General features: G+C 67.4%; 93 protein-coding genes and 4 pseudogenes. 43 read left to right on the top strand and 54 right to left on the bottom strand.

All coding sequences use genetic code 11. The annotated features are described in order from the left end of the window. The first annotated feature begins 223 nt into the window (after nucleotides 1–223). Nucleotides 224–565, top strand: a complete 342-nt coding sequence (locus AB0M45_RS24585; RefSeq protein WP_364333555.1) for a hypothetical protein — start codon at nucleotides 224–226, stop codon at nucleotides 563–565. 22 nt (nucleotides 566–587) lie between these two features. On the opposite strand, the gene AB0M45_RS24580 is transcribed toward AB0M45_RS24585, so the two are convergent. After that, nucleotides 588–785, bottom strand: a complete 198-nt coding sequence (locus tag AB0M45_RS24580) for a hypothetical protein (RefSeq protein WP_364333552.1) — start codon at nucleotides 783–785, stop codon at nucleotides 588–590. Nucleotides 786–955: 170 nt separating this feature from the next. Here AB0M45_RS24580 and AB0M45_RS24575 point away from each other — a divergent pair, with 170 nt between their 5' ends. Next, nucleotides 956–2,023: an NAD-dependent epimerase/dehydratase family protein gene (locus AB0M45_RS24575; protein WP_364333549.1), complete on the top strand. Its 1,068-nt coding sequence runs from the start codon at nucleotides 956–958 to the stop codon at nucleotides 2,021–2,023. Nucleotides 2,024–2,037: 14 nt separating this feature from the next. On the opposite strand, the gene AB0M45_RS24570 is transcribed toward AB0M45_RS24575, so the two are convergent. The 3 genes and pseudogenes from AB0M45_RS24570 to AB0M45_RS24560 form a co-directional block, all read right to left on the bottom strand. Next, complete coding sequence (locus AB0M45_RS24570; protein ID WP_364333546.1) at nucleotides 2,038–2,265, bottom strand: peptidoglycan-binding domain-containing protein; 228 nt, start codon at nucleotides 2,263–2,265, stop codon at nucleotides 2,038–2,040. 54 nt (nucleotides 2,266–2,319) lie between these two features. Further along, nucleotides 2,320–2,895 carry a protein kinase gene (locus tag AB0M45_RS24565; protein ID WP_364333543.1) on the bottom strand — a complete coding sequence of 192 codons (576 nt, stop codon included), beginning with the start codon at nucleotides 2,893–2,895 and terminating at the stop codon, nucleotides 2,320–2,322. A gap of 85 nt (nucleotides 2,896–2,980) precedes the next feature. After that, nucleotides 2,981–3,274, bottom strand: a pseudogene (locus AB0M45_RS24560) (protein kinase); the annotation flags it as partial. Nucleotides 3,275–3,628: 354 nt separating this feature from the next. Between AB0M45_RS24560 and AB0M45_RS24555 the strand changes: the two are divergent. Further along, a complete protein-coding gene (locus AB0M45_RS24555; protein WP_364333540.1) occupies nucleotides 3,629–4,135 on the top strand; it encodes a cysteine dioxygenase family protein in 507 nt (168 codons plus the stop codon). A 67-nt stretch (nucleotides 4,136–4,202) separates the two neighbouring features. Beyond that, nucleotides 4,203–4,616 carry a rhodanese-like domain-containing protein gene (locus tag AB0M45_RS24550; protein WP_364333537.1) on the top strand — a complete coding sequence of 138 codons (414 nt, stop codon included), beginning with the start codon at nucleotides 4,203–4,205 and terminating at the stop codon, nucleotides 4,614–4,616. Nucleotides 4,617–5,906: 1,290 nt separating this feature from the next. Here the strand turns inward: AB0M45_RS24550 and AB0M45_RS24545 are convergent. Further along, entirely contained in the window at nucleotides 5,907–6,101 is a 195-nt protein-coding gene (locus AB0M45_RS24545; protein ID WP_364333575.1) for a hypothetical protein, read from the bottom strand. Between AB0M45_RS24545 and AB0M45_RS24540 the strand changes: the two genes are divergently transcribed. Next, on the top strand, nucleotides 6,037–6,435 hold the full coding sequence (locus AB0M45_RS24540) for a winged helix-turn-helix transcriptional regulator (protein WP_364333534.1): 399 nt from the start codon (nucleotides 6,037–6,039) through the stop codon (nucleotides 6,433–6,435). The two genes, AB0M45_RS24545 and AB0M45_RS24540, sit on opposite strands and share 65 nt — an antisense overlap. Before the next feature lie 3 nt (nucleotides 6,436–6,438). Here AB0M45_RS24540 and AB0M45_RS24535 read toward each other — a convergent pair whose 3' ends face one another. Beyond that, nucleotides 6,439–6,765, bottom strand: coding sequence for a hypothetical protein (locus AB0M45_RS24535; protein ID WP_364333531.1), 327 nt, complete (start codon nucleotides 6,763–6,765; stop codon nucleotides 6,439–6,441). 202 nt (nucleotides 6,766–6,967) lie between these two features. Here AB0M45_RS24535 and AB0M45_RS24530 point away from each other — a divergent pair, with 202 nt between their 5' ends. Next, complete coding sequence (locus AB0M45_RS24530; protein ID WP_364333527.1) at nucleotides 6,968–7,411, top strand: Fur family transcriptional regulator; 444 nt, start codon at nucleotides 6,968–6,970, stop codon at nucleotides 7,409–7,411. 38 nt (nucleotides 7,412–7,449) lie between these two features. Beyond that, nucleotides 7,450–9,681: a catalase/peroxidase HPI gene (gene katG, locus AB0M45_RS24525; protein ID WP_364333524.1), complete on the top strand. Its 2,232-nt coding sequence runs from the start codon at nucleotides 7,450–7,452 to the stop codon at nucleotides 9,679–9,681. A 141-nt stretch (nucleotides 9,682–9,822) separates the two neighbouring features. On the opposite strand, the gene AB0M45_RS24520 is transcribed toward katG, so the two are convergent. Beyond that, nucleotides 9,823–10,344 (bottom strand): hypothetical protein, encoded by a 522-nt coding sequence (locus AB0M45_RS24520; protein WP_364333521.1) that lies wholly within the window; start codon nucleotides 10,342–10,344, stop codon nucleotides 9,823–9,825. 759 nt (nucleotides 10,345–11,103) lie between these two features. Between AB0M45_RS24520 and AB0M45_RS24515 the strand changes: the two genes are divergently transcribed. Next, nucleotides 11,104–11,655, top strand: a complete 552-nt coding sequence (locus AB0M45_RS24515) for a DUF4158 domain-containing protein (RefSeq protein ID WP_364333518.1) — start codon at nucleotides 11,104–11,106, stop codon at nucleotides 11,653–11,655. Between the two features lie 1,495 nt (nucleotides 11,656–13,150). Next, entirely contained in the window at nucleotides 13,151–13,894 is a 744-nt protein-coding gene (locus tag AB0M45_RS24510) for a tyrosine-type recombinase/integrase (protein ID WP_364333569.1), read from the top strand. A 1-nt stretch (nucleotide 13,895) separates the two neighbouring features. Here AB0M45_RS24510 and AB0M45_RS24505 read toward each other — a convergent pair whose 3' ends face one another. Then, complete coding sequence (locus AB0M45_RS24505) at nucleotides 13,896–14,414, bottom strand: hypothetical protein (protein WP_364333515.1); 519 nt, start codon at nucleotides 14,412–14,414, stop codon at nucleotides 13,896–13,898. A gap of 94 nt (nucleotides 14,415–14,508) precedes the next feature. Here AB0M45_RS24505 and AB0M45_RS24500 point away from each other — a divergent pair, with 94 nt between their 5' ends. Further along, a complete protein-coding gene (locus AB0M45_RS24500) occupies nucleotides 14,509–14,883 on the top strand; it encodes a Tn3 family transposase (protein ID WP_364333512.1) in 375 nt (124 codons plus the stop codon). Nucleotides 14,884–14,948: 65 nt separating this feature from the next. Here the strand turns inward: AB0M45_RS24500 and AB0M45_RS24495 are convergent, their stop codons facing one another. The 15 genes from AB0M45_RS24495 to AB0M45_RS24425 form a co-directional block, all read right to left on the bottom strand. Next, on the bottom strand, nucleotides 14,949–16,202 hold the full coding sequence (locus tag AB0M45_RS24495; protein ID WP_364333509.1) for a S1 RNA-binding domain-containing protein: 1,254 nt from the start codon (nucleotides 16,200–16,202) through the stop codon (nucleotides 14,949–14,951). 1 nt (nucleotide 16,203) lies between these two features. Beyond that, complete coding sequence (locus tag AB0M45_RS24490) at nucleotides 16,204–16,809, bottom strand: recombinase family protein (protein ID WP_364333506.1); 606 nt, start codon at nucleotides 16,807–16,809, stop codon at nucleotides 16,204–16,206. 504 nt (nucleotides 16,810–17,313) lie between these two features. Then, on the bottom strand, nucleotides 17,314–18,093 hold the full coding sequence (locus AB0M45_RS24485; protein ID WP_364333503.1) for an SDR family NAD(P)-dependent oxidoreductase: 780 nt from the start codon (nucleotides 18,091–18,093) through the stop codon (nucleotides 17,314–17,316). Beyond that, a complete protein-coding gene (locus tag AB0M45_RS24480) occupies nucleotides 18,090–19,031 on the bottom strand; it encodes a diacylglycerol kinase family protein (RefSeq protein ID WP_364333500.1) in 942 nt (313 codons plus the stop codon). The genes AB0M45_RS24485 and AB0M45_RS24480 overlap by 4 nt, the downstream gene beginning before the upstream one ends. After that, nucleotides 19,016–19,750: an HAD family hydrolase gene (locus AB0M45_RS24475; RefSeq protein ID WP_364333497.1), complete on the bottom strand. Its 735-nt coding sequence runs from the start codon at nucleotides 19,748–19,750 to the stop codon at nucleotides 19,016–19,018. Before AB0M45_RS24475 ends, AB0M45_RS24480 begins: the two co-directional genes overlap by 16 nt. Then, nucleotides 19,747–21,153, bottom strand: coding sequence for a nucleotidyltransferase family protein (locus tag AB0M45_RS24470; protein WP_364333494.1), 1,407 nt, complete (start codon nucleotides 21,151–21,153; stop codon nucleotides 19,747–19,749). The genes AB0M45_RS24475 and AB0M45_RS24470 overlap by 4 nt, the downstream gene beginning before the upstream one ends. Before the next feature lies 1 nt (nucleotide 21,154). Then, nucleotides 21,155–22,447 (bottom strand): pyridoxal phosphate-dependent aminotransferase family protein, encoded by a 1,293-nt coding sequence (locus AB0M45_RS24465; RefSeq protein ID WP_364333491.1) that lies wholly within the window; start codon nucleotides 22,445–22,447, stop codon nucleotides 21,155–21,157. Then, nucleotides 22,444–25,179, bottom strand: a complete 2,736-nt coding sequence (locus AB0M45_RS24460) for a PEP/pyruvate-binding domain-containing protein (protein WP_364333488.1) — start codon at nucleotides 25,177–25,179, stop codon at nucleotides 22,444–22,446. Before AB0M45_RS24460 ends, AB0M45_RS24465 begins: the two co-directional genes overlap by 4 nt. Next, nucleotides 25,176–26,585 (bottom strand): cytochrome P450, encoded by a 1,410-nt coding sequence (locus tag AB0M45_RS24455; RefSeq protein WP_364333485.1) that lies wholly within the window; start codon nucleotides 26,583–26,585, stop codon nucleotides 25,176–25,178. Before AB0M45_RS24455 ends, AB0M45_RS24460 begins: the two co-directional genes overlap by 4 nt. Then, nucleotides 26,582–28,330 carry a fatty acyl-AMP ligase gene (locus tag AB0M45_RS24450; protein WP_364333482.1) on the bottom strand — a complete coding sequence of 583 codons (1,749 nt, stop codon included), beginning with the start codon at nucleotides 28,328–28,330 and terminating at the stop codon, nucleotides 26,582–26,584. The genes AB0M45_RS24455 and AB0M45_RS24450 overlap by 4 nt, the downstream gene beginning before the upstream one ends. After that, nucleotides 28,327–28,581: an acyl carrier protein gene (locus AB0M45_RS24445; protein WP_364333479.1), complete on the bottom strand. Its 255-nt coding sequence runs from the start codon at nucleotides 28,579–28,581 to the stop codon at nucleotides 28,327–28,329. The genes AB0M45_RS24450 and AB0M45_RS24445 overlap by 4 nt, the downstream gene beginning before the upstream one ends. Next, nucleotides 28,578–29,435: a hypothetical protein gene (locus AB0M45_RS24440; protein ID WP_364333475.1), complete on the bottom strand. Its 858-nt coding sequence runs from the start codon at nucleotides 29,433–29,435 to the stop codon at nucleotides 28,578–28,580. Before AB0M45_RS24440 ends, AB0M45_RS24445 begins: the two co-directional genes overlap by 4 nt. After that, complete coding sequence (locus tag AB0M45_RS24435) at nucleotides 29,432–35,305, bottom strand: aminotransferase class III-fold pyridoxal phosphate-dependent enzyme (protein ID WP_364333473.1); 5,874 nt, start codon at nucleotides 35,303–35,305, stop codon at nucleotides 29,432–29,434. The genes AB0M45_RS24440 and AB0M45_RS24435 overlap by 4 nt, the downstream gene beginning before the upstream one ends. Continuing rightward, nucleotides 35,302–35,571 carry an acyl carrier protein gene (locus AB0M45_RS24430; RefSeq protein WP_364333471.1) on the bottom strand — a complete coding sequence of 90 codons (270 nt, stop codon included), beginning with the start codon at nucleotides 35,569–35,571 and terminating at the stop codon, nucleotides 35,302–35,304. The genes AB0M45_RS24435 and AB0M45_RS24430 overlap by 4 nt, the downstream gene beginning before the upstream one ends. Nucleotides 35,572–36,323: 752 nt before the next feature. After that, nucleotides 36,324–36,671 (bottom strand): cupin domain-containing protein, encoded by a 348-nt coding sequence (locus AB0M45_RS24425; protein ID WP_364333469.1) that lies wholly within the window; start codon nucleotides 36,669–36,671, stop codon nucleotides 36,324–36,326. Nucleotides 36,672–36,753: 82 nt separating this feature from the next. On the opposite strand from AB0M45_RS24425, the gene AB0M45_RS24420 reads away from it, so the two are divergent. Further along, a complete protein-coding gene (locus AB0M45_RS24420) occupies nucleotides 36,754–38,157 on the top strand; it encodes a PLP-dependent aminotransferase family protein (RefSeq protein ID WP_364333467.1) in 1,404 nt (467 codons plus the stop codon). Nucleotides 38,158–38,195: 38 nt separating this feature from the next. On the opposite strand, the gene AB0M45_RS24415 is transcribed toward AB0M45_RS24420, so the two are convergent. The 4 genes from AB0M45_RS24415 to AB0M45_RS24400 form a co-directional block, all read right to left on the bottom strand. Further along, complete coding sequence (locus AB0M45_RS24415) at nucleotides 38,196–39,422, bottom strand: NADH:flavin oxidoreductase (protein WP_364333464.1); 1,227 nt, start codon at nucleotides 39,420–39,422, stop codon at nucleotides 38,196–38,198. Beyond that, nucleotides 39,419–40,003, bottom strand: coding sequence for a TetR/AcrR family transcriptional regulator (locus AB0M45_RS24410; RefSeq protein ID WP_364333461.1), 585 nt, complete (start codon nucleotides 40,001–40,003; stop codon nucleotides 39,419–39,421). Before AB0M45_RS24410 ends, AB0M45_RS24415 begins: the two co-directional genes overlap by 4 nt. Before the next feature lie 183 nt (nucleotides 40,004–40,186). Continuing rightward, nucleotides 40,187–40,837 carry a response regulator transcription factor gene (locus AB0M45_RS24405; protein WP_364333458.1) on the bottom strand — a complete coding sequence of 217 codons (651 nt, stop codon included), beginning with the start codon at nucleotides 40,835–40,837 and terminating at the stop codon, nucleotides 40,187–40,189. Beyond that, a complete protein-coding gene (locus tag AB0M45_RS24400) occupies nucleotides 40,834–41,025 on the bottom strand; it encodes a hypothetical protein (RefSeq protein WP_364333572.1) in 192 nt (63 codons plus the stop codon). Before AB0M45_RS24400 ends, AB0M45_RS24405 begins: the two co-directional genes overlap by 4 nt. On the opposite strand from AB0M45_RS24400, the gene AB0M45_RS24395 reads away from it, so the two are divergent. Next, nucleotides 40,945–41,247, top strand: coding sequence for a tyrosine-type recombinase/integrase (locus AB0M45_RS24395; RefSeq protein ID WP_364333455.1), 303 nt, complete (start codon nucleotides 40,945–40,947; stop codon nucleotides 41,245–41,247). The two genes, AB0M45_RS24400 and AB0M45_RS24395, sit on opposite strands and share 81 nt — an antisense overlap. Before the next feature lie 229 nt (nucleotides 41,248–41,476). Here the strand turns inward: AB0M45_RS24395 and AB0M45_RS24390 are convergent, their stop codons facing one another. Together AB0M45_RS24390 and AB0M45_RS24385 are read right to left on the bottom strand one after the other, a co-directional pair. Then, nucleotides 41,477–42,976, bottom strand: a complete 1,500-nt coding sequence (locus AB0M45_RS24390; RefSeq protein WP_364333452.1) for an MFS transporter — start codon at nucleotides 42,974–42,976, stop codon at nucleotides 41,477–41,479. A gap of 133 nt (nucleotides 42,977–43,109) precedes the next feature. Next, on the bottom strand, nucleotides 43,110–44,123 hold the full coding sequence (locus AB0M45_RS24385; RefSeq protein WP_364333449.1) for an NAD(P)/FAD-dependent oxidoreductase: 1,014 nt from the start codon (nucleotides 44,121–44,123) through the stop codon (nucleotides 43,110–43,112). A 320-nt stretch (nucleotides 44,124–44,443) separates the two neighbouring features. Between AB0M45_RS24385 and AB0M45_RS24380 the strand changes: the two genes are divergently transcribed. After that, nucleotides 44,444–46,084, top strand: a complete 1,641-nt coding sequence (locus tag AB0M45_RS24380) for an FAD-dependent oxidoreductase (protein WP_364333446.1) — start codon at nucleotides 44,444–44,446, stop codon at nucleotides 46,082–46,084. A 292-nt stretch (nucleotides 46,085–46,376) separates the two neighbouring features. Here the strand turns inward: AB0M45_RS24380 and AB0M45_RS24375 are convergent, their stop codons facing one another. From AB0M45_RS24375 to AB0M45_RS24365, 3 genes are read right to left on the bottom strand one after another with little or no spacing between them, the layout of a single operon-like run. Beyond that, nucleotides 46,377–46,715, bottom strand: coding sequence for an alpha/beta hydrolase (locus AB0M45_RS24375; protein WP_364333443.1), 339 nt, complete (start codon nucleotides 46,713–46,715; stop codon nucleotides 46,377–46,379). A 56-nt stretch (nucleotides 46,716–46,771) separates the two neighbouring features. Further along, nucleotides 46,772–47,032 carry a hypothetical protein gene (locus AB0M45_RS24370; protein WP_364333440.1) on the bottom strand — a complete coding sequence of 87 codons (261 nt, stop codon included), beginning with the start codon at nucleotides 47,030–47,032 and terminating at the stop codon, nucleotides 46,772–46,774. Between the two features lie 34 nt (nucleotides 47,033–47,066). Further along, nucleotides 47,067–47,882, bottom strand: coding sequence for an oxidoreductase (locus AB0M45_RS24365; protein ID WP_364333437.1), 816 nt, complete (start codon nucleotides 47,880–47,882; stop codon nucleotides 47,067–47,069). Nucleotides 47,883–48,080: 198 nt separating this feature from the next. Between AB0M45_RS24365 and AB0M45_RS24360 the strand changes: the two genes are divergently transcribed. Further along, the gene (locus AB0M45_RS24360) at nucleotides 48,081–48,704 is read left to right on the top strand and encodes a TetR/AcrR family transcriptional regulator (protein WP_364333434.1); all 624 of its coding nucleotides are present in this window, start codon (nucleotides 48,081–48,083) and stop codon (nucleotides 48,702–48,704) included. Nucleotides 48,705–48,903: 199 nt separating this feature from the next. Here the strand turns inward: AB0M45_RS24360 and AB0M45_RS24355 are convergent, their stop codons facing one another. Beyond that, nucleotides 48,904–49,302, bottom strand: a complete 399-nt coding sequence (locus tag AB0M45_RS24355) for a Tn3 family transposase (protein WP_364333430.1) — start codon at nucleotides 49,300–49,302, stop codon at nucleotides 48,904–48,906. On the opposite strand from AB0M45_RS24355, the gene AB0M45_RS24350 reads away from it, so the two are divergent. Beyond that, nucleotides 49,213–49,434: an SDR family oxidoreductase gene (locus AB0M45_RS24350; protein ID WP_364333427.1), complete on the top strand. Its 222-nt coding sequence runs from the start codon at nucleotides 49,213–49,215 to the stop codon at nucleotides 49,432–49,434. The genes AB0M45_RS24355 and AB0M45_RS24350 overlap by 90 nt on opposite strands. Before the next feature lie 236 nt (nucleotides 49,435–49,670). Here the strand turns inward: AB0M45_RS24350 and AB0M45_RS24345 are convergent, their stop codons facing one another. From AB0M45_RS24345 to AB0M45_RS24335, 3 genes and pseudogenes are all read right to left on the bottom strand, one after another. After that, the gene (locus AB0M45_RS24345; protein ID WP_364333424.1) at nucleotides 49,671–50,624 is read right to left on the bottom strand and encodes an NAD(P)H-binding protein; all 954 of its coding nucleotides are present in this window, start codon (nucleotides 50,622–50,624) and stop codon (nucleotides 49,671–49,673) included. Nucleotides 50,625–50,877: 253 nt separating this feature from the next. Beyond that, on the bottom strand, nucleotides 50,878–52,323 hold the full coding sequence (locus AB0M45_RS24340; protein WP_364333421.1) for a lipase maturation factor family protein: 1,446 nt from the start codon (nucleotides 52,321–52,323) through the stop codon (nucleotides 50,878–50,880). Nucleotides 52,324–52,485: 162 nt separating this feature from the next. After that, nucleotides 52,486–52,714, bottom strand: a pseudogene (locus AB0M45_RS24335) (carboxyl transferase domain-containing protein); the annotation flags it as partial. A gap of 45 nt (nucleotides 52,715–52,759) precedes the next feature. On the opposite strand from AB0M45_RS24335, the gene AB0M45_RS24330 reads away from it, so the two are divergent. Continuing rightward, entirely contained in the window at nucleotides 52,760–53,098 is a 339-nt protein-coding gene (locus tag AB0M45_RS24330) for an MmcQ/YjbR family DNA-binding protein (RefSeq protein ID WP_364333418.1), read from the top strand. A gap of 13 nt (nucleotides 53,099–53,111) precedes the next feature. Here AB0M45_RS24330 and AB0M45_RS24325 read toward each other — a convergent pair whose 3' ends face one another. From AB0M45_RS24325 to AB0M45_RS24310, 4 genes are all read right to left on the bottom strand, one after another. After that, a complete protein-coding gene (locus AB0M45_RS24325; protein WP_364333415.1) occupies nucleotides 53,112–54,314 on the bottom strand; it encodes a hypothetical protein in 1,203 nt (400 codons plus the stop codon). 274 nt (nucleotides 54,315–54,588) lie between these two features. Continuing rightward, complete coding sequence (locus AB0M45_RS24320; protein WP_364333412.1) at nucleotides 54,589–55,530, bottom strand: EamA family transporter; 942 nt, start codon at nucleotides 55,528–55,530, stop codon at nucleotides 54,589–54,591. 486 nt (nucleotides 55,531–56,016) lie between these two features. Then, nucleotides 56,017–56,697 (bottom strand): hypothetical protein, encoded by a 681-nt coding sequence (locus AB0M45_RS24315; RefSeq protein ID WP_364333409.1) that lies wholly within the window; start codon nucleotides 56,695–56,697, stop codon nucleotides 56,017–56,019. Between the two features lie 364 nt (nucleotides 56,698–57,061). Next, nucleotides 57,062–57,943: an NAD(P)-binding domain-containing protein gene (locus AB0M45_RS24310; protein ID WP_364333406.1), complete on the bottom strand. Its 882-nt coding sequence runs from the start codon at nucleotides 57,941–57,943 to the stop codon at nucleotides 57,062–57,064. A 49-nt stretch (nucleotides 57,944–57,992) separates the two neighbouring features. On the opposite strand from AB0M45_RS24310, the gene AB0M45_RS24305 reads away from it, so the two are divergent. Beyond that, complete coding sequence (locus AB0M45_RS24305) at nucleotides 57,993–58,400, top strand: MerR family transcriptional regulator (protein ID WP_364333403.1); 408 nt, start codon at nucleotides 57,993–57,995, stop codon at nucleotides 58,398–58,400. A 209-nt stretch (nucleotides 58,401–58,609) separates the two neighbouring features. On the opposite strand, the gene AB0M45_RS24300 is transcribed toward AB0M45_RS24305, so the two are convergent. Next, nucleotides 58,610–58,972 (bottom strand): metalloregulator ArsR/SmtB family transcription factor, encoded by a 363-nt coding sequence (locus AB0M45_RS24300; RefSeq protein WP_364333400.1) that lies wholly within the window; start codon nucleotides 58,970–58,972, stop codon nucleotides 58,610–58,612. A gap of 106 nt (nucleotides 58,973–59,078) precedes the next feature. On the opposite strand from AB0M45_RS24300, the gene AB0M45_RS24295 reads away from it, so the two are divergent. After that, nucleotides 59,079–61,082 (top strand): heavy metal translocating P-type ATPase, encoded by a 2,004-nt coding sequence (locus AB0M45_RS24295; protein ID WP_364333567.1) that lies wholly within the window; start codon nucleotides 59,079–59,081, stop codon nucleotides 61,080–61,082. Between the two features lie 207 nt (nucleotides 61,083–61,289). On the opposite strand, the gene AB0M45_RS24290 is transcribed toward AB0M45_RS24295, so the two are convergent. Both AB0M45_RS24290 and AB0M45_RS24285 read right to left on the bottom strand, forming a co-directional pair. Then, nucleotides 61,290–61,901 carry a class I SAM-dependent methyltransferase gene (locus tag AB0M45_RS24290; RefSeq protein ID WP_364333397.1) on the bottom strand — a complete coding sequence of 204 codons (612 nt, stop codon included), beginning with the start codon at nucleotides 61,899–61,901 and terminating at the stop codon, nucleotides 61,290–61,292. Between the two features lie 56 nt (nucleotides 61,902–61,957). Continuing rightward, entirely contained in the window at nucleotides 61,958–63,211 is a 1,254-nt protein-coding gene (locus AB0M45_RS24285; RefSeq protein WP_364333394.1) for an aldo/keto reductase, read from the bottom strand. 12 nt (nucleotides 63,212–63,223) lie between these two features. Between AB0M45_RS24285 and AB0M45_RS24280 the strand changes: the two genes are divergently transcribed. From AB0M45_RS24280 to AB0M45_RS24230, 11 genes are all read left to right on the top strand, one after another. Then, nucleotides 63,224–67,042 (top strand): amino acid adenylation domain-containing protein, encoded by a 3,819-nt coding sequence (locus tag AB0M45_RS24280; protein ID WP_364333391.1) that lies wholly within the window; start codon nucleotides 63,224–63,226, stop codon nucleotides 67,040–67,042. Continuing rightward, nucleotides 67,029–67,526, top strand: coding sequence for an OsmC family protein (locus tag AB0M45_RS24275; RefSeq protein WP_364333388.1), 498 nt, complete (start codon nucleotides 67,029–67,031; stop codon nucleotides 67,524–67,526). The genes AB0M45_RS24280 and AB0M45_RS24275 overlap by 14 nt, the downstream gene beginning before the upstream one ends. Beyond that, nucleotides 67,523–74,740: a condensation domain-containing protein gene (locus tag AB0M45_RS24270; protein ID WP_364333385.1), complete on the top strand. Its 7,218-nt coding sequence runs from the start codon at nucleotides 67,523–67,525 to the stop codon at nucleotides 74,738–74,740. Before AB0M45_RS24275 ends, AB0M45_RS24270 begins: the two co-directional genes overlap by 4 nt. Further along, nucleotides 74,733–75,488, top strand: coding sequence for a class I SAM-dependent methyltransferase (locus AB0M45_RS24265; protein ID WP_364333382.1), 756 nt, complete (start codon nucleotides 74,733–74,735; stop codon nucleotides 75,486–75,488). The genes AB0M45_RS24270 and AB0M45_RS24265 overlap by 8 nt, the downstream gene beginning before the upstream one ends. Beyond that, a complete protein-coding gene (gene hsaA, locus AB0M45_RS24260) occupies nucleotides 75,485–76,723 on the top strand; it encodes a 3-hydroxy-9,10-secoandrosta-1,3,5(10)-triene-9,17-dione monooxygenase oxygenase subunit (RefSeq protein ID WP_364333379.1) in 1,239 nt (412 codons plus the stop codon). The genes AB0M45_RS24265 and hsaA overlap by 4 nt, the downstream gene beginning before the upstream one ends. Next, on the top strand, nucleotides 76,720–78,063 hold the full coding sequence (locus tag AB0M45_RS24255) for a class I SAM-dependent methyltransferase (protein WP_364333376.1): 1,344 nt from the start codon (nucleotides 76,720–76,722) through the stop codon (nucleotides 78,061–78,063). The genes hsaA and AB0M45_RS24255 overlap by 4 nt, the downstream gene beginning before the upstream one ends. Continuing rightward, a complete protein-coding gene (locus AB0M45_RS24250) occupies nucleotides 78,060–79,463 on the top strand; it encodes an FAD-binding oxidoreductase (protein WP_364333373.1) in 1,404 nt (467 codons plus the stop codon). Before AB0M45_RS24255 ends, AB0M45_RS24250 begins: the two co-directional genes overlap by 4 nt. Next, the gene (locus AB0M45_RS24245; RefSeq protein ID WP_364333370.1) at nucleotides 79,460–80,593 is read left to right on the top strand and encodes a class I SAM-dependent methyltransferase; all 1,134 of its coding nucleotides are present in this window, start codon (nucleotides 79,460–79,462) and stop codon (nucleotides 80,591–80,593) included. The genes AB0M45_RS24250 and AB0M45_RS24245 overlap by 4 nt, the downstream gene beginning before the upstream one ends. Further along, entirely contained in the window at nucleotides 80,590–81,579 is a 990-nt protein-coding gene (locus AB0M45_RS24240; RefSeq protein ID WP_364333367.1) for a fused (3R)-hydroxyacyl-ACP dehydratase subunits HadA/HadB, read from the top strand. Before AB0M45_RS24245 ends, AB0M45_RS24240 begins: the two co-directional genes overlap by 4 nt. Before the next feature lie 128 nt (nucleotides 81,580–81,707). After that, nucleotides 81,708–84,266, top strand: a complete 2,559-nt coding sequence (locus AB0M45_RS24235) for an AAA family ATPase (RefSeq protein ID WP_364333364.1) — start codon at nucleotides 81,708–81,710, stop codon at nucleotides 84,264–84,266. 312 nt (nucleotides 84,267–84,578) lie between these two features. Further along, a complete protein-coding gene (locus AB0M45_RS24230; protein WP_364333361.1) occupies nucleotides 84,579–84,899 on the top strand; it encodes a hypothetical protein in 321 nt (106 codons plus the stop codon). A gap of 96 nt (nucleotides 84,900–84,995) precedes the next feature. Here the strand turns inward: AB0M45_RS24230 and gndA are convergent, their stop codons facing one another. The 3 genes from gndA to AB0M45_RS24215 all read right to left on the bottom strand — a co-directional run bounded on the left by gndA (nucleotide 84,996) and on the right by AB0M45_RS24215 (nucleotide 88,222). After that, nucleotides 84,996–86,441, bottom strand: a complete 1,446-nt coding sequence (gndA, locus tag AB0M45_RS24225) for an NADP-dependent phosphogluconate dehydrogenase (RefSeq protein ID WP_364333358.1) — start codon at nucleotides 86,439–86,441, stop codon at nucleotides 84,996–84,998. Nucleotides 86,442–86,645: 204 nt separating this feature from the next. Beyond that, nucleotides 86,646–87,815, bottom strand: a complete 1,170-nt coding sequence (locus tag AB0M45_RS24220) for a DUF6596 domain-containing protein (protein ID WP_364333564.1) — start codon at nucleotides 87,813–87,815, stop codon at nucleotides 86,646–86,648. Beyond that, nucleotides 87,815–88,222, bottom strand: coding sequence for a YciI family protein (locus tag AB0M45_RS24215; protein ID WP_364333355.1), 408 nt, complete (start codon nucleotides 88,220–88,222; stop codon nucleotides 87,815–87,817). The genes AB0M45_RS24220 and AB0M45_RS24215 overlap by 1 nt, the downstream gene beginning before the upstream one ends. 322 nt (nucleotides 88,223–88,544) lie before the next feature. Here AB0M45_RS24215 and AB0M45_RS24210 point away from each other — a divergent pair, with 322 nt between their 5' ends. Further along, nucleotides 88,545–89,204 (top strand): uridine kinase, encoded by a 660-nt coding sequence (locus AB0M45_RS24210; protein WP_364333352.1) that lies wholly within the window; start codon nucleotides 88,545–88,547, stop codon nucleotides 89,202–89,204. Nucleotides 89,205–89,277: 73 nt separating this feature from the next. Here the strand turns inward: AB0M45_RS24210 and AB0M45_RS24205 are convergent. From AB0M45_RS24205 to AB0M45_RS24195, 3 genes and pseudogenes are all read right to left on the bottom strand, one after another. Further along, a pseudogene (locus AB0M45_RS24205) lies at nucleotides 89,278–89,913 on the bottom strand (IS3 family transposase); the annotation flags it as partial. Continuing rightward, entirely contained in the window at nucleotides 89,871–90,062 is a 192-nt protein-coding gene (locus tag AB0M45_RS24200) for an IS3 family transposase (RefSeq protein WP_364333561.1), read from the bottom strand. The gene AB0M45_RS24200 and the pseudogene AB0M45_RS24205, both read right to left, overlap by 43 nt. A 68-nt stretch (nucleotides 90,063–90,130) precedes the next feature. Further along, nucleotides 90,131–90,406: a transposase gene (locus AB0M45_RS24195; protein ID WP_364333349.1), complete on the bottom strand. Its 276-nt coding sequence runs from the start codon at nucleotides 90,404–90,406 to the stop codon at nucleotides 90,131–90,133. 121 nt (nucleotides 90,407–90,527) lie between these two features. Between AB0M45_RS24195 and AB0M45_RS24190 the strand changes: the two genes are divergently transcribed. From AB0M45_RS24190 to AB0M45_RS24155, 8 genes are all read left to right on the top strand, one after another. After that, a complete protein-coding gene (locus AB0M45_RS24190) occupies nucleotides 90,528–91,904 on the top strand; it encodes a pentapeptide repeat-containing protein (protein WP_364333346.1) in 1,377 nt (458 codons plus the stop codon). A 247-nt stretch (nucleotides 91,905–92,151) separates the two neighbouring features. Further along, a complete protein-coding gene (locus AB0M45_RS24185) occupies nucleotides 92,152–94,182 on the top strand; it encodes a polyprenyl synthetase family protein (RefSeq protein WP_364333343.1) in 2,031 nt (676 codons plus the stop codon). 226 nt (nucleotides 94,183–94,408) lie between these two features. Next, on the top strand, nucleotides 94,409–94,993 hold the full coding sequence (locus AB0M45_RS24180) for a recombinase family protein (RefSeq protein WP_364333340.1): 585 nt from the start codon (nucleotides 94,409–94,411) through the stop codon (nucleotides 94,991–94,993). A gap of 219 nt (nucleotides 94,994–95,212) precedes the next feature. Continuing rightward, nucleotides 95,213–96,415, top strand: a complete 1,203-nt coding sequence (locus tag AB0M45_RS24175; protein WP_364333337.1) for a Mu transposase C-terminal domain-containing protein — start codon at nucleotides 95,213–95,215, stop codon at nucleotides 96,413–96,415. 2 nt (nucleotides 96,416–96,417) lie between these two features. Further along, nucleotides 96,418–97,227: an AAA family ATPase gene (locus AB0M45_RS24170; RefSeq protein ID WP_364333334.1), complete on the top strand. Its 810-nt coding sequence runs from the start codon at nucleotides 96,418–96,420 to the stop codon at nucleotides 97,225–97,227. A 66-nt stretch (nucleotides 97,228–97,293) separates the two neighbouring features. Next, nucleotides 97,294–98,013, top strand: coding sequence for a recombinase family protein (locus AB0M45_RS24165; protein WP_364333331.1), 720 nt, complete (start codon nucleotides 97,294–97,296; stop codon nucleotides 98,011–98,013). Nucleotides 98,014–98,215: 202 nt separating this feature from the next. Then, nucleotides 98,216–99,727, top strand: a complete 1,512-nt coding sequence (locus tag AB0M45_RS24160; RefSeq protein WP_364333328.1) for a hypothetical protein — start codon at nucleotides 98,216–98,218, stop codon at nucleotides 99,725–99,727. 45 nt (nucleotides 99,728–99,772) lie between these two features. After that, nucleotides 99,773–99,952: a Tn3 family transposase gene (locus AB0M45_RS24155; protein ID WP_364333325.1), complete on the top strand. Its 180-nt coding sequence runs from the start codon at nucleotides 99,773–99,775 to the stop codon at nucleotides 99,950–99,952. On the opposite strand, the gene AB0M45_RS24150 is transcribed toward AB0M45_RS24155, so the two are convergent. Beyond that, on the bottom strand, nucleotides 99,885–101,009 hold the full coding sequence (locus AB0M45_RS24150) for an IS30 family transposase (RefSeq protein WP_364333322.1): 1,125 nt from the start codon (nucleotides 101,007–101,009) through the stop codon (nucleotides 99,885–99,887). The two genes, AB0M45_RS24155 and AB0M45_RS24150, sit on opposite strands and share 68 nt — an antisense overlap. Before the next feature lie 112 nt (nucleotides 101,010–101,121). Between AB0M45_RS24150 and AB0M45_RS24145 the strand changes: the two are divergent. Both AB0M45_RS24145 and AB0M45_RS24140 read left to right on the top strand, forming a co-directional pair. Next, nucleotides 101,122–101,742: pseudogene (locus tag AB0M45_RS24145) on the top strand (IS3 family transposase); the annotation flags it as partial. A gap of 23 nt (nucleotides 101,743–101,765) precedes the next feature. Beyond that, a complete protein-coding gene (locus AB0M45_RS24140) occupies nucleotides 101,766–102,077 on the top strand; it encodes an integrase core domain-containing protein (protein WP_364333558.1) in 312 nt (103 codons plus the stop codon). 100 nt (nucleotides 102,078–102,177) lie between these two features. On the opposite strand, the gene AB0M45_RS24135 is transcribed toward AB0M45_RS24140, so the two are convergent. Continuing rightward, nucleotides 102,178–102,567 carry an NUDIX domain-containing protein gene (locus AB0M45_RS24135; RefSeq protein WP_364333319.1) on the bottom strand — a complete coding sequence of 130 codons (390 nt, stop codon included), beginning with the start codon at nucleotides 102,565–102,567 and terminating at the stop codon, nucleotides 102,178–102,180. A gap of 277 nt (nucleotides 102,568–102,844) precedes the next feature. Next, the gene (locus tag AB0M45_RS24130; protein WP_364333316.1) at nucleotides 102,845–103,678 is read right to left on the bottom strand and encodes an alpha/beta hydrolase; all 834 of its coding nucleotides are present in this window, start codon (nucleotides 103,676–103,678) and stop codon (nucleotides 102,845–102,847) included. A gap of 954 nt (nucleotides 103,679–104,632) precedes the next feature. Here AB0M45_RS24130 and AB0M45_RS24125 point away from each other — a divergent pair. Both AB0M45_RS24125 and AB0M45_RS24120 read left to right on the top strand, forming a co-directional pair. Beyond that, nucleotides 104,633–105,859: a helix-turn-helix domain-containing protein gene (locus tag AB0M45_RS24125; protein WP_364333313.1), complete on the top strand. Its 1,227-nt coding sequence runs from the start codon at nucleotides 104,633–104,635 to the stop codon at nucleotides 105,857–105,859. Nucleotides 105,860–106,082: 223 nt separating this feature from the next. Then, nucleotides 106,083–107,918, top strand: coding sequence for an acyl-CoA dehydrogenase (locus tag AB0M45_RS24120; protein WP_364333310.1), 1,836 nt, complete (start codon nucleotides 106,083–106,085; stop codon nucleotides 107,916–107,918). A 174-nt stretch (nucleotides 107,919–108,092) separates the two neighbouring features. Here the strand turns inward: AB0M45_RS24120 and AB0M45_RS24115 are convergent, their stop codons facing one another. Together AB0M45_RS24115 and AB0M45_RS24110 are read right to left on the bottom strand one after the other, a co-directional pair. Then, the gene (locus tag AB0M45_RS24115; protein WP_364333307.1) at nucleotides 108,093–108,692 is read right to left on the bottom strand and encodes a GNAT family N-acetyltransferase; all 600 of its coding nucleotides are present in this window, start codon (nucleotides 108,690–108,692) and stop codon (nucleotides 108,093–108,095) included. Next, nucleotides 108,689–109,843, bottom strand: coding sequence for a helix-turn-helix transcriptional regulator (locus AB0M45_RS24110; RefSeq protein WP_364333304.1), 1,155 nt, complete (start codon nucleotides 109,841–109,843; stop codon nucleotides 108,689–108,691). Before AB0M45_RS24110 ends, AB0M45_RS24115 begins: the two co-directional genes overlap by 4 nt. 194 nt (nucleotides 109,844–110,037) lie before the next feature. On the opposite strand from AB0M45_RS24110, the gene AB0M45_RS24105 reads away from it, so the two are divergent. Continuing rightward, the gene (locus AB0M45_RS24105; RefSeq protein WP_364333301.1) at nucleotides 110,038–110,175 is read left to right on the top strand and encodes a hypothetical protein; all 138 of its coding nucleotides are present in this window, start codon (nucleotides 110,038–110,040) and stop codon (nucleotides 110,173–110,175) included. Nucleotides 110,176–110,255 lie beyond the last annotated feature (80 nt).

Raw genomic sequence — 110,255 nt, 5'->3', positions numbered from 1 at the left:
CGCCGCGATCTGGCACAACCACACCATCGGCGCACCGATCACCCGGTCACTGACCGCCTACGATCACTGACCGAGCTTCGGACTTACTCGTCTAGTGTCGCATCCGCTCGTGGCAGTGGGATCGAAATGTTGCGGTGGGTGTGTAGTTCCGGGCTGGACTATTCATCCACCGCGACGCCCGATACATCCGCATGTGGCGACTCCCCCTGGGTATCGCTGGCGTATGTCTCACTTGCGACGCTGGGGAGCCGTCTACCTGCTGGTGCTGCTCTTCGCGGGTTCATGGTTCGGGCAGTTCGTCAGCCAACTGAATGAATACCACCGTATTCAGCAGGTGCACGAGCAACCGTTCGAGTGGCCGGGATTCTGGGCGAATTTTTTCGCCAGCACGTTCGAGAATTGGCAGAGCGAATGGCTGCAACTCGTCTTCCAAGCGATCCTGCTGCTCGGCGCGAAACATCTTCTCTTCCGGGCGGACGCGGCGGACATCGAACGGATCGAGCGGAAGATCGACCAGTTGTGCGCCGCCGTGCCCGGCTCGGACATCGACTCGGCCGAGGCCTGAGACCCGCTCGATTCCGAGCGGGTCATTCCGGCTCGGTGGCCTCCGGTGGGCGTTCGGTTCGCTGCACTCGTTCGTTGATGAGCGCGTCGTCATCGGCCGGCGGCTCGGGATCGCGCCATTCCTCCGCCCGGCTGGACCGGTTGCCGCGCAAAGTGCCCTCCAACTCATGGGCCAGTTCGTCATCGCGTACCGGACCGTGTTTGCTGCTTCCGCGTTCCATAGCGTCCTCCTGGCTCGGTAACCCACTACTCGGGGCGTACCCCGATTGCCATCGGTGACGCAGCCGCGCCGGTGGCTGACAATGAGCCACCGACCGCATGGCTCGGGTGTCGTTGCCGAGACCGAGGGTAAGTCGCTTACGAATCCCGCCGCCGAGCGAAGGAGCGGACAATGCGAGTCGTTGTTGTCGGTGCCACCGGGAATGTCGGAACAAGCGTGCTGGAGGCGCTATCGGACGAAACGGGGGTCGACTCGATCGTAGGGATCGCGCGGCGAGTGCCGGGGAAGCCTCGCGACGGGGTCGAATGGGCGCGCGCGGATGTGCGAACCGACGACCTGGAAGCCCTCTTCCACGGCGCTGACGTGGTGGTTCACCTGGCATGGCTGTTCCAGCCCACGCATCAGCCTTTGGTCACGTGGCGTGCGAACGTCGGCGGCACGGAACGCGTGCTGCGCGCGGTAGCGGCGGCGCAGGTACCCGCCTTGGTCTACGCCTCGTCGGTCGGTGCCTACTCTCCGTGTCGCGACGACGAGCCGGTGCCGGAGAGCTGGCCAACCGACGGTTGGCCTCCTGCGGCGTATACGCGCGAGAAGGCCTATGTCGAGCGGCTATTGGATCGATTCGAGGCCGAGGGCCCGGATCGCAGGGTAGTTCGGATGCGACCGGCGTTCATCTTCCGACGGGGTACCGCCAGCGAGCAGCGCCGACTGTTTGCCGGTCCGTTGCTGCCGAATCCCCTGGTCCGGCCGGAGCTCACACCGATCTTGCCGATTCCGCGCGGCCTGAGGTTCCAGGCGGTGCACAGCCACGATATCGGCCGGGCCTATGCGCGCGCAGTCACGACCGACGCCCATGGGCCGTTCAACCTGGCCGCGGAACCGGTGCTCGACCGATCTCGTTTGGCCGAGCTGTTCGACGCTCGTGTGGTGCCGGTGCCGCCCGCGCTGGTGCGCGGAATGCTCGCTGTGGCATGGCACGCACGGTTGCTGCCCGCGGCACCCGAGTTGTTCGACGCGGTAATGCGTCTTCCGATTCTGGACACCGGACGGGCCCGTGCCGAGCTCGGGTGGACGTCGCGCTACACCGCGGTCGAAGCTCTGCAAGAGTTGCTGGCCGGTGTGCGCGCAGGAGCAGGGGACGACACCCCACCGCTGGCCGCCGATGCGGGCGGACCATGGCGATGGCGCGAGTTCGCTTCCGGCGTCGGTGGCCGAGACCCGGTCGACCAGCTCCATTGAGAATGATGTGGCCGCTACGGCGGGTCGATCCCGACGCAGGCGGAGAATTCGCCGTCGCTGTCGCGGAATTGCGGCCACCGCATGACACCGGAGGTCTGCGGACCGAAGACGCCGTCCTGATCAATTCGGTGCAGATCCTGGACGTAGAGGACGGCCAGGCCGGTCGCGGAGGTGTAAATACCATCTACCGAGGGCAGTTCGCGATGGTAGCAGCGACGCAATGCGTTCTGCAGCGCACGCACCCCTTCGATGGGCGCCGCGGTCCTTTCCCCCCGGATGGGAGTCGGCGAAGGACACTAGACACCGCCGCCCTCCATCCGCGGTGCTCGGCACCAGGGCGTGGTAGGCGTCGCCGGTCGGCACCGCGGTGGTGAAGTGACAGCGCTGGGCAAAGCAGCCGCGCTCGGCTGTGCCGACGTATCGGATGATGCGCGCGAATCGGACGGCGACCGAACCGCCCACAGCAGGGCGCCGAACGCCAGCCCGGCCGCCACCGTGCCCGCGATGGCGACCCGCGCGGGCGTCACCAGCCGGAGTGTGGAGCGGCCACCCAGTGCCGCGGCCACGGCTTGCGCGAACGCGCCGCAACTCGGGTTGCGGTCCTCGGGCTCGCCCGCGGTCGCCTTCGCCAGAACGGGACGCAGGGCGGAAGGTATCCGGTCGCGGACCCGCCCGACCACCACGGTGGGCAGATGACCGGTGAGCAACTCGTAGCAGGTGACTCCGGGCGCGTACACGTCGGCGCGGCGGTCGACGCGGCGATCCGCACGCTGCTCCGGGGGTGCGTACGCATCGGTGCGGCTGGCCGTGCCCGTGTAGGTCGCGACGGTGGCATCCACGTCCCGCGCGATGCCGAAGTCTCCGACCAGCACACGGTCGACGCCATCGTCGCCCCGGGGCGAGAAAGATATTGGCGGGCTTGACATCTCGGTGCACGACACTGCGCGCATGGGCGAAGTCGAGTGCCTTCGCGACCTCGGTGAGGATGTACAGCGCCCGGTCGGGGGCGATCCCCCTGCGATGCTCATCCACCAGCTCGGCGAGATCGCCGCCGGATACATCCTGCATCGACATCCAGAGTGTGCCGTCAACCTCCCTGTAGTCCTTGATGTCCACGATGTTCGGATGTTCGAGCTGCGCGGCCATCCGTGCCTCATTGATGAATCCCGCGGAATCGTGTGACTCGGCGAGTACCTTGAGGGCGACCTGTTTGGGCAGGTTCGGATGCGTCGCGAGATAGACCGTGCCCATGCCGCCCGACCCGAGCTTCTGCTCGAGCACGTATCCCGCGAGCTCGGTACCGGGCGTCAGCTCCGCAGTGGACACTCCCATATCCTCCGCAGCGACTCCCCCGGCGAGAATTACGCCGAGAATGGGGCCGTGAACGCGATCAGCGAATACGGTTCTTGCGCGACTGTCCTGGGTCGACGCCGTACCGGTTCTCGGAAGGCAGGCGGTCGAATTTTGTTCGCGCTGATTCTGTTTGGTGGCATGCGCGCATCGACGGCGGATAATCCAAGCGGCGCGACCGCATCACGACGCTGTAGGTGCCGCCGGGTTGTCCGTACGACCACGTCAGGAGCACATATCACCAGTTCCCTCGCGGTGAATCTCGAGCACGCCCGGGATATTCATCCCGATATCGACGTGCCGCTGGTTCAGGAGGCGATCCACCCGGAGCGGCCACTGTGGACACCCAGGCAACTACACCGGCTGACCAGCGAGGTGGCCGCCGAACTGGCGACGCCGTTACTGGATATGGTCCGGTTCACCGCCGAGCAACGCTGGTGGACTCGGCTCGCGCTGACCATGGGCGTCGAGGTGTGGCTCCTGTCGTGGGCTCCGGGACAAGGCACCGAACCGCATGATCACGGCGGCGCGGCAGGCGCTTTCACCGTCTCGATCGGCCAGCTCAGCGAGGAGTATCTGCACGTGGGCGGCCCTGTCCGAACCACGGAAGGGCAGGTGGGTGACACGGTCGCGTTCGGACCCGATCGAGCGCACCAGCTCAGTAACCGCAGTGCCCGCCCCGCCGCCTCGGCGCATGCGTACTCGCCGCCTCTGCGGCCGGTGCGTGAGTACCGCACTCTGACGGATTTCGCGGGCGTATGAGCGAGCGAACCATCGACACAGCCGAGCACTCGTGCGTGCCAGAGCCGAGCGTCATCGAGGCGCAGGCATGAGTGAGCGAACAGCAAGCATCGGCGCGGAGGAGATGGTCGAGCGGGCCCGTGTGCGGCTGGATCGGGTCACCCCGGAACAGGCGGCGGTGTTGCAGACCGACGGAGCGCTGATGGTGGACATCCGGCCGTATGCCAACCGCCTTGCCGAGGGAGAGATCGCGGGCGCGGTGGTGGTCGAGCGAATAGTGCTGGAGTGGCGCCTCGATCCGGCCGGGGAACACCGGCTACCGGGCATCGACGCGGATACCCCGGTGGTGATCATGTGCAACGAAGGCTACGCGTCCAGTCTCGCCGCGGCCGATGTCCGCCGCCTCGGGTTGCGTCACGCCACCGACCTCATCGGCGGCTTCCGAGCGTGGAAGGCAGCCGGGCTGCCAGTGGTACCGGGCGGAACACCGGCAGTGCCGTAACCACCAGGTCCGCGGTTGATGACCGCTCGGTCGTGCGTCGTCGCCGCAAAATGCGACACGTAGTGAAATAGCACTCCGTACCGTGGATAAATGTAGTGCTCGGAACTGCCCGACTTCCCTGCGCCGCGATACTCGGTTGATCGGAAGTCGGTACGAACATTCGATCCGCAGCCCGTCGACCTTCGACCCTTCTTGTTCACATCACGTTCATGAAAAGGACAATCGCGGCGTACAGACTCCTGGCTTTCCAGTTTCCGAACAAGATGGAGTAGTTGTGGAAATCCTCACCGTTCTCGCCGACCTCTTGACGGCCGTTCTCCAAGCCGGAAGCGGCAGCGCAAGCTGACCCTGTGGGGGCCGCGGTCCGATTCGTTCGCCCCCATATTCAGCTTCCTCCATACCCGAACCAGCGGATCGCGTAGTTGCCAGGTCGAATAGCCGATGGCCGAAGTCGCCTGCGTATGCACAAGCGACGCGAAACCGGTATCGATAAAGCAACTTCCGGCCGAACGCGATGGAATCGATGCAGATCGCCGATCTGGTGCATGCACCTCGCGGTCGAGTCGTCGCACGTAGAGTTTTGGTCGGCCCGCGCGGCAATGTGGTTGCCGACCGGCGGTTTCGTCCTGCTGACCGCCATGGCTCCGCGCAGATCAACCGGCGCAGGCGATCGTCGCTGCCTTCGGCAATCGCATTGAAGTGCATGTCCCGCAGTATCTTTCCGTTGGACGTCCGTTCAGATCCGGAAATGATTGCGAGTCGATGCTCGCCGGGTTCGCGTGGCTTCCCCTACATGGCTGCGCCATTGCGTACTATGGCCGTGGCCGGTGGACGTGGCGGCGTTCGCCCGGCAACGGGGAAGTGGCCCGCCCAGTGCTGCTGCGGCATTGGGCGGGCCACAATTTCTCTGAAATGGCGTTCCGTGACGATGTGCTGGTGTTCCTGAGCGGCTTCCCGTTAAGGATGGAGAGCAGATCTCGGGGCATAGGCGGGCCAGTTCTGGCGTGCCGCCCAGTCGCGCAGGCTGGTGGCGCCGGTCGTTACCACCGACGGATCGGGTTGCGTAGGCGGTGGCGTGCCCGGGGGCGGTGGCGTGTATGCCGCGGCGACCCCCTTCGGCGGCCTCGGCTCCCAAGTGCGGGGCCAGCATCTCCTGATAGGCGGCGGGAGTTATGGCGTTCCACCGCACGGGGTGTCCCAGGGCCGCGGTGAGTTCGGCGGCGACCTGGTCTCCGGTCAGGGCCTGCGGACCGGCCACGATCTGGAATGGCGGCGGAGTGGTCGCAGTGATCAGGGCGGCGACGGCCCGAGGTCGTCGAGCGCGACGCACGGGACGGGCAGGTCGCCCGGAAGCGGGTAGGCGACTTGCCTGGCACGTACCAGTGGCGCGGACCAGGGCGCGGCGAGGTTCTCCATGTAGGTGCGGGCGGGACCGTCCACCGTGGCGGCCTCGACGCTGCGGGGCAGTTCGGCCGAAACCAGCACGCGCGCGATCGTCCGGGAGCTGCTCTCCGGTCCGAAACGCTTCGGGGATCTGCGTGCCGCCCTGGGCTGCCCCAGCGCCAAGACCCTCACCGACCGCCTCCGCGCCCTGGAACACCCAGCGGATCCTTACGCGCACGCCGAAGTGCCGCCGCGCGTCGTCTACCAGCTCACCGACGAGGGCGAGAGTCTCAGCGACATCCTCTACGCGATGCTCAGGTGGGGGGAGAGCACCCTCTTGTCGACGATTGACACGGCTGTCCGTCAGGCCCTGGGACGGGGAGCCTTGCGGTACGGGAGTTCGAGGTACGACCGCTCGCCGTGCAGCAGGGAGTGAGACCTATGCCCAGAGCCGCGGTAGAACCGTTCGCGAGAAGGTCTCCTGCGGTGTCACGATGATCAGATCGCACACCTCCACCAATTCCTCGGGTACCGCCCCGTCGAAGTGGTGCAGGCCTGGTGAGATGACCGCATCGACCGCGCAGGCTCGGACGACGTCGATCAATCGGGCCACCGGCTCGCCGGTGGCGGCGCCGAAGGTCACGGTTTTGGACAACTCGTAGCCCAGCCGTTTCGCCAAGCTCTGTAGCTGCGCCTCATCCCAGGTCTGGGACACACCTGACACATCCCTGCGGAGATATCCCAGCGCGGGTGGTTTCGCCCTCACCGCTGCTCCCTTGCCACGGTCGTTGCTGAATCGGTCCAAGCGCCTGCATGCCCACAGCTCTCGCGGTGACGTCTGCATCGAGTTGATCAGGCTGCACGAGGTTTTGACATCATATGTTGTCAACAGCAGTTGATGTCAACATTTGCAATATTGCATTGCTCATAGACTTGATTGATTCCAGAAAAAGCGGCACACTACGACTGTGCCCACGAATGCAGACTTCGAGCGCATGCTGCGCGGGGCGGCCCTGCGAGTGACGGCACCACGGTTGGCGGTACTGACCGCGGTGCACGACCATCCCCACTCCGACACGGACTCGATCCTCGCTCGCGTGCGCGAGACTCTCGGTGCCGTGTCCCACCAGGCGGTGTACGACGTGCTGCGAGCGCTGACCGCCGCCGGACTGGTCCGGCGCATCCAGCCGATGGGCTCCGTCGCGCGCTACGAGACGCGGGTCGGGGACAACCACCACCACGTCGTGTGCCGGTCGTGCGGCGTCATCGCCGACGTCGACTGCGCCGTGGGCGATACACCGTGCCTCAACGCGTCGGACCACAACGGTTTCGTCCTCGAAGAGGCCGAAGTCATCTACTGGGGTCTATGCCCCGACTGCTCGACATCGGAGACCTCCCGATCACACCAGTGACCACAGCCCGATTCACCCATCCTCGAAAGGAAATGCCTGTGCCTCAGGAACATCCGCCCATTGCAGAGGCCCAAACGGAATCCGGAGCAACCGGGTGCCCCGTTGCGTCCGCTCGCCTGAAGTACCCGACCGAGGGCGGAGGCAACCGTGACTGGTGGCCGAACCAGCTCAACGTGAAGATCCTGCAGAAGAACCCCGCTGTCGCGAATCCCATGGACGAGGATTTCGACTACGCCGCGGAATTCGAGACCCTCGATCTGGCTGCGGTGAAGCGGGACATCGAGGAGGTGATGACGACCTCGCAGGAGTGGTGGCCCGCCGACTACGGCCACTACGGGCCGTTCTTCATCCGGATGGCCTGGCATGCCGCGGGCACCTACCGCATCAACGACGGCCGCGGTGGTGCCGGAGCCGGTATGCAGCGGTTCGCGCCGCTCAACAGCTGGCCCGACAACGCGAGCCTGGACAAGGCTCGCCGCCTGCTGTGGCCGGTCAAGAAGAAGTACGGCAAGAAGCTCTCGTGGGCCGACCTGATCGTCTACGCCGGCAATGTCGCGCTGGAGTCCATGGGGTTCGAGACCTTCGGCTTCGGCGGCGGTCGCGTCGACCAGTGGGAGCCGGAGGAGGACGTCTACTGGGGTCCGGAGCAGACGTGGCTCGGTGACGGGCGGTACAGCGGCGAGCGGGACCTCGAGAAGCCGCTGGCCGCGGTCCAGATGGGCCTGATCTATGTGAATCCGGAAGGGCCCAAGGGTAATCCGGATCCGCTCGCCGCCGCGGCCGACATCCGGGAAACGTTCCACCGCATGGCCATGAACGACGTCGAGACAGCGGCGCTCATCGTCGGCGGCCACACCTTCGGCAAGACGCACGGCGCCGGACCGGCCGACCACGTCGGTCCCGAGCCCGAGGCGGCCCCGCTGGAGGAGCAGGGGCTCGGCTGGAAGAGTTCTTTCGGCACCGGCGCCGGCAAGGACGCGATCACCAGCGGCCTGGAGGGCGCCTGGACGCCCACCCCGACGAAGTGGGACAACAGCTTCCTCGAGACCCTGTACGGCTACGAGTGGGAGAAGACCAAGAGTCCTGCCGGTGCATGGCAGTGGGTTCCCAAGGACGGCGCCGGGGCGGGTGTGGTGCCCGACGCCCACGACTCGTCGAAGACCCACACCCCGGTGATGCTGACGACGGATCTCTCGCTGCGGGTCGACCCGGTCTATGAGCAGATCACCCGTCGCTGGCTCGACCACCCCAAGGAACTCGCGGACGAGTTCGCCAAGGCGTGGTACAAGCTGACCCACCGCGACATGGGGCCGATCGTGCGTTACCTCGGGCCGCTGGTCCCGGAGGAGACGCTGCTGTGGCAGGACCCGGTGCCTCCGGTGACGCACGACCTCATCGGCTCGGTCGACATCGCCACCCTCAAGGGCCGGATCCTGGGGTCGGGTCTGACCGTGGCACAGCTCGTTTCCACCGCGTGGGCGGCCGCGTCGTCGTTCCGCGACAGCGACAAGCGCGGCGGTGCCAATGGTGGTCGGATTCGCCTCGAGCCGCAGAGCGGCTGGGAGGTCAACAACCCTGACGAGCTGGTCAAGGTGGTGCGCACCCTGGAAGAGATCCAGGAGGCCTTCAACTCCGCCCAGACCGGCACCACGAGGGTGTCGTTCGCCGATCTCGTCGTGCTCGCCGGGTGCGCAGCCGTCGAACAGGCCGCCAAGAACGCCGGATTCGACGTCGAGGTGCCGTTCACGCCGGGACGCACGGACGCCACGCAGGAGCAAACCGATGTGGAGTCCTTCTCCGCGCTCGAGCCGAATGCCGACGGCTTCCGCAACTATCTCGGAAAGGGCAACCGGCTCCCAGCCGAGTACCTGCTGATCGACAAGGCGAATCTCCTGAGCCTGAGCGCTCCCGAGATGACGGTGCTCGTCGGTGGCCTGCGGGTGCTGGGCGCGAACTACAAGCAGTCGCCGCTGGGCGTCTTCACTGCCGCCCCCGAGTCGTTGACCAACGACTTCTTCGTACACCTGCTCGACATGGGCACGAAGTGGGAGCCGTCGCCGGCCGACGACGGGACCTACGTGGGCAAGGATCGCGTCACCGGTGAACCGCGGTGGACCGGCAGCCGCGTGGACTTGGTCTTCGGGTCGAACTCGCAGTTGCGCGCTCTCGCGGAGGTCTACGCGGCCGACGACTCGAAGCAGAAGTTCGTCCAGGACTTCATCGCCGCGTGGGACAAGGTGATGAACCTGAATCGGTTCGAGCTGGCCTGATCACGGTGTGATGTCCGGCTCGTGGGCCGGGCATCCGCACCTGCACCCCGCGAGCTGTGTCGGCTCGCGGGGTGCAGCTGTGCGGGCAGTAGCCCACGAGTATCGACCTGAGCATGTTGCGTCCGAAATCCAGGTGTGTGGTCACGCCGCGGTGTGGGCGGTCAGGTCGTCGAGCAGGATCATGACTTCGCCTTCCCGCTTGACGACCTCGGTGAGCCGGATCTTCAGGGCGATGAGTTCGGCGTCGGCGATGGGGTCGGCCGGTTCGTGTTCGAGGCGCTGCCATTCGCCGCTGGCGGAGATGCTGCCTAGCACCAGTTCTCGTTCGCCCTGTTCGGTGTGGAGGCGCGCCGACACCCGGATCGATGCATGCGGCGAGCGCACCCACAGGCGCACGGCCGCGAACCGCCCGGCGATGGAGGACAACTGCCCCGGCTTCGCCACGAGGTCGACCTCGAGATCGTCGGTCGCCGAGCGGATCAGCAGCACGAGCGCGCGGTAGTCGGCGCCCGCCACGCCGTCTGCGTAGACGCCCGGCGTCTTGCTCGGCGCGCCCTCGGCGAATGTGGTGAGGTGTGTCCGGTTCGCTCCCTCCCCCGCGAGTTCCCATTTGTCCTTGTTCTCGAAGTCGTCCAAGAGCACCTCGACCGATGCGTCCGACATCCCCGCCGTTCCTTTCTCCGCGCAGCCGACCGGCCATCTTCCGGCCCGCCATGAACCCTACAAGTCACCGAATACCCTGCCGCGCTTGCCGGGACGCGCCCGGCCATCGAATCTTCGTGCGGTCGGCTTCCCGAGATCATCGGGTGACCAGCCCGGCCTCCTGCGGTGCGGCCGAAAAAGCTTGCGGCAGGGATATACGACGCCGAAACTGATCGGATTCGATAGTGTCGCTTGTACGGGAGCCGAATATGTTGTCCATCAAAGGTTTGCCGCGATATCACGTTGTTTTCGGTCTGGATCAGTGCTTTTCGCGGCCGTTGTCGCGGCAGGGGCCGTTTCGCTGAGTGCGCAAGGCGCGGCCGTCGCCGCGCCGGGTGATGTCACCACCACGGTGGCGCTGTCCGGTAGAGCGGCGGTGGGGTGTGCGGTGCAAGCGACGGCCACGGTGGCAGGCAGTTCAGCACTCGGACTGGGCAGCAATATTCCGCCGGTGGAGTTGGGGTGCCGTTAAGGATCGTGTCACCTGGTACATGAAGGTTCCGAAACCCAGCTGCTGGGGGTTGGCGCAGTGTAGGTTTCGCGCGTGATGAGGGAGCTCGATCAGGATGAGCTGATCGACCGGTGGACGCTGGTCGGTAAGGAATGGGGGCTGGTTGCAACCAAGCGGGGCGCAGCGAAACTTGGGTTCGCCCTGATGCTGTGGTTCTATACCGAGCGGGCCCGGTTTCCTCGGGGTCGCAGCGAGATCCCTGATGACGCGTGGCCCGCCAGGTCGGAGTCGAGCGGACCGAGATCGCGTTCTACGACTTCACCGGGCGCACGAGCAATGCGCACCGCGCTCGGCTTCGCGGGTCACTGGGCTTTCGCGAGTGCTCGGTGGCCGACGCTGAAGCGATGACGGATTGGCTGGTGAACAACGTCACGCAGGCTCAGCGGGGTGTCGAGGCGGTCCGCGACCACCTGCTGGCGAGGTGCCGGGTAGAGCGGATCGAGCCGCCCACGGCCGGCCGGATCGACCGGATCGTGCGGTCGGCGTTGAGCCGCGGCGAGGAGCTGCTGTGCGCTCGGGTCGCATCCCGGCTGTCGGACGAGGTGGTCGACCGGATGTTCGCGTTGATCGGTGTCGGCGACAACGAGGCCGATGTCGAGGACGGCCCGACGGTGTTCGCCGCGATCCGGTCGGATCCGGGCGCGGGCGGAAGTAGCGACGCGGTGAGCCCGCGTTCCTCAGCGGCCGCCGTCAGGCGGGCCGCTCAGAAACCTGGATATGGCCCGTCGACACGGTCTGCTACGACCGGCATCCGGACCTGAGTCCGGCCGAGCGAGACGCTCTCACCCCAGCTGGGCATGAACGTGCGCCGACGGCGCGGCTACGACCGCGACTTGCGCAGTGGGAGGCCATCGAACGGTTGCTGCGTCCTCTCGATGATGCCCGCGCGGCGATGTGGTGCCCGGATTCGCGGTACTACCAGCGGGCGATCACCGATGCCATCGCGTTGATCCTGATGCGCTGTGCCGAGGACGGTACCGCGTTCTGGGGGTGGTCAGACCAGGATTGGGTGCGTCTGATCGGCACTGGCCAAAAGGAATTCGAGCAGCCTTGGCCCGGGTGGATCGACGGGACCATTCGCCCCTACCTGACTGCCTACGCCTACCTGCTCACCGGATTCACCAACTTCCAGTTGCTCGGTCACGCCGACAAGCAGCGGTTGGCATGGCGGGTTTTCGGCAAGGATGTCGTGGAAAGTGTTGTCGACCAGCTCGCCGGGGTCCTCAATGCCTGGGGATACCGCATCGCCAACCCGAACGACGACCGCTTATCCAGCGTCGTTTGCCTTGTGCTGCTGTTGAATCGGAGCCCACGACTGAGTGACCTCACCACTGCGGCGTTCGACGAGCTTCGGACCAATCCGGCCGTGGCTCACTGCCACGTCGGGACCCTGCACGGTTTCCAGCGGGCGGTGGCTGCGCTCGGGCATTGTGATCCGCCGTCGTTGGCGAAACACGGGTCGAAGCCCGCGATCGAGGGCACACACCAGCAGTGGGTGGACTGGGTCGAACGCTGGTATGCGACATCCACTCTCACCCCGAAGGTTCGCGGCATCTTCCGCGGTGCCATGGCGAAGGCCGGTCGCTGGCTCGTCGCCGAGCATCCCGAGATCACCGAGCCGGGCCAGTGGACCCGGCAGACCTGCGCGGCCTGGGTCGCGGCCGTGGACCGCATGAACGTCGGCGACTACGTCCAACGCACGGTCGGGCTGTCCAAGCGGTCCGGCAAACCGTTGAGCCCGCGCACCAAGGCGGCCTATCTCACCGCGACCAGGATCGTGTTCCGGGACATGCAGGAATGGGAGTGGCTCCCGCGACGGTTCGATCCCACTTCGGCGCTGGGGACTCCACGCAGCGTGTTGTCGCTGATCGGCCCGAATCCGCGCGTGATCGCCGATGACGTGTGGGCGAAACTGCTGTGGGCGGGTCTCAACATCGAGCCGGACGATCTCCCGGCGATCGCTGCGGTCGCCAATCGGCCCTGCTATCCGATCGAGCTCGTTCGCGCGATCACCCTGACCTGGCTGTTCGCTGGCCAGCGCAGCGATGAGATCGCGCGACTGCGGGTCGGCTGCATCCGCTGGCAGCACGACGGGATGCCGATCCCCGGCGACACCGACGAAGTCCTTGCCCGAGATGCCGTGTGCCTGTTGGACATTCCGACCCACAAGACCGGCACGCCTTCACCAAGCCGGTCGATCCGCTGCTCGGACAGGCCATCGAGGCATGGGAAGCGGTCCGGCCGGAACAGCCGAAGATGCTCGACCGCAAGACCGGCGAATACGCGGAGTTCCTGTTCGCCTTCCGCGCTCGCCACGTCGGCAAGTCCTACATCAACACCGCGATCATCCCGGCACTCTGCTGCAAAGCGGGCGTGCCGACCGCCGACGTTCGAGGCAACATCACCAGCCACCGAGCCCGGTCCACCATCGCAAGCCAGCTCTACAACGCCAAGGAACCCATGACCTTGTTCGAGCTGCAAGCCTGGCTCGGGCACCGCAGCCCGGCCTCGACCCAGCACTACGCCAAGATCACCCCGAACACCCTGGCCAGGGCCTACGACGACGCCGGCTACTTCGCCCGCAACGTCCGCACCATCGAGATCCTCGTCGACCGCGACGCCGTCACCTCCGGCCAAGCCGCCGTCGGCGAGCCGTGGCAGTACTACGACCTCGGCCACGGCTACTGCACTTACAGCTTCTTCGAACAGTGCCCCCACCGAATGGCCTGCGCCCGTTGCGCTTTCTACACGCCAAAGGAATCCAGCAAGGGCCAACTCCTGGAGGCGAAGGAGAATCTGCAACGGATGCTGGCCAGTGTTCCGCTCACCGACGACGAACGCGCCGCGGTCGACGAAGGACAGAGCGCTCTCGACCAGCTCCTTGAACGGCTTGTCGACGTTCGGACACCGGCCGGACCGACTCCCCGACAGATTGGCATCCCAGCTCAGACCACCCTCCTGCCTGTCATACAGATCAACCGGAGACCAGCAGAGCAGTAGCTCAACGGCCCAGTCGGTGCCGAATGTAATCCGGCTGGGCCATGCCAACCTCGATGCGGTTCTCGTCGAGTCCGTTGGCGATCCGCAGACTGCCCCCAGCGAAAGCGAACTCCACCGCTACCGTTCCAGCTGCCAGGTCACGGTCTGCCGGCTGCCATTCGAGGAGCGCGACCTCGCACAGTTCCTGGCCGACGAACGGTTCGAGGCGTTCATCGTTATAAGACCACTGGGGCGTCAACTCGAACCACTCCCACCCGGTGACGGTCGCCGCAGTGTCGATCGTGTCCCAGCTGATCGAAAGCTCATCGAGCTTCCAGTGGCAAACCTCCACGCGAGTGCCGTTGAAGTCCAGCACCACCGGGCAGTCGGCGAACCAATCTCCGTTCTCTGCGAAACGCACCAGGGCGAACCCCGTCAGCCGCCTACCAGCGAGCATCGCCAGGCGGGATCCGTGCTCCTGCCGAACCGCTTCGATCCCCACCAGGAAGAACGGCTCGAAACCAGAGATCCCCATGTCCACAGCATCTAAGTCTCCCTGCCTTCAGCCCGACCGGCCACCACATAATCGAAACAGCAGAATCCTCGGCACCCCTTGATAGGTTGGATTCCACAGAATGTGCCGCTACCTGCGCAGGCGCGAGTTGAAGCGCGAGATCGAGGAAGGCCTCAACGTCATCGAGTCCTGGAACCGGGCCAACAGCGTGATCTACTACAGCAAGACCGGGGAGATGGTCTCCAACCGCGCCGACGAGCAGGAGCTGAGTGTGCAGTGCCTGCGGATGGTGCAAGCCTCCCTGGTCTACGTCAATACCCTCATGATCCAAGACCTGCTCGACGACCCGGACACCGGCGAGATCCTGGTCACCCCGGCCGACAAACGCGGGGTGACGCCGCTGTTCTGGGAACACATCTTGCCCTACGGCGAGGTCAAGCTGAACATGACCAGTCGCCTCATGCTCAGTGGGCGAGGAGGCCAGCCAGGTCGGTGACGAGTGTGCGGATTTCGTCGCAGATCGGTCGCACCGCCTCGATACCTTTACCTTTGCTGGCAGTGTTATCGAGCACCGACCCGACCTGGCGGATCCTCTTGCAGCGCCTTGAGTGACAGAGTCACACATTCGCGCACCATGTCGACGTCGAGGATCTGTGCGGTGATCTTCTGGCCGACGGTGAGGATCTCGGAGGGGTGGTTGGCGGGTCGCCAGGACAGTTCCGGAATGTTGATCACCGCGGTGAAGCCGCCGATGTCGACGAACACCCCGAAGTTGGCGATCTTGCTGACGGTGCCGTTGCAGATCTGGCCCCGGTGCAGGGTCTTCAAGAACGCCCAGTCGTGGTCGCTCGGGGTCGGTTCGGTCCTCCATCGGGCCCGCAGGATGCCGTCGATGTCGGGCAGGACGGCGGTGAACAGGGGGTGGCGTTCGTCGACGTATAGGGAAAGCACGGTTGCGGCCCGTGCGTCGGTGATCTGCGCTGCGAGTTCGGTGAACTGGGTCTCGTCGGCAATGGTGCTGGTGATCTGTCCGTGTTCGTCCTCCCAGACGAGTTCGATCAGGCCTTCGTCGGGGAGAGCTGCAAGGATCTCGTCGACGTCGGTGGACAGGTCTGGCCAGACGGTGAGTTGAGCACGAGGGGTGAGTTCGGCGCGGACTGCATCGACCGTGTCGCTGGTGAGTCGGTGCCAGCGGGACGCGTTGAGGATGTATCCCTCTTCCAAGAGGACAGCTTGGTATGTGGTGATGCACCAGCTCAGCCGGGCCCAGAAAATGTCGTCGGCGGGTCGCTGTTCGCCGGGCACGTCGTCGAGAGCCGCATCGTAGGGGGATGCCTTGAGTCGTTCGGGAAACAGCCCCAGTTCGCGGGTGCGGGACAGCGCCCTTTCGCAGGGCTGGTTGGTGCCGACGTAGAGGTACTGGTCCCACCCGACGTGCACGGCGAACACGTCCTCTACCTCCAGGCGGCACGAGGCGCCGTTCTCGCGGAGCATTGCTCGAACCAACTCCAGGCCGACGGCCACCGGCACCTGCGCGCCGTCGTGGTAACCGGTGAGGTCGGTCGGGAAGAGCCCGGCCAGTCCGTGGCCCTCGACGGCCGGCTCCACGCCGAAGCGGAGGAGGCCGGTGATCCGCGGTTCTCGGATGGTCAACTGGTGGACGCCAGTGTCTTCGGCGAAGGCGGCCACTGCCTGCAGGTAGGCGGCTTCGACCGGCCCGTGGTCGCTGACCGATTCCTCGGCACCGGTATATCCGCCGTGCTCGTCACGGTCGGCGGGGTCGTACTTGGTGACCCGGTAGACGTAGGGCAGCACGTCACTGCCCTGACCGGGTCGATGAGGACACAGTGGTCTTCTGGCGTTCCAGGACCCGGTAGACCGTCGCCCGGCTGACGGAGAACAGTTCTGCGAGATCGGCGATGGTGTGCTCGCCAGACTGGTGCTGCTGCAACAAATGGGACTGCTGGCGGACCGACAGCTTGGGCTGCTTGCCTTTCAGCTTGCCCTTCGCCTTCGCGACGGCCATCCCTTCACGTGTGCGCATCCGCAGCAAGTCGACCTCGAATTCAGCGAAGGTGGCCAGGATGTTGAAGAACATCTTGCCCATCGGATCGGCCGGATCGTAGATGGTGCCGCCCAACGACAGCTTCACACCGCGTGCGACCAGGGAGTCACCGATCTCGCGGGCGTCGGGCACCGAACGGGCGAGTCGGTCGAGTTTGGGGACGACCAGGGTGTCGCCGACGCGGACGGCCGCGAGAGCTTGGTTGAGACCTGGCCGGGTGCGGCGAATGCCGGTGAGGCCGTGATCGAGGTAGATCCGGTCTTCTGCGACTCCGAGGCCACACAGCGTATGTCGCTGAGCAGTCAGGTCCTGCTCGTCGGTGGAGCAGCGAGCGTAGCCGATGAGAGTTGCGGTCACACGGGAAGCGTACGGTAGACCTCCCCTCATCGGACAGATCAGCGGACACCCTTAATGAGACGGCATCTCGCCTGGTCGGCACAATCAGACAAAGGTTCTCCCGTGTGTCCGTTGGAGGTTCGGCTTACGGACGCCGAGGTCGCGGTCTGCCGGGGCATTGCCGCTTCGCCCAAAGCCCCGATGTCCACCGGTGACACCGCATCGGTCTTCATGTACCTGGTGACACGATCCTTAACGGCACCCAGAGTTCTGGGCGACTGAAATTTCCTCGGTAGTGTCCCACGGTGAATCGCGCGACGCCGACCACCGGTGTCTCCCTCACCGCGACAATCGAGTGGAAGCCGACCACCACCGGAAACCATGTGCTGCGTGCCAAGTACGTGGGCGGCAATTACACACCGGAATCGGAGGGCTCGACCACGGTGAACGTCGGCACCGGCATAAACCTGGGCTCGGCCTGCCTGGGCGACTTCGAGATCGGCAGGCCGGGCCGGGCTACCGCGACTATCGAAAACCGTAGTAACGCCGTACCAGTCGCTCGTAGACGGAGGCCGGGACCAGCCTGCGGGTCCAGAAGGACAACCGGACATCGCGGCCGCACAGGTAGGCCTGCCGTGGCCGGTCGGCGGCGAGGATCGCCGCGACCTTCCTGGCTACCGTCACAGCGGGCTGTCCCGCCGCCAGGTAGCCGCGCACCAGGTTCAGCACGGCCGCGCGGTCGCGGTCGTATGCGGCGATCGGGGCGGCCACGTGCACTGCCGTGTCGATGATCGGGGTGACGGTCCATCCGGGTATGAGCACCGACACGTGTACACCGAACCCGGCCGCCTCCATCCGCGCGGCCTCGCCGATCCGCTCGACCGCCGCCTTCGTCGCCGAGTACCAACCGCCGTACGGCTCGGCGATGGCGCCAGCTCCCGAGCTCACCACGATCACCCGGCCCGTGCCTTGGTCGCGCAGTAGTGGCAGCACGGCTCGCAGCACCCGATGCGTGCCGAGCACGTTGGCGTCGAACAGCGCCGCGGCTTCCTCGGGCGTGGTCTCCTCGATCGCCCCGACCACGCCGTAGGCCGCGAAGGTGACGACCGCGTCGATCCGGGCGTGCCGTGCGTGCGCGTCGCGGACCCAGCGGTCCACCGCTTCCGCGTCGCGCACGTCCGCTCGGGCGACACCCGGCGCGGCCACCCGGTCGCATCCTTCAACGGTGTATCCCAGCGCCGCAAGATGTTCCATGGTGGCCGCGCCCATGCCGTTCGCGGCTCCGGTGATGAGCACGACGGTCATGCGGCGCACACCTTCAGTACCCGCGGCAGAACTTCCAGTCGCGCCGATTCCACCATCGTGATCTCACCATCCAGTTCCAGCGGCGCCGGACGGTCGGGCCGCAGTTCCACCGCCGCGTCCCGGTAGCACACCGCCAGCCGGGACCGCCGGAAGCGCCCGGCGTACAGTCCGGCGATCAGGCCGAGGGTCCGTAACCTGCCCGCCGCGGCCCAGATGTTCACGTCGAACTGGCCGTCGCCGCGGGTGACCTCGGTGTCGTAGTGCATACCGCCTGCGAAGTGCACGCTTTTGAGCACGCCGATGTTCGTGATCGGGGCGGTGTGGGTCCAGGCTCCCCCGCGCACCGCGACCGGCAGCGGCCGGTGGGTGGCGATGGTGGCCAGTGCCGTGGCGAGGATGGCGGTTTCGACGCTGCGTGACTTGAGCCAGCCGACCACGCCGGTGGCGTGGTTGAACGAATGATTGCCCGCCGCGACCAGTCCCATGCTGGCATTGAGCAAGAAGTAGCGAACGGCGCGGGTGCCGTCGGCCAGCAGCACGCTGGCTTTGCCGACGTCGACGAGGTCGGCGCGCGCGACATCCAGCCGCACCGGGATGGCGCCGACGCGTGCGCTCGAGGGCACCGGCTTGTGGAAGTCGTTGGAACTACCAAGTCCTACCGCGCCGAGCGCCGGCTCGGCTGTTCGGGGACGATCGGTCGCGGGGTCCATGAGGGCGTTCAGCACCAGGTTCACCATGCCGTCGCCCCCGGCGGCGACCAGCACCGACGGTGGATCCGGCCGGGTGACGGCCGCGCGCACGATCTCGGTGGCGTGCTGCGGGTCGGACGGCAGTTCGACGGACAAGTCCGGATGCCGTGTGCGCAGTATCGATTCCACCGGACGCCAGCGTCGCAGCGCGGTGCCCGCGTTGGACCGCGGGTTCAGGACGACGAGCACGAATCCTCCTCGATGCCGAGCCACCGGCGTAACGCGCGGTGGTCTCCCGTGGTGACCAATCCGGTGCGGGCCACGGCGGGTGGTATGTCGGTGCTCCGCGCACCGAGCAGGAACACCGGAATCCCCAGGTGCGCCGCGGGTCCGTCGCTTACGGGATCGTTGCCGACCATCACGCAATCCCCCGCCGCCGCGCCGAGGTGGTCGAGCACTTCGCGATAGAAATCGAGCCGCGGCTTGGCGCGGCGCATGGTCTCACCGCTGGTGGTGAACGCGAACGACGCGCGATCATGTCCGCCCCATCGGATCCTGGTCTCGACGGTGCTGCGTGGCCACAACGGGTTGGTCGCGACCACCTGACGCGCACCTGCCGCCGCCAGTCGGCGCACCGTCGCGACCGCGGCCGGGCTCGGCGGGAAACACGCTCGCAGCCGGACGAATTCGACCTCCGACAGCCGGGTCAGGCGGGCCGCGGCCACGTCGCGGCTGGTGCCAACGCGTTCGGCGAGCAGTCGGAGCATCAGCTCCGTATTGGTGTGGTCGGTGTCGTTGGCGCGCACGTCCCGCAGCGTGCGGCGCAACATCGGCAGGAAACGCTGCGGGGGCATGAGATCGCGGAACACCCGGGCCGCTCCGGCGGGCATCAGCGTCGCGAAGGTGCGCCGCCGCAGTCCGATCAGGGTGCCGTCCAGGTCCCACAGCACGGTGCGTCGCGCGCTCATTCCTGGCTGTCCAGTACAGCTTGCAGATCCGCCCTGGTCAGGCCGAGCCGGGCGGCGTATTCGTCGATGCCGGGCGGCGTGGGCCGCGCACCGCCGAGCCTGGTGCGCGACCGGAGCTCTCCGGCGTATGCCGCGCCGAGGTCATAGACCGTCTTGGCGAGTGCGGCGGGGAACAGCCATCGGCCGAGGTCGCGCTGGAATACGCGGGTCAGGCGGTATGGCGCGATCACGCGCGCGCCGATGGCGGCCAGCGGGCCAGGATCGCGAAGCGAGCTCATCCGGGCCGCCTCCGCGCCAGGGACCAGCAGGAGCCCGGACCATAGCCGCCCGAACCCATCCAGCTTCTCCCGTGCGTCGGCGGTCATGTTGAACTCGGTGTAGGCCTTCTCGATGCGGGAGGTGTGCGTGGAGCGGCTGCGGAGCAGCGTGTGCACGTCGCCGATCTTGCGCGCGGTGTCGCCACGCGTGAACCGGTCCACGCGCGGCGCGATCCGGTCCAGCAACACGGCAGAGCTCGAGTTGGGCACCAGCCGGTGGGCGAGCGAAAGGGCGTGGTACATCAGCCCTTCGCTACCCGCCGCCGCGATCTCGGCGGCGAGCACGTCGTAGTCGAGATCGGCGCCCGCGTACCGGGCCAGGTTCCAGATGTCCCCGAGTTCTCGGACGCCGGTCTTGTAGTAGGGCAGGTGGATGCCCAGGTGATGCAGATTGTCCTCGTGTGCCATCGCCCACGCGGGTACACCGTGGAAATCGATGCGCCGCACGCGTTTCCAGATCGCGGCATAGTCGACCGTGTAGGGCGCCAGCGGCGTGATCAGCCCCCAGTGGGTGCCCACCACGAGCGAGCCGTCGCGGGATACGAACGACGGCAGGTGGTGCGAGCGCTCGGTCCGCGCCTTGGGCGCCTTGCCCAGCAGCTCCGAGGTCGCGAACAGCCCCAGCTCACGATAGATCTCGACGACGGCGTCGACCTGCTCCGGTTCCACCAGGATGTCCAGGTCGTTCATCCGCTTGTAGCGCGGGTCGTGGTAGATCTCCGTGGCGAAGAGCATGCCCTTGAGCACCACGCAGCGCACACCGCGCTCGCCGAACCGGCGGACCAGCTCCACCGCACCGGCCAGACGGCGGTCGTTCGCGGCCGCGATCCGCTCCGTGACGGCGTCGAACCGTACTCGAGTCAACGGCGGGACGAGCGAATACAACCCGGCGGCGAGCAGGGAGCGCCGCACCAGCGGAACCGTCGCGTTCAGTTGCGCCAGCTCGAGGAAGGCCGCCCAGTCCGTGACCCGGTGCGCCAGCTCGGCCAGCTCGGCGCGCTCGGATTCGGTTGGTGCGGCCAGCGCGGCGTGCACCAGCAGACGCTCGGCGTCCGTCCCGCCCGCGGCGATCATGGTGTCGGTCATATCAGGCGATCCCTTCCTGTTCGGGATGGAAGCCGAAGCGGCGGGCGACGGTGTCGATCCGGTCCAGCGCGCGATCGAGGTGGTCCGTGGTGAGGGTGGCCATCATGCTGATCCGCAGGCGCTGCTGGTCACGGGGCACTGCCGGGAATTCGACCCCGTTGACGAACACGCCCTCGCGGTGCAGGGCGGTGACCACGTCCGCGACGGCGAGGCGTTGCGGCACCAGGATCGGGATGATCGCGGTCTGCGGATTCACCGCGAAACCCATGGCGCGCAACCCACGTACGAAATACGCCACGTTGCCGTGCAGTTGCCGGACCCGCTCGGGATGCTCGGCCAGGAAGTCGATCCCGGCGAGCACCGCCGCGACCACCGGCGGAGCGAGCGCGGCGGAGAACATGTAGGAACGAGCGAAGAAGCGCAGCGTGTCCACCAGATCCCTGGAGCCGGTCACGAAACCCCCGGTGCCGGCGAAGACCTTCGAGAAGGTGCCCATGGACAGCTCCACGGCGCCTGGTCCGAGCCCGAAGTGCTCGGCGGTGCCGTGCCCGCGTGCGCCGAGCACACCGGTGCCGTGCGCGTCGTCCACCGCCAGCCATGCGCCGAATGCGTCGCACAGCGCGCGAATCTCCGGCAGCGGGGCTATATCGCCGTCCATCGAGTACACGCCCTCGACGGCCACCACGACGTTCGCACCCGGATTGCGCCACCTGATCTGCATCAGCCGGTGGCGCAGGTGGCGTAGATCGTTGTGCGCGAAGGCCATCGAACGCACCCGGCCGAGCTGGATGCCGTCGTAGAGGCTCGCGTGGCTCTGCTCGTCGTAGAGCAGCACGTCGCCCTTGCGCAGCAGACCGGTCACCCAGCCGACGTTGGCGGCGTAGCCGGAGGAGAACACCATGGCCGCCTCGCTGCCCTTCAGCTCGGCCAGCCTTTCCTCGAGCCGCCGGTGCAACGTGGTGGTGCCGTTGAGCAGCGGCGGGCCACCGTGTCCCACACCGTATTCCCGGATCGCCGCGATGGCTGCCTCGGCGATCCGCGGTTCATTGCCCAGACCGAGGTAGTTGTTGGAACCGAGCATGATCAACTGGTCGGTCACGCCGGTCGCCGGATCGCGCACCGGCACGACCGCGCCGGACGGGCCGGCCACTTCGCGCAGCACGAATCCGCTGCCGCGGGCGTGGTCGGCGTAGGGGCGGAACTCCGCGAAACGCTGTTCGAAGGTGTGCGCCGCGGGGTCGAGATAGTGCTCGAGGCTGAAATTCTCGCCATGGGCGAGATCGGGCGCGGTCATGGCTGCTCCTGTCCGAGCGTGACGGTTCCGGCCCGGCCGTCCAGCACCAGTACGTCGCCGCTGGCGACCAGCTGGGTGATGCCCGGGACGCCGACGACCGTGGGGATGCCGAGTTCGCGTCCGATGATGGCCGTGTGCGACAGCAGGCTGCCTCGCTCGCTCACCAGCCCGCCCGCGGCGACCATGAGGAACACCCATCCCGGGTCGGTAGTGGCCGCCACCAGGACCTGTCCATCGATCGCCACGTCCGGGTCAGGGGTGCGCAGCACCAGCGCCGGGGCTTCGACACGGCCGGGGGCACAACCGATTCCGCGCAGAATCCGGGCACCGGCCACGGCACCGTCGTCGGGTTCCTCCAGCGTGGGGTCGACGATGCCTGCCGCGGCGATCCCCGTGGTGACGATGCGGGAGGGCAGTCGTTGCGCACGCCAGCGATCGTGGTCGGCCTTGCGGATGGCCACGGTACGGGCGGCGTCGGTGTCCACCGCGGTGCCGCGGGTGAGGGCGGCGATCTCTTCGTAGGTGAGCCAGAAGACATCACGTGGATCGTCCAGCAGGCCTGCCGTATGTAGTCGTCTGCCGTACTCGCGGAACACCCGCTTCACCAAGCCGAATGAGCGGCTGCGGCCCAGCCGCATGTTCTCCCGCTGCTTCACGTGTTCGCGCGCCAAGCGGAGCGTGAGCCGGAAGGCTATGCGCTGTACGGCTTTACCTGCGAACAATTTGCTTGCCGTTTGCTCCGCCGCGCGGCGGATGGCTTGCTCTCGCGCGATCATGTCGTCGGCGTTCTGCCCGCCGCGCAGGTAGTTGCGCAGCATCGGCACCAGACGCTCAGGGTGTTCGCCCAGCGGATCGGTCTCCAGCTTGAGCTCGTCCACGGTGCGGTCGCCGAACTCCGCGATGTGGCGCAGGCAGGCAGCGCGGAAGTCCGCGAACCGGTCCTCCGACAACGCCGTCCACACCTCGCCCGCGGTGGCGGGGCCCTCGAACAGTGCGCGCAGCGCCGGATCGGTGCGCACCCGGGCGGTGAGCGCGAGCGCCGACCGCACCGGGTCGACGCTGTCGACACCGTCCTCACCGCAGAACAACTCGTTGCGCAAGGTGAGCGCCGCGTCCTCGGCCAAGCCCACCCGCCGCAGCTGTAGACCGACCACATGGAACATCTGCTGGGCGAGGAAGTCGTTGAAGATCTGCACCGAATACGCGGGTACGAGCTCGGTGAAGAAGCGTTCCGTCCAGGCCAGCAACGCCTGGGCGTCGCGCTCGCGCTCGAGCGTGTCCGGGTTCAGGCGGCGATCGATGTCGGCGGTGGCCGCCGCCAGTTCGGTGAAGAATGCGCGCAGCCGCCGGGGCAGCCGCAGCCAGCCGAGCAGGATGACCGCGAATACCCGTAGCCGCAAGGCGGTCGCGCGCACCCGGGCGACGCCATGGGCGGGCGCGTCCGGTCGCCGGTATCGGTTCTCGATGTTGAGTGCGGCCTCCCAGCCCTCGATGGCGAACTCCATGCCGGGGATCTCGAGGAAGAGCCGGTACCAGTTGCTGATGTTGTAGTAGATCCGGCCGCGCGCCGTGCCGACCAGATAGGGGTACAGATCGGCGGCGTTGCGCTCCACGATCCGCGCGGTGGCGCCGAAATCCCGGTGGCATGCTCGGAAGACCTGCTCGTAGGCCGCCCGCAGGACGGAGAAAGTGAGTGGACTCGACAGTCCCGGATACGATTCGGCGACGTTGACGTTGTCGAAGATCGTTTCCCCCGCACCGGTCACGGTGACCGGCCTGGCCTGCAACAGATGCAGCCGCCCGTCGGGTGTGTAGGCGAATTCGACGTCCTGTGGGACGCCGAAACGGTCGGCGAGTTCGCCTGCCGTCTCGGCCAATTCGAGGATCTGCGCGTCGGACAGCGCGGCGGTGCGCACCGGGTCGCCGAGGTCTTCGACGGCGGTGCCCGCACCGTCATGCGACGGCGTCACGCGGCTGTGCTTGTCGACGACGACTCGTGAGGTGATGGCCCGGGTTCCGCGATCGACGAAGTAGGTGTCGCAGTCCACCGTTCCCGCCACCACGCCCTCGCCCAACCCGAGCGCCGCCGCGACGACCGCCTCGGACGGATCGCCGGTCTGCGGATTGCAGCTGAACACCACCCCGGAGACGGCGCTGTCGAGCAGCACCTGCACCACGACGGCGCAGGCGATCGGCATGGCATCGAGACCACGGCGCGCCCGGTAGAACAGCGCACGCTCCGACCATGCTGAGGCCAGGACAGCGCCGATCGCGGCAGGCAGGCCCGCCGCGGCGACGTTGAGCACCGTGTCGAGCTGCCCGGCGAAGGAATCGGTGGCCGAATCCTCGCCGCGGACCGACGAGCGGACGGCGAAGCGCACGTCGGCGGTGGCTGCGGTGGACAGTTCGGCGACCACGGCGTCCAGCTCGGCCGCGATGTCCGCGGGCAGGGTCAGCCCCTCGATGAGCGCACGAATCCGCGTCGAGACCGCCCGAAGCGTCGCGGGGTCGTCCGGGTCGAGACCGGCCAACAGGTCGGCGATGGAATCTGCCGCTGGGGCAAGCACCCGCGCGCACGCGTCCGTGCTCAACACCGCGAACGGCGGTACTCGACGCCCGGCGGCGTGCAGCCTGGCGAGGTTGGCGGCCTTGGCGCCCGCGTGCGCGTCGGCCTCCGGGTCCGTGGCGAGGGTTTCGGCGCGCAGTATCGCGCCGGTAGTGGTACTGGTCATCGGGCGGCCTCCTGTCTGTCCGGGGTTGCCGCGGGGGCGCGCTCGCGCCGGGTCAGCCGGACCAGGACCGGGTCGGGGGTGTTCGAGATCTCGGGGTGCTCGCGCACCCGCATCCCGTTCACCAGTTCGATGTCGTAGCGGGACAGCAGCATTGCGAGACCCACGCGGATCTCGATCAGCGCCATCTGCTGACCCACGCAGAGATGTGCGCCCCAGCCGAAGGGGAAGTATCGGAACGGCGGACGCGCCCGGTTCCGCTCTTTGGTGAACCGGCCGGGGTCGAAGGTCAGCGGCGAGTCCCAGAATCTGGGCAGCCGATGATTGACGAACGGACTGATCACCACGATCGCGCCGGGACGCAGGTCGAACCGGTCGAAGCTGTCCGGCTCGAGCGCGGTGCGGCTGAATGCCCACGCCGGAGGGTGCAGGCGCATCGCCTCGTCGATAGCGCGACCGGTGTACTCCAACTCGGGCAGCGCGGCGCGCATGGCCTCGGAAGCGTCCAATGCGACGGGCAGCGATTCGATTTCGGCGCGCACCCGGTCGAGCGCGGCGGGATTGCGGCACAGCTCGTAGACCGTCCAGGCCAGCGCCCCTCCGGTGGTCTCGTGACCTGCCAGCAGGAAGGTCAGCACCTCGTGCCGCAGTTGCGCGTCGTCCATCGCGTGCCCGGCGTCGTCGCGCGCGGCGAGCAGCCGAGCCAGCAGCGAGTGGGCGTCACCGTCGGTGTGCCGATGCCGCCGGATCACCTCGTCCACCACCTGGTGCAACCGCCGCCGCGCGCCGTGCAGCCGCCGATTGCCCGGCGTCGGCACCCGCGGCGGCACCTGGATCGGTGCGGCCATGTGCCGCATCACCCAGGAAACACCCTCGCGCACATCGTCTTCGATCTGCGGGAGCACGCCGTCGATGTCCGCGCCGAGCACTGCGCGGCACACCACGTCGGCGGCGAACCCCATCACCTCGGGCACCAGGTCGAACGCCGCGCCCGCCGCGGCGCGTGCGTCCAGGCGGGCACGCATGCGTTGTCCGCACTCGACCATCAGCGGGATCTCGGTCTCCACGTGGCGGCGCGCGAAGGCCGGTTTGATCAAGGCGCGCTGGCGTTTCCACAGTTCGCCGCCGCTGGTCAGCAGGCCGGGGCCGAGCAGATGGTTCAGGCTCCGGTAGCTGATTCCCTTCTCGTATCGTGCCGCGTGGGTAACCAGCACCTGTTCGATGTGTTCCGGCTCGACCAGCAGGTGCACGTGCTGGTGCGCCAGCCGCAGCCGCACGCTGCCGTAGTCGAGCGCGGACTCGTAGAACAAGGTGAGCGGGTCGGCCCTATAGTCGGGGTAGGCGCCGAGTGGATGTCTCAGGACAGGACCGTCCAAGCGTCGGTCGCAGTTTCGGGTCAGCAGTGTCATCGCGCCGCGTCTCCCCCGTGCCCGGCGCCGACGAGTGCGTCCGGATCGTCCTCGAGCAGGTGCCGTGCCGCGGCGCGCTGCACTTTGCCGCTGGTGGTTTTGGGGATGCTGCGCGGCGCGACAATTCGTACGCCCGCTGCCAGCACCCCGGTGCGTTTGCTCACCGCGGCGCGTATCGCCCGGGCCAGCGCATCGAATTCATCTGGCGCCAGGGCGGATTCGACGATCAGATGCAGTTCCTCCGACATGCTTTCGGCGTCGGTTACTCCCACCGCGACCACGCCGCCGGGTCGGACGCCCGGCACCTGTTCGGCGGCGATCTCGAAGTCCGTGGGCAGATAGTTCGCACCGCGGATGATGATCAGATCCTTGCGCCGCCCGGTGATTCGCAGTCGTCCATTCCGCAGGTAGCCCATATCGCCGGTGTCCCACCAGCCGTCCACACAAGTGGCCGCGGTGGCCTCGGGCAACCGGAAGTAGCCCGGCGTGGTGGACGGTCCGCGGAATTGCACGCGGCCGACCAGATCCTGGCCGCGCGGCGCACCGTTCTCATCCAGGATCCGGACCTCGGTGCCCGTCACGGGCGCGCCGCAGTCGACGATGTCGAGTGCGGCGCCATCGACAGCCGGAACATCCACGGCCACACCGTCTTCGGCGAGCGCTCGGCGCGAGACCGAGTCGTATGCGATCGGCGCCCGCGGCCGTGACACCGTCACCGCGAGCGACGCCTCGGCCAGCCCGTAGCAGGGCACGAGTGCATCGGACGGAAGTCCCCAGGCGCGGAACCGGTCGACGAACCGCCGCACCGTCGCCGGATGGATCGGTTCCGCTCCGCAGAACAGGAACCGCCACGTGGACAGGTCCACCCCGTCGAGTTCGCTGTCGGCGATCCGCGCCGCGGCATAGCCGTAGGCGAAATTCGGGGCCGCGGTGAGCGTTCCCCGATGCCGGTGGACCGCGCGCAGCCAGTCGGCCGGATGACGCAGGAAGCGGCTCGGCGGGATCAGCACCGCGTCGACACCGCGGAACAGTGGCGTCAGGAAACCGCCGATCAGGCCCATGTCGTGGTGCAGCGGCAACCAGCTCACCCAGGTGTCACCGGAACCTATCGCGGCGGCGCGGGCGATCTGCTCGCAATTGGCGGCCAGATTCGCGTGGGTGACCTGGACTCCCTTCGGTGTGCCGGTCGAGCCGGAAGTGGCCTGGATGAACGCGAGATCGTCCGGAGCGGGCAGGCGGGGCGCGAGCGCGGGCGTCTCCGGTGCGCTGGCGAGTGCGTGCAACACCGTCGCATCGATCGCCGCCACCGACCCGGGTAGCGGCATACCGGCCAGCACCGGTCCGGCGGCCACCACGGCCGCGGGTTCCAGATAGGCCAGCAGCCGGGTGAACCGGTCCAGGAAGATCTCCGCTGCCCCGAATCCGCCCGGGGTGGCGATCGCGGTGGGCACCGCGCCAAGCAGCAGTGCGCCGAAGAACGCCGTGACGAACTCCGCCGAAGTGGGCAGGCACAGCAGCACCCGGTCGCCTTGGCGGACCCCGGCGTCGGCCAGCCCGGCCGCCGCCCGGCTCGCCACGTCCGCGAGATCGTCGTGCCGCCAGGAGATCTCGTCGGCGTCAGGTGCTGCGGCACGCTCGGCCAGGATGATCGTCGACGCCGCTGCCGCGCCCCGCCCGCCGCCCGCCAGCAGGGCGTGCACGATGCTCTCGTGCGCGGGGCGCAGCGCATCGGATGGTGTGGTCATGCCTGGTCCTCGACGTATCGCACGATCGTGTCGACCGTGGTCAGCCGGACGGCGACATCCTCCGGAATGGTCACGGCGAAGGCCTGTTCCAGCTGAATGGTCAGTTCGATGGCGGTCGGCGAGTCGAGTCCGTAGTCGATCAGCGGCGCTGCCGGGTCCAGCTCGGCGGCGGGCACCCAGAGCACCTCCCCGACGATCGCGCGTACCCGCGCCTCCAGATCGGCCGCGCCGATATCACCGCGCGTGCTCATCCCAGCAACTTCCCTTCCGTCACGCAGGCGCGCACCGATTCCTCGAAGTCGACGCCGTCGCCGGTGTCGATGCGGTGGAATCCCACCTCGGGGAACGCGGTCGCGAGGGTTTCGCGCACCCGCTCGTAGCCGGTGCGCAGAGCGGTCAGCCGCTCGGCCGTCTCATGGGCCTCGACGGGCCCGTGTGCCGACCGCTGCACGCAGCGCGCGGCGGCCTGCTCGGGTGGCGCGTCCAGCCACAGCACCGCATCGGGCAGTGTGGTCCGGAACCGCTCGGCGAAACCGGACACCGCGCCGGAGATGTCGCGTTCCACCAGCTCCGCGATCTCCGACAGCAGCAGCCACGGGTCCGGCGAACTGCCCAGCCGCGCCGCCTGGGCGTGCTGCCAAGCCAGGATGTCGGCGAAGGTGCCGGGCCGATGCCGTTCCAGCACCGCGGCGATCTCGTCCTCCCGCTCGCGGCAGCGTCCGTCGGTGCCCGCCAGCGCCACGTACAGCGGGCCGTAGACCAGCAGTTCGATCAGCGGATGTCGTTCGCAGACCAGCACATCCGGAGCCCAGGTGCGCAGGAAATGCTGCTCGACCGGGCCGAACAGGGTCATCTGCAGGTACATCGCGGTGGCCTTCATCGCCACGTCACCGATCTCGTCGCAGCCGACGCTGAACGCCCTGAGCTGCCGGGACAGATCCGCGAGCGGGACGTCCCTGGTGTCGTGGAAGTCGGGGCAGGTCATCGAGGCGAACCGGCCGACACCGGCGGGCTCGGCCAGCGCGCGCATCCCGGCCAGCACCGAGGACTTGCCCGCGCCGTCGATGCCGACCAGGGCAACCCTGCGGGTGTGTGGCTCGCTCACAGGTCGTCCTCGCGCAGCTGGGTGAGCACGGCGCGGGTTACCTCGACAGGCGCGGCGGCGCCGTCGAGGCGGACCCAGCCGAGCTCGTCCGACAGCGCGTCGAGCGCCTCGTGGCTGCGCTGCTGAAAGGCCAGGAACGACTCCTCGTCGCCGTAGCCGCTCTCGTAGTCACTGCGCAATCGCTTGCGGGCCAGCGCGTCCTGCGGCCGCACCGCGAGGTAGAAGGTGCGGTCGGGTTCCGGGAAACCAGCCGCCAGACTGCGCAGCACGGCAGGATCACCCCCGTGCGCGACTTCGGTGGCGTAGTACTTGTACCAGTAGGCGTTGGCCAGCACGATGTCCGCGTCGCGTTCGGCGGCCAGGTCCAGCGACAGCTGCATGGCGTGGAACAGGAAGTGCGCGCGGCTGAGCGGGGTGAGTAACTGGAGGTACCCGTAGATCTCGGCCGGACTGCCCCAGGGAAGTTTCGAGGAGACCTTCGGGTCGAGGAACGCGTCCCAGATCGTCACCGCGGCAACGCTGTGCCCCTGCGCCTCGAACTCGGCGGCGATCCTGGCCACCTGGGTCGTCTTGCCCGAACCGTCGCCACCCGCGAGGCAGATCAGGCGTTTGCGTGCGGTCAGTGTCGTATCCTTTCCCGAGCCGCGCGGGATGCGCGGCGGTGCGATGAAATCCGTTGTGGTCGTGGTTGGTACGGCGTCCGGTCGCGGCGCGTGGGAGACCGACTCGGTCGGCGCGGGTTGGTCCGCCGGGTCGCCGGCCTCCAGGATCTGCACCAGACCCGCGCCGCCGTCGATCCGGATGCGCTGACCCGATCGCACCGCCGTCGTCGCCCCCGCCACGTTCAGCACCGCCGGAATGCCGTACTCGCGTCCGATCACGGCCGCGTGCGACAGCATGCCGCCCACCTCGGTGACCACACCTGCCACCAACCCCAGAGCGGGCGTCCAGCCCGGATCGGTGAACCGGGTGACGAGGATGTCACCCTCGCGCAGCTGGTCGATGTGGTCGAGCGAGGTGATCACGCGGGCCGTGCCCTCGGCCACGCCCGGACTGCACCCCAGGCCGGACAGGTCGCCGTCACCCACCGTGCGCACCGCCGCGACGGTCACCCCGCCGCCGAGTTCGTGCGGCGGCGTCAGATCGCGGTAGCCGGCGTACATCGCCCGCCGGTAGGCGATCTCGGGCGCGAGGTCGAAGGCGGCCACCCGGCCCGCCACCAGATCGGTCAACTCGTGGATGGTCAACTGGAACGCGTCGCCGGCGTCGCCGAGCACGCCTGCGGCGGCCAGCCGCGTACCGGCTTCCACCACGTATGCGCGGACCACGGCGTAGCACTGCGAGGAGAATTCGCGCATCCGCTCGCGGGCGACCAGATAACGCCGCATCCGCTCGATCTGCTTGTCCAGTGCCTTGGCGTACCGCACCCGCGTCGTCGGCCGGGCGCGGACCCGGGCACGCACCGCCGCGAGCTCGGACTCGTAGCGTTTGCGCTGGTCCACCAGGGTGGTCGCGGGATCGGCCGGCACGGTGCCGTAGTCGAGCATCACCGCGATCATCGTTCGCACGCGCTGCGGGTCCTCCGACCAGCGCGGGCAGGTCAGGTCGAGTTCGGCGTCGGCGTGGAAGCCTTGCTCGTCGAGGAAAGCCGCGAGCGCCTCGTCCCATGCCGGGCCGTCGAGCCCGGATTCCCGTGCCACTCGGTGCAATTCGACGATGCCGCGTTGCAGCGCCATGTGGCTGATCTCGGCGAGCCCGCCCATGAGGGCGATGGCCGAGGTGGTGGCGCCGGTGGCCGCGTCCACTTTGTCCAGCAGCTGTTTGAAATCGGTTTGCAGGCTGGAGTTGTGGTAAATGGTGGTGAAGTAGGTGCGCTCGGTGGCGGCGTGCACGGTGAGCAGGCAGTCGGCCAGGTCGGCAGCGAAGGTCGCCTCGTCGGTGTGCGGAAGCGCGCGTACCCGTTCGCGCCAGGCCTCGTACTTGGTGGGCCAGCTCGCGGCGAACGCGTCTACCGCCTCGAGCTGCTTTCGGTAGCTGCGCTGTACGGCCAGGGCGACGGGCAGCGCGCGGGCAATCGTCAACGGCGTGTTCGGAGTGCGAATCGGTCCCTGCGGGCCATATTCGTTGAGAACGCCGAGATCATCGTCGAAATGCTGCTCGTCGAAGCCGGGAATGCGCCGGAAGCACTGCTTCACCGCGCTCACGTTCCAGTAGGCCCGGCCGTAGTACATCGCCATCCAGTCCGGCTCGTTCCCCGGCTCGGCCAGCCCGAGCCCCTCGAAGAACCGCTGCATCGAGTACTGGAAGGCGTTGTCGTACAACGAGAACATCATCGGTGTGCACACCCGTGCCGAGACGCCGCCGTCCCGCAGATCCGCATCGGAGAACTGGTCGATGTCGGTGCGCCAGCTGATCGCGGTGACCGCGCGTGACTGCAGCAGCCACAGTGCGCCGTCGCCGTCGATCGCCCACTCGATGTCCTGCGGTCGATGCCGGCGCGCCTGCACGGTGAGCAGCAGCGCGGCCAGCGCCGCGGTGTCGGCGGCGTCCAGGTGGACGTCCTCGTGCCCCGCGTCGCGCGACACCACGCCTCCGTCGGACAGCCGCAGGGTGTAGCGAGTGGGCGCGACCTGTCCGGAGACCAGTCGCTCGCCCACGCCGTGGCAGGTCTCCACCACCGCGTGCTCCTCGATGCCCGAAAGGGCATCGATACTGAAGCCCACACCGGCACATCGCGCTTCGACCATGCGCTGCACCAGGACGGCGACCGTCGCGTCCGCCTCGGCCATACCGCGCCGAGACAGATAGGCCCGCACCCGTTCATTGCGCACCGACGCCCGGCACTGTTCGATGTGTGTGCGAAGCACGGCCGCGTCGGTGATGTCCAAGTAGGACTCGTACTGTCCCGCGAAACTGGCGTCGTCGAGATCCTCGAGCACGCCACTGGAGCGCGCGGCCACCGGGAATCCGCCGATCGCGCGCACCCACCCGGTCAGTTCGTCGTCGGAGACGGCGTCCAAGTCCAGGTCGGCGGGGATGACGAAGCCAGGTGGGACGGCGAATCCGTCGGACAGCAACTCGTGCAGGGTCGCGGCCTTGGCGCCCGCCCGGGACGGGGTGAAGTCGGCCGCACCGAGGAACATCGGTGCGGGACCGGACACGGTGGTGGGGGTGATCACGGTGGTGGCTCCTGTCGGCAACAGAACGGGGCGAACGTCGTGGCGGGCGGCCAGTTCCCGCGCTTCGCGTACGCCCGCGGCGGTGAGCGCGCCGTAGGACGGGCTCGCGGTGCGCGGCTCGAAGCCGAGCAGCAGTGTCTCGGCCATGCACGCGTACACGATCCCGGCGGGCAGTCCGGTCTCCGGAAAGGGCGGGGTCTGGCCGAGCGGCAGCGCCATGCGGCCGCCGTCGACCAGGGTGACGTGCGGTTGCTCGGCTACCGCCGGGTCCACATCGCCGGGCACGGCCAGATCGCAGATCAGCAGGCGGTGATCGGTGGCGAGATGCTCGGTCGTGACCAGTGGCGCGGCCGCGTTGGTCGCGGTCACCACGACACGGCAGTCGCGCAGCGCGGCGAGATCCTCGCTCACGACGACCTCGCCGGGCAGACCGGCGGCCACCCGGCGCAGCCGTGTTCCGCCGCCGGGCCTGCCCACCAGGACCAGTGAATCAGCCAGCGGTGCAAGGAGTTCGGCCATGACCGCGCCGATGTTGCCGAGCGCTCCGAGGACGCCGACCCGCCGCTGTCCTGGCGGGAGGGCGGCCAGTTCGGCATGCAGTACCGCATAGGCACAGGCCGCCGTGAGCGAATTGCCGGAGGTCACGGTGACGGTGTCCTCCGCCACCTCGCGCGCGGCGTCGGTGACGATCGACGTATAGCCGCCCAGACCGATCACTCGGGCTCCGGCTGCTATCGCCTGTTCGACCGCGAGCCACACCAGATCCCGCACGTAGGTGCGCTCACCGGCGCGCTGGTGCGCGACGATCTGCTCGGCCGTCAGCGGTACCGCGATCAGCAGCATCTCGACCTCGGCGCCGGTCGGGGAGGTGACCGTCTGCCTGGTCAGTTCGAAGGGATCGGCCACCGCGCGCAGACGCTCGAAGAGCGCGGCGAACTGCGCGTCGGTCCATTCCGCCAACTCGGGGGCGAGGCGGCGCAGATCCGCGGTTTCGGGCAGATTTGCCAGGAAAGCCACCCGGATCGGTTTGCGCCGGTCCCGTGCCGGTGCGGCGTAGTCGCGCCGCGGCAGCGGCGCGCGGTCCATGGCCATGGTTTCGGTGGTGACCGGTGCGGCCAAGTGCGCCAGCAGCCGGGCGTACTGGCCGCGGTGCAGCAGCGCGGCGACGTCGTCCAGCGCCGCGGCCAGCCGGGCGAGGTCGCTGTCTCTGACGAAGGCCGAGGGCTGAACGCGCAGCGTGGTCGGCGCCGACAGCGTCGGCAGCATGCGGATCGCGTGCCGGTGCAACAGGTATCCGGCCACCACGTAGCCGAAGAGGTCGGGCGCGCAGATCTCGCGCACCAGCGCGGATTCCGGCTCCGGCAGCCGCACCTGGACTCCTTGGAGAAGGCCGCGCCCTCGCACGGTCACGATCTCCTTCGGCCAGCGGCGCGCCACCGCGTCCAGTCGCGACCGGAGCCGCGACCCCGCGTCGCTGATCCGGATCTGGTTGTCGCGCAACAGGTCCAGTGCGGCGTCCGCGACCGTCGCGGACAGCTCGTCGTCGGCGAAGGTGGAGGTGTGATAGCGCCCGAAGTCGGCGACCGAGTGCCGCCGGTCGACCAGCAGCGCGGCGATCTTGACCAGTCCGCCGCCGAGCGATTTCGACATCAGGTAGTAGTCCGCGCGCACCCCGGACGGCGACGACGCCAGGAACGTGCCGGTGCGCCCCATGCCGCACTGGATCTCGTCGAAGACCAATGCCGCCGCGTGCCGGTCCGCCAGTTCGCGCAGGGCCAGCAGGGTCTCGGCGGGGACCTCGCGCACGCCGCCTTCGCCCTGTACGGGCTCGGCGAACACCGCGGCGACGGGCGACAGACGCCGCCAGGTGCACACAGGCGTTCCGGCGGCGTCGAAGCCGATGACGCCCACCGCGCACAGCTCGTCCGCGAATGCGCCGGCGACCTCGTCCGGCATCCAGGTATCGAGTCTGCGCCGCTCCGGGCCGGGCACCACCAAGTCGGCTGGCGTGTCGGCCTGTTCGGTGAGCGCGAAGGCCCCGGCGCTCTTGCCGTGGAACGCGCCCGCCAGCGAGACGAACACCGGCCCGCGTTCGCGCAGCAGCGCGATGTGCTCCAGCGTCTCGGTGAGTACCGCCGCGGCCGTCCGCGGCTCGGCGTCGCCGGCGGGCGCGGACGGGCGCACGTCGTGCAGGCCGTCGCGGCGCAGCCGGCGCAGCGTGCGCCGTATCTCGGCGTCCAATTCGGACAGGGCGCGCGCGTGTGCGACCGCGGCGTGCCTGATCGCCGCTTCGACCGCATCCGCCCCGGTGGATCCGAAGGTGACGACGTACTCCCGGCCGGTGCTCGCGCCGACCGACTCGGACAGCCGCCGCGCCAGCCGCGCCGCGCCCGGCCGGACACTGCCCTGCGCCACGAAGGGCACCTGCTGATTCAGCAGCGCCGTCGCCGCTCGCACCAGCGCTGGATGGTTGTGCCCGAACAGCGCGGCGCCGAACCCGCCGACCAGGTCGAGGACCCGCGTGCCGTCGGCGCGGACGAGGTGGTCGCCTTCCGCGGCGGTATACACCATGTCCAGGTGGCAGGCCCGCAGCAACTGGGCCAGGCCGGGCCGGTTGTACTCGGCGAAATCGGTGAAGAGCTCGGATGTGGCGGGCGACGCTTGTTCGTGCCGCCCGGGATGCACCGTCACGCTCGCGCTCCGGCCGCTGCACTTCGGGTGCGCGTCGTCTTCGCCGTCACACAGTCGATCACATCGCGCGTGGTATGCAGCGTCGCGGCCTCCTCGTCGGAGATCGCGATCCCGAACTCGCGCTCCAGCTCGATCACCAACTCCACCGACCGAACGGAATCCAAGCCATAATCCAGCAATGGCGTGTCCATATCTATTTCGGCCACGTGCAAACCGCGTGAGAACAACGCGTTCACCCGTTCGTCAACGGTCTCGGATACATTCATCGAGCGTCTCCCCCCACCGCGCCGCATGCTTTTTCCGACGTGCGCGATATATGGGTACCTCGACGCTCCTTCGACTGTTCCGAACCGGATCTCCACAGTTCAGCGCAGGGTTCGACACCCGCAGAGTCCGCGATCACATGCCCTCCGATATCCGCGAACGGGACTGCCGTATCCGCTGTCCCGTCATACCGCGCGAGGGTGCAGCCGCACCGCAACGCGTTCTCACATCTGTACACCCGCACTATGCGAGCTGCAATGCGAAACGCGGTGCGGCGCAGCCTGTTTCCAGCGGTTGCAACTATTTGGCTAATTTCTTCCGATTTGGTTTCCGAAACAAACGAAAATACAGCCGGCACCAGGAGTGGACGAGCACTGTCTCAGGCAATTTGAGAGCGGGTTGGATGGGTCGCCAAAGGAATCAGCTGTTACCGTGCGGTACAGAAATGTTGCCATTTGTGGAGAATTTGCTGTTCATGCCCCATTCATCGGGCGGACAAGTAGCGATCAATACCGACCAATAGGTATTTTCGTCTTTAATTCGCCTCTAGCGCACTCCCTCGAGAATATGAAGTCACATAACCGCCTCCTTACGCCCGCACCGGGCCTGTCCGTTCACTCGAAGGACCAGCTAACTTCTCGGGGCGCAGGCGTGTGTGACGGCTTTCATTACCGGGCCGCAGTATGCGGAATTGCTGTGACTGGCCACAACCGCGCATCGACCTGTCTTACATCGACGCACAAGCGAGCATGGTTCAGTTTCCGTACTGCTCGGTTTCTGGTCGTTCGATGAGCAGGACGTGGGCGCGAGTCTCCGCGACGGGTCGGTGCCGAACTCCTTTGGGAACGACGAAGATGTCCCCGGCCGCGAGGGTGACGGGTGCGCGGCCTTCTAGCTCGATGCGGAAGGAGCCGTCCCAGCACAGGAACAGTTCGTCTTCGTCGTGGTGGTGCCAGGGGAACTCGCCCTCGATCCGGGCGGCGCGCACGACGGTGTCGTTGACCTGTGCCAGCTCGCGTTGCTGGAACGGCCCCGGCAAGGTGGCGATGGTGTCGGAGATGGAGACGGCTCGGCCGGACGAGGTGGTCACTTCTTCGCTCATGTGAGTCATGGTGGTCGGCTCGGGTTGGTGCGCCCAGGTCCAATCCGGCAAAATTGGTTTGCTGATGGAGCCAATTGAGGTAATGCATCGTCTCGGTCGTTGGTCGACGGGGCGCGGTCCGTTGTATCTGCTGCTGGCGGCACGGCTGCGGCAGTTGATCGACACGGGAGAGCTCCCGCCGGGAACCGGGTTGCCGCCGGATCGGGTTTTCGCGCGGATTCTCGCCGTCGGACGCAGTACGGTGGTCGCTGCCTACGGGCTGCTGGAAGGGGAAGGGCGGATCGCGCGGCGCCGAGGCAGCGGAACTCGCGTCGCGGGTGGTGCGCCGCCGGCGGCGCCGAAGACCACCAGTGCGCCCATGTTCCTGCATCTGCTGGAGCCGGATCCCGCGGTGATCTCGGTGGCTTGTGCCGCGCCCAGCGCACCACCCCCGGAAGTGACCGCGGCTTTCGCCGCGATACTGCCCGAATTGGCATCGATGACCGCTGACATCGGCTATCACCCTGCCGGTTGTTCGATACTCCGCGAGGCCATCGCCCAGCGCTATACCCGGCTGGGGGCGCCGACGCATGCCGATCGGATTCTCGTCACCAATGGCGGTCAGCAAGCGCTGTCGCTGTTGGCTCGCGCGTTCGTCGCCCCTGGTGATCGGGTTCTGCTCGAGACTCCCACTTATCCGGGTGCGCTCGAGGCATTCCGCGAACACGCGGCAGTCTTGGCTGCCCTGCCGGTCGGGTTCACCGGGTTCGAGGCGGCCGTCCGAGCGCACCGTCCAGCCTTCGGCTACCTGACTCCCACGTTCCAGAACCCCACCGGCGCGGTCCTTTCCCGGCTGGTCCGACGCAGAATCGCCGAAGTGGCCGCTGCCGCGGATGTCCCGCTGATCGCCGACGAGGTGCTCGCTGAGCTCGGGTTCCCGGACGAGGTGATGCCGCCGTTCGCGGCCGACTCGGACGATGTCATCTCCATCGGCTCGTTGAGCAAGAGCATCTGGGGCGGTTTGCGCATCGGCTGGATCCGCGCACCGATCCCGGTCATCGAACGCCTCACCCGGCTGCGGGCGGTGCATGACCTCGGAGGAAACCTACCGGCCCAGCTCGCCGCGGCCCGGCTGGTCCCACAGTTGGATCTACTCTGCGCGAACCATGCGGCACAACGGCAGTCATGCCACGACACGCTCCTGGGCGCGCTGGCCGCACACCTCCCCGACTGGACGGTGTCGGCTGTCCGTGGTGGCCAGACACTGTGGGTCCGGCTGCCTTACGGCGACGGCAACTCGTTCGCCCAGACCGCACTCCGCCACGGTGTCGCCGTGCTCGCGGGCAACGGTCTCGACGTAGGGGACGGCAGCGGCGAATACATACGCCTGCACTTCCGCCACTCGGAAAGCACTCTCACAGCAGCCGTCGCGCGGCTCGCCACCGCCTGGGACAACTACCGCCCACCCGCGCAACCAGCGACGGCGCCGCCGCCGCTGGCTATCTGACCGACGGCTTGCCAGGGGTGTTTCAGCGCTCGACAGGGTCATTCCTGGTTCGTCGGTCCGCCGTCCATGCCGGACAGCGTCAACGGGATCGGCGCACCGGTTCGATCGGGGCGGTAGACGCAGCGGGTGCGGGTATAGATCGTAGGCATGCATTCGTTGCAGTGGACGCAGGCCGACTGAGTGGTGGCGTCGGATCGGATGCGGTGCAGGAGGTTCGGTTCCCGCAGCAGCGCCCGGCCCATCGCGACGAAGTCGAATCCTTCGGTCATAGCCTGCTGCATGGTGCCGAGGTTCGTGATGCCCCCCAACAGGATCAGTGGCATCGACAGCTCCCGGCGGAAGTGGCGTGCCCGCTCGAGCAGATACCCGTCCTGATAGGGGTACTCCTTCAGGAAGGCCCGGCCGACCAGGCGGAAACCCCAGCGCGCCGGTACGGGAAGGACATTCGCGAATTCTCTGCGGGGAGCCTGGCCGTGGAACAACAACATCGGGTTGAGCAGTGAGCTTCCAGCGGTCAGTTCCAGCGCGTCGAGGGTGCCGTCCGCCTCCAACCACGCCGCCACTTGCAGCGACTCCGGCACCGTCAGTCCGCCCGGCACACCGTCTTCCATGTTGAGTTTCGCGGTCACCGCGAGCCGGCCATCCACGGCTTCCCGTACCGCACAGGCGATTTCGCGCGCCAGCCGGGCGCGATTGACCGTGGAGCCACCGTACCCGTCGTTGCGCCGGTTCAACCTCGGGCTCAGAAAGGAGCTCACCAGGTAGTTGTGCCCGAAATGGATTTCCACCGCGTCGAAGCCCGCTTGCTCGGCCAGCTTCGCCGCGTTCGCGTGCGCGGCGATGACCTCGCGGATGTCATCCTCGTCGGGCACCTTCATGAAGCGCATCGTGAGGGGGCTGATCATCCTGCTGGGAGCGAGCGCGGGAAAGCCGTTGGATCTCGCGTTGGCGACCGGGCCGGCATGCCCGATCTGCGCGCTCGCCGCGGCACCCTCGGCATGGACGGCGTCGGTCAACTCGCGCAATCCCGGCACCGCCTCCGGGCGCATCCAGATCTGATGCCGGTCGGTTCGTCCACCCGGAGCGACGGCGCAGTAGGCGACCGTCGTCATTCCGACCCCGCCCGCCGCGGTCTCCCGGTGGAACTCGACCAGATCCTCCGTGACCAGTGCGTCAGGGGTACGGCCCTCGAATGTCGCCGCCTTGATCACCCTGTTGCGCAATGTGACCGGCCCCAATTCCGCCGGTGCGAATATCTCGTTCAATTCCGCTCTCCTTTGCCTGCGGTCAGCCCGGCGACAACGAAGTCACGCAAGGATGCCACCGCCTCATCCGACATCTCCCGCCCGTTGGTTCCAGCGCCGCCGAATCGCGTGATGATCAAGTCGAAGGCCAACTTCCAGCGCCGTCGGCTCTCCTGCTCATCGACCTCTGGCAGCAGAGCAACCCACGAGTCCATCCGGAACCACGGCTGACGCCACTGCGTCACATGCCGCCCCAGGACGAACTGGGCCAGCAAACGCAGATGCAACCGGCCCACCGGATCGGCGGCCAACTCGACGAAGGGCTCGATGACGGCATCGACGACCTCGGCAACCGACACGTGCTCGGCGGTCACGGTCTTCAGCCGATTCGCCCACCGCGGCCCCAACCGGTCCTCGAGCAACGCCGCGACCAGTGCGTCCTTCGACCCGAAGTGGTAGTGCACGGCGGCCGGATTCGCCCCGGCCTCGGCGCAGATGCTCCGCACCGACACGTCGTCGTATCGGCCGGTCAGCAACAGTCGTTCAGCGGCGGCAAGCAGCCGCTCGCGGGTGCTCGCCGCGGTGGTGGCCTGGTCGGTCATGCCACCCAGTGAAGCACGGTTCAAACAACGTTTCAATCATTGATTGAACGGTGGGAAACGGACCAGGGGACGACCGTCTCTTCCGGTCTTGATGACGTGGCCGGCGATCTCCACGTCCTTGAATGCGCTGACGGCGGGATCCCAGGCCCGCGCCGAGCGGGGAAGCCGCCGATGCCGCCGGGCTCAGCGCCCTCGCACGCCGAGAACCGCGAGTTGAACCCGGTTGGATGCACCGGTTTTGGTCATCAGGTTGGTGATGTGGGTCTTCACCGTGGTGACACCGAGATGCAGTCGCTCGGCGATCTCCGCGTTGCCGAGGCCATCGGCGACCAGTGCGAGTACCTGCGTCTCCCGAGGAGTCAGTCCCTGCGGCGCGTGCTGGTCCGGATGCTCCGGTGCGGCGGACGTGTGATGTGCCAAGGCCGAATCGACGACGCGGCGCAGGACCTCGGGCGAGAACGGGTGGTCACCGGCTGCGGCGCGGTGGATGCCGTGCAGCAGTTCCGCCGGTGCGGCGTCTTTGACCAGGAAACCGCAGACGCCCGCGGCAAGGGCCGGATAGAGGTGATCGTCGTCGTCGAAGGTGGTCAGTGCGAGGACTTTGGTGGCGGGGTGGGCCGCGAGAATGGCCGCGGTGGCCCGGATTCCGTCCATCCCCGGCATGCGCAGGTCCATGAGGACGACATCGGGGCACAGTTGTTCGGCGAGGCGGATGGCGTCCGCACCCGCGGCGGCCTCACCCACCACCTCGAGTTCATCGTCGGTCTGACAGAGCATGCGCAAACCCGCGCGGACGAGCTGCTGGTCGTCGACGAGCAGGACCCGAACCGTCACGAGACCACCTGGCCGCGCAGAGGCAGACACACGGCGAGCAGCCAGCCGGGGCCGGAAGGCCCGGCGGTCAGCTCGGCCCCGGGGACGACCGCAAGGCGAAACCCGGTGTGGCCCGCGACGATATCGATCCTTCGACTCTGCGGGGGCAGTTGTCGTATCGACGTGCGCTCGAGGTGTTCGAACACCACACTGCAGACTTCACGCGCGGGTCTTTTACCCTGCATCAATTGCGGCACAGCCGGTTGACCCATGCCGCCGAGGATGGGGCTTCGACACCGATGCTGATGCGGATGAGCGGGCACACCTCGGTGCGGTCGCTGGCCCGGTATGCGCGCCCGTCGGCGGAGGCGCTGATGCGCTGGCAGGCGCAGACCGATCCCGCCGCCCGGCGGGCAGCGCCGAGGAGGTGAAGGGGTCGGTGAACGGTGTCGTGCAGCGTCACCACGTCGAACGTCACGCTCACCGTGCGATCGGTTTCCAGGATGGGGCCGGGCTGTCGCACACGGCAAGGCGGGCAGGAGGCGTCGGTTCGGTAGTGGCCGGCCACCACCATAGAGATGCCCTGCTTTCTGCGTTGATTTGTGTCCTGAGAACAACAGTCATCGCAGGTAGCAGGGCATCTCTAGGGTGGATCCAGGCTCAGTGGGCCATCACGGGCTCGCCCTCGGACGGCTCCAGAGCCCGATTCGGAATCAGGAACGCCGCGATCACCGCACCGGCCACGAAGAACCCGGAGCCCCACGCCAGGGTGGCCGTGTAGCCCTCGACCCCGGCCTGCGCCGCGGCCAGCGCGCTGGGCTTGTGCGAAGTCAGGTAGTCGGTCGCGGCCGACGAGGCGACGGTGGTCAGTAGCGCCGTACTGATCGAGCCGCCGATTTGCTGACCGGTGTTGATCAGCGCCGAGGCGACGCCCGTGTCATCGCGGTGCAGGCCTGAGGTCGCCCCCTGGAACGCGGTGGTCATCACCCCGCCGATGCCGAGACCCAGCAGGATCATGCCGGGCATGATGTGGGTGGCGTAGGTGCTGTCCAACTCGAGCCGGGTCAGCAGGGCCATACCGGCTGCGGCGACCAGGAAGCCGGCGCTGACGACGATCTTCGGGCCGACCCTGGGCAGCACCAGCGAAGGCATCGTGGTCGACGAAACGACGACGCCTGCGACCATCGGCAGGAACGCCAGACCGGTCTTGATCGGCGAGTAGCCGAGGCTGGCCGCAAAGTAGTAGGTCAGGAACAGGAAGATCGAGAACATCCCCATGCCCAGGACGAACACCGCTATGAACGAACCACCGCGGGTCCGGTCCAGCACGAGGCGCAGCGGCAGCAGCGGATGCGCGACCCTGGACTCCAGCCAGACGAACACCGTGAGCAGCACCACGCCGCCGGCCAGGAAGCCGAGGGTGACAGGGTTGGTCCAGCTGGTGGACTCGACGTGCGCGAACCCGTAGACGATGGCGAACAGCGCGGCGCTCACCACGACGATGCCCGGAATGTCGAGTTTGGGCTTCTTGGTGATCACGGGCTTGGCCAGCAGCAGCACTGCACCGATCAGGGCTGGTGCCGCGAAGGCGACGTTCACGTACATCACCCAGCGCCACGACGCCCATTCGGTGAGCATGCCGCCGAGCAGCAGCCCGATCGCGCCGCCCGCACCACCCAACGCACTGAAGATGCCGAAGGCCTTCGCCCTTTCCGACGGTTCGGTGAAGGTCACGCTGAGCAGTGAGAGTGCCGCGGGCGCGAGCACTGCAGCGAAGAGGCCTTGGGCCACACGTGCCGCGACGAGGATCTCGAAGCTGGAGGCCGCGCCGCCAAGAATGGATGCGGCCCCGAAACCTGCCAAGCCGATCACGAAGAGGGTGCGTCGGCCCAACAGGTCACCGAGCCGGCCGCCGAGCAGCAGCAGGCTGCCGAACGCCAGGGCGTAACCGGTGATGACCCACTGCCGGCTGCCGTCGCTGAAGCCGAGGTCTTGCTGCGCCTCGGGCAGCGCGATGTTCACGACGGTCGCATCGAGCATGATCATGAGCTGTGCGATGCCTAGCACGACCAGCACCCACCAGCGCACGGCATGTGAGCCGCGAAGGCCCGAGTCTTTCTTTCCGGAAGCGGGCGCCCCGCGGTCGATGGTGGTACTCATCTGTCTCCTTGGTTGCTGGGCATGACTTGAAACCGGCTGGAAACAGATCGGTTTCTAGTCGGCGAGGGTGAGGCGAGCGGGTGACGGGCTGAGAGCTCAGGACTTCAAGATCGTCCTGTGGCCCCTTTCGGGCTTACCTCGGCGATCCCTGGAGGGCCGCGTCGGTGTCCGCGATGGCCAGCATCTTGTTGATTTCGGCGCCGGCCAGTGCACCGGCCGCCGCGGAGGCCCCGACCTGGGCGACCGGATCGGTGGCGTTGCCGGCCACCCACACACCCGGCACCTCGGTGGTGCCGGCCGTGCCGGAGGCGAAACCGCGGGCCATGTTCGGCAGGTCCTGCACCGGCAGGCCCAAACCTTCCAGGCCCTGGGTGCGGGCCTGCATCTGCGGGCCGACCGCGAGGACGCGGCGGGCAACGACCTGGCCATCGGCCAGGCGCACCCCGGCGAGGTCACCGTCCTGATCGTTGACGACCTCGGTGACCGGGGTGTCGATGACGCGGATGCCGCGGGCGGCGAAACGGGCGCGGCTGTCCTCGTCCAGGTCGGTGCCGTGGGTGAAGTAGGTCAGGTCCTCGGTCAGCTGACGGAACAGCAACGCGTGGCCGATGGAGGCCGGGCCGGTGGCGAAGACACCGATGGGCTCATCGCGCACCTCCCAGCCGTGGCAGAACGGGCAGTGCACCACACTGTGCCCCCAGTGCTCGGCGAGCCCGGGCACCTCCGGCAGCACATCCGTGAGGCCGGTGGCCACCAGGATGCGGCGAGCGGTGATGCTGCGGCCGTCGGCCAGGGTGACGGTGAACCGCAGGTCCCCGTCCGCCGACGGAGCGGCAGACTCGGCCGAGACCACCTCGCCGTGAACGACGCGTCCGCCGTACTGGCGCACCTGCTCCCGGCCCCGTCGAAGGATCTCGGACGGCGGGATGCCGTCGAAGACGATGAAGCCGTGCACGGCCTCCGCGGGCGCGTTGCGCGGGGAGCCGCTGTCGATCACGACGACCGAGCGGCGGGAACGGGCGAGGATCAGTGCACCGTTCAGCCCCGCGGCGCCCCCGCCGATCACCACCGCATCAACGGTCCCCTCGGCCAGCGCGTCGCTCGCGGAGTCCTCGCCGAAGGGCGGTCGCCGGGTCACCTGTGTCATGAGTTCAACCTCCAAGCCGTCTTCGCGGCATCACGGTCCTGCAAGCCCGGACCAAGCCGGTCCGGCAAGCTCAGCACGGTTGTGTACTGAACTGTCAGAAACCTATGTCGTTCTGTACTGACTTGTCAAGTACGGCAGATCGGCCATACGATCAGGCTGGTCAGGTCCAGGAAGGACGCTCGCTGTGATGGTTGGGCACGGCCGCGATGGCCGTGGCCAGAGTTGAGCCTGGGGAAGCGGAAGTCGGGGCCGACGCCGGCCGAAAACGAGCGGAGAAGAATCGTGACCGGAGTGATTCGCCTGCCAGGTAACGGAGAAGCATGAGCATCCCCGTGCCGGACGAGCTGACCCATTACTCGTCCCGTCGGCTGGGCGAGGTCGATGAGGTGGCCTGGCCGGTGTTGAGCCAACACGCCCTGGACCTGTTGCGGTCATCTGGTGAGGAACTGCACCCCGCGCCCGGCGAGTTGCTGTGGGACGCCGGTGATCCCACCGACTTGCACCTCGTGCTGACCGGTGGCGTGCTCCTCGTGGACCACCGGGAGGATCGGGTTGTCTTCGTGATCGAGGCCGGTGACTTCGTCGGCGAGCTGGGCATGTTGATGGGGCAACGCGCCGTCTTCCAGGGCGTGGCCATGGAAGACACCGCGATCCTGCGGGTTCGGGTGGAGGAACTGCGCCGGCTGGTGGAGATCTCGGGGGAGCTGAGCGATGTCCTGCTGTCCGCTTTGGACGCCCGGCGGCGCTTCCTGAGCAGGAAGGGCGAGGGCGGTCTGGTACTGGCCGGAGACGACGACCGTGACCTGCACCGCCTCCAGGACTTCGCTGAACGCAACCAGATTCCCTACCGGACGGTGCTGCGCTCGAACCCGTCGGCGTGGTCGGAGCTGGCGCAGACCTGTGCCTTGCCCGAGACCGGTACGGCCGTTGTCACGGCACAGCGCCGCGTAATGACAGCGCCTACCACGCGTGACCTGGCAACCGCGCTGGGGATCGACCTGTGGGGCATCGCCGACGATTCCCGATGTGACCTGCTGGTGGTGGGTGCCGGACCGGCGGGGCTGGCCGCTGCTGTGTACGGGGCGTCGGAGGGACTGGACGTGGTCGTCGTCGAGGACGTCGCCATCGGCGGCCAGGCCGGCAGCTCGTCACGGATCGAGAACTACCTCGGCTTCTACCGCGGCGTGTCCGGGGTTGAACTGGCACGGGCGGCGATGCTGCAGGCGGTCAAGTTCGGGACCAGGCTTCTATCACCCCGCTCAGTCACTGGGCTGTCGGAGGTGCCCGGCGGGTTTCGGGTGCGGCTCGACGACGAGTACGACATCCTCGCCTCAGCGGTGATCATCGCCAGCGGCGTGCGCTACCGGCGCCTGGACCTGCCTGGTCTGGCCGACCTGGAGGGCCGTGGCGTCTACTACGCCGCAAGCCAACTGGAGGCCAACTCGGTCTCCGGGCGGAACGCCGTCGTGGTGGGGGGCGCCAACTCCGCTGGCCAGGCGGCCCTGTTTCTCGCGCGGAACGCCGGCCACGTCCACGTCCTGATCCGCCGCGATGACCTGTGCGACACCATGTCGAACTACCTGGCGCAGCGCCTGACCCACCACGAGCGGATCACCGTGCACCCTCGCTGCGAACTGTCCGCCGTCCACGGCAGCAGCCGGCTCAGCGGGCTGACCTGGCACGACCGCGCCCGCGACCGGGACGTACGACTCGACGCGGCCGCACTGTTCCTGATGATCGGCGCGGACCCCTGCACGACCTGGCTGCACGACATCGGCGTCGACCTCGACGCCAAGGGCTTCGTGTGCACCCACGACAGCTTCGCCACCTCGATACCCGGGCTGTTCGCCGTCGGTGACGTGCGCGCAGACTCCGTCAAGCGGGTGGCATCGGCCGTCGGCGAGGGATCCGTGGTCATCTCCGCAGTCCACGCCTACCTCGCCAGCAGAAGGACCTTCTGACCCGAGCCGGTTTGATGCCGCATTCTTTCTGAGTTGGAAGGGATGCACCTCATGCCGAAGCAGTTGGATCCCGAGCTGGGGGCCCGAGCCGTCCGGCTGATGCTGTAACACCGTGCCGAGTACCAGACCAAATACCGTCGCGGTGCTGGCAGCTCTGACCGACCAGGTTGAAGGTCGCATCGCTGGTCACGGGCTGAGATCCGCCCCATCCCGCCGTCGGCAACAACGCCATGTCAGAGTCCGCCCCGCGCCGCCCATACCGGTGGTCTCGCCGCGAGGGTCGCGTGATCCGCTACTGGGCCCATGCCGCGATCCGTGCCGCGATCGCCTCGGGGGCCTCGATGTGCAGGAAGTGACCGACGTCGGGGACGACCTCCAGGGCGCGCGGGGCGGCGAACCGATGCCGGTCGTCGACCCGTGGAGGGGGGATGCAGCCGTCGTCGGCACCATGGAGCTGCAGCAGGGGCACCGTGATCGGCTGAGATAGGCGGCGCGCCGCCCCGAGCAAGCCGGGTCGCAGCATCGCCCGGTAGTACTTCATGGGCGCGGGCATGCTCGCCCGCAGGTGCTCGTGTAGCTCCGCCTGGAGAGCCGGATCGAGCGAGAGAGGCCGGGCGACCACTGACGCCATAAGCGGTCGATGAGGGCGAGATCGCGGGCGTTGGCCATCCAGCCGCTTCCCGGCAGTTAAAACCCCATGTACCAGCTCCGGCGTAGCTGAGCGAGGCGCAGCCGGCTCAGGAACGTGAGCGGGTGGGGGATTGCGAGCGTGACCGCGCGTTCGATCCGCTCCGGCGCGGTGGCGCAGGCATCGTAGGTGATGAAGGCGCCCCAGTCGTGGCCGATCAACTCCACGGCTCGCCCGGTCGGGTGACCATCGGGATCACCACCCTGCAGCGCGTGGAAGGTGCCGTGTGGCAGGTCGAAGGTGACGCGTTCGAACTCCATGCTTGTGTCCTCAGGCGCCGGGTATACGGCGAGGTCAGCCGGCCAGCCGGTTGAGCTTGCGGATTTGGTTGTCGAACGCGCGCGAGGGCACGATCCGGCGCAGGAGGCTGACGCGTCCGGCCATCGAGCCGGCGGTGTACCGGAGCTTCGGCTTGGAATCGGTGGCGGCCGCGACGATCACCTTCGCGACAACGTCCGGGTCGTCGGCGTTGCGCACGGCCGTGGCCAGCACGTCCCGGGCGACCTCCCGCTGTGCGGCGTAGACCGGCAGGGGCGAGTCGGGCGGCAGGCTGCTCGCCTCGAAACTCGTGCTCGTGTAGGCCGGCTCGACCAGCAGCATCCGGACGCCGTGCTCGCGAAGCTCGTGGTCGACCGACTCGGCGTAGCCCTCGACCGCATGCTTGGTGGCGGCGTAGGCGGCCATGAAGGGGGCGGGGATCAGACCGAGTACCGAGGAGACGTTGACCACGCGGCCACTGCCCTGGGCGCGCATGTGGGGCAGCACTGCGTTGGTCATCCGCATCAGACCGAAGACGTTGATGTCGAAGACCTTCTTGGTCTGGTTGATCGAGCTCTCCTCGCCGGCGCCGACCGCGCCCACGCCTGCGTTGTTGACCAGGACGTCGACCCGGCCGAACCGCTCGATCACCTCCTCGACCAGGGAGCGGACCGACTCGTCGCTGGCCACGTCGAGATCGAGGAACGTCACCCCGGCGAGCGGCTCGGCGTTCGCCGCGTTGCGGCTCGTGCCGACCACCGCGAAGCCGGCGTTCGCGAGGGCGCGCGCTGCCGCCCGCCCGATCCCGGAGGAGGCGCCCGTCACAAGGGCCACTGGGGAAGCTGTCTGCATGGTGGTTCCTTCGGTTGTGGGCATGTTTGTCGTGCGCTGTGCGGGGTCGCCTCAGGTCGACACGCTCCGCACCGGTCCTGCAAACCCGGACCAAGCCGGTCCGGCAAGCTCAGGATGATTGTGTACTGAACTGTCAGAAATCTACCACAGTTCTGTACTGAGTTGTCAACTACGACAGGTCGGCGCTACCTTCGGGGTATGGCAAGACCACGAAGCTTCGACCGCGACCACGTCCTGCATGCCGCCGAACGGCAGTTCCGCACCGCGGGCTACAACGGCACGAGCGTCGACGACATCAGCGCCGCCACCGGCCTGGGCCGCGGCAGCCTCTATGCCGCGTTCGACGGCAAGCACGGCGTGCTGCTGCAGGCGATGGCCGGGTACTCCGCCCGGCTGGGGCAGTTTGCGCCGCAGGCGCTCGCCGGACCGGACGAAGGCGCCCTGGAACGACTGCACAGGTTCTTGCTCCGCGCCGTCAACGGGGTGCCACTCGCCGCCGACGTACCCCCCGCCCCCGACCGGGCCGCAGCAGCCTGCTTCGCCGCCAAAATGGCCCTGGAGCTCGGCACCTCCGACCCCGAGGTGCAACGCCTGGCCAACGACTGCTTCTCCGTGCTCACGACGGCAGTGGCCGACTGTGTGCGAGCGGCGCAGCGCAACGGCGACATCGACCCCGACGCGGATCCCGACGACCTCGCGTACCTTCTGCTGACCATCATCCGCGGGACCGATGTCGTCGGCGCGTACGGCCACAGTCCCGCCCGCCTGACCTCGATTGCGGAGAGCGCGTTCGCATTGCTGCCTCGCCCGCGCCACCGCTGAGAAGGGCCCGGTAGGACTTTCGTCACACTCGACGTGCTCGTCGATGCGGTCGACGCCGTCGCCTTCCGCTGCCGCCGCCGCGCTCCGCATCGACCCCGCCCTATGACCGTCAGATCAGAAGAACCCAAGGATCGAAACCGGCCACCTACCCCATAGACCCTCGGGGTCCGTCGTGACGAACCCCTCGGCTCGCGCGAACCTAGATTGAACAGTGGTTCTCCATGCCGTCCAGGTACGCGCGGGTGATCTCGCCCTTGTGGCCGTGAAAGATGGTGCGCCCCAGGTCGTGGCGGCCCTCCTGCAGGTTGGCCTGCGCCTTGGCCTCGCGCCGGTACGGTTCGTCGTCAGCCAGGCGCAGGATGTGCAGGGTCTTGAAGATCCGCCCGTAGTGGGCGATCGCCTGCCCCAGGCTGGTCGGATTCCCGTCGCGGGAGATCATGCGCGTCACCTCATGGGCGGAGACCTCACCGCGATGCATCGACACCGCGACCCGGCACATGTCTTCCCAATGCTCGCTGATCTTGTCCAGGTCGATCCGGCCGCGCGCCGACTTGTCGAGGGGTCCGTAATCGGCGGCGGTGTCGATGCGCCACAACATGTACCCGGCCTGGGCCGACTGGCTACCGCACAGGAGATCGCGTCGTTCGCCCTCACCCTTGCCTCACCGGAACATCCGTATCTCACCGGTGCACAGCTCGTCATCGACGGCGGAAAGACCGCGCACGCGTAGGTTCGCATCGGGATCCGGCCGTCCGCGTGCCCCTACAGCCGGTTCACGGTCCGCATTTCTCGAGCATGGCTTCGTCTGCGACGATCCGGTTCAGCCATCGCCGAGCCGGACGTACCACGGGATCGCTGGCGTCATCGTCCTTGCCCATGAACCGCGCCGACGGTCCATTGCTCAGCCTCGAATCGCACCTGCGCAAGTCCCGTGCGGATGAGGAACTGCGGCGTAGTGACATGCGGTCAGCGGAACAGATCGGCGTGGTCGACCGCCCATTCGTCGAATGTGCGTGGCGGCCGCCCGATGATCTCTTGGACGCTGGGCTGCTGATCGCGCGTCCATTGCGTGAGTGCCGGGAGGTGGATCGTGTACTCCCGTAATGCGTAGAGCGTGACATCGATTGCACCGGGCGGCCAGCCATTACGGCGCCAGATTGCGCGGCTCTGGTCCTGCGTGAGTTCGACGATGTCGACGTCGCGCCGGATAGCCCTGGCGATGCTGTGGATTCGGGAGCGGGTGCTCAGTGGTGGACCTACGGCTTCGAGAATGGTGCCGGTGTACTTGTCGGTGCGTAGTGCCGCTGCCGCGACGGCGGCCAGATCGTGCTCGTGAATGAAGGGATAGTGGCCGGTCTCGGCGAACGCCTCGCGGACGACGCCCTCGCCTCGGATCGTTTCCGGCCAGTCCGAACCTGTAGCGGGATAAGTGCCCTCGATGGTGGACCCCATCACCGCGGAGGGGCGGATATGAGTCCACGCAATTCCGTAGCGTTCCACGGCCTTTTCGATCGCGAGCCAGAACCAGGTTTCCGGCGGGTATTCCGGCTCGTATTCGGGTCCATGCGAGGAGAGCACGGCGATTCGGCGCAGCCCGGCTGCCTTCGCCAGGCTCAGGACATCCTCGACCGTGGACGGGATCGCGCCGGCAAGAAATATCGCCGCCACACCGGGCAGGGCCTCGGCGCAGTCCGAAGGTGAGGTAACGGACCCGCGCAAGAGTTCGACGTCCGCCGGCCACCCTTGGTCCTGGCCCGGCTCGGCCAGCACACGCACCCTGACTCCGGCGGCCAGCAGTTGGCGTGCCAGGCTACGGCCCACGATTCCGGTCGGGCTGGCGCCTTCGCCCTTGCGCGGGCAAACGGCCGTCACCAGGTAGAGATTGTCCATTTCCGCTGCGGCACAGTCGAATTGGCGCATGACAAGATCCTCCGTCGTACTCGGCTGGAGATCTTGCGCCTGATCGGCTTCGGTGCGGCGGAACGATTGGCCGCCGCGCTGATCGCGGGATCACGGTTGCGGATCTGACCTGACCGTAGCAGCTCGCGCCATCGAGTGCGCATCCACGCTACTGCCGCTGGAGCCCGGGACGGCGCGGTAGCCGACCGTGCTGTGCAAGCACCGCCTGGATCGAATGGGCCACGGATCGGACCGGCCCGACGGCGCGCCCCCGTCATTCTCCGCCGTGGCGGTTGTCGGTGAGCGTCAGCGGTGGGACGTATCGACTCACCAGCGTGCGATGCCACCAGGCTCGGGTGTGCAGCAGTTCCCGGGGCGTGGTGAAGCGGTACTCGTACAGTTGCGCGCGCACGTAGCGTGGCGGGGACTCGGGGAAGGGGTTGCACCGCAGCAGGCGCACGGTAGCCCGATCGTTTTCCAGCAGTCGCACCAGGAACGGGCCGAGCCAGTCCCGCGCATAATGCGGTGAGAAGGCGGCGAACCACATGAGCCAGTCCAGGCGCAGATGGTATGGGGCCCATTGCCGCGGGAGGCGGCGCAGGTTGCCGGGCTTTCCTTTGAACTCGTATTCCTTCCACTCGGTCTGTTCGGTGATCGCCGGGTCCTCGGTTCCTTCGATCACCACCTCGAAGCGGATCCGGCCCACGGTGCCGAAGGCGCCGTAGGTGTTGACCAGGTGATACGGGTTGAATGACCGATTCATGAGCTGGTGACTGGAGATCATGTTGCGCACGGGCCAGTAGCTCAGGAACACCACCAGCACCGTGAACGCGATAACCAGGCCCGCGAACCATGGCGGTGCTCCCGGCAGGGAGGGCGAGGTGGGCACCGGCAGCGCGACTGCCGCCGCCGACTGAGTGATCGCGCTACCAGCGAGGATGATCGTCAGCCAATTCAGCCACGCGAAGTTTCCGGACAGCACCAGCCATATCTGGGTGACCAGGATGATGGCCGCGGCAATGCTCGCTACCGGCTGCGGAGCGAACAAGCCGAAAGGCACGACGAGTTGAGCGACATGGTTGGCCGCGACCTCGACTCGATGCAACGGCTTGGGCAGGTGATGAAAGAACCAGCTCAGCGGCCCTGGCATCGGCTGCGTCTCGTGGTGATAGTACAGGCAGGTGAGATCACGCCAGCAGCGGTCGCCGCGCAGCTTGATCAGGCCGGCGCCGAACTCGACGCGGAACAGCAGCCAGCGCGCCGCCCACAGCACCAGCACCGGCGGCGCGGTGCGGTCGTTGCCGAGGAATATCGCCAGGAAGCCGACCTCCAGCAGCAGGGACTCCCAGCCGAACGAATACCACGCCTGCCCCACGTTGACGATCGACAAGTAGAGGACCCACAGCATCAGCCACAGCAGCATCGCGGCCCACAACGGCACCAGATCGGCCAGGCCGGCGACCATCGCGGCGGACAGCGCGGCACCGATCCAGCAGACCACGGCGAAGAATCGGTCGGAATAGCGCACATGAAAGATGCTCGGCAGCTCCCGGATGGACCGCCGCGCCAGCAATCGCGGCACCGGCAGCATCCCGTGTTCGCCGATCAGCGCCCGGAACTGCTTTGCGGCTGCGATGAAGGCGATCAGATAGATGGCTGCGGCACCGCGCGTCAGTACCTGCCTGCCCAACCAGTATTCGGGTGCGGTGAACCATTCCATGCCCGCAACTCCTCGGACCGCGGACGTTCGTAACCCACCTCCGCCTACCTTAACCTGTCAGCGCGCCTCCCGAGGGCGGATGCCGGAAGGTCATCTACATGGGGTACAAACTGTGCTTGCGGGGGTTGTATTCGGTGGCCGCCTTCTTGTCCCGCAGCGGCTGGGCACCGTCGCCTCGATGATCGCGCGGAAGACCCGTCCCCCGCGGACGATGACGCCGTTGCGCTCCTCCTCGACACCGAGAAGCACGCCAGGGGTGTCCACGACGAACGAGCGGCAGGCCGAAGGCGTTGCACAGCCGGATGAAATGCGTTGCCTTGTCGGAGCATTTCGCGTCGACCGCTCCACCGAGGGCGAGCGGCCGGTTGGCGACGACGCCGACACTGCGTCCGTAGACCATTCGGGGGTGTCGGCGATGCCTGGAAGGATTCAGCGTATGAGTGCCACTGGGGACGATGCCCGCGCCTTTGCTCTGTCACTGCCGGAAACATCCGAACAGTTCACTTGGGGGATGCCGACTTTCCGGGTCGCGGGTAAGTTGTTCCTCACGCTTCCGGAGGCCGAGACTTCGATGGCGGTCCGCTGCCCCATCGCCGACCGCGCCGAACTCGTCGTCGCCGAACCGGACAAGTTCTGGATCGCCGCGCACGAAGGCAACAACGCCTGGGTCCGCGTGCGTCTCGCCGCGCTGGACGACCGGGACGAACTGGAAGCCATCGTCCTCGATTCCTGGCGGCAAGCCGCCCCTCGACATCTGGTCGACGACGCGGGGTGAGTGCCGCGCGGCGTCAGCGCGCGCGGCGGCGGCGAGGGCGGGCAGCGAGCTTCAGGCCGAACAGCAGATCGGTATTGCGAACCGGGGTTGGTTGTTCGGACATGCGGAGCAGTCCGGCTTGTCGTATCCAGCTGTGGTGCCAGTGGTACAAGTCCGGGAGGGTCACTTCGCATGCCGCGGCGATTTTGCGCAGACGGAAGCCCGCTCCACCAACCGCGCCGGCGAACAGTTTGCTGTTGGATGTGTCGTGCGCTTCCCGATGGATACGGGCATCGTAGAGCAGCGGGCGCGCCAACGGTGGTATCGCCCATACATACAGGTCGGGAGCGTGTGCGTAACCGATCGGGCCGTTGAAGATCAGCGCGTCCGCGGTGAGGGCGACGCAAGGAATCGCGTTGAGTTCCATTGCGGTAGCGCCGGTGAACAACGCGGTGGCGAGCGCGGCGGCGTCCACGGGATTGTCGGTCCTGGTACGAATACGGGTGATGATCTCGTGATCGATGGGGATCGTGGTCAGCCCCGGCCCGACCGAGTACGCGAGATCCGGCGGCAGATCCAGGCGCAGACCGTGCAGCAGGAACGCGGCTTGCGCGCCGCGCAGACGAGTGATGGTGTGTCCGCGGCTGGGACTGTCGGCGACGAGACCGCCGAGGAACCGGTACAGGCTCAGGATGTCGTTCCACTCGTCGACCAAGCCGCCGCCGGAACCCTGATGGGGGCGAGACGGCAGTGGGAGGCGCGGTCGCAGGACCGTCAGCATGTGCGCGGCGAGACCGGCGCCGAGTGGGTCGGCCCACCTGCGTTCGTGCTGATCGAGGTCGTGGTGACACGGCTGCCCGCTGTGCTCGGCCAGCCACCCGCAGGTCGCTCTGATTCCTTGGGTGTACACGGCGTCGACGCGCGCGAATTCGTCGGACGGCAGGCTCCGGTAGGCGTCCGCTCGAAACGTGGTGACGTCTCCGTCGGAGATCTGCGGCAACTGCTCGTCGGCCGCCTCGGGAAAGGTGACCATGCGTGATGGCCGGGCTCTGAGCTGCCGATAGCCGACCTGGCGGGTGGGGGCATCGGGAACCTGTCGATGTCCCAGCCGCTGGGTCGGCCCATCGGGAGCTTGTCGATATCCGAGCTGCCGGGTAGGACCGTCGGGAACAGCGCCACGCTTGGCCAAGTCTTCCAGCTCGGACGGACGTAGCGTGGGCACGCTCGCGTCGACCACAGCTACAACCTCCTGGATCCATGGACCCGTGCCGGCACAGCGGGTTCGACGTCAGTTGCAGAGCATTCGATCACGTACCCAGTGGTAGATGCGAACAGTTCACCGAGATTTGATGTTGGCTATCTCACTGATACTACAAGTTTCAACGGCGCCTGGGTGTGCCGTGCGCGCTCGGTGCAATCGGGGCGCCGCTGGCAGCGGCACCAAATCCCGCTGGGTGACATCGACTTTCATGAAAGTTCCGAGGCCGAGTACGCCCGACTCGAGCGCTTGTTCAGTCCCCTGGAATGTGATGCCCCGCACTATCGCCCGAGACGGTCCCGGACTGCGGCTCGACAGGACCGCGTGCCGACCCGGCGCATGCCACGATCACCATGCCGATCCCCAGCCACTGGACCACCCGCAATTCCTCGCCCAGCAGCAGCAGTCCGACGCCCGCGGCCACCGCCGGTTCCAGGCTCATCATCACGCCGAACGCCGCCGGCGTGATCCGGCGCAGAGCCTCCAACTCGATCGCGTGCGGCACGAGTGACGACAGCACGGCCAGCGTCGCCGCCCCGGCCAGGAACACCGGATTCAGTAGTAGCGCAGCATCGTTCGCGATCACCGACGGCAACGCGAGCAACCCGCCGAAGCCCATGGCCAAGGCCAATCCGTCGTGCCCGGCGGTGTGCCTGCCGACCACGGCGCTGCACGCGATGTAGGCGCCCCAGCCCGCACCGGCTGCCACCGCGAACAGCACGCCGCTCCACGACAGCGGTCCTTCGTTGTCGACCAGCAGCAGCACGCCCGCGCCCGCGCCCGCCACCCATAGCGCGTCGCGCCAGCGCCGCGAGCCGAGCAGGGCGATGGTGAGCGGGCCGAGGAAATCGATGGTCGCCGCCATACCCAGTGGAATGCGGTCCAGCGCCGCGTAGAAGCACAGGTTCATGCCCGCGATGGCCACGCCGAGCCCGGCGATCGGCAGCAGCGCTGTGCGCTCGACCCGCAGCGCGGGCCGCCACAGCAGTATGGCGAACACGCCGCCCAGCACGATCCGGGCGCACGCGACAGTCGTGGGCGAGGCGATCGAGAACAGATGTTTGGCGATGACCGCGCCGAGCTGGATGCTGACCATCGCGACGACCACCAGTAGCGATGTGGGCACGCCGCCGCGTTGCGGGGAGAAGCGCGGCGCGCTGCGTGCGGGGGTGTCCTGGACAGGACTGACGACCACGTGTTGCTCCGTTTCGGGGACGCGCCTACGCCCGGGTGCGTAGGCGGGAGTGCTTGTGCGCGAGCAGCATTCGGACAACTCGCGCCTCGCCGATCGACGTGGATCGGCGAGGCGCGTCAGTCGCTTCGCGTAGCAGTGATTTCCGACGGCGTCTCAGCTCGCCGCCCAGGACCATGTGCGCGGCCCGCGACTGTGCTGGGCCGTAGCGAGGCGTCGGCTCCGGATTCGCGGCATTGCCGACCGGGCGGGCGAGGGACCCCGATTCAGGCGGGTCCACTCCAGGGTGGACGGTCTCGGGGCGTTGTGCGCTGCGCGCAGCCGTGTGTCACAGCCGAAGACGGTAGGTTTGCTAAGCAAAGATTTGTCAGCCGGTTGGTTGCCAGAACCCGGTAGAAATGTTGCGAGATGTGTCCGGCGATGTGCTGTGCGGCACAAAGACGATCGCACCGTTCGGGCTGCGCGTGCTGGATCTCATGCTGGAGGCATTCACGGCGATTCCCGCGGTCTGTAGTTGGGGTTGGCGATGAACCCGGTCGGCTGCCCTGGCAGTGGATCCCGCAGACGCACGCCGACGATGTATTCCGGTCGAATGCCACCAGGGAAAGCCACTTCCTCCTGCTGGGTAGTCCATAGATGCGAATAGAACCGTTGGGACGCCATTGTCCCTAGATCGATCCCGCCCGGAGCGTCGATGGTGTATATGTAGGTCCTTCGGAATACGCGTCCGCGGCCGAAATCCTCAGTACGCGAGGTGCTGACCAACCCTGAGGGCGTGCCGGCTTCGTGCTCACCGAGGTGGGAGTCCGTGTTCCGTACCTGGAACCCTTCTCCGAAAATGACTTCCGGGGGCCGGTTGTCGGAGCGGTAGAGCAGGTTGCTGTCAGTGCGCCACAGCGCGGGCTGCCCCAGCCCGTGGGTGGTGACGTCTATGTCACGGCGAAACGCCGCCTCGAAAGGGTCCGTCGGCCGGCGTCGTGACGTTGTCGGCCTATCTACGCGGAAAGTGTATGCCTGGGTGCTATCTGCGCTCGGAAGCGCGATTGCTACGTCGTTCAGATTGCGGGCCGTGCCGCGATAGCGCTGGCTGAGGAACGTCGACACGTTGTCGGTGACCTCGACGAGACGCGTCAGCGCCTCGACGAGCTTCCGTGTGCTCGCGTTTCGCAACTCGTACCACTCTGTCTGGATGTGCCGTCGACCGCGCCACCGCGGTACTCGAACGCTACCGACCAGGCCTGCCGCACCAACAGGTGCGCGGCCCTGACCTCGAGCGAGGACTGCGGGACCATCAATCCGAAGACCGTGACTGCCTTCCCCTCAGCCAGCTGGTCAGGCCCATCAGGAATGCGCGAGTCTTCCCCGAATCCAGGGGCGGATAGCCCACCGCGGTAGGCGGTCTGGTCGAGTACCGCGGCTACCTGGTATCGGCGGTCGGTAGCCTCGAGGGCGAGCTGCCGACGGTGAAGCTGGTCAGGGCGATGCTCGACATCAGCACGAAGCCAGACCAGCTGAACCCCGACGTCGGGATCGGTCAGTCATTGCGCGATTTGCCGAACTCTTCGATCAGGACGGGATATTGCTCCCCACCGTGTCCGGCGGCGATCGAGCGGTCGGCGATCGCCTTGATCAACTTCGGCAGTTCGGCGTTGACGCCAACCGCCTCGCTCTCCTCGATCAGGTGAGCCATCGCCCGCGCGTCGGTCTCCAGGGACGCCACCTCGGCTGGGAAGGAGCCGCTGTCGATCTGCTCGGCATACCCGGGCAGCCATTCGGCCACACCGGCAGCGATCTGCCGCGCAAACGGCGCATACGTTGCGGCGTCGACACCGGCCGTCCTGAGCAGGGCAGTGCCCTGGAGCCAGGCGTTCAGGACGCTCCACATCATGGCGAGGCCGGCCACGTCGTACAGGGACGCCAGCCCATGGTCCGCACCAAGGTAGGTGACGGTGCCCAGCGCGTCGAGTGTCGACTCGTGTGCCTCGAAGTCCGACTGCGGCCCGCTGTGCAGGATCACCGCCTCGGCGGTCCCGATCGCCGACGGGATGGCCATGATGGCCCCGTCCAGGTAATGGGCACCGCGCTGCTCGGCCCATTCGGCGGCTTCCCGGGCCTGGGCCGAGTTGCCCGAGGTCAGGTTGATCAACATCGTGCCGTTCAGGTCGATATCGCTCGCGCCGAGCAGTTCGTGCATGGCCTGGTAGTCGGTGACGCAGATGATCGTCAGGGAACTGGCCTCGAGCGCGTCGCCGACCGTTGGCGCCAACCGTGCACCGTCGGCCACCAGTTTGTCCGTCTTGGAGGTCGTACGGTTCCACACAGTTGTGGGATGCCCTGCTTTGAGAAACGCTCCGGCGAGTGCCTGGCCCATCAGTCCGAGTCCGATGACTGTCACGGGTGTATCGGTGTTGTTCATGGCAGCATCATCAACGTTGATATCGGTGTGAAGGTCAAGTGAGGTTTCGGTGCGGATCGGGGAACTGAGTCGTCGGACGGGCGTCAACACTCACCAGTTGCGCTACTACGAGGCCCAAGGCCTGCTGGAGGCGGAGCGCGGCGCGAACGGTTACCGCGAGTACGACGAGAACGCCGTGCTGCGGGTGAAGCAGATCCGGCACCTGCTCGGTGCCGGTTTGTCCTCCGAGGACATCGCGTACCTGCTGCCCTGTGCGGTCGGAGAGGCCCCGGAGCTGCTCGGATGTCCCGAGTTACTGGCCGCGATGCGGTCACGGCTGCAGCGACTGAACGATCAGATGGACAAGCTTGTTCGATCCCGCGACGCTCTTGCCAACTACATTGATGCGGCCGAGCGAATGAGCAGCGACCGCTATCCACCCTTCGATGATGCCGACCTGGAGCCTGTCCCCGCCTGACCAGCCGAGGTGCCGGCTACGGCGGGGTTCACAGCGCCCGCAGGAACCGGATGAGGACTTCGTCGTCCGCCCTCGTCAGTTCCCAGTTGCGGTACCAGTTGATTCCGCCGGTGAAGCCGGACTTCTGCAATTGGGCCGCATATGTTTTCGCGGCCTGCTCGCCTTCCCGGCTCGGTTGATCGGCAGTGTCGCCCGTCGGGTACGGCCGGTCAACCAGCGGTCTCGGGACGGTCCGGAAGTCCGAGGCGCAGGTGCTCGCTGTGGTAGATCGCCTCGTCCAACAGTTGGGCGACGTGGTTGTCGTAGAGGCTGTAGACGATGCTGCGGCCGGTGCGGGCTCCGGTGACCAACCCGAGGTGGCGCAGCAGCCGAAGCTGGTGGGAGACGGCGGACTGCTCCATCCCGATGGCGTCGGCCAGTGCGCTCACCGATCGCGGGCCTTGGCGAAGCTCGGTGAGGATCATCAGCCTGCTCGGGGTGGCCAGCGCCTGCAAGGTGGTCGCCACGTGATGGGCGGACTCCGGATCCAGGCGCGCGACAAGCCGGTCTCTGCCTTTGACGCCGTGTCCCATAGTGGAAAAGCATACTCCAGGAACAAATGAAGACCTGTTCATATCTTCTGATATGGTCGGGCGGGTCTGTTCATGGCTGTCCTGGAGGTGAATCGTGGCCGCGCCGATGCTCGCGCCGACTCGACCGAACCCGGCACTCGATCCGGTGCCGGTGCGCCGGACCCGGTTGTTCGCACTGCCCGAGGTTCGATGGGCCGTCCTGGCCGTGGTGTTGTTCCTGACTGGTCTGGCGGTGCAGTTGGCCGGTGGGCCGCAGTGGGTGTGGTGGGCGTTGTATCTGGCCTGCTATGCCGCTGGCGGGTGGGAACCGGGACTGGCGGGGTTGCGGGCGTTGCGGGAGAAGACGCTCGACGTCGACCTGCTCATGGTCGTCGCGGCGATCGGTGCGGCGGCGATCGGTCAGATCACCGATGGCGCTTTGCTGATCGTCATCTTCGCCACCTCCGGTGCCTTGGAAGCACTGGCCACCGCCCGGACCGAGGACTCGGTGCGCGGACTGCTCGACCTCACGCCGGACACGGCGAACCGGGTGACCGGCGACGGTGCGGAAGACACGGTGAACGCCGCTGAGCTCCGAGTCGGGGATGTCGTCGTGGTGCGGCCCGGTGAGCGGATCGCCGCGGATGCGACCGTGATCTCCGGTGGCAGCGAAGTCGACCAGGCCACCATCACCGGCGAGCCGCTGCCGGTTGACAAAACCGTGGGCGACGAGGTGTTCGCCGGGACTCTGAATGGCACGGGCGCCTTGCGTATTCGCGTCGGCCGCCGCGCGCAGGACTCGGTGGTCGCTCGGATCGCGGCACTAGTCGAGCAGGCCGCGCAGACCAAGGCCCGCACACAGCTGTTCATCGAGAAGGTCGAACAGCGCTACTCGATCGGCATGGTCGTCGTCACCGTGGCGGTGTTCACCATCCCACTGCTGCTCGGCGACACCGTGCAGCGCGCGCTGTTGCGGGCGATGACTTTCATGATCGTCGCCTCCCCCTGCGCGCTCGTGCTGGCCACGATGCCGCCATTGCTGGCGGCAATCGCCAACGCGGGCCGCCACGGTGTGTTGGTGAAATCCGCGGTGGTGATGGAAAAGCTCGGCGCCACCGGGCGGATCGCGTTCGACAAGACCGGCACCCTGACTCGCGGCGCGGCCGAGCTCATCGAAATCCATTGTATCGACCTACGATTCAGTGATGCGGAGGTGCTGCGGCTCGCGGCGGCCGCCGAGCGGCCCAGCGAGCATCCGCTGGCGGCGGCCATCGTTCGCGCGGCTCGCGTCCGTGGCCTCGGCCTGCCCGAGATCTCCCAGTTCGCCGCACATCCCGGTCGCGGCGTGACTGCCCGCGTCGGCGATCGGCTCATTGGTGTCGGCTCCCCCGCCACCGTGCGACCAGAAACCGGCAGCTCCCCCGGAATCGCGGCATTGCGCGACACCGTCGACGCCGTGCAGACCAGCGGTTACACCGCCGTCGTCGTGACCTGCGAGCAACTCCCGATCGGAGTGTTGGCCATCACCGACCAGCTTCGACCGGAAGCGACGGCGGCAGTGCGCGCCGCAACGGAACTGACCGGCATCGCGCCGGTACTGCTGACCGGCGACAACCGAGCCACCGCCGACCGCCTTGCCGCTCAGGTCGGCATTACCGATGTCCGGGCCGAACTACTGCCCGACGACAAAGTGACCGCGGTGCGGCAACTACAGGCCGACGGACAAAAGGTGACCGTGGTCGGTGACGGCATCAACGACGCTCCAGCCCTCGCCGCCGCCGAGGTAGGCATTGCGATGGGCGGCGCGGGAGCCGACCTTACTTTGCAGACCGCCGACGCCGTCGTCGTTCGCGACGACCTCACCACGATTCCCGCGGTGATCACGCTGGCGCGGCAAGCGCGACGAGTCGTCGTGGCCAACTTGGCCATAGCCGCCACCTTCATCGGCGTGCTCGTAGTCTGGGACCTCGTCGGTACCCTGCCCCTGCCGCTGGGCGTCGCCGGACACGAGGGATCCACGGTCATCGTGGGCCTCAACGGGCTGCGCCTGCTGCGCGGGGCAGCCTGGGAACGCGCCGCCGGAACTCGGGACCGCACCAGGCCCGACAGTGACCGGACCGATCGCGGCTGATCCTGCCGCGCAACGTCGGCTGGGATGCGGCACCACGCACGCCTTGGATGAACGGGCGCGGTGTTGCGATGGGCTGCGGGACGCGCCCGTCAGCTCGCCGCACCTTTGTCCCGTCAGCAGGACCGCTCCGGTCGGCCGCCGATTCGCCGAGCTAGGTCACGGTTGCTCGCGCTCGGCGTGAGAGTGCCGGTCGGGCGCGGATGGTGGTCAGCGAGTGGCCGTGAGGAGTTGGAAGCAATCACCGATCCGGGTGACCTTAGATTCGGTGAAACCCGCGGCGTCGAGGAGGGCCACAAGTTCGTCGTCGGGGTACAAACGCATGCGCCGTGCCACTGGCGGCGGCGCCACGGATGCCGGAGGATTCGGCGCGAGAGTGTGGATGACGATCCTCCCGCCCGGCGCCAGCACCCGGCGCAGTTCGGCGAGTGCGCGAGGGGCGTCGAGGAAGAAGAACGCGTTGGTCATCGCGGCGCAGCTGAACTGCTCGTCCGGCAGGGGCAGCGCTTCGGCTTGGGCGTTGATCACCTCGAGCCGACCGGAACGCACCGCGTCGGCGTTGTTCTTCGCGGACAGTTGAACCATATCGGCACTGTGGTCGACCGCGGTCGCGTGGCAGCCGGACTCGAGTGCCCATTGCACGAAGGTGCCGCCGCCGCAGCCGATTTCGAGTAGCCGGTCGGCCGGGTCGAGCTTCAACGCCCCCAGCGTGTCGCGGAACATCTCATGGTGGGCCTTCATATCCCGCCACATCCGCCGGGCGATCCGGCCGCGCGGTCTGCGCAGGAGGTGGTCGGTCAGGAGGTCGGCGAGGTGCGGCATCGGGGTGCACCGGTCCTTTCTGCGTTGGCTGGTCCTCGGCGCGCGGCCGGGTTGCGTCAGTTGTGGCTTCCGGCCTGGATTCGCATGTCGCCGAAGACGGTCCGGCGGGCCAGTGGACGAGCCAGGAAGTCGTGCGGAAAGCCGAGTCGTACCGCGGTGGCACGGTCCAGGCGTTCCCTGTGGTGCTCATCCAGCACCAGGTCCAGCGCGCCGAGATTGTCCTGGAGTTGCCGGACCGTGCGCGCGCCGAGCACGGGCGCGGTCACGGCGGGGTGGTGCATGCTCCACGCCAGCGCGACCTCGGCGGGAGTTCGCCCGAGTTGGCCGGCGATCTCGGTGACGAGGTCGGCGATGGCCAAGCCGCGCTCGGTGAGCGACTCGTTGGCCAGCGCGATGTCCTTGCGCGATCCGCCTGTCGAGCTGGAGGCGCCGCCGAGATCGGTGCGGCGGTACTTGCCGGTCAGCACACCGCCCGCGAGCGGTGACCAGGAAACCACTCCCAGGCCGAGTTCGCCCGCCATCGGGATGAGCTCGCGTTCGACGGTGCGCTCGATGAGGTTGTATTCGATCTGCAACGCGATCAGTGGTGACCAGCCGCGGAGTTCGGCGATGGTCTGCATGCGCGCGACCTGCCAGGCCGGGGTATCGGAGACGCCGACGTAGAGCACCTTGCCCGCACGAACGAGGTCGTCCATGGCGCGCACGATTTCGTCGGCCGGTGTCAGCCCGTCCCACAGGTGCAAATACAGCAGGTCGACGTAGTCGGTCCGGAGCCTGCGCAGGCTGGCCTCGACCGAGGCCACCATGCTCTTGCGGTGGTTGCCGCCGGAGTTCGGATCGGTGAGCCGCCGAACTGCGCTGTACTTCGTTGCCAGCACCAGGCTTTCCCGCTCGGCGCCCGCGAACTCGCCGAGCCACTCCTCGGCGGTGCCGTTGGTGTACTGGCTGGCGGTGTCGATGAAGTTGCCGCCGCGGCCCACGTAGTGGTCGAAGATCCGGCGCGCTTCGTCCTTGTCGGCTCCCCAACCCCAGTCGGTGCCGAACGTCATTGTGCCGAGCGCCAAGGGTGAGACGCGCAGGCCGGACCGCCCCAGCAGCCGGTAGCTGTCCAGCTCGAGCGGTGCCGTCGCCGTTCCGGGCCGGTTCCGAGATGCCTTGTACACCAATGCCTTCCATTCATTCCGTCGTCGACGGCGCCGTGCGATCGCGGGCAGGCCAATCTGTCGCGTCCGCCACAGCAACCGTTCGGCCAATATATTGATAATGACAATCGTTGTTATTAACCTAGCTTCGTTGAGTTCGGCGAGCAAGGGTTGGAGATCGTGACGGCAGCAGACGAGGTTCGACGATGTGTGGGAACAGTGCTCGGAATTCAACCGGCAGAACTGGATTCGACGCGCAGGTTGCAGGAACTGGGCATGGACTCCTTCCTCGCGGTCCGGCTGCACCTGCGGCTGGCCGAGCGGACGGGGGTACGCGTACCGCTGGAGTTGTTCGTCGGCGCGACGCTGGATTCGCTGACCGAGCAGGTGCGGCAGCGCGCCGCGACGGTCCCGCGCGGCCCGCAAGGGGCGGAGGCAGATGAATCCCCGCAGATGGTCGTGGGTGACGAACGAATCGTGCGCGAGGAGGAGCTGACGCCGATCCAGGCGTCGTACTGGGTGGGCCGGGAAGCGGACATGCCGCTGGGTGGCGTGGCCACGTTCTACTACTTCGAGTTCGATCGCAGTCCAACGCGATTCGTCGCATCGGATCCGGTCGCGGAGATCGCCGCGCTGGAGGACGCATGGAATCGCCTGATCGGGCACCATGAGATGCTCCGCGCCACGATCACCGACGACGGCAGGCAGCGGGTCGACCCGCCGGGCAAGCGGTACCGCATCGACCGCACCGACCTGCGTCGTCGACCCGGGGACGTCGACCGGGTACTGGCCGACCTGCGCCAAGAGAAGTCCCATCAGCTCCGCGACACGACGAACTGGCCGTTGTTCGATATCCATGCCGTGCTGCTGCCCGGCGACAGCCTGCGGTTGCTGGTCGGATTCGACATCATCGTCCTGGATATGGCGAGCTGGATCCTGCTGATGCGGCAGTGGGGCGAACTCGTCGCGGATCCCGACGCCCAGCTGCCACCCGCCCCCTCGTTCCTGCGAATCATCAATGAGCGCAAGCTGGCCGATGCGCAACGACGCGACCGCGATCGCGAGTATTGGGCCGCGCGTGCGGCGGCACTTCCGCCTGGGCCGCGACTGCCCTACACGGTGGCGCCGGAGCGACTGCACTCCCCCCGGTTCCAGCGGCACGGCGCCGAACTGGACGCGGCGCGCTGGTCGGCCCTGACCGCCCGGGCGGCGGCACGCGGGCTGAGTCCGACCGCCGTCCTTCTGGCGGCATTCGGCCTGACGCTGTGGCGTTGGGGTGCCACCGACACCTTCTGTCTCAACACGACCCTGTTCGACCGTCCCGACGTGGTGTCGGCCGATGTGGTCGGTGACTTCACCACCACCGCGCTGGTCGAGATGCCCGCCGTAGAGCCGCGGACATGGCGCGGATTCGCCGAGTTCGCCGAGCGGGTGAACACCCGGTTCTGGGCCGATCTGGAGCATCGCTCCTACAGCGGCATCGAGGTCCAGCGCGACCAGGCGGGCGAACTCACACCGCGGTATCCGGTGGTGTTCACCAGTGGCGTCGGCCTCGACCAGGGAGGCAGCCCGCCCGCGGCATGGCTGGGCGCCGAAGTCTTCGGCGTCTCGCAGACCCCACAGGTGGTGCTCGACCACATCGTGTGGGACGAGGCCGGACGGTTGCGCATCGCGTGGGACGCCGTGGAGGAGGTATTCCCCGCCGAGTTCATCGCACGAATGCAAGCGGCATACCTGCGGCTGCTGCGCAGCCTGGCCGACGACGACAGCGCATGGGAGACAGTCGATCTCGGCTGGAATCCCACCTTCGAAACGACCGCGACCCTACCGGAAACCGTGCGACCGGACTCGGGCCCGTTGCTGCTGGATCCGGCGCGGAGTATCGCGCTCACGACGCCTGACGCACCCGCGATCCTGGGGCCCACCGGCTCGGCGACCTACGCCCAACTCGCGGCGCGGTCGCAGACCGTCGCCGCCCGGCTGACCGAAGCCGGAATCCAGGCGGGCGATCGGGTTGCCGTCGTTCTTCCGAAATCAGCCGAGCAGATCGTCGCGGTCTGCGCGACACAGTGGGCAGGCGCGACTTTCGTGCCGATCGAGCCGGAATGGCCCGAGGCACGCATCGCCTCCGTGTGCGCGCGTGCGGAGATCACGCACGCCTTGGTGACACCGGAGACGAAAGATCGGCTGCCCCATCATGTCACCGGACACGTTGTCGACGACGCGCCCGGCCCCGCGACCGCTGAGGCGGCCCACGTCGCGGCGGACGATCTGTCGTACATCATCTTCACGTCGGGTTCCACCGGCGAACCGAAGGGCGTGGCCATCGAGCACCGGGCCGCGCGCACGACGATCGACGACATCAACGACCGGTTCGGCGTCGGTCCCGCGGACCGGGTCCTGGCCTTGTCGGCGTTGAGTTTCGACCTCTCGATCTACGACATCTTCGGCGTGCTCGGCGTGGGTGGAGCCCTCGTCGTGCCCGACTCGAGCAGGCAGCGTGACCCCGGCCATTGGTGCGACCTGATCGCCGAACACCGCGTCACGGTATGGAATACCGCGCCCGCGGTGGCCGAGATGCTGGTGGAATACGCCGAGGCGGACCCGGCCGCGGCCGCCCGGCTCCGCTCCCTGCGGCTGATGCTGCTGTCCGGCGACTGGATCCCGATCTCGCTGCCGGACCGGCTGCGGGCGCTGGTCGGCGACCTACGGGTGGTCAGCCTGGGCGGTGCGACCGAAGCGGCGATCTGGTCGATTTGCTATCCGATCGATCGCGTGGCCACCGACTGGACGAGTATTCCGTACGGGCGTGCGTTGCGTGATCAGTTCTTCCTGGTCCTCGACGAGGACGGTCGTCCCTGCCCGGTCGGCGCGCCCGGCGAACTGCACATCGGCGGCGCGGGGCTGGCCCGCGGCTATGTCGGCGACGAAGAACAGACCGCGCGCCGGTTCGTCTGGAATCCGCACCTGAGCCAACGTCTTTACCGCACCGGCGATCTGGGCCGGTGGCGGCCCGATGGCACGATCGAATTCCTCGGCCGCGCCGACCGCCAGGTCAAGATCCGCGGTCACCGGATCGAGCTGGGCGAGATCGAAGCGGTACTGACCCGGCACCCGGCGGTGCGCCGCTGCGTCGCCGGGGTGGTGCCCGCCGCCGACGATCGCCCGAGACTGGTCGCGTATCTCGTTGCCGCGAAAGTGCTTCCGCACGCGGACAAACTCACCGCCTACGCCGCCGAGCATCTGCCGCAGTACATGGTGCCGTCTCGCTGGGTGCCGATCGATGCGATCCCCCTGACGCCGAACGGCAAAGTGGATTCGGCTCGATTGCCGAACCCGTTCCGCTACAGCACCGCTCACCCGCCGGAGCCGCAGGACCCGGTGGACAATGGCACAGCCCGGGCAGACGACGGGGACACCGGCTGGCTGATCCATGCCGCCCGCCAGGCACACCGGCACGGACTGGTGCTCACGATCCGGTTGGATGCGGGTGCTCTCGACGGGCCCGATGCCCGCGCAGCGGCGGGCAAGTGGACCCGCGCGTTGCGTGACGAGGCCGCGGCACAAGGTGTCACGGTCGCGGAAGCGCCCGGCGGAAACGGCCTAGCCGAGCTGAGCATCGAACTGGATGATCCGCCACAGGCGGTAGCGCCCGCCGAGATCGAACAGGCGGTCACCGCGGTGTTCACCGAACTCCTCGGCGCGCAGATCTCGGCGACCACGCCGTTCTACGACGCGGGCGCGACCTCGTTGACGCTGGTCCGCGCCCATCGCAGGCTGCGACGGCTCGCTCCGGCGCTCACCGTGCCGGACCTTTTCCGGCTCGGTTCGATCCGTCGGCTCGCGGTCTGGATCGCCCAGCAGGGCCAGGACGCCGATCCGAGCCGCCCGGACGAGTCCGGCAGGGCCGCGGCGGCCCTCGCCGACGCCGCCGAGCGCGGCAGGCTGCGGCGCACCCACCGATCGAAAGCGAGGCAGACGTCGCATGTCGCTCACTGACACCGTGCAACGGATTCACGCCGGCCTGCGCAACCGCGCGGACCGCAGACAACTGTTCACCGTGCACACCGGGCATCGGACCGGCACGGCAACCGAAGTCGACGTCCGGATCAACGGACACACCCTGCTGGTCGACGAGCCGGTCGCGGCGGGCGGCGGCGACGCGGGCCCGGACCCGATCGGGCTGGCTCTCGCCGCACTCGGCACCTGCCAGATCGCCACCTACCGATTCCACGCGGCCCGGCTCGGCGTGGAAATCACCTCGCTCACCGTGGACGTCAGCGCCCGGCTGGACATGGGCCCGGTATTCGGCCTCGGCGCAACGCCGCAACCGAGTGAGATCCGGATGCGGGCTCGGGTGAGCGGCCCGGACGATCCGTCGCGTTACCGGGAATTGCAGCAACTCGTCGATCAATCGTGCCCGGTCCTCGCGATCGCCAGCGGAAAGACCTCGGTGCATTCGGAATTGGAGATCTCCTCATGACCGACAACGACGGGATCGCGATCATCGGTATGGCCTGCCGGTTCCCCGGCGCCCCCGACCTCGCGTCCTTCTGGGATCTGCTCGCCTCGGGCCGGGAAGGACTGACCCGGTTCGACGACGCGGAGCTTGCCGCTCGCGGCGTGCCGGACACGCTGCGAGCACACCGCCACTATGTGCCGGTCGGCGGCCTCGTCGACGGACAAGATCGCTTCGACGCCGACCATTTCGGCTATACCGCCCACGAAGCCGCTCTGCTCGACCCGCAGCTGCGCCTGCTGCTGGAATGCGCGTGGCACGCCATGGACGACGCCGGTCACGCCGGTGGGGCAGGACTCGGCGCGGTCGGTGTATTCACCGGCGCGGCGCACAGTGACTATCTCGCGGACAACCTGGCCGGTTTCCGGCGGGACGCCGACCGCGACCCGATGGGCCACCTGCAAGTCACGATGGGCGCGATCACCGACTATTTCCCCCAGCAGCTCGCCTACCGCCTCGACTTGACCGGACCCGCCGTTGCCGTCCAGGCCACGTGCGCCACCTCGCTGGTGGCCGTGCACATGGCGGCGCAGTCGCTGTCGAATGGTGAATGCGACACCGCGCTCGCGGGCGGTGTTTCGCTGATCGTGCCGCAGGGCCGGGGCTACCTGCACGTGCCGGACGCTATTTTCTCGGCGGACGGGCACACCCGCGCCTTCGGCGCCGAAGCTTCGGGCATGGTGCACAGCCAGGGCGCCGGCCTGGTGTTGCTGCGGCGGCTGGAAGACGCCCTCGCGGACGGCGATCCGATCTATGCGGTGCTACGCGGCAGCGCGGTGAACCACGATGGCGCGGGCAAGGCCGGTTTCACCGCGCCGTCGGCGACCGGACAGGCACGCGTCGTCGCGGAGGCGCTGGCGGTCGCGGGAGTGGAACCGGACGCCGTGGACCTCATCGAAGCGCATGGCACGGCCACGGTACTGGGCGATCAAATCGAATTATCCGCGCTCGCAGCGGTATTCGGTGGCCGCACGGTCACCGAACCGATCGCGATCGGCTCGGTGAAGAGCAATATCGGGCACACCAATGCCGCCGCGGGCATCGCCGCATTGATCAAGACGACGCTGGCGCTGCGCCATCAGCGTATTCCGGCCACCCTGCACGCGGATCCGGTCCACCCGGACATGGCGCGGCACCACGGGCTCTTCGAGGTGGTGCACCGGGGCCGCGCCTGGCCGGAGCGCGAGGGAACCCGGATCGCGGGTGTCAGCTCATTCGGGATCGGCGGGACGAACTGCCATGTCGTGCTGGAACAGGCACCGGTCCGCGCGGCGCACAGCGACCCGGACGACCGCGCCCAGCTACTCGTCGTCTCCGGAACGACGCAGCAGGGCTGCCGAGCCCAGCTCGACCGCGCCACTGCGGGCATCGAGGCGGGCTCGCGGGTCGATTACGCCTACACCCTGCTGCACGGCAAGCACGCGGAGTCCGGTTGGCGGGCCGCGGCAATCCTGCCGGAAGGTGCGAGCGCACCGCGGCACGTCGCCGTCCGTCAGGTACCCCCGCGACGGCCGAGCATCGTTTTCGCGTTTCCGGGTGCGGGTGCGCAGTTCTCCGGCATGGGTGCGGGGCTGTACCGCGACGAACCGGTGTTCACCGCCACCGTCGACGAATGCGCGAGCCTGCTGGAACCACTGCTGGACTACGACATCCGCGACATCGTCACGGGGCAGGCTCCTGCCGGCGCGGCCGACGACGTGCGCTACGGCCAGCCCGCGCTCTTCACGGTCTCGCTGGCGACCGCGATGACGTTACGTGATTTCGGAATCGAGCCGGACGGTGTGCTCGGGCACAGCCTCGGTGAATACGCCGCCGCGGTCGTCGCGGGAATGCTGAGCGTGGCCGACGCGGCACGATTGGTCGCGATCCGCTCTTGCGCCCTTGCCGCCGCGGCGCCTGGAGCGATGCTCGCTGTCGCACTGGGGGAAGCCGGGATCGCGGATCTGCTGGCCGACCATCCAGAGGTCGGGCTCGCCGCGGTCAACGCACCGGAAGCGTGTGTGGTCTCCGGTCCGGCAGCTGCCATCGCCGAACTCGCACGCACAATGACCCGCGGTGGTATTCAGCACACGAAACTCCGCGTCGATGCCGCCCTGCACTCCCCCGCCGTATCGGGCGCCGCCGCGGCGCTGCGTGCGGAGGCGGCGAGCGTGACGACCGCCGCGGCGGCCATCCCGCTCTACAGCACGCTCACCGGGCAGGCGACACGGTTTGTCGACGGCGAACACTGGGTGCGGCACATGCGCGAACCGGTGCGCTTCGCCGCCGCCGTACATGCCGCGGCCGGGCACCGGTCCACCGCGATCGTCGAGGTCGGCCCGGGCGGAGCGCTCGCGGCGCTGGCCCGCCGCAACGCACCCGAGGGGCTCGTGACCGCGCTGAGCACCCTCCCGGACGCCGACGAGAACGCGACGCTCCCGGCCGGAGCGCCCGCGCCCGACCGCGCTGCGCTCCTGGCCGCGGTCGGTCAATTGTGGTGCGCTGGAGCGGATGTAGACCCACAATCGCTGCATCGACGTCGGCGGCGGGTCCGATTGCCCGGATATCCGTTCCAGCGCAGCCGGTTCTGGATCGACCCGCCCGATATGCCGGAACATGTTGTCGAGGCGACCGTCCCGGCGCACAACGGTGGAGCGAACGCCTCTGTCCCGAGCACGCCGGAGCTGTTCGCCGAGGGTGACAACGCGGCGCTGTCCGAGGCCACCTCCCTGGATTCCGAATCCGGCACCTTGCGCGACAACCCAGCCGCTCTGGACGTCGTAGCGGCGTTCTCGACGCGGGACGAGCAGTTGGTCGCCACGTTGTGGGGCGAGTTGTTCGGTAGGCCGGTCCCCGACGCGGACGCCGACTTCTTCGCGCTCGGCGGCACTTCCATGCTGGCCGCCCGGATGCTCGATCTGCTGAACGAGCGGGAGCACACCGATATCCGTCTGCGCGAGCTGCTGGCCCACCCCACTGTGCAGGCCTTCGCGCAGCTGCTCGGGCGGCGGCGAGCTCCTTCGGCGGACAGGTCGGAGACCGCCGCGCCTGCGACACGGTCGGCTGCGGTGATCCGGTCCGAGCCGACCTCCGAAGCGGACGAGCCGTTTCCGCTCACCCGCGTGCAGCACGCCTATTGGGTCGGCCGCTCCGGCGCGTTCGGCCTCAGCGACGTGTCCTGTCACATATATCTCGAATACGACTGCGCCGACCTGGATCTCGACCGCTACGAGCGGGCCTGGAACCAGGTCATCGCACGCCACGACATGCTGCGGGCGGTGATCACCGACGACGGCCGCAACCGGGTGCTGACCACGGTGCCCGGCTACCGGATCCGCCGCCACGACCTCACCGGCCGTTCTGCCGCCGAACGCGAGGACACCCTCGCCGACCTGCGCAGGCAACTGTCCCACCGGGTGCACCGCCCGGACCGCTGGCCACTGTTCGACGTACGCGCTGCGGTGATCGATGGCAGCACGACCCGGATCTTCTTCGGCATCGACGCGCTGATCTGCGACGCGGGCAGCTTCCTCGTCCTCGACCGCGACCTACGGCGCTACTACACCGAACCCACGGCGTCCCTGCCAGTCGTACCAACCCGGTTCGCCGAGTATGTCGCGCACACCGCCACCCGCTCGGGCACCGACGCGCGCCGCCGGGCGGTGGACTACTGGCAGCAGCGCATGGACCACCTTCCCGGCCCGCCCGCGCTGCCCACTCGCACGCGCACCCAGACACGGCCGTGGTTCGCCCGCCGGGCCGGGGAACTCGCGGCCGCCGAGTGGGCGACGTTACGCCGGATGTCCGCCGACCACGGCGTGACTCCGTCGGCGGTCCTGCTCACCGCCTATGCCGACGTGCTGGCCGCTTGGTCGGGCGACGAGCGCTTCGCGGTCATGCTGACCCTGGTGGACCGGCCGGTGGCGCTGCCAGGAATCGAGGATGTGGTCGGCGATTTCACCACCCTGCTGGCACACGAGGTCGAGCGGACGGGCATCTATTCGTTCGCGGATCGGGTCAAGCGCACCCAGCAGCGACTGTTCGACGACATCGACCACCGCGACTACTCGGCGCTGGAACTGCTCGGCGAGCTGTCCACGAGATCCGGTCGGCGACACCTGCTTCCGGTGGTCTTCACCAGCGCGTTGGACGTGGCCGATCTCGTCGGCGGCGATCCGGATCTGGAGTGGGCGGGGCGCATGGTGCACGGCGTCAGCCAGACCCCGCAGGTCTGGCTGGATCACCAGGCGTTCGTGCATGCGGGCTCGCTGCGGCTGCAGTGGGACGTCCTGGAAACCGTCCTCGACCCGGATGCCGCCGACACCGCCTTCGCCGCCTACCTGTCCTGGCTGCGCAGGCTGGTCGAGGATCCGAGTGTGTGGACCGCGACCGACACGGGTCCACGGCTGGCCGGTCCCGGCGCGGATGTCGCGGCCACCGTCGCCGCGATCTGGGCGCAGGTCCTCGGGCTCGAGCAAGACGCGGTCGGGGCGGATTCCACCTTCGTCGGGCTCGGTGGCGACTCGGTGCTCGCGGTGCGGATGGCCACCATGGTCCGCGGGCGCCTCGGCGTCGCGGTCCCGGTGGTGGACCTGGTCGGCGACCAGACGCTCGGCCAGCTGGTGGGCTACATCGCCGAGCGTCGCTCGGACACGGTGACCGCGGCGGGCGCGGAGCTGGTCCGGCAGACCGATCCGTCCGCGCCGTTCCCGCTCACGCCGTTGCAGCAGGCCTATTGGGTCGGCCAGCAGCACGGGTGGGCGTTGAGCTACGACTCCGCGCACAACTACGTCGACTTCCGTCTGTCGGGCATCGACCCGACCGCGGTCGAATCCGCGGTCCGCAGCCAGGTACGCAGGCAGCCGATGCTGCGCGCGGTGTTCCTCGCCGACGGCGTGCAACAGGTGCTCGACGCCGACGACCCGCGCCTGGCCGTGCTGCCGATCACCCCGGTCGACCTGCGTTCCGCCGACGCCGAGGAGATCGACGCCATGCTGGCCCGGACCCGTGCCGAGATGCAGCGCCGCGGACCCGACATGGATCCGTGGCCGTTCCGGATCACCGCCGTCCGGCTGCCCGGCGACGAGCTGAGCCTGCACATCGTGTGCAGCCTGCTGGTTGCCGACGGCTGGTCGGTGCAATTGATGTTCACCGAGCTGTTCACCTACCTCGACGAACCGAACACGGTGCTGCCGCCGCTCACCGCGCACTTCGGCGACTACGTCGAGACCGTGAACCAGCAGCGCCGCGAAGCGGAATGGCAGGCGCAGCGCGACTGGTGGTGGGATCGGCTCGACACCATGCCCACGGCCCCCGCGTTACCGCTCGCCATGCCGTTCGACCAGGCACGCCCCGACACCCTCGTACGGCGGGAATTGCGGGTGACCGGCGAGCAGATGGCCATTCTGCGCGAACGCTGCACGGCCTACGGCATCACCCCGACCACCGCCTTCGCCACCTGCTACGCGATCGGGCTCGCACGGCTGGCCGGGCACCGCCGGTTCCTGCTCAACGTGCTCTACCTCAACCGGCTACACCTGCCCGCGGATCTCGACCACGCGATCGGCCCGTACGCGGGCACGGTGCTGCTCGATGTCGACCTGCCCGCACCCGCGACCTTCGTCGAGGCGGCGCGGCACGTCCAAGAGGCCACCGCGCGCATGCTCGACCACGGACAGGTCACCGGCGTGGAGGTCGTCCGCGAGCTGGGCCGCCGCCGCCGCGACACCGCGCCGCAGGCACCGGTCGTGTTCCACAGCACCCTCGGACTGCATCCGCCGGGCGGGACACCGGACACCGTGCGGGTGCGCGAGTTCTATCAGCGCGTGCGCACGCCCCAGGTGGCGCTCGATCTGCAAGTGTTCCAATGGGATTGGGACGACTCGGTGGTCGTCAACCTCGATGCGGTCGCCGAACTGTTCGAGCCGGGCGTGCTCGACGCGCTGTTCGCCGACATCGGCGCCGAGATCGCGGCTCTGGTCGAGCGGCCCGAGACATGGACCAACCTCGTCGGGCTGCCCGCGTCCGAACGTCCCGCGTCCGCCACCGCGACGGCCGAGCGTGCCGCCATCGCGGGCGGTCCGCCGCGCACCGACACCGAGCGGGCGATCGCCGCGTTGTGGGCACGGATGCTCGAGCTCGATTCGAGCGAATTCGACCGCGCCACGGATTTCTTCGCCGTCGGTGGCGATTCGGTCATGGCGATTCGCATGCTCAACCGGTTGCGCGGTGAGCTCGGCCTGCTCGTCACACCTCGGGCGTTCCGGGCCGATCCCGGTCTCGCTGCCGTGGCCGCGGTGGCCGACCAGGCCGGTGCCGCTTCGGAGCCGGGCGACTGCGCGGTGACCTTGCGCGATGGCACCGGAACTCCGCTGTTCCTGCTGCATCCCACCGGTGGGGACGTGCTCTGCTACGTCGACTTGGCGCGCAAGCTGGACACCGACCGGCCGGTGATCGGCATCCAGGACCCGGCCCTGGCCGGTGAAACGGGCCCGGAGAGTGTTGCCGAACTCGCGGGACGTTACGAACGGGTGCTGCGCGCCCACCAGCCGACTGGCCCTTATCTGCTCGGCGGATGGTCGATGGGCGGTATCGTCGCGCACGAACTCGCCAGGCGACTCCAGGAATCCGGCGACACGGTCGCCCTGCTGACGCTCGTCGATTCGAATATCGCCGACCGCATTCAGCACACCCCTGAGGGCGAATTCTGGTCGCGCTATCTCGGCTCGCTGGAAGCATTCCTGGACATCGACCTCGAATCGGGCGCACTGGACGGGAAATTCGCCCGGCTGCCCGAGGCGCAGCAGCGCGACGAGATCTGGCGGCGGCTGGCCGCGACCGGTGTCGTGGGACGCGATCCGGCGACTCAGCGACTGCGCGAAGAGACGTTCGCGCGGCATCTGCGAGCGCTGGGTGACCACCGCACGGGTTTCCTCGCACCCGACGAAAACCGCGAAACCCTGCTCGTGTGCGCGCAGTCGCCGTCACCGCGCAACTCGGGCGTCGGGATGGGCGTCGACGACTGCGCGGACCTGCCGGACCTGGGATGGCGCGACCACACGCCGGGCCGAATCGACACCCACGTCATCGCGGCGCACCATTACGCGCTGCTCGGCGAGCCCGCCGTCGACACGGTGGCCCGGCTGATCTCCGACGCGCTCGCCCGCGCAGCGGCTGTGGACGGAGTACGTCATGACTGACGCGCGCCGACCGGAGCCCGATTCGTATGCGGCGGCGGCGGAGTTCTACGACCTGATGGCGATACCGTATGTGGCGCAAGCGGAACCGGTGCTCGCAGAACTGCTCGCCGAGGTGGACACCGTCTCGGGCCCGATCGTCGACATCGGCGCGGGCACCGGTCTCTCGACCGTCATGATCGCGGACACGCTGCCCGACGCAGAGCTCGTCGCGGTGGAACCGGCGCCCACCATGCGGGCGGTGCTGATGTCGCGGCTGGCCGCACGCAAGGATTTGCGTGAGCGGATCACGGTGCTGCCGAGCGGATTCCTCGACTGCGTCCTTCCCGATCGATGCGCCGCGGTGGTCGCCCTCGGAGTGATCGGTCATTTCGATGCCACGGCGCGGCCGAAGGTCTGGTCCACGATCGCCACCGCCCTGGCCCCCGGCGGGAGCGCGGTGGTCGAGGTGCAGCGCCCCGGCCGCGTCAGCGAAGTAGCCGAGCGCCGATACACCCAGGCCAGGGCGGGCGCCTTGCGGTACGAGGGCTGGAGCGCGGCCGATCCGGTCGACGCCGAGGCGCTGATCTGGCGGATGACCTACCGCGCGTATCGCGACCAGCTGCTGGTCCAGGAAACCGTCGCCGAGCATCTGGTCTGGCCCGTGGGCGCCGAACGGCTCGCGGAGGAAGCGGTCGGCGCGGGCCTGCGCCTGGCCGCCGAGGACACCGACACCGGATTGCTGCGATTCGTCAAGGAAAGGCATCAATGATGACCGTGCACGAAGTACTCGCCGCCATCGAGGACTTGCTGCCCGTGCTGCGTGAGCGAGCGCAGGACACTGAGGACGCCCGCCGCGTACCGGCGGAATCGATCAAGGCGTTGCAGGAGATCGGCTTCTTCAAACTGCTGCAACCGGCGCGTTACGGCGGCCTCGAGACGGACCCGGCGACCTTCTACTCCGCGGTCGCGCTCATCGCGAGCGCTTGCGGTTCGACCGGCTGGGTGGCATCCGTGCTGGGCGTTCCGCCGTGGAACGTCGCGCTGTTCGACGTCCGTGCCCAAGACGACGTGTGGGGTGGCGACACTGATACCCGCATCTGCTCGTCCTACGCCCTGACCGGCACTGCGACCGCGGTCGACGGCGGCTACCGGCTCAGCGGCCGTTGGGGTTTCGCCTCGGGCTGCGACCATGCGACGTGGGCACTGGTGGGTGCCCGGGTCGTCGAAAACGGCGCGGCCGTCGATTCCGGCACCTTCCTGGTGCCGCTCGGCGACTACACGATCGAGGACGTCTGGGACTCCGTGGGCCTGCGCGGCACCGGCAGCAACGACCTGCTCGCCGACAACGTGTTCGTGCCCGCCCACCGGGTGCTCGGTTCCGCGGCGGTAGCGGCGTGCGTGACGCCGGGGCAGGCGGTCAACGACGGACCGCTGTATCGGATTCCGTTCGGATCGATCCACACCAGTGCGATAACCGCGCCGATCATCGGCATGGCACGCGGCGCCTATGCTGCGCATCTCGAGCACCAGCGCGACCGGGTTCGCGTGGCGTTGCCCGGTGACGCGACCAAGGAGACCGGTTTCACCGGAACGCCCTTCAAGGACGACCTGGCCGCACTCGTGCGCATCGCCGAAGCCGCAAGCGAGATCGATGCCGCTTGGTTGCAGCTGACACACAACATCGGCGCACTTTACGCCCGCGCCGAAGCAGGACAGCCGATATCCCCGATCGACCGGCTCCGCGTCCGCCGCGACCAGGTGCGCGGTACCGAGCGGGCGATCTTCGCGGTGGACCGGCTGTTCGAGAACTCCGGCGGACGCGCACTGCGGGCGGGCACGGCGATTCAGCGGTTCTGGCGCGACGCCCACGCCGGACGGGCGCACGCCGCCAACGACCCGGAACGGGCGTACCGGATGTTCGGCGCCGCCGCGTTGACGCAGTCGTCTCCGACGCCGCCCGGCTCGGCGCGGCCCGAACCGACGGATGAGGAGCAGCGACGGTGACCGAACAGGCGGTATCGCTCCTCGACAGGCATCCATGGGTCGACAAGGCGTGGTGGGACCCGGATCGCACAGCGATCATGGTGCGTCCCACGGTCGAAGCGGTGGCCGTGCGGCCCCGTCCGGGACCGCTGCTGCTCGAGCAACTCGATCACTGGCGGCATGTGTACGAATACGTCTATTCGGTCGCCGCCGACCGCCACGGTGACGATCTCGACCTGTCCGGCTGGCGTGCGTCGGACACCGGCCGGTCGTTTCCTCGTGCGCACATGATCGAATGGATCGACCACGCCGTCGGGCTGGTGCTTCGCGGCAATCCGGACGTGGTGCTCGAATTGGGCTGCGGCAGTGGCCTCATCGCCCATCGCGTGCATCGGAAGGTGCGAGCGTACATCGGTCTCGATGTCGCGGAACCGGCCGTCGCCCGATTGCGCGACCAAGCGCTGCCGGGCGTGCGGGTACTGCACGGAGCCGCCCACGATGTGGCATCGAAGGAAGTCGCGCGGGCGCTACGCGCGGCGACCGGATCGCCTTCGCCCGCCCCGGACTGCATCGTGCTGAACAGTGTCACGCCGTGCTTCCCGAACGAGCGCTACCTGACCGCCGTCCTCGACGACGCACTGGATCTCGTCGCCCCCGGCGGCACGGTGATCGTCGGCGACGTCCGCAACCTCGCCTCCGCACCGAGCTTCGCCCGCTGGCTCGAGTCGGCGCGGAATCCGGGGGTACCCGAGCCGGAGCTGACCCGGCGAGCGGCCGACCGGATCGCGGCGGAGGAAGAACTGCTCTGCGACCCAAGGCTTTTCACCAAGATCGCACGACGTCATCCGCGAGACGTGCAGGTCACCTGCTACGCGAAGCCGTTACGGGCGGACACCGAACTAACCCGGTACCGCTACGACGTGGTGTATACCGTCGACGGCCCCGTGCCGCCGCCAGTCCACACCATCGCGTGGGCCGACCTTTCCGGCACGTTCGCCGAGCGGCTCGCCACCGTCACCGGCGACGGGAAGTTCATGCTGATCACCGGCATCCCGAACGCACTGCTCGACGGCGGCATCCCCGGCGCCGTCACTCCCGCCGAGCTTGCCGCTGCCATCCCGGCGTCCTGGGCAGTGCTGCTCGACTCCCCCGACGGCCGGCTACTGGCCGTCGGTCCACCCGGGCATCAGGCCGAGCGAGACGCCATCTCCGATCCGCAACCGCACCCCGGCTGCAACGACCCGTTCGCCCGGTTCGTGCGACGGCGGCTGCCGGAAATGCTGACCGACCACTTGGAACGACATGCCCCCGCGACAGCGCTACCGGACATCGTGGTAGCAGAGGAGCCGATCACCCCGTGACGACCACACCATCCCTCGATCACCTGGACGACCTGCGTGCCGCATGCCGAGGCGACGTGCTGCTGCCCACCGACCCCGGATACGACCGAGCCCGCCACACCTGGAACACCGCCGTCGACCATAGGCCTGCGGTAATCGTGCGGTGCGCCGATGACGCGGATATCCGTGCGGCCGTGGATTTCGCGCGCCGCCGCGGGCTGGCGGTGTCGGCGCGCGCCGGCGGGCACGACGTCGCCAACCACGACGAGATGAGCGGCTCGCTGCTGCTCGACCTGTCGCTGCTGAAGACCATCACCGTCGATCCCGAACGTCGTAGCGCCACCGTCGCTCCCGGCGTGCTGTGGTCGGAGTTCGACCGCGCCTGCCAAGCGCACGGGCTCGCGGTCACCGGCGCCGACGTGTCGACTGTCGGCGTCATCGGCACCGCGCTGTCGGGCGGAAGCGGATGGCTGCAGCGGGCGGTGGGCTTCACCTGCGACAACGTGCAGGCCGCTCGCGTCGTGCTGGCCAACGGGCGCCAGGTGGACGTCGATGCCGACCACCATCCGGAGTTGCTGTGGGCGTTGCGGGGCGGCGGCGGCAACTTCGGCATCGTCACCACCCTGGACCTGCGCCTGCACCCGATCGGCACGGTGTATGCGGGCACTCTCCTGTACCGCTACGAGCGAGCACAGGCGGTGCTCAGCGGATTTCGCGAGCTCTGCGAGACCGCTCCCCCCGAGTTGTCGCTGCGTGCGACGCTGATCCACTGGCCGCCGGGCGCACCGGAGGGGCCGCCCATGGCCGCCATCACCGCGTCCTATCTCGGTGCGGCCGAGGAGGCCCGCGACGTGCTGCGCAGGTTGCGCCGGATCGGCGAACCCGAGCTCGACCTGGTGCGGCCGCTGACCTACCCGGAGCTGCAACGCAATACCGAGCAAGCGTTCACGGAAGGGCACGGCACCGCGACCGGGACCGAATGGCTTCGCGCGCTCGACGACGACACGATCGACGCGGTGATCGAACTCGGTGCGCGGATGCCCACGCCGCATTCGCTGATCTCCATTCACCAACTCGGCGGCGCGATCCGCCGGACCACCAGCGAGACAACGGCATTCAGTTTCCACGAGGCCGCCTACCATCTCGTCGTGTTCTCCGGCGGACCCGCCGGACAGCGCCTCGAGCCCGCACAGGCGTGGATCGCCGAGATCATCGACGCGGTACGTGGCTGTTCCGCCGGTGGCCCTTACATCGGCATCTTGGACGGCGCCAGTTCACCGTCCCGTGTGCGCAGCGCCTATCACCCCGAAGCATACGAGCGGCTGCGGCGAATCAAGGCAGAGTACGACCCGGACAATCTCTTCCGGTGCAATCACAACATTCCGCCCGCGACCGATGCACCCGAGGCGGTGTCGCGATGACGGCCGAGCTCACCGATCTCGCGCGGCACGCGGCCGATGCCGCCGTTCTGAACGGCGACTCCCGAACCGCGTTCGGTGCACCGCGCATCGAGTCTGCTCGCGACGATCTGGACCGGCACGGGCTGCACGCGATGGTGCGCGTGCTTCGAAAGGCTCTGCCGGACGGCGAATTCCATGCCGAGCCCGAGATCGCCGAACGGCTCGGGGTCGCACCGCGACACCGCTGGCTGCTGCGCAGGTGGTTGGCCGAGCTGACCGCCCGGGGGTGGGTTTCGGGGGACGAGCAAACCGGCTATGGCGCGCCGCGTGAAGTCGCCGCCCCGGTGCGTCCCGATCTGCGCGCGGTCTGCGCCGACCTCGGTTTCGCGCCAGAACTCGCGCGGTTCTTCGAACGAGCCAACGAACGCCTGCCCGAGCTGCTGCGCGATCGCGTGCTGGCGCAGGAATTGCTCTTCCCCGGCGGGGATTTCCGCACCGCCGAGGCGGCGTACCGGAACAATCCGATCAACCGTTATCTGAATGCCGCCACCAAAGAGATCGTCACCTGGGCGGTCGGCGAACTCACGACATCCCCGGTCCGCATCCTGGAACTGGGCGCCGGGGTCGGCGGCACCACGGCCGATATCGTCCCGGGACTGAATGATCTGGCGGTCGACTACCACTTCACCGACCTGTCGAGCTTCTTCCTCGATACCGCACGTGCGCAGTTCTCCGCCTACCCCTGGATGCGCTATGGCATCGTCGATCTCAACGCCGACCTGCCGAACCAGCAGGCGTGCGACATCGTCCTGGCCGCAAACGTCCTGCACAATGCACACCACTGCGGCCAGATCCTGCGCGAGGTGCACAACCTGCTGCGGCCCGGAGGGTTGCTGATCTTCGTCGAATCGTGCCGCGAGCACTGCCAGCTGCTGACGTCGATGCATTTCCTGATGTCCCCGAAGCCGGGCGTGGCCCAGCCCGGCCGTACCGACGTTCGCGCCGGAACGGATCGCATCTTCCTCAGCGAACGCGAATGGCTCGACGAACTCGCCGCCGCGGGACTGCAGACGCAGGTCGTGCTGCCCGAAACCGATCACCCGCTGGCCGCGCTCGGACAGCGCGTGTTCGCCGCGCAGAAACCTCTGTGAGCCCAAAGGACATCGTGGACAGCCACTATCACAGCGACGACTACTACGAGGTGGGGCGGGAGAAGATCCGGGAGTTCGCCCGCGCCGTGCAGAACTTCCACCCGGCGCACTGGGACGACGCGGCCGCGCACGCGCTGGGGTATCGAGGTCTGATCGCGCCGCCCACCTTCGCGTCGTCGGTCGCGAGTCTCGCGCAACGCGCCATGTTCCGCGAAGCCATCGCGGGCTACGACCCCAGCCAGCTGCTGCACCTCGAGCAGGAACTACACCTGCACCGGCCGGTGGTCGCCGGAGACCGGCTCACCGCCGATCTCGCCGTAGAGTCCCTGCGCCGCGCCGAGACCGGCGACATCATCGTGGTCACCACCGTCTTCAGCGATCACCGTGGCGCTCCCGTGCAAACAGCGCACACGACATTGGTCGCCCGTCGAGGCCCCGCCGCCGACAACGCGGTACGCGCCGCCGAGGCGCTGGCAATGCAAAATCTCGCCGCGCCGGTCCCCGAGCCGAGGAAGATCACTCGGCCGCTGTCGTCGCCGCAACCGAAACCCGCCGCACCGGACCCGGCAACGCGTACGCCACTGGAACTCGCTGCCGGACAACGTCTTCCAGCACGGTCATACCGACTTACCCGTGGGGAAGTCGTCAACTACGCCGGAGTCTCCGGAGACAACAACCCGATCCACTGGAGCGACGACGTATCCCGCCGTGCGGGGCTGGACAGTGTCGTGGCACACGGCATGTTGACGATGGGCCTGGCCGCCGGATATCTGACCGAGTGGCTCGATGATCCCAGCCGCGTCCTCGAGTACACCGTGCGGTTCACGAACCTGACCTATGTCGATCCGGATGGTCCGACGGAGCTGGAACTGACCGGCCGCGTGCGATCTGTCGATTCCGCTGCGGGAACCGCTGTAGTCGCGCTCACGGCCGAGTCGAATGGTGCAGACGTCTTCGGTCATGCCACCGCCAGAATCAGGCTATGAACTCGAAGCTCAGCCGGTCGAGCGGCGACCCATCGTGGCCAGGCGTTGCCGCCGCTCCGCGCGCAGCACCCGATACAGGTCGGCTCCACGCATCCCCTACCCTGTTGCGAGGCCTATAATCGTGTGGTATGGATGGCCCGCGCCAGAAAGGTGTAGGCGGCCTACCCGTCCTTACCCACAGCTTTGTCGGTCGAGACCGCGAGCTGGAGAAGATCAGCACCCTACTGCTGGGTCCAGCCCGATTGATCACCCTCATCGGCCCGGGCGGGATCGGTAAGACTCGTCTGGCCTCCGAAGCCTTGCACCGTTGCGGTAGAACCGAAGCCAGGAAGACACGAGCGTACTGGGTGCGACTGGCTCGACTGTCACCGGATTCGGATACGACCGCGGTCGCGGAAGAAGTTGCCCATGCGGTGATCGAGGCGGATTTCTCCGGGCGATCGGCGTGGGACGCCTTGGTCGACACCCTCACGCGAACCGACACCACCGGACGGGCCCCGCACACCGTGCTGGTGCTCGACAACTGCGAGCACGTACTCTCCGGTGTCGGGCCCCTGATCGCCGACCTCATCGACGCGGTACCGGGGCTGAGCATCGTGGCCACCAGCCGCGAACCCATCGGCTGGATCGACGAACACCTGATCACCGTTCCGCCGCTATCGCACCGCGACGCACTGGCCCTGTTTCGGCAACGCGCCGAACTCACCGAACATCCCGTCACCAGCAAAGACCAGACCACCACGGCCGCCGAGATCTGCCGCCATATCAACAATCATCCCCTCTACATCCAGTTGGCGGCCGCACGACTGCTGCGCCAACCCCTGTCCGCCATCCTGCGCGGGCTCACCGGCCACGTTGATGACACTCGACTGCGCTGGTCGTACGGCCCCCGCGTGGGGACCGACCCCCGTCATCGAGCAGTCGTCGACGTCATCTCCTGGTCCTATGAGCTGTGCAGCGACGAGGAACGTCTGCTGTTCGACCGCCTGTCGGTGTTCGCCGCCGGCTACGTCACCAATCCCGACGACACCACAGGCGCCGCTCTGGATGTGGGCGCCGAACTGGAAGCCATCGAGACCGTCTGCTGCGACGACGAAACCAGCGACACGCAAGCGACCCTGACCCGGCAGGAGATCGAGGGCCTGCTCGAGCGCCTTGTCGATCAGTCGCTGGTCACGGCGCACAGGACGACTACCTCAGTGCGGTATTCCCTGGTGGAGAGCCTGCGGGTATTCGCCCAGCAGCGACTGCTCCAGCGCTCCACGGCCGCGGTGGACGAACCCACCCGCTTGGCCCTGCGGCATTGCCGCTACTACCACGACAGGATCGGCTACGCCGCAGCCAACTGGTTCAGTCCCGAAGGGCAAGACCTGCTGGACTGGGCCCGGACGGTCTGGGCCGACACCCTCACCGCGATCGAAACCAGCATTACCACCCCGGGCCGAGCCGGAGACGGTTTGGAGATCTGTCTCGGGCTGATCACCTTGCAGGTGTGCTTCACCAGCGGCTCGGTACGAGAAATACGTCAATGGACCCTGCGCTGCCTAGATGCCACCCGGGCGGTGACCCCGCAACCCACCGAACTCCAGATCGGGGCCATGGCCACCATCGCATGGCTCGCCACGCTCCAAGGCACTCTCGAAGATGCCGAACAGATGCTCGAGGACTGCGTCACCGCCTGCATCCCCGACCCGGACGCCAGACGGAACTGGCGAGACACCGCCGAGACCGACATCGGGCTGCCCGCGCCAGTCGAATTCGCATGGGGGGCGGAGCTGATATTCGCGCGCCGTGACGCCCGCGCCATCACCGTCCTGAGCCGAGCCCGGGATAAATTCGAGGCCTACGGCGACCACGGCGCTGCCTCAATGAACGAGCTGTTCACTGCCTTGGCCGCGGGCATGCTGGGAACCGCGCAGCAAGCCCACGAGATCACGCAGCGTTACCTCGATCGCGCGACCCTCTCCGGAATTCCATGGGAAAAGGCTTGCGCCGAACTCACCAGGTCGACCGCCTTGACCCGACACGGCAACCCCACCGAAGCACTGGCGCTCGAACGATCCTCACTGGCATATCACCTCGCTACCAACGAGCAATGGGCCGCGGTGTGGTTGGTGCAGTACCGGACCTGGTCATTGGCGCACATCATCACCGACTCGATCGTCGCCGGAAAACCCGACCGCAAGAAACTGATTGCCCTCGCCACCGAAATCGCTCACTTGGCCGGCGGCACCACAATCCTGCGAGCCAAGCTCGGCATCGACATCAAGGCGTCGGGGCCCCTGCTCGACGAATCCGAAAAAGCTATCGCTGTCGCCCGCCGAGTGCTCGGGCCGGACGCCTTCGCCGCGGCAGAAGCCCGAGGCATGCGTCTGCGTCCGGAGCAAGACGAAGTGCAACGGCTGGCACTGGGCACACTGACGATCGATACTGCAGCGGACGCGGACGCCACATCGCACTGGCACGAACTGACCCCGACCGAACAGCAGGTCGCGATCCTGGCCGCGGCCGGGTGGACCAACATCGACATTGCCTTCCGCCGTGGAAAGTCGCCCCGAACTGTCGACGCCCAGATCGCGGCGATTTTCAATAAACTGACCATCACTTCACGTGCGGACATATCCGCGCACATCCCCAGTAGATTCGCCGATCAGGTCCGAGACGAAACCGCCCGACGACCGCGCTGATAGTAGGGCTATCCGAAAGACCGGCGGATCCGACCTTGGCCTGCCGATCCACTTCCATAGGTATATCCCACATCCATTACCGATGCGGAGGTCGATACCTACCGCCCACGCTTGTTGTCGTGCAGTGGACGAAGGTCCCGGGACGACGGCGTCACCAGGCCTTCAACCACACAATTTTGCGACGGCCGAGCTCGACTTCATGCCGAGCCGACAGCGAACAGGTGGGTATATGCCGCCCTGCGATGGCCAGATCCATCCGGCTGACAGATTCGAAATCTCTCATGGCCGGCCGACCGGAAACCGAATCATCCTATGACAATCGCACTGCTACCTCTTGCCTACGGATACTTGCGCGACGATTTGCTCTGTGACCGCGACTCGCATTCGAGCGAGGACAGACTGCGGGACACTGCCAGGTCACTCGGCTACGAACTCGGCACCGTGTTCCGCGAGCCCCCACCGCAGAACGGGACATTGCCCCCGGCGTTCGTCGATCTCGTCCATGAATGCCGGCGAGCCGCGGCCCACGCCGTGATAACGCTGCGTGGACACATGTCGGATATGTCGGTGTGCCGGATGGTCCTGCTGGCGGTCCTCGACGTGCGAGCAGGTGCCGTAGTGCACGAAGTCTAGTTATCGGCAGCAGCCGCGTGGCCCGCGTCCGGTCACCGACCGTGGTCGACGGCAGCGCTGGCTACAACCTGCCGTCACAGGAACGCCGGGGCTTACTCAGTCCGCGGAGACCTCGCTACGGTCGCCGCTCCAGAGCGTGTGGAACTTGCCTTCGGCGTCGATGCGCTCGTAGGTGTGCGCTCCGAAGAAGTCGCGCTGCGCCTGGGTGAGCGCGGCGGGCAGGCGCTCGGCACGCAGGGCGTCGTAGTAGGACAGCGACGACGCGAACGCCGGTACCGGGATGCCCAGCAGGGTCGCGGTGGACACGACGCGCCGCCAGCTGTCGATCGCGGTCTCGATCGCCTCGCGGAAGTAGGGCGCGAGGATCAGGCTCGGCAGTTCCGGGTTCTCGTCGTAGGCTTCCTTGATCCGGTTCAGGAACCGTGCCCGGATGATGCAGCCGCCGCGCCAGATCGTCGCGAGGTCGCCGGGGCGCAGGTTCCAGTCGTATTCGGTGCTCCCCGCGGCGATCTGGTCGAAGCCCTGGGCGTATGCGACGACCTTCGACGCGTACAGCGCCTGCCGGATGTCCTCGGTGAACTGCTCCACGTCGGTGGGCTTGTCCGCCAACCAGCCCGAAGCCAGACCGGTTGCCGCTTTGCGCTGCGCGCGCGAACCCGACAGCGCCCGTGCGAAGACCGCTTCGGCGATGCCCGTCACCGGTACCCCGAGATCGAGGGCGGACTTCACCGTCCAGCGGCCGGTGCCCTTCTGCTCGGCGGCGTCGACGATGACATCGACCAGCGGCCGGCCGGTTTTCGCGTCCACCTGCTCGAGCACCTCGGCCGTGATCTCGACGAGGTAGCTTTCCAGGTCTCCGGAGTTCCACTGGGTGAACACGTCGGCGATCTGCTTCGCGTCGAAGCCGAGCGCGTCACGGAACAGGTGATAGGCCTCGCCGATGAGCTGCATGTCGGCGTACTCGATGCCGTTGTGCACCATCTTGACGAAGTGCCCGGAACCGTCCGGACCGATATGGGTGCAGCACGGCGTTCCGTCGACTTTCGCCGCGATCGATTCCAGCAGCGGACCGAGCGAGTCGTAGGACTCCTTCGGGCCGCCGGGCATGATCGCCGGGCCGTTGAGCGCGCCCTCCTCGCCACCCGAGATGCCGGCGCCGACGAAGTTCAATCCGCGCTCCCGCAGCGCCGCTTCGCGCCGGATGGTGTCGGTGTAGAGCGCGTTGCCGCCGTCGATGATGATGTCACCGGGCTCCATCGCGGCGGCGAGTTCCTCGATGACGGCATCCGTTGCGGCGCCCGCCTTCACCATGATCAGGACCCGGCGCGGCTTCTCCAGCGCGGCCACGAACTCCTCGACGGTTTCGGTGCGCACGAAATCACCGTCGTCGCCGTGCGCCTCGAGCAGTGCGTCGGTCTTGGCGATGCTGCGGTTGTGCAGCGCCACCGTATAGCCGTGCTTGGCGAAGTTGCGGGCGATGTTGCTACCCATGACCGCCAGGCCGGTGACCCCGATCTGTGCACGTGCTGTAGAGGTCGGCATCAATCAGCTCTCTCGTTCGACAGGTGTGGCAGGTCCGCGCGAAGCCGTTCGGCGGGTGCCTCGTGGAGTCCGTTCCACGACGTCTCAGACCTTACCCACCCCGTCGGTTCCAGCATGTGTCGCATAGCGAGCCGTCGTCGGTTTCGTGGTCGGAGGCAACACGCTGACCCGCCCCGGCCACGCAATGCCGCGGCCTCGATATGCTCAGCCGCCTTCGCCCGAGAGGCGGTGGCGGAGGGTGGCCGCCCGGAGCGTGAGGTGGTTGCGCTCGGCGAGGTTTTGCGCCTGTGCGGCGGCCTCCACGTAGAGCCGCGCCGCCATGGCGACGTCGCCGGCCCGCTCGTGGAGGTAGGCGGCCGAAGCGGTGTACCTCGGGAGCGTCGGGTCGAGTTCGGCGAGGGCGGCGAGCCCGGCCTGCGGTCCGTCCGCCTCGCCGACGGCGACGGCGCGATTGAGCCGCACCACCGGGCTGTCGGTGAGACGGACCAGTTCCTCGTACCACTCGACGATCTGTACCCAGTCGGTCTCGTCGGCGGTCTGTGCGTCGGCGTGTAGAGCCGCGATCGCGGCCTGCGCCTGGTACTCCCCGAGCCGGTCGCGGGCCAGCGCGGCCTGGAGCACGGCCACGCCCTCGGCGATCAGGTCGCGTCGCCAGAGGCCGCGGTCCTGCTCGGACAGCGGCACGAGGCTGCCGTCGGCGCGCGTGCGGGCCGGGCGTCTGGCGTGGTGGAGCAGGAAGAGGGCGAGCAGTCCCGCGGCCTCTACGTCGTCGGTGGTCGCGGCCAGCTGCCGGGCCAGGCGGATCGCCTCCGCGGCGAGGTCGACATCGCCGCTGTATCCCTCGTTGAACACGAGGTACAGGACCCGAAGTACGGTGCGCAGGTCTCCGGCGCGATCCAGCCGGACGTCGCTCACGGTGCGTTTGGCCCGGCTGATCCGCTGGGCCATCGTCGCTTCGGGCACGAGGTAGGCCTGCGCGATCTGGCGGGTGGTGAGGCCGCCGACGGCCCGCAGCGTCAGGGCGACGGCCGACCCCGGGCTGAGGCTCGGGTGCGCGCACAGGAAGTAGAGCTGCAGCGTTTCATCCACCGATGTGGTCGGTCCGGGCGGCGGCTCGTCGGAGACCCGGAGCTCGCGGCGGCGCCGCGCGACATCGGATCGGGCGAGATCGACGAAGCACCGCCACGCCGTGGTGATCAGCCAGCCCTTGGGGTCGTCGGGGCGCTGGTTCGGCCACGACTCGACGGCCCGGACCAGTGCCTCCTGGACGGCATCCTCGGCGGTCGCGAAGTCCGCCCCGCGGTGAACGAGGGCCGCCAAGACGCCGGGGATCAAGTCCCGCAGCCGGGCCGCGTCCACCGCGTCGGCAGCCATCACTCGGTGACGGTCGGCGCAGCGGTCAGGAACGGCCGAACCTCGAGCCACTCGTGGATCGGCTTGCCACCCGCGCCGGGCGCCGCGGACAACTCGCCGGCCAGCTCGACGGCGCGCTCGTAGGAGTCGACGTCGATGATCATCCAGCCGGCGATCAGGTCCTTGGTCTCCGCGAACGGGCCGTCGGTCACGGGCGGCTTGCCCTCGCCGTCGTAGCGGACCCAGGCGCCCTCCGGCGCCAGGGCCTGGCCGTCGACGAACTCGCCGCTGCCTTCCAGGCGGGCCGCGAAGTCGTTCATGTACTGCATGTGCGCCTCGATCTCGGCGGGCGTCCAGTGATCCATCGGCACGTCGTTGACTGCCGCCGGGGCGCCTCGGTAGTGCTTGAGGAGCAGGTACTTGGCCATGACATTCTCCCTTCGGGACTTGCGACCCTAGTTGGTCGCTCACCCCTGGGACGGAGCCGGCACGACGTTCTCGACATCCGCCGTAGAACTTTTTTGCACCTTTTCGTCTACCGAAGGTTGTGACTTGCAGTCGAAGGTGGCGGTGTTTTCGCGTTCTCGATGGCACGGATGGCGAGGGCTGTGTCGAGCCTCAGATCACTGATTCACCGCGGGGCACCGTGTGCAGTGTCTGCTGAACGCTTCGACATGGCTCGTCGGTTGTCCGCTCAGGGTCATCGAGTGCGTCACCGACAGAGCGCGCCCGCACGGCGATACTTATTCGATGGTCGATGTTTTCCAGACGATCGCCGCACGGATATTGAAAGGCGCTGCAGTCGACCGTGCCCTCGTCGCCGTTGATGGCGTCGATGGCAGCGGGAAGACCACATTCACCACCGAACTCGTGAGGCGGCTTCACACTCGGACCGTCATCGTGCTGCACGCCGATGATTTCCTGAACCCGTCCGCGGTCCGGCATGCGCGGGGCCGACGATCACCACAGGGCTTCTGGCTCGATTCCTACAACTACCGCGCACTGCGCCGTGACGCACTCGATCCGCTACGGCCCGGCGGTGATGGCTGGTATCGCACCGCTTCCTACGATCCCGGCACCGACACCATCGTCCGTCCGACTGCTTGTCTCGCACCGCGCAACGCCGTGGTCGTGGTCGAGGGTCTGTTCCTCCATCGAGACGAACTCGTCGACATCTGGGATATGTCAATCTTTCTGGACGTGCCGTTCGAGGTGACGGCGCGGCGGATGGCCGAACGCGATGGCCTCACCGAGACCCCCGAGCACGAGACGATGCGTCGATACGTCGACGGACAGCGTCTGTACTTCGCGCGGTCGCAGCCATGGGCACGAGCCGACATCGTCATCGACAACACTCGATTCGACCAGCCGCGCATCATCGCCCCGGAATATGCCCACTCCGCACATTGACGAGGCTCGGCACTCGACAACTGTCACCTGTGTTGAGGTTGCCCCGGTTTCCCGGACGGGTTGGGTGTGATGCTCACGCGGCTGCGTGAGCGGGGGTGTGGGCTCGTTCGTACTCTACGGGGCTGAGCATTCCGATCTTGGAGTGTCGTCTTCTGGGGCTGTAGAAGGTTTCGATGTAGTCGAAGATCGCGTTGGCCAGTTCCTGTCGTGTCGTCCACTGCTTGCGGTTGAGCAATTCCAATTGCATTGTGCTGAAGAAACTCTCGACCATACTGTTGTCGAAACCGTCCCCGATCGATCCCATCGACCCGAGTAGCCCGGCGACGCGGATGCGCTGCCCGAACGCCCAGCTGGTGTACTGCTCAGGTTCAACCGGTGGTCTGCGCCGCCAGCGGGCCATGTCCAGGGCGTCGCAGACCAGTTCGGCGCGTAGATGGTCTGCAATCGACCGGCCGACGATGCGCCGGGAGAACGCATCGAGGACGACGGCGCAGTACACCCAGCCTTCGCTGGTGCGGCGCGCAGTCACGTCCATGCACCACAACCGGTCCGGACCATCGGCGCTAAAGCGGCGGTTGACCAGGTCCGGGTGCGGACTGGCCTGCGGATCTCGTGTGGTGCAGCCTCGGCGACGGCGGAAAATTCCGGTCAGCCCAGCGCTGCGCATCAGCCGGGCCACACGTTTGCGACCACTCGGATCCGCTGACCGAGCCGCAGTTCGGCATGCACCCGCGGAGCACCGTAGGTACCACGCGACGCGATGTGGACCTCGGTGATCGTGGCGGTGAGTTCACGATCAGCGCGAGCACGCGCAGACTCGCCCCGCTGCTTCCACTCGTAGTACCCGGAGGTCGACACCCCCAGCACACGGCATGAAACCGTGACCGGGATGCCGGCTTCGGCCAGTTGCGCGACCACCGGGAACACTATTTTGGGAGAACGTTCTCCCGTGCGAAGTAGGCCGCCGCCTTACGCAGCACCTCGTTCTCCAGTTCGAGTTGCCGCAACTCAGCCAGTTCCTTGCGTTCAGCGCTGGTCACGCCCTCCCGGGCGCCCTCATCGATATCGGCACGTCGCAGCCAGTTCCGCAGGCACGATTCCGAGATCCCCAAACCCTTCGCGACCTGACCGACCAGCTTGTCGCTGCTGCGTGCCAACTCGATCGCACGCTGACGGAACTCCGGTGGGTGTGCTGGTGGCATCCAGACTCCTTTCGGAGGCGAGTATCTCGCCTCACCATTGGTGTCCGGAAGACCGGGGCAACCTCAATCGGCTTGTGCTGAGTACTCGGTTGCGGGGCGTGGTGTCGAGCATAATCGAGCGATGTTCGGGAGGGTGAGCGCCCTTGGCGCACAGATACGTACGACAACGACTGCGCTGCCCGCGCGATTGAGCAAAGACTCACGATCGGCGCTGAGCCGCCGGGCGGGCCGAATACGGCTGTTCCCTGCGGTCGCGCTCGCACTGCTTGCTGGACTGGGGGTCGCGTTCGTCGCCTACGGATTCCTACGCTGGATCACCCCCGTCGACACGGCCAAGGCCGCTGCCGAGATCGACGTCACCCGAGTCGCGTTGACTGTCGTCGCCGGAGTCGGCGGTGTCGTCGCGCTGGTGATCGCCTACCGGCGACAACGTGATCTGGAGCAGAGCCGATTCGTCGAACGCTTCGGAGCCGCAGCCGCACAACTCGGCGCGACCGACGTCGCGGTCCGCATCGCCGGGGTATACGCCATGGCCGGCGTCGCCGACGAATCCGACGGACTACGCCGCCAGCAATGCATCGATGTCCTCTGCGGGTACCTCCGATTGCCCTACAGCCCCGACCTTGGTGGCAACCACCAGAGCAAGCTAGTCCTCAAGCACCACCGCGCGACAGCTGATGGCACCCGCGCCGACGACCAGGAGCGCCATCTCGAATACCGGCACAATGACCGAGAAGTCCGAGCGACCATCGTCCGTGTCATCGCTGACCACCTCCGACCAACGGCCGAATACAGCTGGTCGACAAGCGACTTCGACTTCCGCACGGCATACCTCGAGAACGTTGATTTCAGCCGTGCGAAGTTCCTGGGTTCTGCCCGGTTCGGCGAGGCTACGTTCAGCGGCGCCGTCACCTCGTTCGCAGACGCGATCTTCTCCGGCACCGCCTCGTTCGACGGCGCGACCTTCTCCAACACCGCCTCGTTCGACGGCGCGACCTTCTCCGGCAGCGCTTCGTTTGTGTTCGTGGTCTTCTCCGGAACCGCCTTGTTCTACCGCGCGACCTTCTCCAGCGACGTTTCGTTTCTCAACGCGACCTTCTCTACAGGTAACTTCGACGGCGCGATCTTCTCCGGCATCGCCGTGTTCAGCCACGCAACCTTCGCCAGCACCGCCTCGTTCGACGGCGCGACCTTCTCCAATGACGTCTTCTTCACAGACGCAACCTTCGCCAGCAGCGCCTCGTTCGACAGCGCGATCTTCTCCGGCACCACCATGTTCGTACACGTGACCTTCGCCAGCAGCGCCTCGTTCAGCGGCGTGACCTTCTCAGGCAGCGCCTTGTTCGACGTTGCGACCTTCTCCGGCACCACCGTGTTCGTCGACCCAAAGCAGTGGGGGCCTCCAGCGCCGAGGTTCGACTGGGACCAGGACATCAGCCAAAAACCCGCCAATATCGAACCGCAGAACTGGCCGCCCTCGGTCGTGGCAGCCTCGTAGTACCGCAACAGGGAAAGTGTCGAGTCGCTAGTCACACGTCGACCTCGAAACAGCCTGATCGTGTCTCACGACCGGAATGCGAACCCCCGAGAAGATCGAGACAGCGCTGCTGAGGGGTCAGCCGACGCAGAGGCTGTGGTGGTGGCGTCAAAATTGGGTGATACCAACCGCTTCTGCGCGTTGTGGTGTCAAATTCTTACTGCATCAACGGCATCGATGGTCGATGCCGTCAGTGAGGAGCGTGTGCGTGTCCCGTGCGATCGATTCCGCTGTTTTCCCGCATCTGGATGCGGACCTGGCCCGTGTCCGTGACGTGCTCGGGCCGGTGCGGTTTCGGGGCCGCCCCGAGCTGACCGCGCTCACCGACGAGGGCCCGGACACGGCTCGTCGGCTGGTGCGCCCGACGTTGACGCTGCTGTCGTACTACCTGCTCACCGATCCCGCAGCGCCGGCCGATGAGCGGGCGGTGCGCGCGGCTGCCGCGGTGGAGTTGCTGCATCTGGGATCGCTGTATCACGACGACGTCATCGACCACGCCGATCAGCGTCGCGGCCGCCCCAGCACCAACGCGGTGTGGGGTTCGCACATGGCGGTACTGGCGGGGGACTGCGTGACATCCTCGGGCACGCAGATGCTGGTCGAACTCGGTTATCGTGAGGTTTCCGCGGGGGCGATCGCGAGTGCGCAGATGTGCGCGGGCATGGTGCTCGAGGCCGCCGACGAATATGTGGCCTCCCGCAGTGAGCAGTCCTACCTGGACGCGATCGACGGCAAGACAGCGGTGTTGCTGTCGTTTGCGTGCCGGGTGGGCGCTATGCAGGCCGGCTGTTCCGACGAGCACGTAGAGGTGTTGGCCGAGTTCGGTCGATACTTCGGGTTGGCCTACCAGTTGTGGGACGACATCCTCGATGTGACCTCGACCGCCGAGGAAATGGGCAAGCCGGTCAATCAGGATCTGTTCGAGGGCATCTACACCCTGCCCGTGATCCGTGCCGCGGCCCGCGACCGCGATCTTGCTCGCCTGCTCGGTCGGCGAATGACGCGCGAAGACGCTACGCGTGCCCGTGAGCTCGTACTCGCCTCGGGTGCCGTGGGCGAGGCGCAGGCGGTTGCCGACGACTTCGTCGACCAGGCTGCCGATCAGCTTGCCGGTCTGCCCGTCGATCCTCGCGTTCGCCACGCGATGACCGGTTATGCCCGATCGGTACTCGATCGGCGAACTTCCCGCCCGGTCGTTTCCGGGCCCTCGACACAGCCACCGGAGGGCGAGAGCGAGGTGTTCTCGCCGCAGGCCATGTCATGGCTGCGGAACTGGATGGTCGACACCGGCCTCGTCGCCTCCCCGGCCGAGTTCGACCACAACCACCGATGGTCAGGAGTGTTCCGGGGGTCGACGCAGTTCTTGGTTCCGGCGAATGTCTCGGCCCCGGTGGACGCGGCCCGTGAACAGGCCGTCGTCGGCATGGGCACGCTGATGGCCGTGTGGGATGACCTGTTCGAGGATCCGCGGCTGACCGATCCGGAAGCGGTCACCGCGCTGCGGCGTGGGCTGGTGGCTGTGCTGCGCCAGGATCCGCAGACTCCGTCGCGGTCCGCCGCGATCGCGGCGGCGTGGGCGAGTGTGTGGCCGCGTCTGCGCGAGGGCCGCACCCTCGAGTGGCAGCAGCGGTTCCTCGACAACGTCGAGGCGTGGTTCGAAGCCTGCGAACGCGAAGCGCACCATCGCATCAACCGCTACATCCCCACCACGGCCGAATGGCTACCGCTGCGGAACTCGACCGGTGGATTCGACATCGCTGTCGCCGTGGTGGAGGTGTACCAGGACTGGGAGCCGCCGTCGACACTGCGGAACCACCCGGTGATCCGCCGTCTCGAGGACCTCTTCTTCCGAGTGGCCTGGGCGGAGAACGATCTGGTGTCATTGGATCGCGATGAAGCCGACCATGTCCCCTACAACCTGGTCAGGGCGATCTGTCACGAGACCGGATGCACCCGCGGCGAAGCCATCGAGCAGGTCCAGCGTGAGATGACCGAGAAACGCTCCCAGATCGACGCAGTGATCCGCTACCTTCCCGCCCTCATCCGCGTGCTTCCCGGCCTCTCCGGGCGAAGGAAGGAGTACCTGTCGGTCTACGAGAACATGAGGAACGTGGTCTTCACGGCGCGTGACGCCGATCGGTACACGCAGAACTGGAATACCGCAGCGCCGGACTTGGAACGCTTGCGCCGTGAGGTCTACCACTACCCGGCCGCCGACCCGGTTCCTGCCGGACCGTAAACCCCTGCAGACGACCCATTTTCACTGCTCCGCTCTCCTCGGACCTCGTTGGTCCGGACCCGGCGAGCCAGTTTGCGGGCCGGGGTATCTGTTCAGGTGATGTCTCGCCAACGAACGTTGGTGAGACACCCTGTGCCGCTGATCGTTTCCGCAGGCCAGATCTGTAACGCATGCCGTGTACGCGGCAATGTCGACCTGTCGGGGGTTGCCGATACGCTTCCGGCTCATGCGAATCGGCTACGGGCGCGTCTCGACGCGCGATCAGCACCCCGAAGCACAACACGACGCGTTGACCACGGCCGGATGCGAGAAGATCTTTGTCGACAAGGCTTCCGGCAAGCTCGCGACCCGGCCGGAACTGGACAAGGCGCTGCTGTCGGCCAACCGTGCCGGTGATCAGCTGGTGGTCACCAAACTCGACCGGCTCGGTCGCTCCCTCGAACACCTCATCGACCTGTCGAGGACCCTCGAAGGGCGGGGGGTGGATCTGGTGGTGCTCGACCAGAAGATCGACACCTCGACCGCGCTGGGCCGCATGTTCTTCCAGATCCTGGGCTCCATCGCCGAATTCGAGCACGCCCTGATGAGTGAACGCACCCGCGACGGGCTGGCCGCGGCCCGCGCCCGGGGCCGTACCGGCGGCCAGAAACCCAAACTCGGCCCGCGGCAGGTACAGCTGGCCCGGCAGATGTACGACGAACTCGACGAGGCCGGCAAGCGCCGCTACACCGTCGCCCAGATCGCCGCCGAATTCGGTGTCACTCGTCCCACGATCTATCGGCATCTGTCCGCTTCGGGCGCGACAATGTGACACAGCGCACGCGAGTTCGCGTGCGCGTGGAAGTGGGTGAGCTGTGGCGGATAGCGGGCTGACCGGGTTGAGCGAAACCGACCGGCGGCAGGCGATGAGCCGGTTCGCGGTGCTGCGGCCTCACCTCGAAGACGATGTGCCGCTCACCAGCACCGCTGCCTGGCCGGGCTGGCACCGGACCGGCGCCGATCCACCGGCCGGCGCACCGACCCGGAGCTGGTGCGGCTGATCGAGGGCATGGCTTTGCGGCGGCCACGTCCGTCGCTGGCGACGATCACCCGCCGGGCAGCCCGCGTCGCCGCCGAGCGGGGGTGGGTTCCGGTGTCCTACACCACCGTCCGCTCCATTGTCACCGGTCTCGACCCGGCGATGCTCACCCTGGCGCACGACGGTGCCGCGGCTTTCCGTGACACCTACGAGCTGGTGTACCGGCGCCGCGCCGAGCGCCCAAACGCGATGTGGCAGGCCGATCACACCCAGCTCGACATCCTCATCGTCGAGACCGGCAAACACCGGCGCCCCTGGCTGACCGTGGTACTCGACGACTGCTCCCGCGCGGTGCCCGGCTACACCGTGAACCTCGGCGCGCCGTCAGCGATGAACACGTCGCTGGCGTTGCGGCAGGCGATCTGGACCAAGCCCGATCCGGCGTGGCCGATGTGCGGGATCCCCGAGATTCTCTACGTCGACCACGGCAGCGACTTCATCAGCGAGCACCTCGCCCAGGTCGCGGCCGATCTGAAGTTTCAGATCGTGCACTCGACCGTGGCCCGGCCCCAGGGCCGTGGGAAGGTGGAGCGGCTGTTCGGCAGTATCAACACCGAACTGCTCACCGAGCTGCCCGGCCACCTCGTGCGCGGCAAACCCGTCACCGCGCCGACGCTGTCGCTGCGTCAGCTCGACGAGGCGATCGGCCGGTTCCTCACCGGCGTCTACCACCCGCGCACCCACTCCGAGATCGGCGTCTCACCACAGCAGGCCTGGGTCGCGGACGGGTGGCTGCCGCGCATGCCCGAGGATCTGGAACAGCTCGATCTGCTGCTGGTCACCCTCGCCACACCCCGCGTCGTGCACCGCGACGGCATCCATTTTCAGGGCCTGCGCTACCTGCATCCCACCCTGGCCGCCTATGTCCGCGAACCAGTCACCGTCCGCTACGACCCACGCGACATCACCGAGATCCGGGTCTTCCACAAGAACCGGTTTCTGTGCAAGGCCGTCAGCCCCGACCACACCGGCGAGACCATCGGGCTCAAGGAGATCCAGGCCGCCCGCCGAGCCTACCGGCATCGGCTCCGCGCGCAGATCAACGAACGCATCCCCGTGGTGACCGACTACCTCCCCGCACCGGCACCCGCGCCGCCGGAACCGGCCCCGATACTCCCACAGGGGCCGCGGCTGCGCGCCTATCAGGAGGACTGATCATGCCGCCGCCGCGGAACTGGCCGTTCATCGCCACCAAGGAACACCGCCGGTTCGTCGAGTTCGCCGACACCGTCAGACGCGACCGGACCATCGGAATCTGCTACGGCGCAGCCGGAATCGGGAAAACCCTGTCCGCCTCCCGATACGCCCGCTGGGACAAAGCAGGACACCTGCTGCGCACCTGGGGTCCCCGCGAGGACTCCGACAAAGACATCTACGCCGCGCTGACCCGCTCGCGCACCGTGTTCTACACCCCCACCGTCGCCGCGACCCTGCGGGAACTGCGCGACGATCTCAAACTGCTCTACAACCGGGTCAACATCTGCATCGACCAGCACATCAACGTCGGTGTCCGTGAGCACCGGACGGCCGACTACATCGAACTGCTCGTCATCGACGAATCCGAACGCCTGACCGCCACCGCCATCGAGCACCTACGCGACCAGTACGACCGCGGCGACCACGGCCTGCTGTTCATCGGGATGCCCGGCATCGAGAAAACCTTCTCCCGCTACCCGCAGCTCTACAGCCGCGTCGGCTTCGCCCACCGCTACCGGCCCCTGACCGGCGAAGAACTCACCTTCGTCCTGACCCGGCACTGGCACAAACTCGGCCTCGACCTGGACCCCGACGACTTCACCGACGCCCAAGCCGTCGCCGCCGTCGCCCGCATCACCGGCGGCAACTTCCGCCTCTTGCAACGCCTGTTCGCCCAAATCCACCGCATCATGAAAATCAACGAACTCCACACCATCACCGCCGACGTCGTCGAAACCGCCCGCATCACCCTCGTCATCGGCACCACCTGAACGCAGTCACCGATGCGCCACTTGACGGCGCGAAAACACCGCCACTTTCCACCGCGAGTCACAGGCATGGCAACGCCGACACGCGATCTCGACATCCCCTCACCGCTCACCCTCGACGGGGACGCCCTCGACCCGATCGGCGGAGGCGGCGCGCTCATCGGCTACGGCCGAGTCTCCACCAAGGACCAGAACCTCGACCGCCAGATCCACGCGCTCACCGCGGCGGGATGCCAGAAGATCTACACCGACAAGAAATCGGGCAAGGACGCCGAACGCGCGGAACTGCGGAAGTGCCTGGAGTACATGCGCCCCGGCGACACCCTCGTCGTGCCGTCGCTGGACCGGCTCGGCCGATCCCTGCAAGACCTGATTTCGATCGTCGCCGGACTGCGCAAGCGCGGCATCGGGTTCCGGTCGCTGCACGAAGCTTTGGACACGACCACTCCCGGTGGCCGCCTGGTGTTCCACGTCTTCGCCGCCCTGGCGGATTTCATCCGCGAGCTGATCGTCCAAGGCACCCACGAAGGCCTGGACGCCGCCCGCGACCGCGGGCAACGCCTCGGCCGGCCACCAGCCATGACCGTCGAGCAGATCCGCCAGGCCCGCGCCATCCTCACGCGACCGGAAGAGACTGTCTCCTCGGTCGCCCGGCTGCTGGGCGTCTCACGCAGCACGATCTACAAGTACGTGCCCGAACTCGGCAAGCAGCTGGCGGCCGGTGAGGACCGCCCGATGCCGGATGTCGCCGAGTCCCAGCTGGCCTCGCGACGCGACGCGACGGCGTAGGTGCTGGTGGGCGCCCCTCCCGGTTCACTCGAAAGAGGTGAATCGGTCGCGCCCGGATGTTCCTACGGTCGACGGTGCGGCCCGCGGCTGCTCGGCCACGAGCTGCATCAGTAGACAGGGGCTTCGCCGGATCCGCGGCGGAGTCGATCCGCATGGCGCACTCGCTCATCGCAGGGCACATCCGGCCAAGGAGGGCTCGACTATGACAACGTATGCACCGGTCACCATCCAGCAGGCACAGTTCCCGATCGTCGAATCGTTCACCCACGACACCGTGACCAACCCGCACTGGCAACTGCTGGGCAGCGCACGGCTGCACGACGGCAGCCTGGAACTCACCCCCAACGCCAACTCCCAGGCCGGGACGGCGTTCCTCGATCAGGCGTTCTCCTCCACCCTCGGAGTCACCATCGACTTCGACTACTCCTGCGAGGGAGCAGCCAACCTCGGCGACGGCTTCAGCGTCTATCTGATCGACGGCGCGCACACCACCCAGCCCGGCGGTCTCGGCGCCGCCCTCGGCTACTCCGTCACCAAGTCCGATTCCGGGCAGATCGTCGCGCCGGGAGTCACCGCCGGATTCGTCGGCGTCGGCTTCGACAACTACGGCAACTTCGCCACACCATTGGCCGGTACCGGAGGCGGCGCGCAACGGCCCAAGACCTTGGGGGTGCGCGGAGCAGGCAGTCTGCGGGAGGGGTTCGGCTGGCTCACCGGCGTTGCGGTGCCGGGCGGATTCCGCGCGGATTGGGAGCGCGGCGCCCACATCCAGGTCTCCGTCATCGGCGGGCGGCTGACCGTTCGCCACGCCGACAAAACCAACCCCAACGGCACCCTGCTGATCGACAACTTCGATCTCGCCGGAGCCGACGGTCAACCGCGTGTGCCCGAGACCTTCAAACTGGGCTTCGCCGCCGGAACCGGCGCCGCGACCGCCCACCACCGGATCAAGAACCTGAAGGTGACCCTGCCCGCGGAAATGCCCCTGGTAATCAGCGGCCCGCAGACCGCGCAATCGGGACACCGGATCACCTACACCATCGGCGTGCAGAACCTCGGCCCCAACGACGCACCCGACGCCGTGCTCGACGCCACGGTCCCGACAGAGCTGACCGATCTGGAACTGAGCTGCCAGACCGAGAACGGAGCCGTCTGCGGCGCCGGTTCTGTCCGCGACGGCCTGCACATGCCGATCGACCTGCCCAAGGGCAGCAAAGCGACCATCACCCTGACCGGCACCATCGACCCCCAATTCGAGGGCCGACTCACCTGCACCAGCCTCATCACCTCACCCTCACGCGCCAACACCGCCGAACGGCACTCCGGATCGGTCACCACCGAGGTCGATCGGCCTCCGGTCACCGTCACGCCGGTGATCGTCGGACAGTGGCCCCAGACCTGGCCCGAGGACGCGAAGGGGTGGGTCATCAGCTACGACCTCACTCTGGCCGCCCACGAGCAGCGGGTGGTGTGGTGGGAGATCGGTTTCGACGTCCCGCCACGAACCCGCATCAATCCCCAGCAGACCCAGTGGTACCACGTCATCAAAGACGGCACCGACGGATCGGTCGTCATCGCCACACCAGACGACACCCACACCATCGAACCCGGCACACCCCTGACCGTCGCCGTGCAACTGCTCTACCCATCCCAACAGGAGGCCGGCGACGGCGTCCTGCGCAACCTCCACGCCACCGAGATCACCCGCCCATAACCCGATCCCCGATCCACTCACTCCGAGCCGATCAACCTCATCGAAGTGATCGTCACGCGGCGCGAAGCGCCCTACGTGCTGGATGAGATCCTGGGCAACGCCAAGGATCTGCCGATCACCGAGCATGCGACCGACACCCATGGCGCGACCCTTAGATTCAGACTGTCAACGCAACACACTCGGCTGGGGTTCGGTAGCCGAGACACTTGCGTGGCCGATCGTTGAGCCTGTCGGCGATCGCGTTGAGCTGGTCCTGGCTGTATGGGCCGATGTCGGTGCCTTTCGGTAGGTACTGGCGCAGCAGTTTGTTGGTGTTCTCGTTCGTTCCGCGCTGCCACGGACTGCGTGGAGCAGCGAAATAGACATCGACTCCCGTTGCGGCACTGAGTGTTTGGTGATTGGCCAGCTCCATCCCACGGTCCCAGGTCAAGGTGCGGCGCAGCATGGCCGGCATCGTCGCGTAGCGATCGATCAGGGCTTCGACGACGGTTTCGGTGCGGCGGTCGGCGAGCTTGACCACGGTCAGATACCGGGTCTTGCGGTCGACGAGCGTGGCGACCTGGCTGGTTGTGGGCCCGACGACCATGTCGCCCTCGAGATGCCCGGTCACGCTGCGATCCTCGGCGTCGGCGGGGCGGTCGCTGATCGGTCGGGCACCGATGATTTGCGAGCGCCATTGTCCTTTCACGCTGTGCCGCTTGTTCTTTCGGATCGGGCGGCCTGTCCGCAGTTTCTTGCTCATCGGCTTGGGAATCAGCTTCCAGCGGCTGGTGTAGATCGCCCGGTAGATCGTCTCGTGGCTGACGGTCATCTCCGGGTCGTCGGGGTGGTCCAGACGCAGCCGCCCGACGATCTGTTCGGGTGACCACTCCTGATCGAGTAACTCGATCACCAGCCGTCGGAGCCGGTCGTTTTGCGCCAGCAGGCTGGGCTTCGGGCGCTGCCGCTGGTCCTCGGCGCGCTCCTGAGCTGCGACAGCGCGATAAGCATCACGGCCACCGTTGCGGGCGACCTCTCGGCTCACCGTTGAAGGCGCGCGATCGAGCGTTTCGGCGATCGCGCGAAACGACAAACCGGCACTCAGGCCACGGGAGATGACCTCCCGATCCTCGACGGTGAGATGTCCAGTGCGAGCAGCCCGGACTGCTGGTGCAATTCCACCGTGGTGTTTCAGCACGGTGAATACCGATCCCGGTGGCTTGCCCAGCGCCCGGGAGATGACGCTGATGGATTCTCCGCCACGCCACCTTCGCCACAACTCGGCCTTCGTCGCATCCGACATACCCGGCCGCCCAACCCTTGCCACGAACCACTTGCCCTTCACCTGCACCGTTGCACTGACCCCTTGAATCTAAGTCGATTTTCTTCGCGCGGGAGCTCGACCCGCGACACCGTTGATCTGCCAGTTCATCGATTCCGAACGTGCAAAGGGGCACCGGGTCGAGTCGATCTGTGCCGTCCTGTCCGAGCAGGGCGTGCAGATCGCCGGGCGCACGTACCGGAACTGGCGCACCGCGCCGCCGTCGGACCGTGCGGTCACCGACGCGTATCTCACCGATGCGCTCAAGGCCACCGAGGGCACGCCGGAGGGCTTGTACGGGCGCCGCAAGATGACGCGCCATCTGCAACGTGAGGGGCATCGGGTGTCGATCAAGACCGTCGACCGGCTCATGCGCGACGATGGCCGCAACGGTGTGGTCCGCGGCGGTAAGCATCGCACCACGATCGCGGGCACGGGCCGCAATCATCGCCGCGCTCCGGACCTGCTCGACCGCGACTTCACTGCCACACAGCCAAATCGCAAGTGGGTCACCGACTTTACATATGTGCCCACCTGGACGGGATTCGTATACGTGGCGTTCGTGATCGACTGCTTCTCCCGGTTCATCGTGGGCTGGCATGCGGCGACGGTAAAGGACACCGCGCTGGTCACCACGGCGCTGCGGATGGCGCTGTGGCGGCGTGACCACGACGAGCGTCCCGTGGACGATGAGCTGATCCATCACAGCGACCGCGGCACCCAGGGCAGTATACTTCGATCGCGTTCGCTGAAACCCTTGCAGCAGAAGAGATTGCAGCATCGATCGGCAGCATCGGCGACGCGTTCGACAACGCCCTCGCGGAATCGACGATCGGGCTATTCAAAACCGAGGCCGTCGCAGCGGGCAGCCCGTTTCTCACCGGGCCGCTGCGCACTGCCGACGATGTCGAGTACGCCACGATGGAATGGGTCGACTGGTACAACAACCGGCGGCTGCACAGCCTGCTCGGGCATGTCCCGCCCGAGGAGTACGAGGCCGCCTACTACGCTCAACAACGGCCAACCCGGCCGGCGATTACTCAACCATGAAGCCGGCAAGAAAAGCGGGTCGGTTCACCCGCAGTACCCTCGTCATCGGTGCCACGTGACAACGTGAAATACCGCCACTTATGGCCAGACGCCTCGCGCCTCAGTGCTGGACCAAACCACCGACTGGTACGGCCGCGACATGACCGGTTACCGGAAGCGTCCGAGCCAGAGCGAGCCCGATGTCCACGAGCGAGGACCGGCGCAGGCGGCCGACGTTGGAGATCGGGGTCCAGGTCGGCTCGGTGGTCGCACCGTTGGGTTCAGGGCGGAGTTGGCCGCCGGTGATACGGACTCGGTAGAAAATCCCGACATTCTGGTGCTCGGCCCCCGCGTACGAGGCCGCAGCGGAGATCACCCTCGAGTCCACGCCGAGCAGGCGTTCGACGATTCCTTGGTAGCCGGTTTCTTCAGCGAGTTCCCGGGTCACTGCGTCGAACGGGCCCTCCGCGTGCTCGACCTTGCCACCCGGAAAGAGTCCAGTTGGTCTCACCGCTGGCCGGTATATGCCGGGCGAGCAGCACCTGCCCCTCCTCGATGCATACGGCGTAGGCCGCCAACCTGAAACTCATACCCATAACCTCCACGACCCCACGGCGCTGCCGAAGACTACCGTGCCACAGCCTCATCGACGAGCCACATTTGCGTCACCTGACCATGCGAAGAAGCCGCCACATATCCCTGCAAGTCACAACCGAAGGTAGCCGCACAACCGTACCCGGCGATGGTGCCGCCGCGGAACGGTGACGGGCGTTGCGGAGTGGGTGTTGTCAGGATTGCGGATCTGTGGCGTTGATGAACGAGATGATGTCCTGGGTGAATCGCTTCTGTTTGACGACGCCCAGGTGGCTGATTCCGGGATAGATGGTCAACTGCGCGTTCGGGATTCCGTCTGCGGTTCGGCGGAACGTCTCGACGGGATAGAAGGCGTCGCGGTCGCCGCCGACCACCAACGTGGGCACGGTGATCTCGCCGAGCCGGGCGCCGATATCGAACGAGTCTTCAGCGTGCAGGAATGCCACGGTGTCGGTCGGATTCTCGGGCCGGACCACTGGGTCCACCAACCACAGGGCCGCGCCCATCAGGCGGGCCAGAGTGCGGGACCGGACCATGACCGGTGCGGTGTGGTGCAGCCCGCGGCGTCCGGCCGCGACGGCATTCGCGTAGCTCATCTGGGCTCGTCTGGCGGCCGGGGGAAGGGTGTCGCCCGAGGCGGCGATGACCAGCTTCCGCACCACGTCCGGGTGATCGGCGGCGAGCTGCAAGGCCACCGAGCCGCCGGAAGAGACTCCGAGCACGTCGACTGCGGAACCGAACTCGGCTCGGATCGCCTCGGCGTGCTGGGCGGCGATCTCGGCCATGGTGGTTCCAACCGCCATGCCCGGCGCGCGACCCACCGCGTAGACGCGGAAGTGGCGGGCGAGCGGTGCCAGGGTCTTGATCTCCGACGTGCGCATCCAGCCGGTCGGATTGGCGTGATCGGGCGTGAACCATCGCAACAACAGCAGCGGCCGGCCGGACCCGATCGCGAGGTATGGGAGCCCATGCGCCAAGGCGCCCTCCGACACGTCGAATTCTGCTGCCCGGCTGGTTGTGCTGATCATGTCCTCCAGCGTGTCGGTAACGGCGACAATAGTCCAAGACCTGCTGCTTCTCGGTGCCAGAAGCGGCAGTGATCACGGTTGACCAACGTACACCCGTCGAGACCGGTGACCCCGAGATTTGCCAGATCGACCGGGACGCCGAACTCCCTGCGGGCGCTGTTCAGCGGAGATGCGAGAGTATCGCGCGGACGACGTCGATCCCGATTGCGCAGGTGTCGAGCGTGGTGCCGCCGTGTACACCGGCCGGGACGGTGATCTCGACGGAAAACGATCCTCCCGAGTCGACGGCTACCTCGGTCTTGCAGCCGCCGTTCCTGCCGTCGGAGCGGGACTCCGGGACCCGCACTGCTCGCCGCCCGTCGACGGTGATCTGCGTCGCGCCTGGCTCTCGGTGGCACAAATGACGTCCGGTCGGATGATGGATGCGGATGGAATCCGATGCCGAAATCCTTTGTCATCCAGAAGCATCCGTTCGGAATTCCCGGTATTTCGTAACCGGCGACGGTGACCTGGAATCGCTCGGTGTCCTTGGCATCCAGGGCAGAACACGGTCGAGTCGCGAGTTCGGCGAAGGTCTGCGCTGCCGCGGTCGGCGTCGTCGGCTGCGCAGCGCTGGTCGACGACGCCTTCGAACCGGAGCTGTCGTTCGTCTCGCAGCCCGCGACAGCACCCACGACGGCGAGCACCCCGGCCACTCCGAGTGACAGTCGCCTGACCGGGCGGCGAGAGCGCAAACCGTTCCGCATTCGTCGGTTCCTCCGAATCGATCCACTGGGTCCTGGGTGATCATTACCGGAACCCAGTGCGTAAGTACCCACTACACGTAGCGAATCGACCAACTCTTCATGACTCGGCGGCAACATAATGGCTGCGGTGCGGGGCAACCGAGGTTGGCTCGCCGCGCGGCAACGGCCGACGTCGTTGCCGCACGTTCGATACGCGACACTGTGCGCGATGAGTACGAAGCGGAACGGCAGACAGCCACAGTCGAGACCGTCGAACCGGCGGGCGATGATCCTGAACGCCGCGGTCGACGCCTTCGCGCACAGCGGCTATCACGGGACGTCGATGGCCGACATCGCGGCGAAGGTCGGCATCTCCGCGACGGCGCTGTACCGGCATTTCCGCAACAAGCAGCAGCTGCTGGGACAATGCCTGCTGGTGGGGCTCGACGACACCCTGAACCGGCTGGATGCCGCGTACCGCGCCGACAAGTCCGGTGCCGCGGTACTGGCCGAACTGGTGCGGGTGGCGCTCGAGCTGCGCGGACTGCCGAGGCTGTGGCAGCTGGAGTTTCGCAATCTGACCTCCGCCGACAAGTCCGCTGTGCTGGTCCGTGCCTCGCGGATCACCCGATACCTCCGGCAGACGATCCGCGCGCGCCGTCCGGAGCTGAGCACCGCCGACGTCGAGCTGCTGAGCTGGTGCGTGCTGTCGGTCGCGGTGAGTCCGTCGTATCACCGCGCCGAGTTGCCCGCGCCCGCCGCCGCGGAGGTGCTCGACGCCGCCATCGCGGCCGTGATCTCCACCCCATTGCCCGAGTATCCGGATGGTCGGGCGCCGACCCGACCGGCGCGTTCGGACACCGGCAACACGGAACTCGACCGGGCGCTGCGATCGGAGCGAATGCTCGCCGAGGCGGCTCGGCTGTTCAGCACCCGCGGCTATGCCGCCGTCGGCATCGAGGACATCGGCGCGGCGGTGGGTGTCACCGGGCCCGCGTTGTACCACCACTTTTCCAGCAAAGCCGAGCTCCTGGACCAGATCGTCCAGCGGCAGGATGAATGGCTTCGCCTGCTGCTGGCCCGGGCGATCGCCGAGGGCGGAAGCGCCGAGGGGTCCATGCGATCACTCATGCGCAGTTTCGCCCAGTTGGGCGCCGACGAGCCCGATCTGCTGGCCATCACGGTCAGCGAGACCAGGCATCTTCCCGTCGACGCGGTGCAGCGCTACCGCCGGGTGCGCCTGGACTGCATCGTCCAGTGGGGCCGCATGTTGCAGACCGTCCGGCCCGAGTTGGCGCCTCCGGCCGCGCGGGTGCTGATTCGCGCCGTGGTCACCGTGGTCATCGATGCTGTCCGCAATCCACGCTTCCGGCGGCGGGCCGATCTCGTCGACGTTCTGGTGGCGATCGGCGAGGGGATCGAATCGGCGCCGGTCCGCGGCCGAGTTACCGGGTAGTGATGCGCGCCACTTAGTAACGGTTAACTTATCTCCGCCCAATCGTGCGCTAGCAGCGGATTAAATGCAATCGGCCGTTCGACCATTGACTTAGTGGTCATTAACATGAGATTGCGTTCGAGTCATCCGTGCCGCACAGTGTGCCGTGGGTGATCACCTGTGCGTGCGCCCTACCGCATCCCTCGCCGATATAGCGGCTGGTTTCTCGAAAGGCATTTGGCCCGTGAGCCATTACAAGAGCAACGTGCGCGATCTCGAGTTCAACCTGTTCGAGGTATACGGACTCGACGCCATCCTGCAATCAGGAGCATTCGGTGACCTGGACGGCGACACCGTGCGATCGATGCTGAGCGAGGCGGCGCGCCTGGCCGAAGGACCGGTTGCCGAACCGTACGCCGAAACCGATCGCAACCCCCCGGTTTTCGATCCCGCCACCCACTCGGTGAGCCTGCCGGAATCGTTCAAGAAGGCGGTGCGCGCTTGGTACGACGCCGACTGGTGGCGCGTCGGCAAGGCCGAGGCGATCGGCGGCGTACCAGCCCCCGCGATGGTCAGCTGGGCGATCACCGAGTTCGTCCTCGGCGCGCAGCCGGCGGCCTACATGTACCTGACCGGTCCGACAATGGCCCACATCATGCACGGCCTCGGCACCGAACAGCAGCAGCGCTGGGCCGAATTCATGGCCGAGCAGGGCTGGGGCGCCACCATGGTGCTCACCGAGCCCGACGCCGGTTCCGACGTGGGCGCAGGCCGCACCAAGGCGATCGAGCAGGAAGACGGCTCCTGGCACATCGAGGGCGTGAAGCGCTTCATCACCTCCGCCGACGCCGACGACCTGTTCCCGAACATCATGCACTTGGTGCTGGCCCGCCCCGAGGGGGCGGGACCGGGCACCAAGGGCCTGTCGCTGTTCTTCGTGCCGAAGTTCCACTTCGACCACCAGACCGGTGAGCTCGGTGAGCGCAACGGCGCTTTCGTCACCAACGTCGAGCACAAGATGGGCCTCAAAGCCTCGGCCACCTGCGAGGTCACCTTCGGCGGCCACGGCACGCCGGCCAAGGGCTGGCTGGTCGGCGAGGTGCACAACGGCATCGCGCAGATGTTCCACGTGATCGAGGAAGCCCGCATGATGGTGGGCACCAAAGCCATCGCCACCCTGTCCACCGGCTACCTGAACGCGCTCGAATACGCCAAGGCCCGCGTGCAGGGCGCCGACCTGACCCGGATGACCGACAAGGCCGCGCCTCGCGTGGCCATCACCCACCACCCCGACGTGCGCCGGTCGCTGATGATGCAGAAGGCGTACGCCGAGGGCCTGCGCGCGATCTACCTCTACACCGCCGGACACCAGAACGACGTGGTGGCCCAGCACATCTCGGGCGCCGACGCCGACCTGGCCGCCCGCGTCAACGACCTGCTGCTGCCGATCGTCAAGGGTGTCGGTTCCGAGCGGGCCTACCAGTACCTGACCGAGTCGTTGCAGACCCTGGGTGGTTCCGGCTTCCTGCAGGACTACCCGATCGAGCAGTACATCCGGGACGCGAAGATCGACTCGCTGTACGAGGGCACCACCGCCATCCAGGCGCAGGACTTCTTCTTCCGCAAGATCGCCCGCGACCGCGGCGACGCGCTGGCCCACGTGGCCGGAAAGATCCGCGAGACGGCGGACTCCCCCACCGGCAACGGCCGCCTGAAGGCCGAGAAGGTGCTGCTGGCCACCGCGCTCGAAGACGTCCAGGACATGGCGGGTCGGTTCACCCAGCACCTGCTCGCCGCGCAGGAACAACCCGCCGAACTGTACAAGATCGGGCTCAACTCGGTGCGGTTCCTGCTCGCCGTCGGCGACCTGCTGGTCGCGTGGCGACTGATCGTCGCCGCCGAGATCTCCCTCGCCGCACTCGATGCCGGCCTCGATGAGCAGGACCGGGCGTTCTACCAAGGCAAGGTCGCGGTCGCGTCCTTCTTCGCCAAGACCGTCCTGCCGCACCTCAGCGCCGAATGGTCGGTCATCTCCGATGTCGACACCAGTGTGATGGAACTCGACGAAGCCGCGTTCTGACACACCGGGGTGCGCCTATCGCCGGAGCATCCGTCTCGGTAATAGAACCACCAGCACAGCAGTGGTGTTGTCCTGTCCGGCAACGCCACTGCTGTGGCCTTGGTCCGAGCTGAGGTCGGAGTGCGCTGAACAAGTCAGCCATCGGCGATCCCCTTGCGTTTCCGGCCGCGACCGCTACCCCTCGTCGACTGGAAGCTCGCGCATCAACACATCGAACTGTGGGGCGTCGGGCCAGGATGGGCGCAGTACACTGACCCGGTACCAGCCCCATCTTCGATAGTTGTCGTATGCGCCCTGATTGTCGGGGCGGACGAGCAGTGTCGCGCGTTGCTCTGGGCGGGCAGCGAGCAGTTCATCGTGCAGGGCGCGCGCGATGCCCCTGCCGGTGAATGGCTTGCGGACCATGATTTCGCTCAATGCGAATGTGCGGGAACCGTTCTCGGCGGTGAACTCCGTCTGGTCGCCTTCATCGAGTTGCAGCCCGGACCACCACCCAGTCTTGGCGGTAAGCGGCCAGCCCCACGCCTGGCCGCAGGGTTCACCGTCGATGCGGGCAATCACCAACTCGAACGCGCCGGCGCGGGCGGGATCGGTGTATGCGTCGAACCGGTGCATGAAAGCCTCAGGGGATTCGAACTCTTCGCCGGATTCGATCGCGTCGACGTAGGAGTCCCGGAAGATGCGTTCGACTTCCTCGCGGAGTTGGCGCGCCTGCGCGGCGGTGTAGTGCTGGAAGTCGATACCCTCAATCTGCGCGGACTGGTAGGAGCTCATGCGGTGACCACCTTTCCTGCCAGTTCATCGAATCGGTTGGTGAACTCCTCGGATCGGCCTTCGGAGGCGGCACGGACCGATTCAAGGCTCCGCAGGGTGCGAGTGGAGGACACGGAACCTTCCAGGTCTACGAGGACCGATATTCCTTGTTCGATAGCAGTACCGATGTCGCCGATCTCGGCCAGCGCTGTCGCCCAGCCCGCAGCAAAGTCGAATTCTCGCCATGCTGTCGCAATCGCTTTACCGAACGCTGTCCGGTCGCCGAGAACTCCGTGGGCTTGTGCCTCGCGAGTGGCGATGAGGGCGTGGATACGACCAGGAGCGTGGCCACGCGTGAGTTCTCGGGCGCGGCTGGCGAGACTGAGCGCGCGATGCGGGTTTGCCTCCCCCGTGTGTTGACGGGAGACCGCGAGCAATGCGGTATTCATGCACACATGGGCGGTCAGCGGATCGTCGCCCGCCTGGTTCGCTAAGCTGAACGCGTCTGCGTAGCATCGGCGAGCGAGCGGGTACAGCTCAGAGTCGTAGGCCATCCACCCGGCGATGGTCGCGAGTTCTCCCGTGGCACTCATGAATGCGCGTCCCGTCTGCTTGGAGAACGCGCACGCGTCGAGCATGTGCTTCGCGGTTTCGAGCGCTTGCACGGCGGTTTCCACGAGCGCCACGCCGCCGATGTCCTGTTCCTGGCGTCCGAGGTAAGCGGCGAAATCACTGAGCCGCCGCGCGTCGGCGATACCGATGCGGATTGGGGCATCGGCGTCACGGCTCGCCGCCATGAACACAGCGCCCAATAGCATTCCGAATTCGCGTCGCTTCACATCAACCTCGATTTCCAGCGCGCTGCTTTGCTCACCCATGATCAGGTTTTCGTCCGCCGTGTCGGTGGTGAGCTGGCGAGTGAGCGGCGTCGTGGCCGCGCGCACGTCCTCGGCGCGGAAGCGGGCGCGCTGCTGGTCGGTGAGCCGGGCGAGTTCGGTATCCAGCGACTCCGCAGACTCACCACGTACCGGCCGTTCTTTGGTGGCGCGCTCCCACTTGCGGATCGTCTCCACCTTGAAGCCGATCTTTTCGGCGAACTGCTCTTGGGTCAGCCGTAGAGCTGCCAAGCGAAGTGCTTTGACCTCTACCTTTGTCCATTTGCTGACGATCATGCTCACCCCTGTCCGCGCCTGCAATACATGGCGTCGCAAGCGTATTACTTCCGTGGGTGTCTTGTGCCTGGGATTACATGTCGAGCACGGAGAGGCTGGAGGAGCCGCGCCACCGGGTTGATGCTGTGCCTCTCATCGGGTCAGCGGCGCGGGTACCTACATCAACGGAACACAAAGCGCACAGGGGTATCGAGATGCCCGCGGAACTCACAGTCATCGTCGTCATCGGATCAGTAGTCCTGGTCGCTTGGCTGATCACCGGCGCCCTCCATCGGCACGACCCTATCGACATCAGCGGCGACGACGCGGGCATGGAACGCCTAGACGAGTAAGTCCGAAGTCCCGGCGTTGTCCGGACATGGACGGAGGGCGTCGAAGATCATTGTGTGACGAACGACCTGGACGCCCTCCT

It is taken from the genome of Nocardia sp. NPDC051787, assembly GCF_040681325.1.
Classification (GTDB): Bacteria; Actinomycetota; Actinomycetes; order Mycobacteriales; family Mycobacteriaceae; genus Nocardia.
Note: the sequence above shows the minus strand (reverse complement) of the source record. Positions and strands in the feature narration are given on the sequence as shown.

What these genes read in the sequence shown, in the direction of transcription:
- AB0M45_RS24110 (WP_364333304.1), bottom strand. Translation starts at nt 109,843, where the DNA reads ATGATCGTCAGCAAATGGACAAAGGTAGAGGTCAAAGCACTTCGCTTG.
- AB0M45_RS24345 (WP_364333424.1), bottom strand. Translation starts at nt 50,624, where the DNA reads ATGCGCCAATTCGACTGTGCCGCAGCGGAAATGGACAATCTCTACCTG.
- AB0M45_RS24375 (WP_364333443.1), bottom strand. Translation starts at nt 46,715, where the DNA reads ATGGCGTCAGTGGTCGCCCGGCCTCTCTCGCTCGATCCGGCTCTCCAG.
- AB0M45_RS24130 (WP_364333316.1), bottom strand. Translation starts at nt 103,678, where the DNA reads ATGATCAGCACAACCAGCCGGGCAGCAGAATTCGACGTGTCGGAGGGC.
- AB0M45_RS24230 (WP_364333361.1), top strand. Translation starts at nt 84,579, where the DNA reads ATGACAATCGCACTGCTACCTCTTGCCTACGGATACTTGCGCGACGAT.
- AB0M45_RS24575 (WP_364333549.1), top strand. Translation starts at nt 956, where the DNA reads ATGCGAGTCGTTGTTGTCGGTGCCACCGGGAATGTCGGAACAAGCGTG.
- AB0M45_RS24270 (WP_364333385.1), top strand. Translation starts at nt 67,523, where the DNA reads ATGACCGACAACGACGGGATCGCGATCATCGGTATGGCCTGCCGGTTC.
- AB0M45_RS24510 (WP_364333569.1), top strand. Translation starts at nt 13,151, where the DNA reads ATGCTCGACCGCAAGACCGGCGAATACGCGGAGTTCCTGTTCGCCTTC.
- AB0M45_RS24170 (WP_364333334.1), top strand. Translation starts at nt 96,418, where the DNA reads ATGCCGCCGCCGCGGAACTGGCCGTTCATCGCCACCAAGGAACACCGC.
- AB0M45_RS24160 (WP_364333328.1), top strand. Translation starts at nt 98,216, where the DNA reads ATGACAACGTATGCACCGGTCACCATCCAGCAGGCACAGTTCCCGATC.
- AB0M45_RS24300 (WP_364333400.1), bottom strand. Translation starts at nt 58,972, where the DNA reads ATGGGACACGGCGTCAAAGGCAGAGACCGGCTTGTCGCGCGCCTGGAT.
- AB0M45_RS24485 (WP_364333503.1), bottom strand. Translation starts at nt 18,093, where the DNA reads ATGACCGTCGTGCTCATCACCGGAGCCGCGAACGGCATGGGCGCGGCC.
- AB0M45_RS24380 (WP_364333446.1), top strand. Translation starts at nt 44,444, where the DNA reads ATGAGCATCCCCGTGCCGGACGAGCTGACCCATTACTCGTCCCGTCGG.
- AB0M45_RS24370 (WP_364333440.1), bottom strand. Translation starts at nt 47,032, where the DNA reads ATGGAGTTCGAACGCGTCACCTTCGACCTGCCACACGGCACCTTCCAC.
- AB0M45_RS24350 (WP_364333427.1), top strand. Translation starts at nt 49,213, where the DNA reads ATGCTCGCTGATCTTGTCCAGGTCGATCCGGCCGCGCGCCGACTTGTC.
- AB0M45_RS24470 (WP_364333494.1), bottom strand. Translation starts at nt 21,153, where the DNA reads ATGACCGACACCATGATCGCCGCGGGCGGGACGGACGCCGAGCGTCTG.
- AB0M45_RS24425 (WP_364333469.1), bottom strand. Translation starts at nt 36,671, where the DNA reads ATGAGCGAAGAAGTGACCACCTCGTCCGGCCGAGCCGTCTCCATCTCC.
- AB0M45_RS24420 (WP_364333467.1), top strand. Translation starts at nt 36,754, where the DNA reads ATGCATCGTCTCGGTCGTTGGTCGACGGGGCGCGGTCCGTTGTATCTG.
- AB0M45_RS24445 (WP_364333479.1), bottom strand. Translation starts at nt 28,581, where the DNA reads ATGAGCACGCGCGGTGATATCGGCGCGGCCGATCTGGAGGCGCGGGTA.
- AB0M45_RS24115 (WP_364333307.1), bottom strand. Translation starts at nt 108,692, where the DNA reads ATGAGCTCCTACCAGTCCGCGCAGATTGAGGGTATCGACTTCCAGCAC.
- AB0M45_RS24150 (WP_364333322.1), bottom strand. Translation starts at nt 101,009, where the DNA reads ATGTCGGATGCGACGAAGGCCGAGTTGTGGCGAAGGTGGCGTGGCGGA.
- AB0M45_RS24365 (WP_364333437.1), bottom strand. Translation starts at nt 47,882, where the DNA reads ATGCAGACAGCTTCCCCAGTGGCCCTTGTGACGGGCGCCTCCTCCGGG.
- AB0M45_RS24295 (WP_364333567.1), top strand. Translation starts at nt 59,079, where the DNA reads ATGCTCGCGCCGACTCGACCGAACCCGGCACTCGATCCGGTGCCGGTG.
- AB0M45_RS24390 (WP_364333452.1), bottom strand. Translation starts at nt 42,976, where the DNA reads ATGAGTACCACCATCGACCGCGGGGCGCCCGCTTCCGGAAAGAAAGAC.
- AB0M45_RS24520 (WP_364333521.1), bottom strand. Translation starts at nt 10,344, where the DNA reads ATGTCGGACGCATCGGTCGAGGTGCTCTTGGACGACTTCGAGAACAAG.
- hsaA (WP_364333379.1), top strand. Translation starts at nt 75,485, where the DNA reads ATGATGACCGTGCACGAAGTACTCGCCGCCATCGAGGACTTGCTGCCC.
- AB0M45_RS24310 (WP_364333406.1), bottom strand. Translation starts at nt 57,943, where the DNA reads ATGAACAACACCGATACACCCGTGACAGTCATCGGACTCGGACTGATG.
- AB0M45_RS24340 (WP_364333421.1), bottom strand. Translation starts at nt 52,323, where the DNA reads ATGGAATGGTTCACCGCACCCGAATACTGGTTGGGCAGGCAGGTACTG.
- AB0M45_RS24580 (WP_364333552.1), bottom strand. Translation starts at nt 785, where the DNA reads ATGGAACGCGGAAGCAGCAAACACGGTCCGGTACGCGATGACGAACTG.
- AB0M45_RS24215 (WP_364333355.1), bottom strand. Translation starts at nt 88,222, where the DNA reads ATGGCCAAGTACCTGCTCCTCAAGCACTACCGAGGCGCCCCGGCGGCA.
- AB0M45_RS24265 (WP_364333382.1), top strand. Translation starts at nt 74,733, where the DNA reads ATGACTGACGCGCGCCGACCGGAGCCCGATTCGTATGCGGCGGCGGCG.
- AB0M45_RS24550 (WP_364333537.1), top strand. Translation starts at nt 4,203, where the DNA reads ATGAGTGAGCGAACAGCAAGCATCGGCGCGGAGGAGATGGTCGAGCGG.
- AB0M45_RS24475 (WP_364333497.1), bottom strand. Translation starts at nt 19,750, where the DNA reads ATGAGCGCGCGACGCACCGTGCTGTGGGACCTGGACGGCACCCTGATC.
- AB0M45_RS24410 (WP_364333461.1), bottom strand. Translation starts at nt 40,003, where the DNA reads ATGACCGACCAGGCCACCACCGCGGCGAGCACCCGCGAGCGGCTGCTT.
- AB0M45_RS24360 (WP_364333434.1), top strand. Translation starts at nt 48,081, where the DNA reads ATGGCAAGACCACGAAGCTTCGACCGCGACCACGTCCTGCATGCCGCC.
- AB0M45_RS24245 (WP_364333370.1), top strand. Translation starts at nt 79,460, where the DNA reads ATGACGGCCGAGCTCACCGATCTCGCGCGGCACGCGGCCGATGCCGCC.
- AB0M45_RS24430 (WP_364333471.1), bottom strand. Translation starts at nt 35,571, where the DNA reads ATGAATGTATCCGAGACCGTTGACGAACGGGTGAACGCGTTGTTCTCA.
- AB0M45_RS24455 (WP_364333485.1), bottom strand. Translation starts at nt 26,585, where the DNA reads ATGACACTGCTGACCCGAAACTGCGACCGACGCTTGGACGGTCCTGTC.
- AB0M45_RS24465 (WP_364333491.1), bottom strand. Translation starts at nt 22,447, where the DNA reads ATGACCGCGCCCGATCTCGCCCATGGCGAGAATTTCAGCCTCGAGCAC.
- AB0M45_RS24210 (WP_364333352.1), top strand. Translation starts at nt 88,545, where the DNA reads ATGGTCGATGTTTTCCAGACGATCGCCGCACGGATATTGAAAGGCGCT.
- AB0M45_RS24195 (WP_364333349.1), bottom strand. Translation starts at nt 90,406, where the DNA reads ATGCCACCAGCACACCCACCGGAGTTCCGTCAGCGTGCGATCGAGTTG.
- AB0M45_RS24290 (WP_364333397.1), bottom strand. Translation starts at nt 61,901, where the DNA reads ATGCCGCACCTCGCCGACCTCCTGACCGACCACCTCCTGCGCAGACCG.
- AB0M45_RS24460 (WP_364333488.1), bottom strand. Translation starts at nt 25,179, where the DNA reads ATGACCAGTACCACTACCGGCGCGATACTGCGCGCCGAAACCCTCGCC.
- AB0M45_RS24450 (WP_364333482.1), bottom strand. Translation starts at nt 28,330, where the DNA reads ATGACCACACCATCCGATGCGCTGCGCCCCGCGCACGAGAGCATCGTG.
- AB0M45_RS24165 (WP_364333331.1), top strand. Translation starts at nt 97,294, where the DNA reads ATGGCAACGCCGACACGCGATCTCGACATCCCCTCACCGCTCACCCTC.
- AB0M45_RS24235 (WP_364333364.1), top strand. Translation starts at nt 81,708, where the DNA reads ATGGATGGCCCGCGCCAGAAAGGTGTAGGCGGCCTACCCGTCCTTACC.
- AB0M45_RS24500 (WP_364333512.1), top strand. Translation starts at nt 14,509, where the DNA reads ATGTGCCGCTACCTGCGCAGGCGCGAGTTGAAGCGCGAGATCGAGGAA.
- AB0M45_RS24275 (WP_364333388.1), top strand. Translation starts at nt 67,029, where the DNA reads ATGTCGCTCACTGACACCGTGCAACGGATTCACGCCGGCCTGCGCAAC.
- AB0M45_RS24220 (WP_364333564.1), bottom strand. Translation starts at nt 87,815, where the DNA reads ATGGCTGCCGACGCGGTGGACGCGGCCCGGCTGCGGGACTTGATCCCC.
- AB0M45_RS24125 (WP_364333313.1), top strand. Translation starts at nt 104,633, where the DNA reads ATGAGTACGAAGCGGAACGGCAGACAGCCACAGTCGAGACCGTCGAAC.
- AB0M45_RS24355 (WP_364333430.1), bottom strand. Translation starts at nt 49,302, where the DNA reads ATGTTGTGGCGCATCGACACCGCCGCCGATTACGGACCCCTCGACAAG.
- AB0M45_RS24385 (WP_364333449.1), bottom strand. Translation starts at nt 44,123, where the DNA reads ATGACACAGGTGACCCGGCGACCGCCCTTCGGCGAGGACTCCGCGAGC.
- gndA (WP_364333358.1), bottom strand. Translation starts at nt 86,441, where the DNA reads ATGCCGACCTCTACAGCACGTGCACAGATCGGGGTCACCGGCCTGGCG.
- AB0M45_RS24105 (WP_364333301.1), top strand. Translation starts at nt 110,038, where the DNA reads ATGCCCGCGGAACTCACAGTCATCGTCGTCATCGGATCAGTAGTCCTG.
- AB0M45_RS24190 (WP_364333346.1), top strand. Translation starts at nt 90,528, where the DNA reads ATGTTCGGGAGGGTGAGCGCCCTTGGCGCACAGATACGTACGACAACG.
- AB0M45_RS24585 (WP_364333555.1), top strand. Translation starts at nt 224, where the DNA reads ATGTCTCACTTGCGACGCTGGGGAGCCGTCTACCTGCTGGTGCTGCTC.
- AB0M45_RS24180 (WP_364333340.1), top strand. Translation starts at nt 94,409, where the DNA reads ATGCGAATCGGCTACGGGCGCGTCTCGACGCGCGATCAGCACCCCGAA.
- AB0M45_RS24330 (WP_364333418.1), top strand. Translation starts at nt 52,760, where the DNA reads ATGAGTGCCACTGGGGACGATGCCCGCGCCTTTGCTCTGTCACTGCCG.